Annotated in this window: 92 protein-coding genes, 2 tRNA genes and 3 rRNA genes; 47 read left to right on the plus strand and 50 right to left on the minus strand. The window is 43.6% G+C overall.

The annotated features are described in order from the left end of the window. The first annotated feature begins 342 nt into the window (after nucleotides 1-342). The 6 genes from rdgB (at nucleotide 343) to JMY05_RS09760 (ending at nucleotide 7,938) form a co-directional block, all read left to right on the plus strand. Nucleotides 343-996 carry an RdgB/HAM1 family non-canonical purine NTP pyrophosphatase gene (rdgB, locus tag JMY05_RS09735; protein WP_201614944.1) on the plus strand — a complete coding sequence of 218 codons (654 nt, stop codon included), beginning with the start codon at nucleotides 343-345 and terminating at the stop codon, nucleotides 994-996. Nucleotides 997-1,509: 513 nt separating this feature from the next. Then, complete coding sequence (gene tig / locus JMY05_RS09740; RefSeq protein WP_045448008.1) at nucleotides 1,510-2,853, plus strand: trigger factor; 1,344 nt, start codon at nucleotides 1,510-1,512, stop codon at nucleotides 2,851-2,853. A 435-nt stretch (nucleotides 2,854-3,288) separates the two neighbouring features. Continuing rightward, nucleotides 3,289-3,993 carry an ATP-dependent Clp endopeptidase proteolytic subunit ClpP gene (gene clpP / locus JMY05_RS09745; RefSeq protein ID WP_270896824.1) on the plus strand — a complete coding sequence of 235 codons (705 nt, stop codon included), beginning with the start codon at nucleotides 3,289-3,291 and terminating at the stop codon, nucleotides 3,991-3,993. A 115-nt stretch (nucleotides 3,994-4,108) separates the two neighbouring features. Next, a complete protein-coding gene (gene clpX, locus JMY05_RS09750) occupies nucleotides 4,109-5,422 on the plus strand; it encodes an ATP-dependent protease ATP-binding subunit ClpX (protein ID WP_045448011.1) in 1,314 nt (437 codons plus the stop codon). A 225-nt stretch (nucleotides 5,423-5,647) separates the two neighbouring features. Beyond that, nucleotides 5,648-6,658, plus strand: coding sequence for an SDR family NAD(P)-dependent oxidoreductase (locus tag JMY05_RS09755; protein WP_201614947.1), 1,011 nt, complete (start codon nucleotides 5,648-5,650; stop codon nucleotides 6,656-6,658). Between the two features lie 329 nt (nucleotides 6,659-6,987). Next, nucleotides 6,988-7,938: a c-type cytochrome gene (locus tag JMY05_RS09760; RefSeq protein ID WP_045448014.1), complete on the plus strand. Its 951-nt coding sequence runs from the start codon at nucleotides 6,988-6,990 to the stop codon at nucleotides 7,936-7,938. A gap of 103 nt (nucleotides 7,939-8,041) precedes the next feature. Here JMY05_RS09760 and JMY05_RS09765 read toward each other — a convergent pair whose 3' ends face one another. The 3 genes from JMY05_RS09765 to argS form a co-directional block, all read right to left on the minus strand. Next, nucleotides 8,042-9,136, minus strand: a complete 1,095-nt coding sequence (locus JMY05_RS09765; protein ID WP_265089057.1) for a PTS transporter subunit IIC — start codon at nucleotides 9,134-9,136, stop codon at nucleotides 8,042-8,044. Between the two features lie 145 nt (nucleotides 9,137-9,281). Next, nucleotides 9,282-10,097 carry an SPOR domain-containing protein gene (locus JMY05_RS09770; protein WP_198330287.1) on the minus strand — a complete coding sequence of 272 codons (816 nt, stop codon included), beginning with the start codon at nucleotides 10,095-10,097 and terminating at the stop codon, nucleotides 9,282-9,284. A 102-nt stretch (nucleotides 10,098-10,199) separates the two neighbouring features. After that, nucleotides 10,200-12,029, minus strand: coding sequence for an arginine--tRNA ligase (gene argS / locus JMY05_RS09775; protein ID WP_201614951.1), 1,830 nt, complete (start codon nucleotides 12,027-12,029; stop codon nucleotides 10,200-10,202). 728 nt (nucleotides 12,030-12,757) lie between these two features. On the opposite strand from argS, the gene JMY05_RS09780 reads away from it, so the two are divergent. Next, nucleotides 12,758-12,976, plus strand: coding sequence for a DUF2788 domain-containing protein (locus tag JMY05_RS09780; protein WP_045448016.1), 219 nt, complete (start codon nucleotides 12,758-12,760; stop codon nucleotides 12,974-12,976). A gap of 155 nt (nucleotides 12,977-13,131) precedes the next feature. Here JMY05_RS09780 and JMY05_RS09785 read toward each other — a convergent pair whose 3' ends face one another. The 3 genes from JMY05_RS09785 to cmoA are packed head-to-tail and all read right to left on the minus strand — an operon-like array spanning nucleotide 13,132 to nucleotide 16,211. Further along, nucleotides 13,132-14,265: a DUF1176 domain-containing protein gene (locus JMY05_RS09785; RefSeq protein WP_201614953.1), complete on the minus strand. Its 1,134-nt coding sequence runs from the start codon at nucleotides 14,263-14,265 to the stop codon at nucleotides 13,132-13,134. A 37-nt stretch (nucleotides 14,266-14,302) separates the two neighbouring features. Then, nucleotides 14,303-15,364 carry a tRNA 5-methoxyuridine(34)/uridine 5-oxyacetic acid(34) synthase CmoB gene (cmoB, locus tag JMY05_RS09790; RefSeq protein WP_045448018.1) on the minus strand — a complete coding sequence of 354 codons (1,062 nt, stop codon included), beginning with the start codon at nucleotides 15,362-15,364 and terminating at the stop codon, nucleotides 14,303-14,305. Between the two features lie 46 nt (nucleotides 15,365-15,410). Further along, nucleotides 15,411-16,211, minus strand: a complete 801-nt coding sequence (gene cmoA, locus JMY05_RS09795; RefSeq protein WP_045448020.1) for a carboxy-S-adenosyl-L-methionine synthase CmoA — start codon at nucleotides 16,209-16,211, stop codon at nucleotides 15,411-15,413. Nucleotides 16,212-16,414: 203 nt separating this feature from the next. On the opposite strand from cmoA, the gene msrA reads away from it, so the two are divergent. From msrA to JMY05_RS09815, 4 genes are all read left to right on the plus strand, one after another. Next, nucleotides 16,415-16,936: a peptide-methionine (S)-S-oxide reductase MsrA gene (gene msrA, locus JMY05_RS09800; RefSeq protein WP_045448022.1), complete on the plus strand. Its 522-nt coding sequence runs from the start codon at nucleotides 16,415-16,417 to the stop codon at nucleotides 16,934-16,936. A gap of 172 nt (nucleotides 16,937-17,108) precedes the next feature. Beyond that, nucleotides 17,109-17,762, plus strand: a complete 654-nt coding sequence (gene tmpT / locus JMY05_RS09805) for a thiopurine S-methyltransferase (protein WP_045448025.1) — start codon at nucleotides 17,109-17,111, stop codon at nucleotides 17,760-17,762. 81 nt (nucleotides 17,763-17,843) lie between these two features. After that, nucleotides 17,844-18,557, plus strand: a complete 714-nt coding sequence (locus JMY05_RS09810; RefSeq protein WP_201614955.1) for a DUF1499 domain-containing protein — start codon at nucleotides 17,844-17,846, stop codon at nucleotides 18,555-18,557. 230 nt (nucleotides 18,558-18,787) lie between these two features. Next, nucleotides 18,788-20,269: a lytic murein transglycosylase gene (locus JMY05_RS09815; RefSeq protein WP_201614957.1), complete on the plus strand. Its 1,482-nt coding sequence runs from the start codon at nucleotides 18,788-18,790 to the stop codon at nucleotides 20,267-20,269. Between the two features lie 118 nt (nucleotides 20,270-20,387). Here the strand turns inward: JMY05_RS09815 and JMY05_RS09820 are convergent, their stop codons facing one another. From JMY05_RS09820 to JMY05_RS09835, 4 genes are all read right to left on the minus strand, one after another. Then, the gene (locus JMY05_RS09820) at nucleotides 20,388-20,687 is read right to left on the minus strand and encodes a hypothetical protein (protein ID WP_045455583.1); all 300 of its coding nucleotides are present in this window, start codon (nucleotides 20,685-20,687) and stop codon (nucleotides 20,388-20,390) included. A 277-nt stretch (nucleotides 20,688-20,964) separates the two neighbouring features. Beyond that, nucleotides 20,965-21,963 carry a DUF4062 domain-containing protein gene (locus JMY05_RS09825; RefSeq protein WP_201614959.1) on the minus strand — a complete coding sequence of 333 codons (999 nt, stop codon included), beginning with the start codon at nucleotides 21,961-21,963 and terminating at the stop codon, nucleotides 20,965-20,967. 165 nt (nucleotides 21,964-22,128) lie between these two features. Continuing rightward, nucleotides 22,129-23,097: a glutamate racemase gene (murI, locus tag JMY05_RS09830; protein ID WP_227678158.1), complete on the minus strand. Its 969-nt coding sequence runs from the start codon at nucleotides 23,095-23,097 to the stop codon at nucleotides 22,129-22,131. A gap of 306 nt (nucleotides 23,098-23,403) precedes the next feature. Next, on the minus strand, nucleotides 23,404-24,132 hold the full coding sequence (locus JMY05_RS09835; protein ID WP_201614961.1) for a DUF1285 domain-containing protein: 729 nt from the start codon (nucleotides 24,130-24,132) through the stop codon (nucleotides 23,404-23,406). A 613-nt stretch (nucleotides 24,133-24,745) separates the two neighbouring features. Between JMY05_RS09835 and JMY05_RS09840 the strand changes: the two genes are divergently transcribed. Beyond that, the gene (locus JMY05_RS09840; protein ID WP_201615390.1) at nucleotides 24,746-26,383 is read left to right on the plus strand and encodes an electron transfer flavoprotein-ubiquinone oxidoreductase; all 1,638 of its coding nucleotides are present in this window, start codon (nucleotides 24,746-24,748) and stop codon (nucleotides 26,381-26,383) included. A gap of 113 nt (nucleotides 26,384-26,496) precedes the next feature. Here JMY05_RS09840 and JMY05_RS09845 read toward each other — a convergent pair whose 3' ends face one another. Beyond that, nucleotides 26,497-27,993 carry an alanine/glycine:cation symporter family protein gene (locus JMY05_RS09845; RefSeq protein ID WP_045448031.1) on the minus strand — a complete coding sequence of 499 codons (1,497 nt, stop codon included), beginning with the start codon at nucleotides 27,991-27,993 and terminating at the stop codon, nucleotides 26,497-26,499. A 1,110-nt stretch (nucleotides 27,994-29,103) separates the two neighbouring features. Here JMY05_RS09845 and JMY05_RS09850 point away from each other — a divergent pair. From JMY05_RS09850 to JMY05_RS09860, 3 genes are all read left to right on the plus strand, one after another. After that, nucleotides 29,104-29,364 carry a DUF4212 domain-containing protein gene (locus JMY05_RS09850; RefSeq protein ID WP_045448034.1) on the plus strand — a complete coding sequence of 87 codons (261 nt, stop codon included), beginning with the start codon at nucleotides 29,104-29,106 and terminating at the stop codon, nucleotides 29,362-29,364. Nucleotides 29,365-29,368: 4 nt separating this feature from the next. After that, the gene (locus JMY05_RS09855) at nucleotides 29,369-31,237 is read left to right on the plus strand and encodes a sodium:solute symporter family protein (protein WP_201614963.1); all 1,869 of its coding nucleotides are present in this window, start codon (nucleotides 29,369-29,371) and stop codon (nucleotides 31,235-31,237) included. 379 nt (nucleotides 31,238-31,616) lie between these two features. Then, nucleotides 31,617-32,162 carry a hypothetical protein gene (locus JMY05_RS09860; RefSeq protein ID WP_045448037.1) on the plus strand — a complete coding sequence of 182 codons (546 nt, stop codon included), beginning with the start codon at nucleotides 31,617-31,619 and terminating at the stop codon, nucleotides 32,160-32,162. 84 nt (nucleotides 32,163-32,246) lie between these two features. Here the strand turns inward: JMY05_RS09860 and JMY05_RS09865 are convergent, their stop codons facing one another. The 11 genes from JMY05_RS09865 to JMY05_RS09915 all read right to left on the minus strand — a co-directional run bounded on the left by JMY05_RS09865 (nucleotide 32,247) and on the right by JMY05_RS09915 (nucleotide 44,038). Then, on the minus strand, nucleotides 32,247-32,852 hold the full coding sequence (locus JMY05_RS09865; RefSeq protein ID WP_045448040.1) for a rhomboid family intramembrane serine protease: 606 nt from the start codon (nucleotides 32,850-32,852) through the stop codon (nucleotides 32,247-32,249). A 52-nt stretch (nucleotides 32,853-32,904) separates the two neighbouring features. Beyond that, nucleotides 32,905-33,954 (minus strand): 5'-nucleotidase, encoded by a 1,050-nt coding sequence (locus JMY05_RS09870; RefSeq protein ID WP_201614965.1) that lies wholly within the window; start codon nucleotides 33,952-33,954, stop codon nucleotides 32,905-32,907. 336 nt (nucleotides 33,955-34,290) lie between these two features. Continuing rightward, complete coding sequence (locus tag JMY05_RS09875; RefSeq protein WP_045448043.1) at nucleotides 34,291-35,580, minus strand: TRAP transporter large permease; 1,290 nt, start codon at nucleotides 35,578-35,580, stop codon at nucleotides 34,291-34,293. Beyond that, complete coding sequence (locus JMY05_RS09880) at nucleotides 35,577-36,104, minus strand: TRAP transporter small permease (protein WP_045448045.1); 528 nt, start codon at nucleotides 36,102-36,104, stop codon at nucleotides 35,577-35,579. Before JMY05_RS09880 ends, JMY05_RS09875 begins: the two co-directional genes overlap by 4 nt. A gap of 17 nt (nucleotides 36,105-36,121) precedes the next feature. Beyond that, the gene (locus tag JMY05_RS09885) at nucleotides 36,122-37,183 is read right to left on the minus strand and encodes a TRAP transporter substrate-binding protein (protein ID WP_045448046.1); all 1,062 of its coding nucleotides are present in this window, start codon (nucleotides 37,181-37,183) and stop codon (nucleotides 36,122-36,124) included. A gap of 368 nt (nucleotides 37,184-37,551) precedes the next feature. Beyond that, nucleotides 37,552-37,666: ribosomal RNA gene (gene rrf, locus JMY05_RS09890) — 5S ribosomal RNA — on the minus strand. A gap of 191 nt (nucleotides 37,667-37,857) precedes the next feature. Continuing rightward, nucleotides 37,858-40,719, minus strand: a 23S ribosomal RNA gene (locus JMY05_RS09895). A gap of 346 nt (nucleotides 40,720-41,065) precedes the next feature. Beyond that, a tRNA-Ala gene (locus tag JMY05_RS09900) sits at nucleotides 41,066-41,141 on the minus strand. A 9-nt stretch (nucleotides 41,142-41,150) separates the two neighbouring features. Beyond that, a tRNA-Ile gene (locus JMY05_RS09905) sits at nucleotides 41,151-41,227 on the minus strand. A gap of 75 nt (nucleotides 41,228-41,302) precedes the next feature. Continuing rightward, nucleotides 41,303-42,841 (minus strand): 16S ribosomal RNA (locus tag JMY05_RS09910). Together the 16S, 23S and 5S rRNA genes with 2 tRNA genes alongside form the textbook arrangement of a ribosomal RNA operon. 630 nt (nucleotides 42,842-43,471) lie before the next feature. Then, nucleotides 43,472-44,038, minus strand: a complete 567-nt coding sequence (locus JMY05_RS09915) for a DNA glycosylase (RefSeq protein WP_413786587.1) — start codon at nucleotides 44,036-44,038, stop codon at nucleotides 43,472-43,474. A gap of 403 nt (nucleotides 44,039-44,441) precedes the next feature. On the opposite strand from JMY05_RS09915, the gene upp reads away from it, so the two are divergent. Next, nucleotides 44,442-45,089: a uracil phosphoribosyltransferase gene (gene upp / locus JMY05_RS09920; RefSeq protein WP_045445969.1), complete on the plus strand. Its 648-nt coding sequence runs from the start codon at nucleotides 44,442-44,444 to the stop codon at nucleotides 45,087-45,089. A 78-nt stretch (nucleotides 45,090-45,167) separates the two neighbouring features. Beyond that, nucleotides 45,168-45,920: an SDR family NAD(P)-dependent oxidoreductase gene (locus JMY05_RS09925; RefSeq protein ID WP_045445966.1), complete on the plus strand. Its 753-nt coding sequence runs from the start codon at nucleotides 45,168-45,170 to the stop codon at nucleotides 45,918-45,920. A gap of 24 nt (nucleotides 45,921-45,944) precedes the next feature. Here the strand turns inward: JMY05_RS09925 and JMY05_RS09930 are convergent, their stop codons facing one another. After that, nucleotides 45,945-46,601, minus strand: coding sequence for a hypothetical protein (locus tag JMY05_RS09930; RefSeq protein WP_045445963.1), 657 nt, complete (start codon nucleotides 46,599-46,601; stop codon nucleotides 45,945-45,947). Nucleotides 46,602-46,818: 217 nt separating this feature from the next. Between JMY05_RS09930 and JMY05_RS09935 the strand changes: the two genes are divergently transcribed. Next, the gene (locus JMY05_RS09935; RefSeq protein ID WP_201614967.1) at nucleotides 46,819-47,775 is read left to right on the plus strand and encodes an alpha/beta fold hydrolase; all 957 of its coding nucleotides are present in this window, start codon (nucleotides 46,819-46,821) and stop codon (nucleotides 47,773-47,775) included. A gap of 67 nt (nucleotides 47,776-47,842) precedes the next feature. Here the strand turns inward: JMY05_RS09935 and JMY05_RS09940 are convergent, their stop codons facing one another. The 3 genes from JMY05_RS09940 to tyrS are packed head-to-tail and all read right to left on the minus strand — an operon-like array spanning nucleotide 47,843 to nucleotide 50,091. Further along, entirely contained in the window at nucleotides 47,843-48,070 is a 228-nt protein-coding gene (locus JMY05_RS09940) for a DUF1653 domain-containing protein (protein WP_045446001.1), read from the minus strand. A 7-nt stretch (nucleotides 48,071-48,077) separates the two neighbouring features. Next, nucleotides 48,078-48,878 carry a TIR domain-containing protein gene (locus tag JMY05_RS09945; protein ID WP_201614969.1) on the minus strand — a complete coding sequence of 267 codons (801 nt, stop codon included), beginning with the start codon at nucleotides 48,876-48,878 and terminating at the stop codon, nucleotides 48,078-48,080. Nucleotide 48,879: 1 nt separating this feature from the next. Further along, nucleotides 48,880-50,091, minus strand: a complete 1,212-nt coding sequence (tyrS, locus tag JMY05_RS09950) for a tyrosine--tRNA ligase (RefSeq protein WP_201560915.1) — start codon at nucleotides 50,089-50,091, stop codon at nucleotides 48,880-48,882. A gap of 119 nt (nucleotides 50,092-50,210) precedes the next feature. On the opposite strand from tyrS, the gene JMY05_RS09955 reads away from it, so the two are divergent. The 3 genes from JMY05_RS09955 (at nucleotide 50,211) to JMY05_RS09965 (ending at nucleotide 53,973) form a co-directional block, all read left to right on the plus strand. Then, nucleotides 50,211-51,551 (plus strand): anhydro-N-acetylmuramic acid kinase, encoded by a 1,341-nt coding sequence (locus JMY05_RS09955; RefSeq protein WP_201614971.1) that lies wholly within the window; start codon nucleotides 50,211-50,213, stop codon nucleotides 51,549-51,551. Nucleotides 51,552-51,776: 225 nt separating this feature from the next. Beyond that, nucleotides 51,777-53,027, plus strand: a complete 1,251-nt coding sequence (gene fabF, locus JMY05_RS09960) for a beta-ketoacyl-ACP synthase II (protein ID WP_413786588.1) — start codon at nucleotides 51,777-51,779, stop codon at nucleotides 53,025-53,027. Nucleotides 53,028-53,142: 115 nt separating this feature from the next. After that, entirely contained in the window at nucleotides 53,143-53,973 is an 831-nt protein-coding gene (locus JMY05_RS09965; protein WP_045445961.1) for a hypothetical protein, read from the plus strand. Between the two features lie 124 nt (nucleotides 53,974-54,097). Here the strand turns inward: JMY05_RS09965 and JMY05_RS09970 are convergent, their stop codons facing one another. From JMY05_RS09970 to JMY05_RS09990, 5 genes are all read right to left on the minus strand, one after another. After that, nucleotides 54,098-55,915 carry an aminopeptidase P family protein gene (locus JMY05_RS09970; protein WP_201614975.1) on the minus strand — a complete coding sequence of 606 codons (1,818 nt, stop codon included), beginning with the start codon at nucleotides 55,913-55,915 and terminating at the stop codon, nucleotides 54,098-54,100. Between the two features lie 397 nt (nucleotides 55,916-56,312). Then, entirely contained in the window at nucleotides 56,313-57,875 is a 1,563-nt protein-coding gene (locus JMY05_RS09975; protein ID WP_201614977.1) for a peptide MFS transporter, read from the minus strand. Between the two features lie 354 nt (nucleotides 57,876-58,229). Further along, the gene (locus tag JMY05_RS09980; RefSeq protein ID WP_045445958.1) at nucleotides 58,230-58,667 is read right to left on the minus strand and encodes a hypothetical protein; all 438 of its coding nucleotides are present in this window, start codon (nucleotides 58,665-58,667) and stop codon (nucleotides 58,230-58,232) included. 180 nt (nucleotides 58,668-58,847) lie between these two features. Beyond that, nucleotides 58,848-60,431: an apolipoprotein N-acyltransferase gene (gene lnt / locus JMY05_RS09985; protein WP_045445955.1), complete on the minus strand. Its 1,584-nt coding sequence runs from the start codon at nucleotides 60,429-60,431 to the stop codon at nucleotides 58,848-58,850. A 244-nt stretch (nucleotides 60,432-60,675) separates the two neighbouring features. Beyond that, nucleotides 60,676-61,575: a CBS domain-containing protein gene (locus tag JMY05_RS09990; protein ID WP_045445952.1), complete on the minus strand. Its 900-nt coding sequence runs from the start codon at nucleotides 61,573-61,575 to the stop codon at nucleotides 60,676-60,678. 261 nt (nucleotides 61,576-61,836) lie between these two features. Between JMY05_RS09990 and JMY05_RS09995 the strand changes: the two genes are divergently transcribed. Beyond that, a complete protein-coding gene (locus JMY05_RS09995; protein WP_201614979.1) occupies nucleotides 61,837-63,198 on the plus strand; it encodes a DUF4105 domain-containing protein in 1,362 nt (453 codons plus the stop codon). 79 nt (nucleotides 63,199-63,277) lie between these two features. Here the strand turns inward: JMY05_RS09995 and JMY05_RS10000 are convergent, their stop codons facing one another. Beyond that, on the minus strand, nucleotides 63,278-63,751 hold the full coding sequence (locus tag JMY05_RS10000) for a YcgN family cysteine cluster protein (protein WP_045445994.1): 474 nt from the start codon (nucleotides 63,749-63,751) through the stop codon (nucleotides 63,278-63,280). 309 nt (nucleotides 63,752-64,060) lie between these two features. On the opposite strand from JMY05_RS10000, the gene JMY05_RS10005 reads away from it, so the two are divergent. From JMY05_RS10005 to ylqF, 5 genes are all read left to right on the plus strand, one after another. Beyond that, entirely contained in the window at nucleotides 64,061-64,801 is a 741-nt protein-coding gene (locus JMY05_RS10005) for a dienelactone hydrolase family protein (RefSeq protein ID WP_045445949.1), read from the plus strand. Between the two features lie 274 nt (nucleotides 64,802-65,075). Next, nucleotides 65,076-65,867 (plus strand): SDR family NAD(P)-dependent oxidoreductase, encoded by a 792-nt coding sequence (locus tag JMY05_RS10010; RefSeq protein WP_045445946.1) that lies wholly within the window; start codon nucleotides 65,076-65,078, stop codon nucleotides 65,865-65,867. A gap of 139 nt (nucleotides 65,868-66,006) precedes the next feature. Beyond that, nucleotides 66,007-66,477 (plus strand): hypothetical protein, encoded by a 471-nt coding sequence (locus JMY05_RS10015; protein WP_045445942.1) that lies wholly within the window; start codon nucleotides 66,007-66,009, stop codon nucleotides 66,475-66,477. A 155-nt stretch (nucleotides 66,478-66,632) separates the two neighbouring features. After that, a complete protein-coding gene (locus JMY05_RS10020; protein WP_201614982.1) occupies nucleotides 66,633-69,683 on the plus strand; it encodes a DUF2339 domain-containing protein in 3,051 nt (1,016 codons plus the stop codon). Nucleotides 69,684-69,807: 124 nt separating this feature from the next. Continuing rightward, nucleotides 69,808-70,764, plus strand: coding sequence for a ribosome biogenesis GTPase YlqF (gene ylqF / locus JMY05_RS10025; RefSeq protein WP_045445940.1), 957 nt, complete (start codon nucleotides 69,808-69,810; stop codon nucleotides 70,762-70,764). A gap of 154 nt (nucleotides 70,765-70,918) precedes the next feature. Here ylqF and JMY05_RS10030 read toward each other — a convergent pair whose 3' ends face one another. Beyond that, complete coding sequence (locus tag JMY05_RS10030; protein ID WP_228139032.1) at nucleotides 70,919-71,434, minus strand: GlcG/HbpS family heme-binding protein; 516 nt, start codon at nucleotides 71,432-71,434, stop codon at nucleotides 70,919-70,921. A 391-nt stretch (nucleotides 71,435-71,825) separates the two neighbouring features. Here JMY05_RS10030 and mutY point away from each other — a divergent pair, with 391 nt between their 5' ends. After that, nucleotides 71,826-73,094: an A/G-specific adenine glycosylase gene (mutY, locus tag JMY05_RS10035; RefSeq protein WP_201614984.1), complete on the plus strand. Its 1,269-nt coding sequence runs from the start codon at nucleotides 71,826-71,828 to the stop codon at nucleotides 73,092-73,094. 65 nt (nucleotides 73,095-73,159) lie between these two features. Here mutY and JMY05_RS10040 read toward each other — a convergent pair whose 3' ends face one another. Further along, nucleotides 73,160-74,062, minus strand: a complete 903-nt coding sequence (locus tag JMY05_RS10040; protein WP_045452453.1) for an acyl-CoA thioesterase — start codon at nucleotides 74,060-74,062, stop codon at nucleotides 73,160-73,162. A 496-nt stretch (nucleotides 74,063-74,558) separates the two neighbouring features. Further along, entirely contained in the window at nucleotides 74,559-77,447 is a 2,889-nt protein-coding gene (gene rapA, locus JMY05_RS10045; protein ID WP_201614986.1) for an RNA polymerase-associated protein RapA, read from the minus strand. A 656-nt stretch (nucleotides 77,448-78,103) separates the two neighbouring features. Here rapA and JMY05_RS10050 point away from each other — a divergent pair. The 3 genes from JMY05_RS10050 to JMY05_RS10060 all read left to right on the plus strand — a co-directional run bounded on the left by JMY05_RS10050 (nucleotide 78,104) and on the right by JMY05_RS10060 (nucleotide 82,581). Next, nucleotides 78,104-80,416: a sensor histidine kinase gene (locus JMY05_RS10050; RefSeq protein WP_201614988.1), complete on the plus strand. Its 2,313-nt coding sequence runs from the start codon at nucleotides 78,104-78,106 to the stop codon at nucleotides 80,414-80,416. A gap of 79 nt (nucleotides 80,417-80,495) precedes the next feature. Continuing rightward, complete coding sequence (locus tag JMY05_RS10055; protein ID WP_045445938.1) at nucleotides 80,496-81,452, plus strand: response regulator; 957 nt, start codon at nucleotides 80,496-80,498, stop codon at nucleotides 81,450-81,452. A gap of 187 nt (nucleotides 81,453-81,639) precedes the next feature. Beyond that, entirely contained in the window at nucleotides 81,640-82,581 is a 942-nt protein-coding gene (locus JMY05_RS10060; protein WP_045445936.1) for a D-2-hydroxyacid dehydrogenase, read from the plus strand. Between the two features lie 34 nt (nucleotides 82,582-82,615). On the opposite strand, the gene JMY05_RS10065 is transcribed toward JMY05_RS10060, so the two are convergent. Further along, complete coding sequence (locus tag JMY05_RS10065) at nucleotides 82,616-84,241, minus strand: flavin-containing monooxygenase (RefSeq protein ID WP_201614989.1); 1,626 nt, start codon at nucleotides 84,239-84,241, stop codon at nucleotides 82,616-82,618. A 53-nt stretch (nucleotides 84,242-84,294) separates the two neighbouring features. Then, nucleotides 84,295-85,008, minus strand: a complete 714-nt coding sequence (locus JMY05_RS10070; protein ID WP_045445934.1) for an RluA family pseudouridine synthase — start codon at nucleotides 85,006-85,008, stop codon at nucleotides 84,295-84,297. Between the two features lie 369 nt (nucleotides 85,009-85,377). Here JMY05_RS10070 and trxA point away from each other — a divergent pair, with 369 nt between their 5' ends. From trxA to JMY05_RS10085, 3 genes are all read left to right on the plus strand, one after another. Further along, nucleotides 85,378-85,704, plus strand: a complete 327-nt coding sequence (trxA, locus tag JMY05_RS10075; RefSeq protein ID WP_201614991.1) for a thioredoxin — start codon at nucleotides 85,378-85,380, stop codon at nucleotides 85,702-85,704. A 526-nt stretch (nucleotides 85,705-86,230) separates the two neighbouring features. Beyond that, nucleotides 86,231-87,499, plus strand: a complete 1,269-nt coding sequence (rho, locus tag JMY05_RS10080; protein ID WP_201614993.1) for a transcription termination factor Rho — start codon at nucleotides 86,231-86,233, stop codon at nucleotides 87,497-87,499. 570 nt (nucleotides 87,500-88,069) lie between these two features. Then, nucleotides 88,070-88,309, plus strand: coding sequence for a hypothetical protein (locus JMY05_RS10085; protein WP_055125335.1), 240 nt, complete (start codon nucleotides 88,070-88,072; stop codon nucleotides 88,307-88,309). Between the two features lie 199 nt (nucleotides 88,310-88,508). Here the strand turns inward: JMY05_RS10085 and JMY05_RS10090 are convergent, their stop codons facing one another. Next, nucleotides 88,509-89,399, minus strand: coding sequence for a neutral zinc metallopeptidase (locus tag JMY05_RS10090; protein ID WP_045445932.1), 891 nt, complete (start codon nucleotides 89,397-89,399; stop codon nucleotides 88,509-88,511). Nucleotides 89,400-89,917: 518 nt separating this feature from the next. On the opposite strand from JMY05_RS10090, the gene JMY05_RS10095 reads away from it, so the two are divergent. Further along, nucleotides 89,918-90,274: a hypothetical protein gene (locus tag JMY05_RS10095; protein WP_045445929.1), complete on the plus strand. Its 357-nt coding sequence runs from the start codon at nucleotides 89,918-89,920 to the stop codon at nucleotides 90,272-90,274. A gap of 234 nt (nucleotides 90,275-90,508) precedes the next feature. Here JMY05_RS10095 and JMY05_RS10100 read toward each other — a convergent pair whose 3' ends face one another. From JMY05_RS10100 to rpmI, 5 genes are all read right to left on the minus strand, one after another. Continuing rightward, entirely contained in the window at nucleotides 90,509-90,808 is a 300-nt protein-coding gene (locus JMY05_RS10100) for an integration host factor subunit alpha (RefSeq protein WP_045445928.1), read from the minus strand. A 247-nt stretch (nucleotides 90,809-91,055) separates the two neighbouring features. Next, entirely contained in the window at nucleotides 91,056-93,470 is a 2,415-nt protein-coding gene (gene pheT, locus JMY05_RS10105; protein ID WP_201614995.1) for a phenylalanine--tRNA ligase subunit beta, read from the minus strand. Between the two features lie 71 nt (nucleotides 93,471-93,541). Continuing rightward, nucleotides 93,542-94,597 carry a phenylalanine--tRNA ligase subunit alpha gene (gene pheS / locus JMY05_RS10110; protein ID WP_201614997.1) on the minus strand — a complete coding sequence of 352 codons (1,056 nt, stop codon included), beginning with the start codon at nucleotides 94,595-94,597 and terminating at the stop codon, nucleotides 93,542-93,544. A gap of 352 nt (nucleotides 94,598-94,949) precedes the next feature. Next, the gene (rplT, locus tag JMY05_RS10115) at nucleotides 94,950-95,306 is read right to left on the minus strand and encodes a 50S ribosomal protein L20 (RefSeq protein WP_025651520.1); all 357 of its coding nucleotides are present in this window, start codon (nucleotides 95,304-95,306) and stop codon (nucleotides 94,950-94,952) included. Between the two features lie 150 nt (nucleotides 95,307-95,456). Further along, nucleotides 95,457-95,654 (minus strand): 50S ribosomal protein L35, encoded by a 198-nt coding sequence (gene rpmI / locus JMY05_RS10120; RefSeq protein ID WP_010197866.1) that lies wholly within the window; start codon nucleotides 95,652-95,654, stop codon nucleotides 95,457-95,459. Between the two features lie 598 nt (nucleotides 95,655-96,252). On the opposite strand from rpmI, the gene JMY05_RS10125 reads away from it, so the two are divergent. From JMY05_RS10125 to JMY05_RS10155, 7 genes are all read left to right on the plus strand, one after another. Then, entirely contained in the window at nucleotides 96,253-96,696 is a 444-nt protein-coding gene (locus JMY05_RS10125; RefSeq protein ID WP_045445921.1) for an acyl-CoA thioesterase, read from the plus strand. 113 nt (nucleotides 96,697-96,809) lie between these two features. After that, complete coding sequence (hisIE, locus tag JMY05_RS10130) at nucleotides 96,810-97,664, plus strand: bifunctional phosphoribosyl-AMP cyclohydrolase/phosphoribosyl-ATP diphosphatase HisIE (RefSeq protein WP_045445918.1); 855 nt, start codon at nucleotides 96,810-96,812, stop codon at nucleotides 97,662-97,664. Between the two features lie 188 nt (nucleotides 97,665-97,852). Next, complete coding sequence (tatA, locus tag JMY05_RS10135; protein ID WP_045445916.1) at nucleotides 97,853-98,095, plus strand: Sec-independent protein translocase subunit TatA; 243 nt, start codon at nucleotides 97,853-97,855, stop codon at nucleotides 98,093-98,095. Between the two features lie 41 nt (nucleotides 98,096-98,136). Further along, entirely contained in the window at nucleotides 98,137-98,832 is a 696-nt protein-coding gene (gene tatB / locus JMY05_RS10140; protein WP_201614998.1) for a Sec-independent protein translocase protein TatB, read from the plus strand. Then, nucleotides 98,832-99,716, plus strand: a complete 885-nt coding sequence (gene tatC, locus JMY05_RS10145) for a twin-arginine translocase subunit TatC (RefSeq protein WP_201615000.1) — start codon at nucleotides 98,832-98,834, stop codon at nucleotides 99,714-99,716. The genes tatB and tatC overlap by 1 nt, the downstream gene beginning before the upstream one ends. A 218-nt stretch (nucleotides 99,717-99,934) precedes the next feature. Continuing rightward, nucleotides 99,935-101,434: a UvrD-helicase domain-containing protein gene (locus tag JMY05_RS10150; protein WP_201615002.1), complete on the plus strand. Its 1,500-nt coding sequence runs from the start codon at nucleotides 99,935-99,937 to the stop codon at nucleotides 101,432-101,434. Nucleotides 101,435-101,524: 90 nt separating this feature from the next. Next, nucleotides 101,525-102,550 carry a tRNA dihydrouridine synthase gene (locus JMY05_RS10155; protein ID WP_045445914.1) on the plus strand — a complete coding sequence of 342 codons (1,026 nt, stop codon included), beginning with the start codon at nucleotides 101,525-101,527 and terminating at the stop codon, nucleotides 102,548-102,550. Between the two features lie 42 nt (nucleotides 102,551-102,592). On the opposite strand, the gene JMY05_RS10160 is transcribed toward JMY05_RS10155, so the two are convergent. Together JMY05_RS10160 and JMY05_RS10165 are read right to left on the minus strand one after the other, a co-directional pair. Continuing rightward, nucleotides 102,593-103,018, minus strand: a complete 426-nt coding sequence (locus JMY05_RS10160) for an MAPEG family protein (RefSeq protein WP_087813625.1) — start codon at nucleotides 103,016-103,018, stop codon at nucleotides 102,593-102,595. Between the two features lie 14 nt (nucleotides 103,019-103,032). Next, nucleotides 103,033-103,446 carry an OsmC family protein gene (locus tag JMY05_RS10165; protein WP_201546031.1) on the minus strand — a complete coding sequence of 138 codons (414 nt, stop codon included), beginning with the start codon at nucleotides 103,444-103,446 and terminating at the stop codon, nucleotides 103,033-103,035. A gap of 519 nt (nucleotides 103,447-103,965) precedes the next feature. On the opposite strand from JMY05_RS10165, the gene JMY05_RS10170 reads away from it, so the two are divergent. Next, nucleotides 103,966-104,487: an RNA pyrophosphohydrolase gene (locus tag JMY05_RS10170; protein ID WP_045452438.1), complete on the plus strand. Its 522-nt coding sequence runs from the start codon at nucleotides 103,966-103,968 to the stop codon at nucleotides 104,485-104,487. Between the two features lie 96 nt (nucleotides 104,488-104,583). Here the strand turns inward: JMY05_RS10170 and JMY05_RS10175 are convergent, their stop codons facing one another. The 3 genes from JMY05_RS10175 to JMY05_RS10185 form a co-directional block, all read right to left on the minus strand. Beyond that, nucleotides 104,584-105,678, minus strand: coding sequence for an NAD(P)-dependent alcohol dehydrogenase (locus tag JMY05_RS10175; RefSeq protein ID WP_045445913.1), 1,095 nt, complete (start codon nucleotides 105,676-105,678; stop codon nucleotides 104,584-104,586). A gap of 232 nt (nucleotides 105,679-105,910) precedes the next feature. Continuing rightward, on the minus strand, nucleotides 105,911-106,795 hold the full coding sequence (locus JMY05_RS10180) for an NRDE family protein (RefSeq protein ID WP_201615004.1): 885 nt from the start codon (nucleotides 106,793-106,795) through the stop codon (nucleotides 105,911-105,913). A gap of 78 nt (nucleotides 106,796-106,873) precedes the next feature. Then, nucleotides 106,874-108,505 (minus strand): DUF4139 domain-containing protein, encoded by a 1,632-nt coding sequence (locus JMY05_RS10185; RefSeq protein ID WP_227678160.1) that lies wholly within the window; start codon nucleotides 108,503-108,505, stop codon nucleotides 106,874-106,876. A 277-nt stretch (nucleotides 108,506-108,782) separates the two neighbouring features. Between JMY05_RS10185 and lgt the strand changes: the two genes are divergently transcribed. The 4 genes from lgt to JMY05_RS10205 all read left to right on the plus strand — a co-directional run bounded on the left by lgt (nucleotide 108,783) and on the right by JMY05_RS10205 (nucleotide 111,643). Next, the gene (gene lgt / locus JMY05_RS10190) at nucleotides 108,783-109,667 is read left to right on the plus strand and encodes a prolipoprotein diacylglyceryl transferase (protein WP_087813630.1); all 885 of its coding nucleotides are present in this window, start codon (nucleotides 108,783-108,785) and stop codon (nucleotides 109,665-109,667) included. Nucleotides 109,668-109,741: 74 nt separating this feature from the next. After that, entirely contained in the window at nucleotides 109,742-110,632 is an 891-nt protein-coding gene (locus JMY05_RS10195; RefSeq protein ID WP_045445910.1) for a thymidylate synthase, read from the plus strand. A 76-nt stretch (nucleotides 110,633-110,708) separates the two neighbouring features. Then, nucleotides 110,709-111,278 carry a dihydrofolate reductase gene (locus JMY05_RS10200; RefSeq protein WP_201615008.1) on the plus strand — a complete coding sequence of 190 codons (570 nt, stop codon included), beginning with the start codon at nucleotides 110,709-110,711 and terminating at the stop codon, nucleotides 111,276-111,278. Between the two features lie 11 nt (nucleotides 111,279-111,289). Continuing rightward, nucleotides 111,290-111,643 carry an energy transducer TonB gene (locus JMY05_RS10205; RefSeq protein ID WP_045445908.1) on the plus strand — a complete coding sequence of 118 codons (354 nt, stop codon included), beginning with the start codon at nucleotides 111,290-111,292 and terminating at the stop codon, nucleotides 111,641-111,643. A gap of 57 nt (nucleotides 111,644-111,700) precedes the next feature. On the opposite strand, the gene uvrC is transcribed toward JMY05_RS10205, so the two are convergent. Both uvrC and JMY05_RS10215 read right to left on the minus strand, forming a co-directional pair. Continuing rightward, complete coding sequence (uvrC, locus tag JMY05_RS10210; protein WP_201615010.1) at nucleotides 111,701-113,545, minus strand: excinuclease ABC subunit UvrC; 1,845 nt, start codon at nucleotides 113,543-113,545, stop codon at nucleotides 111,701-111,703. Between the two features lie 141 nt (nucleotides 113,546-113,686). Then, nucleotides 113,687-115,213: a DUF3360 family protein gene (locus JMY05_RS10215; RefSeq protein WP_045445906.1), complete on the minus strand. Its 1,527-nt coding sequence runs from the start codon at nucleotides 115,211-115,213 to the stop codon at nucleotides 113,687-113,689. Between the last annotated feature and the right edge of the window lie 130 nt (nucleotides 115,214-115,343).

Below are 115,343 nucleotides of genomic sequence, written 5' to 3' on the forward strand. Positions count from 1 at the left end.
ACTGTTTGCTCAAAAGCCAAGTGCTTGACTTCATAAGCATTTATTAACTTAATATTCACAAGCCATAAGATATCATTCACGGTAGCTTGGCGGCTATTATAGCAACAGTGGCGACAAATATCAGTTACCAAATGTTATGGATAACACTGTTAGTATAGCCTTTGGTTGTCTATAGACTAAGCGCAGAATGCCTTGCCATGACAATCGTGCTAGGCACTTAGCTGACTGATAAACTGATGAAATTGGCATTAAGATACCGCTATAATTTAAAAACCGATCATACTTTCAATAATGATACTTTCATTAACCATATTCTTAATAATGACATAACGGAATAACCCTATGAGCACCACGAATACCTCACGATCCTTCACCCAATCGACTCCTGATAATCAATGGGTGCTCGCCAGTAATAATAAAGGCAAACTGGCTGAGTTTAAAAGGCTGTTTGCCGAGGCAGATTTGGATGTGACGATCATCCCGCAAGGTCAGCTTGATATCGACGATGCGATTGAAGATGGGTTGAGCTTTGTAGAAAACGCTATTATTAAAGCACGTCATGCCAGCCGTATCAGCGGATTGCCTGCGATTGCTGATGATTCAGGATTATGTGTGCCAGTATTAGGTAACGCACCGGGCATCTACTCCGCTCGCTATACTGGTGAGCATGGTAATGATGGTAAAAACAACGCCAAGCTCATCGCTGACTTGCAGCCTATTCGTACTGAGCAGGCTAACGAGCCTATTAAAGGGTTATTTGTTTGCGTACTGGCGATGGTGCGCCATGCTGATGATCCGCTACCGATTATCGCTCAAGGATTGTGGCATGGTGAGATTTCAGAGACAGCGCATGGTGACGGCGGCTTTGGTTATGATCCATTGTTTTGGTTACCTGACTTGCAAGCTAGTGCGGCTAGCTTGAGCGCTGCTGATAAAAACAGTATCAGTCATCGTGGTCAAGCGATTCAGCAATTATTGGCGCAGTTGCCGTTGTAGATAACCTCTAAAAGCTATAGTCGATTCAATTTAACCCTTTAGCTATTAATGCTGATACAAGAAAGTCTAGCGCAGAGGTACAAATCGTAGTTTAAGCGAGATTGACGATGTAGCAGATTCAAAAGGAATGGACGATAAAGAGATAATTTTTACTTTAATAAACAGATAGATTATACTGTTCTACTTTTAAAATTTTGTTGAAAGCCGTTATTTGTCTGTATAATTCACCAAAAAGCGTTATTATGCGGTGCATTAACGGTTTATGATTGATATCTGATAGCGCCTATTACTAAGATAACCGTTCCACATTTTAGTATCAGTCAGCGCCAGTGGTGACCAAAGGCGATTGCTCAAGGTACTGACTTTGACATTTTGCGCTATCGCTATCCCCTATTTATTCCAACGGCAACCCATGGTACACGCCCGTAATTTGAGGCACGGTTTGTCTATTACCATTTAACCCTAAGTACTATTTAATCAAACGTACTATTTAATCCTAAAGGTGTAATTAACATGGCTACAGATTTACAAGTCACAACCAACAAGTTATCTAATAAAGAAACCCAATTGACAGTTAAAGTACCTGTCGAAAAAATTCAAAACAAAGTCGAAGGTCGTATTCGCCAAGTTGCGAAAACTGCCAAGATTGACGGTTTCCGTAAAGGTAACGTCCCTATGTCACACATCCGTTCACAGTACGGTGCTGGCATTCAACAAGAAGTCATCAACGATGTGATCCGCGATACCGTTTTTGAAGCGATCAAATCTGAAGACATCCGCGCGGTTGGCATGCCTAACATCGACGACGTAAAACTTGAAGACGATTTCTTGGTTTATCAAGCCACTGTTGAAATCTTCCCAGAAGTAGACGTACAAGGTATCGATGAGATCGAAGTTGAGCGTCACACGGCTAAAGTAAGCGAAGAAGACGTCGACACCATGATCGAAAACCTTCAAAAGCAACGTGAAGAATTCGTTGAGAAAAAAGGTAAAGCGGACAAAGGCAATCAAGTAACTTTTGACTTTGAAGGCTCTATCGATGGCGAAAAATTCGAAGGCGGTTCTGCTGAAGACTTCAAACTGGTTATCGGTAGCAACCAGATGATTCCTGGTTTTGAAGCGGGTATCAAAGGCATGAAAGCTGGCGAAGAGAAAGTTATCGACGTGACTTTCCCAGAAGATTACCAAGCTGAAAACTTAGCGGGTAAAGAAGCTCAGTTCAAAATCAATGTAAAATTGGTTGAAAAATCTAAGCTACCAGAAATCAACGAAGATTTCCTTGAGCTATTCGGCGTGAAAGAAGGTGGCATTGAGAAGTTGAAAGAAGACGTTCGCAAAAACATGGAACGCGAAATCAAAAACGCGGCTCGTAGCCAAGTTAAGCAAGCGACTTTTGACGCATTGCTAGAAAAGAACGAGTTTGACGTACCAAACGCCATGCTAGAGCAAGAAATCGAGCGTCAGCGCAACATGATGATGCAACGTTTTTCTCAGCAGTTTGGTGCTAATGCTGATAGCTTCGATAAAGACATGCTACCAAATGAGCTATTTGAAGAGCAAGCGCTACGTGCTGCCCGTCTTGGCATCATCGTTGCTCGCGTTATCGATACCAAAGGCTTAGAAGTCGATCAAGAACGCGTTGAAACCTTCATCAAAGAAGCCGCTGAAAACTACGAAGATCCAAGTGAAGTAATCGAGTATTACACCAATGACAAGCAGCAGCGCGCGAACATTGAGTCTGTGGTACTAGAAGACCAAGTGGTTGATTATCTAATCGAGCAAGGTAAAGTAACTGATAAAGAAGTTAGCTACCAAGACCTATTAGCTGCACAGCAACAACAGCAGCAAGGCATGTAATTTAGTGAGATAACCTAGCAATTTGCCATTCAATGGCAAATTGCTAATCTCAATCTAAACATGCTCTAACGCAATGCTCTAACATATATGTTAGGGCATTTTTATTGGGGATTTATATGCTATCTTTATGGACAGTTTATAACCAAGCCCCTTGATAAATGGTTACAGACGCCTTATTAATAGTGAGTCAATCATTTTATTAATAGCACTCATGTTATAAATAGAAAATTATTTTTCACATGAAAAAGTTACTATTGCCTCAATAAAAAAGTTACCATTAGCTCAATTATTTTTAGCGATATCTGGCGCTTATTATTCCAGCCAGCGAATATTATTAAAAAGCGGCAACATCTAGCATGATGAGCAGCCATACAAGCGTAGCCGCTCGCTAGCTTCAATCCCTTTATTTTATGTACTTATAAACAGGACATCTTTATGACAGATTATGATCGCATCACTGCCAACCCACATTTTGATATGCTGATGAGTGCGCATAATGACGCACAAGGCATGCAATATACCCAAAGCGCCCCTCAAGCTGCGCATGCAGCATTAGTACCAATGGTCGTTGAACAATCCTCTCGCGGTGAACGCTCGTTTGATATTTTCTCGCGTCTATTGCGTGAGCGCGTTATCTTTTTGACCGGTCAAGTCGAAGACCATATGGCCAATCTGATTGTTGCACAGTTGCTATTTTTAGAAGCAGAAAACCCAGACAAAGACATTCACTTGTATATCAATTCACCAGGCGGCTCAGTGAGTGCGGGCTTGGCAATCTTTGATACCATGAACTTCATCAAACCTGAAGTATCGACCATCTGTATGGGCGGCGCTTATAGCATGGGCTCGTTCTTGCTCGCGGCTGGTCAAAAAGGCAAGCGTTACTCTCTTGCCAATGCTCGTGTCATGATTCATCAGCCTTCAGGCGGCGCGCAAGGTCAAGCAACCGATATCGAAATTAATGCGCGTGAAATTCTAAAAACGCGTGCCCGTTTAAATGAGATTTTGGCAGAACGTACTGGTCAACCATTAGAGAAAATTGAAAAAGACGTTGAGCGTGACTTTTGGTTAGATGCGAAAGAAGCCAAAGAATACGGTCTGGTTGATGAAGTATTAGAGCGCCGCCCTACTTCTTTATAATTACCGCATAAGAGCAAAAGCTTTGATGGGCATCAAAAGCCTGAGCGTTATACGTTTTGGCTTTGATGTAAAAAATCAAAATATTTGTAAGTTTTAAATTTTAGGAGCGCCTTTTATGGCAGAAGATAACACCCCGCATTGCTCGTTTTGCGGCAAAGCCAAAAGCGATGTACAGCAGCTGATTGCCGCTGACGATGCCAATATCTGTAATGAATGTATTGAGCTATGTACCGATTTGATCGCTGATAGCGCTGAAGATGGCGATGATGACAGCGACATTGATACGTCTTGGGTCAATAAAAAGCTACCAACGCCAAAAGAGCTGCGTGCCAAGCTTGATGAATACGTCATTGGACAAGACGCTGCTAAAAAAGCACTAGCAGTTGCCGTTTATAACCATTATAAGCGTCTAAAAGTTAGCCAAACCTTAGCCAATGACAGCAAAAAAGCGAAGATTGGCGCTGACGATGCCATGGTTGAATTGGCTAAGAGCAATATCTTGTTGATTGGCCCAACGGGTTCTGGTAAGACTCTACTCGCGCAAACCTTGGCTCGCCTACTGGATGTGCCTTTTGCGATGGCCGATGCGACGACCTTGACCGAGGCCGGTTATGTCGGTGAAGATGTCGAAAACATCGTGCAAAAACTACTACAAGCATCAGATTATGATGTCAGTAAAGCGGAACAAGGCATCATCTATATCGATGAGATTGATAAAATCAGTAAAAAAGGCGACAACCCGTCTATCACCCGTGATGTGTCAGGCGAAGGCGTACAGCAAGCATTGCTAAAGCTTATCGAAGGTACGGTCGCTGCCATTCCGCCACATGGTGGTCGTAAGCATCCACAGCAAGAGCTGATCCAAGTTGATACGAGTAACATCTTAATCATCGTCGGTGGGGCGTTTGCCGGTCTTGATGCGGTTATTCAGCAGCGTACAGAAAAAGGCGGTATCGGCTTTAATGCGGATGTCAGCTCAAAAGACGATAGCAAACGCAGCTCAGAATTACTGCAACAAGTAGAGCCTGAAGATTTGATCAAATTTGGTCTTATTCCTGAGCTCATCGGTCGTCTTCCTGTTCTTGCTGCGCTCACAGAGCTGGACGAAGAAGCATTGGTTCAGATATTGACGGAACCAAAAAACGCTTTGGTTAAGCAATATAAGTATCTGTTTGATATGGAAGGCGCCGACATAAGCTTTACCAAAGAAGCGCTCGATGCGATTGCCAAAAAAGCTATGGCGCGTAAGACTGGTGCTCGCGGACTACGTTCTATCGTTGAAAATGCGCTCCTTGAGACTATGTACGAGTTGCCTTCGATGAAAAACGCCAAGACTGTCATCGTCGATGAGCAAGTGATTAATGAAGGTAAAACACCTGAAATAATCTTTTCTACCGACGACTCAGAGCAAATAGCGATCGACGCTTAGCGATTGTTATCAGCTTTATTAAAACTGTCATTGAAATAAAGGCGTCTAGCATATCTTATGCTAGACGTTTTTTTATGGCTGCTCACTTATGATCTTTTTATGATAGCTAATGTATGAGTAAAGTGACAGCGGCGTCTATCAATCGTTCATAGCTAAAGCCACAAAGCATGCTAAGGTAAATGTGCTACCAACACCTATCACTGATGAAACAAAGGACTGTTTATCATGCTTAACAATTTTACTTCTATCGCAACCTCATTACGTCAACACTTGCCTTTTCATACCACGATAGACCAAAATATTACTCCTTATTATCATAATCATGTCGCGGCTATTACGGGTGCAGGCTCTGGTATGGGGCGCGAGTTGGCTATTCATTTGGCAAAGATGGGCTGCCACGTGGCGCTCTCTGATATCAACGCGGTGCAACTGGCACAGACCAAAGAATTGCTCGTCGGTTATGATATCAAAGCGACTATGACGGTGCTTGATGTCTCAGACAATAAAGCCGTGGAAGCGTGGGCAGATAGCGTCATGGCAGACCATGGCAAAGTGAACTTCATCTTTAATAATGCAGGCGTGGCGCTATATTCGACCGTAGAAGGCAGTAGCCTTAGCGAGCTTGAATGGGTCATGGACATCAATTTTTGGGGTGTGGTCTATGGCACCAAGGCATTTTTGCCATTGATTAAAAACAGTGTTAAACACAGCGAATCGACAAATGGCAGCAAAAAAAACAGATCACTCCAATTTAATGAGCATGGTCACATCATTAATATCTCAAGCCTGTTTGGCTTGACCGCGCAGCCGTCACAATCTGCGTATAACGCCAGTAAATTTGCTGTACGCGGCTTTACTGAAAGCTTGCGTCAAGAGTTAGATATTCAGCGCTGCGGTGTGTCAGCGACCTGTATTCATCCCGGTGGGATTAAAACCAATATTGCCAATAGTGCCCGTGGCAATGATAGTATCAATGATATTGGCATGCGTACTGGCCCCAAAGCCATTCAGAGCTTTAATAAATTCCTGAAATTTGATGCAAGCAATGCCGCTTGGATTATTTTGCAGGCTGCCGTGACCAATCAACCGCGCTGTCTTATTGGCAATGATGCCAAGATAATCGACGCGGTACAGCGTGTCTTTCCAGCGACATACAGTCAAATATTGAACGATGTCCATAAGCTCTCTCGTAAGCTCAAACCACGCCGCCATAAAAAACCAAGCACACCAAAATAATATATTCTAAGAGTATTTGCCCACAAAAAAGCGCTTAAATATTGATAATATTTAAGCGCTTTTTTGATCGATAGAATGTCAATACTGTCTTTCAATATCGTTCTTCATACGGTATGAAATTAATTCATATCTCTCTAAAGCCAAAACACTTTATCTATTTATATACTTTAAGTATTTAATATTTGATACAATTATGTTTCTAGCAACTTACAGATTGATGAATCATTCAGATTTTTGCACAAAAATTAAGATTACTTCTGTCATTTTGACAGCTAAATTATCATAAAAATATATTATTACATATTATTTTTGATAATAAGGATATTCCAATGAAAATACTTTTAAGGGTCAAACCCTCTTCCTCCGTTTTACTGGCTGCTATCTTTGCTATTGGTGCGGTTAGCCTGTCAGGCTGTAGTGAATCAGATACCAAGGCTGTCGACCGTATCGAAGAAGCTGAAGCATTAGCCCGCGTTAAGTCACTTGAGGCACGTGCCGCAGAAATTAAAGACGAGATGGCTGCAAATCCAAGCGCCAAACTGAGCGTTAGCATGCCAGATGAGTCCACTATTCCAGATGATGAGTTCGGCGCAGCAGTACGTCGCGGCTTACAAATCGCCAATCATACTTATAAAGAGATGCCTGACAATGTCGGCAACCAGTTGAACTGTACCAGCTGTCACTTGGGTAACGGCTCAGAGGCCTACGCGGCGCCTTGGAATGGCATGCCGGGTATTTATCCTATTTATCGTTCACGTGCTGGTCGCGTGAATTCAATACAAGAGCGCATCAATGGCTGTTTTGAACGCTCAATGAATGGCAAAGCGCTTGACCTAGGTTCAGATGATATGAATGCGATGGTGTCTTATATGAGCTGGCTATCACAGGGCTTGCCTTATGGCGTCTCGCCTGAAGGTCGCAGTTTTGTTAAGGTAGATAAAACTTTAGAGCCAAATACGGACAATGGCAAAAAGCTGTTTGCTGAAAAATGTAGCGTTTGCCATGGTGAAAATGGCGAAGGTCAATATAACGACGATGGCACTTATATCTATCCAGCAGTAGCCGGAGACAAGTCCTTTAACGATGGTGCAGGTATGGCGCGGACTTATACAGCAGCGGCCTTTATCAAAGGCAAAATGCCCTTTGGTCAAGGTAACTCGCTTAGTGACCAAGAAGCGGTCGATATTGCCGCTTACTTTACCCATCTGCCGCGACCTATCAAAGCCAACAAAGATAAAGACTGGCCCAATGGTGATGCCCCTAAAGATGTACGCCGCTAATTAAAACAAGCTCATAATTTATATAGTAAAAAAGCCCAGTTATTTAATAGCTGGGCTTTTTTATTATTGATAGTTAGGACAGTTTGCGTCCTTTATCTTTAATTTAAGGCAATTTCATATCACCATCAACCAGCCAGCCCACGCGGCGCATCACATGAGCGACCACCCCTGCAATTAGGGCAGGTAATACAAACATCAACAGGATAATCGCTGTCCATAATTGGCCCGTACTCATGATGTCTTGTGACGCTTCAATCACTCCAAATACGCCGACCAATCCGGCGGTACCCATACCCGCACCCGTTGCCGTACATGCCAGTCCAAAACCTACTGTCGCGATAGGACCAACGATGGCGCTGGCAATCACAGCAGGCAATAACACCAGCGGTTTTTTTAACACATTAGGAATCTGTAGCATACTGGTGCCCAGACCTTGAGATATCACGCCACTGACGCCGTTGTCTTTATAGCTTGCAACGGCAAAGCCAATCATGTGTGCCGCACAGCCTACCACTGCTGCCCCGCCTGCTACGCCACCAAGCCCAATTGCGATACAAATAGCAGCGCTGGACGTTGGCAAAGTCAATAAAATACCCACCACCACTGCAATCACAATACCCATTAACAGAGGCTGTAACTCGGTGGCCGCTTGAATACCTTGACCAATGGCAGCGACCGCAGCGACGATAGGTGGATTCAGTAGTGCGCAAACTGCTAATGCTACCGCGCATACCAATAAAGGAACCAATAGAATATCAAGCTTGGTTTTGCCAGCGACCCAAGTACCAGCACGATAAGCAAATACCGAGGTCAAATACGCCCCTATCGGATTGCCCGGTAACGCGGCAAAGGTCGCAGGTCCGCCTACTTGGGGCGTAAATAACGTCCCTGCCATTAATGCTTCAGAGTGTGCGCCAAGCATACCCGCCACCAAGCAGCTGAGCATGACGAGCGTCGGTGCTTTAAGGTAATAGGCGATACCTACTCCGATACCTGCACCCATTAGTACTGAGGCAAGCTTGCCCACCGCAACCAATGCGGGCAAATCTAACCAGCCACCGATTTGCGAGATGATTAGACCAGCAATCAATGTGACAAATAGCCCTAAAGCCATGCCAGTAAACGCATCAATAAAATACTTTTGGAAAAATGCTTTAATAAAGCTGGTAGGCGGTGTTGCTAAATGAGAGACTGTCATAGCCATGCTCTTTATAAAATTTTTGATGAAAGGTAATAAACCAACAGAAAAATAACTTTGCTAAAAATCAGAGATAAAAAAAACGTCATTGCGACGCTTTTTTTATTATTCATAAAGAACTATAACTGTCATTAAACAGCGCAACTTAACGACGCTGTTCAACAATAATGGAGTCAATACCGTTATTCTGTAGGCGCTGCTGAGCAGTGGTTACTGCTTGGCGGTTATTCATCGGGCGAGAAATAACTTGATAGATTGGCAAACCATTACCCGTCGTATTCTTGACCACGCGAGCGTCTACACCTGCCATCAACACTTGAGCACGGCGGCGATCTGCTTCATCCGCATCACCGAAGCTGTTGATCTGCAAAATATAAGTTGCCGCAGGTTTTGCAGCCTGAACGCTAGCAGTACCTGCGCCTGCATTATTGGTAGACGTATTATTGCTACTAGCAGGCGTCGATCCATCATAGGTCGCATCTTCTTCAACGATCACAATGTCATCGCCGCTATTACTGGTAGCAGCGTTATTTCCACGACTGGGCGCAATGACCGTGTTTTCAGAGATACCAAAGTTACCAGTATCATCATTGCGACTGGCTGAACCATCTTCAGGTTGAGTCACCACCACATCAGGCTCAAAGGCACTGATATCCCCTATGCGGTCATTGCCTGTATCAGCAATATCTTCATCAGGAATAGTCGCCATCTCTTGATTGGGCAAAATATCATAGAACTCATAATCACCATTATCAGTATCAGTGTCGACACGTGGCTGTACCTGACGATCAGGATCATTACCAGCGGTGCTGTCAGCAGGACTGAAATCAAATAATGGTGACAAGTATATAAACACCCCTATCATAAGGGTCAATACAGCCCCGACAAACATCCACAATAAGCCTGATACGCTACTTGTTTTGCGTTTTTCAGTCGCACCTTTAGGTTTTTTGGCTAGCATGGATCTGGTTCTCCCTACTGAATCTAACTATCATCAAATTATGGCTGGCAGTCATCTATACTCATACTACATGTTAGAAAGTTACTATATACTAGAAAAAAACTACATGTTAGATGGTGCCGACAACCCTAACAAACTAAGACCATTGGCCAATACTTGACGTACGGCTTTAGACAAACGCAAACGGGCTTGCATCAATTCCATCTCATCCAAGCTTGGTGTCTCACCTGAGGTCAAACTCACTGGCAAAATGCGATTACTGTCATACCAACCATGAAATAGCGCTGCCAACTCTTTAAGATAGTTGGTCAAGACATGTGGCTCATAACCCGTCGCGGCGCGTAATAATGTCGCTGGATATCCTGCTAATAATTTAATCAGCTCGTCTTCGTTTGATGCGCTAAGTAAGTTTTGATGTTCTAAACCAATCGCATCGTCTACCACAAGACTACTGTTCTGTAGCTTTTCTAATACTCGGCAAACACGGGCATGCGCGTATTGAATGTAATACACTTGATTGTCTTTGCTTTGTGATTTAGCCAGCTCCAGATCAAAATCAATATGCACTTCAGGCTTACGGGCGACATAATAAAAACGCGCGGCGTCGTTACCAACTTCGGTACGTAAATCGCGCAGGGTGACAAATTGACCTGAGCGCGAGGACATTTGCACTTTTTCACTGCCACGCCATAGTGCAACAAATTGCACAAGCACCACATCTAAACGCTCGGCATCAATACCAAGCGCCAATAAAGCGGCTTTTACGCGTGGCACATAACCATGATGATCGGCACCCCAAACATTGACCACTTTATCAAAACCACGATCAAATTTGTTTTTGTGATAGGCAATATCAGAAGCAAAATAAGTAGATTGACCATTGGCACGGCGCACAACACGGTCTTTTTCATCACCAAAATCGGTTGATTTAAACCAAATATTACCGTCTTTTTCGTACAGATAACCTTTTTCATCTAAGGTTTGCAAGACTGGCTCAATCTCGCTATCGATCGATCTTTCGCTAAACCAGCACTCGTAGCGCACACCAAAGTCATTTAAGTCATCTTTGATATCGGCTAAAATACTGCTCAATGCCGCATTTAAAAACAGCTCATAACCCTCGCCAAGCAAGGCTTTACTGTTAGCAATTAGGCCATCAATATGCGCTTCTTTGTCACCTGATAGCAATGTTTTTTCGCCGTCCGCATTAATCTCAAACTCCGCATCTGCTGGCACATCTTTGGCGATTGCTGCAAAGCTATGAACGTAATGATCACCGTGTTGCGCTTTTAACGTTTGGGCGATGTCACTGACATAATCACCTTGATAGCCATTGACTGGGAAGATTATTTTCTCACCGTTGCTTTCCAGATAACGCAAATAGGTACTGGTCGCCAAGATATCCATTTGACGACCGGCGTCATTGACATAATATTCACGCGTGACGTCATAACCAATCGCTTCCAGCAGGTTTGCCACGCTCATACCGAACGCTGCACCGCGACCGTGCCCAACGTGCAAACTTGACGTTGGATTGGCAGAGACAAACTCAACCTGAATTTTTTGCCCGTCAAACTGATCGCTTAAACCAAAGCGATCTTGCAAGGCAAAGATATCATCTAATACCGCAAATTTGGCTTCCGCATTTAAGAACACGTTAATAAAGCCTGGACCTGCGATTTCTACTTGGCGAATGTCTTGGTTTTTAGGCAGCGCATTGACGATTTTTTCGGCAAGCTGTCGTGGATTGACCTTGGCAGCTTTGGCCGCTGTCAGCGCGATATTACTGGCAAAATCACCATGGCTTAAGTCTTTAGTACGGGTGATTTGGCTATTATTTTGCCAATCGCTTGGTAACGTGCCATCTGCTTGTAGGGTTCGAATCGCATCATTAAATAGTGATGCAAGTGTATCAATTTGGGCTTGTGACATAAGGATTTGAACTCAGTTAAATAAACAACAAAAACGGTATAAAAATGTGGCGAATGCGAGCAGCCAATAACTGCCTATTATAATAGCGACCGACATTGCAGGGGATAAAATAATACAAAAAAGATAAGTAACCTGTAAATATAACAATCTTTGCCCTGCATTGCACCATTTGCACCAAAATTAGCACTAAAATCTTACGGTTATGACAGTTAACACTGATAATTTAGGTGACTAGGGCATGTCCTCATTTTAAAAATGGTGATAAAAAGGAGATAAGTTGCCGCTAATCAAGGAAAATAGCGCAAATAATATCGAGATATTGATAAGCTATTTGACGATGTTTGGCAAAATTTAGCCATTTTTAGCTCATTTAGATAGTAATCGCTTGAATTGCAGACACGCTCTAACAGACGCGTTGCCTGTGCTTTCATTCACGATAAGTCAGATTAAAATATTTTAAATAGATCAGCATTTAGCGCTGTTACCGATCAGTCAGCCCTGCAAATTGTAGCGTTACTGTTGTCTCATACTTAGCAGCAGTTTATACCTGCTCGCTTCCGCGTTATAATAACGGTTTGTATTGCTGCCTGCTTTTTTCTGACTTATTTTATGGATTACTGCTTATATCATGAATGGTGATACTTCATTTTGAAGGCAATTATTATCAAAAGATCCATAAAATAATAGAAATAAATAAAGACGGCGTTACTACTTTATAGGATTATGCCATGTTTGCTATTGCTGCCAGTACAGTTACCAGTTGGGGATTGTATGTTTTACTACCCATATTCATCGCCTTCTTATTTTTTATTATGTGGGATATCTCTAAAGAATCTCAAGCTGGGCGCGCGGGCACATTTTGGATTTTCTTAGCACTAGGCGCAGGGTTTGTGGGCTTCTTACTCAAGCTATTGTTGGAAGTCGCTTTTAAAAGGTGGTTAATATAATTTTTATATAATTAAGCCGTGTCTTCACTGTCAATGATAGGTAATAAATAACTCGCCTATCACTGTAAATAGACGGTTAAATAATCAATTAAAAAATGCATGGCTCATGACGGCTTCACTTTATAGTGTGTCAATCATTCCTATCAGAATATCACTCACTGAGCCTTGCTATCATTTTTTACGACTTCACTCACGTAAGTTGGTAAATCCCACGCACCACCAGCAAAACCGCGACACATTCCTGAGCTGGAATCTTCTGATTTGGCAAATGTTTGACCATTCCAAACCCATATCGCATGATTCCAGCAATCACCAATCCCACGGTCTTTATGCACAGCCCAAATCTCGCCATCAGAATAGTCATTGCCTGCGGTGGTGATTAGCTGCGAACTACGAGGGTTTGCGTTGTCTATAAGCCAATATCCATAGCTTTCATTATAGGCACCTTGCCAACAAAGATGACTGGCAAGCGTATGGGTGGCATCTACGGGTGTAAACGTCCAAGCCAACCTATCAGCACCATACTCTTGCATTCGTTGATACGCGTCGTTCTTTGGATTAACCAACTCACAGTCTCCCATATCATCTTCAGAGCCTATAAGCTCCTTGGCATCAATATCGACCCACTTATTTATATTCGCTTGAAGATAGGCCAATGTTTTAGCATCTAATGGTTTTTTATGTTTTTCGGAATAGGCGTAAGCTTGTTTAATGACAGGGACTGGTTTGGCTGCTTTAGGCGTTTGCCGATTTGGATTGTTTTTACTAACCAGTGCCAACGGTGTGCCGACGCGACCTTGTACTTCGTCAAGCTTGAGCAGCACGGCACTCATGCCTCTATCGCTAATAGACCAATTTTCATCACCCGCTCTTATCTCTATCTTAGTATTTTGACGCGAATGACTCAGAAGTTGCTGAGTTTGCTTGGCGGTTAAATCGTACGCAGAACCATCAGCATCTGGTTGTAGCATGCCTTGGTTTTTGCCATTTAACCACAGTTCAACACTATGGTAGGTTTTGTCTGAGGTTTCTGATAAAAACTGGATTTGGGCAATCGGCAAGGCTTTTTTTGGTATGACAGTTAATAAAATAGAAGCTGGCGTATCGAACATACTCTCATCTGCATAACCTGCTGCGCGACAAGTCAATGTATTATCACAAACCACTTGCCAATCGTCCTGCACAAAGCCCCACCCTTCAAATGGCGTACCATAGGCAGCATGAGCTGATATGGACGTCAATGGCAGCAAGCCCATCATAGCGCTGAGCAAAATCGTTAATTTTTTCACTGTCCATATTCCTTATGAGTGATACAGTACGCACGCGCTACTTTTTGGCAATCAAGGTCGCGCGCATCGGTGCAGGATACCCTTCCATGGTTTTAGTCGAGTCATTAGGATCTAAGAAGTCGGCTAGCGAATGATAAGTCATCCATTCCGTTTTACGTTGTTCCTCAATCGAAGTCACTGCTACATCCACGCAACGTACGTCTGAGAATCCTGCTTTTTCTAGCCAGCCTATCAATGCCGCGACTGATGGTAAAAAATACACGTTATTCATCTGGGCATAGCGGTCATGTGGCACCAGTACGGTATTGGCATCACCTTCGATAACCAAGGTTTCAAGCACCAGCTCACCGCCTTTGACCAACTGCCCTTTAAGCTGTTGTAAATGCTCAAACGGCGATTGGCGATGATAGAGCACACCCATGCTAAATACGGTATCAAATAATTGGCTATGCTCGGGCAAGGCTTCAAGTGGTACGGGGATATAATGCGTTCTATAGCTATCAGCAGCCCCGACAAAATGCCGAATCGCCATAAACTGATGATAAAATAAGCAAGACGGATCAATGATAATGACTGTATCCGCGCCAGCGCCAGCCATACGCCAGCCGTGATAGCCAGAGCCACCGCCCACATCCAATACGCGACGACCTTTTAAATCCCCCAAATGCGGTGTGACCCGTTGCCACTTCCAATCACTGTGCCATTCGGTATCAATCAATATTGGCGCGGCTTGTTGGTCTTCATTCTGACCACTATCAATTTGATTTTCGAGCTGACCACCAATTTGAAAAGGCCCTTTACGCCACGGCATGAGCTGCTTTAATAATGCCATTGTTTGTTTGCGCTGAGACTCACTAAGATTTGCCTCAATCGTCAGGACATCACTGTTTAGATCGACATTATTGACGGTTAATGTTGGCAAACGAGCGACTGACGCTTGATAAGCAGGTGCATGCGCGTAGTTGGCTTTGTCCTTGATATCATTTAACCATGTTGGCAAGCGCGTAAGCCATTCATAAGCACTCGGCTGCTGCTGGGCTAATTCTAGCAAGGTTAAATATAATGCGCGTTCGGCGTAGGTGATAGTGTTGTTAAGCATAAAAGCAGGTTACCGTATTGATCAAAAAACAACTGTGTTAAAAATATTATTTAAATGCCACAATAGAGACGAAGTTTAAAAACTGAAACCACGTCAGATGACGCTGAAAACCAACTTGATCTAACCGTGCATGATGCTCGTCTAAGGTATCAGTAATAAGCACGTTCTCTAGTGCATTACGTTTGCCGCTGATTTCCATCTCGCTATAACCATTGGCACGTTTAAAATCATAATAACGCTCAACCAACCACGCATCATATTGCTCATCAAAAGCATGGGTTTTTTCAGTTAATACCAGCATCCCGCCTTCACTTAACGCTGCATAAATTCTCTCTAATACTGCGACTCTATCGGCAGCTGGCAAAAACTGTAGCGTTAAATTCAAAATCACCATATCGCAGGGTTCAAGTTCCACATCGCGAATATCAGCGGTAATCACTTCGATGTCATGCTCAGGATAATTGTCACTCAATAACGTGGTCGCTTCGGTCGTCATCGCTGGTGAAATATCAATCGCTTTAATCTGCAAGTCTTGCGGCTCAAACTCACCCGCCAACGTCATGCTTGCTGCGCCAAGTGAACAGCCCAAATCATACACTCGACTGACGCGCTGACCATTGTCACCCTGTTGACGATACTTACAATGACGTCGGGCAAATATGGGTAACATCGCTAGCACCTGACCATAACCGGGTACACTGCGACGAATCATATCAGGGAAACAAGCCACCACTTGCTCATCAAAAGAGAAGCGCGCTGCTTTATCAAGTGGCGTGGTAAACGGTTTGTCAAATAGGGTGTCGTGTTTAACAATAGCAGGCTTAGATTGACTCATGGTGTGACTCATTTTGTGATGATAGAACTTAAATTAGGAGATAATTGATGGTCTTGCTTGTCATTATTAGCTGAAAGCGGCACGACGTAGCAAAAGCCCATTATAACATTACTGTTTGTTACTTATCGCAGTCAGATGCCCTGCTAAGCTAAATACGTATTGCTAAGTAAAAAACACTTGGCTCGCATTTTATATTTATAAAAATAGGAAAGATTATGCAAACCATTATTTTAGGCGGTGGCTGTTTTTGGTGTACCGAATCGGTATTTTTATCCGTAAAAGGTGTGCAATCTGTCGTCTCAGGCTACATGGGCGGTGACGCTGTTTCTGCCAACTACGAAGCGGTCTGTAGTGGCAATACAGGGCACGTTGAAGTCATCAAAATCGAGTTCGATGACTCTATCGTCCCGTTAGAAGTGATACTTGATGTTTTCTTTGCCACCCATGATCCCACCACAATGGATCGTCAAGGCAATGACGTCGGTAGCCAGTATCGTAGCGTGGTCTTTTATACTGAAGAAAATCAGAAACCAACGATTGACCGCACTATCAACAAACTGCGCGATATGGGCGTCAATGTGGTCACCGAAGTACATCCAGCTGTTGAGTTTTATCAAGCAGAAGAGACCCATCAGGATTTCTTTAATAAGAATCCAGGACAAGGGTATTGCAACTTTGCCATACCGCCAAAGCTTGCCAAATTGCGTAAAGAGTTTAGTCAATATATGGTGAGCTAAACCACAAAATGAAGATATTTTTTTATTTAGAATAAAAAAATATTTCAGCATTTTATTATAGCCAAACGCTTATTGTACGAGCGTTTGGCTTTTTAACATCTTTAGCATTCTCACTCAAACAGTTATGATAGAAACAACTCAAATATAACCCTCAACGAATAAAGGCGAAGGTATGAACGCTGAATTTTGGCACAGCCGCTGGCAAGAGAAACGCATTGGCTTTAATCAGTCTGCGGTGAATCCATTATTAATAAATTACTTTAAGCAGTTAAACCTGCCAGCTGGTAGCCGTGTCTTTGTTCCTTTATGTGGTAAATCGATTGATATGGCTTGGCTGTCAGCGCAAGGCTACGACGTCGTAGGCGTTGAATTGGTGGAAACAGCGATACAAGAATTCTTTGCTGAGCAGAATATCTCCCCTGCTGTGCACCAGCATGCAGACAATCCAGCCATTAAATACTATCAAGGTCAGTTGTCAGGACAAACCATTACCTTATGGGTTGCTGATATTTTTGCACTGTTATCTGAGGATATCGGATCTGTAAAGGCGGTGTATGATAAAGCCGCATTGATTGCGCTGCCAGAAAATATGCGTACGAAGTATAGCGAGCATATACGTAAAATAAGTGGTCATGCACCACAATTTATCATCACTCTCACTTATGACCAAAGCAAAAAAGCGGGACCGCCGTTCTCTATCAGTAGCGAGCAAATACAGCAATATTATGGCGATAACTATCATATCAGCGAACTGACGAGTGAACCTACTTCTATAGGATCGGCACCTGAGCTAATGGTCACGGAGCATGTTTGGCTGTTGAAATGAGTGGTTAATAAATGAAATGAGTCGTTAATAAAGCCGTTTGCGTAGTGATTAAGCAATACTAAATTATGATGGAAAAATTGAATGAAAATATTAGTTGGGCTGATAAGTTTAATCTCTATTTTGCTAGTCACACTCGCAGGTCCGCTGTACAAGTTTGGCTTAGTCGATTTAGCGACTGCGTTTGCAGGGTTTAAGTTTGGTGTATTTGCTGGTATCGCAGCATTGGTACTATTAGTCATACAGCTTTTATTTAAACGAGACACGGCTAGCATTGGTAGCGTATTAACATCAGCAGCGCTTGCTATCATTGCCATTGCTATTCCACTAAGCATGATGAATAGCGCCAAAAATGTACCGCCCATTCATGATATTTCAACCGACCTAGTGAATCCACCTGAATTTGTGGCCATTGCCCCACTGCGCGCTGATGCACCAAACCCAGTTGAGTATGCAGGTGTAGAGACTGCAACGCAGCAGCGCGCCGCCTACCCTGAATTACAAACATTACGCTATAGCCAGTCAAAATCTGAGTTGGTTGAGGCAACCAAACAAGCCATCGATAATTTAGGTTGGAAGCTTGTCAATATCGATGCTGACAAAGGCGTCATTGAAGCGACAGATACGACTGCTTGGTTCGGTTTTAAAGATGATGTTGTCGTGCGTATCACGGATAACAGTAGTGAACGTCTAGTAGATATTCGCAGTAAGTCAAGGGTTGGTGGGAGCGATTTGGGAAAAAATGCGGCGCGTATTCATGACTTTATTAATGAGTTGGATGGGGTTTTGGGGGATTAGTTGGGTTTTGAATGAAGTAGAAATGATTAATTGGATTTTTTTAGCACTTTATCCATTTTAGCCTATCTACCCTAAACCCTCTCCTAACGTCACGCCACCGTCAATTTATAGTAACAGCTTACTTCGATACCTTTTCTTTACCCATGAGATTGGTTACTCTAAGTCCATACTGCACCAATCCGCTTTGCTTTCTCTTTTAATAACTATTTCAACGTTTATAGGATATTTTCATGCGTTTGACTCCAGTTTCTACTTTATCGTTACTCAGCCTTGCTGTTGGGCTGAGTTTTGCTAGCACTGCTCAAGCAGCCAAACCACCAGCACCAAACTTATCTAATGCCGAGTTTCAACAATGCTTAGACGGTCTAAAAAACTCTAGCAAATTTCGAGGGGTTGATGGCTCTACTTTTAATAACTATCGCCCTAGCCAGCCTGATCCTAGCGTGATTCAGTCATTGAATTATCAGCCAGAATTTCAAAAAGACGTTTGGGATTATTTATCTTCGCTGGTCGATAAAGAGCGTGTAGAAGATGGCATCCGCGCCAAGCGTCAATGGGCGGATACGCTACGTCAAATTGAATCACGCTATGGCGTCAAAGCCGAGCACGTACTAGGTGTATGGGGTGTTGAGTCAAACTTTGGGCAGACATTAGGCAAAAAACCTTTGTTTGAGTCTTTGGCGACGCTGTCTTGTTTTGATCGCCGTCAGAGCTACTTCCAAGGCGAATATGCCAATGCACTAAAAATCGTCCAAAACGGTGATATCGCGCCAAGTGATATGACCGGCTCATGGGCAGGCGCTTTTGGGCAAACGCAATTTATGCCAAGTACCTTTTTAGAGTTGGCAGTTGATTTCGATGGTGATGGTCGCCGCGACTTGGTCAACAGTGTGCCTGACGCACTAGCCTCTACCGCAAACTTCTTAGATAAGCGCGGCTATCGCACGGGCGAGCCTTGGGGCTACGAAGTCAAGCTGCCCAGTGAATTTTGGGCAGCGTCTGACCGTAAAAACAAGAAGTCTATCAGCCACTGGCGCAATCAAGGTATCACGCTCGCCAATGGCAGTCCATTGCCAAACGATTTGAGTAGCGCTGGGTTACTATTACCCGCTGGCAAAGACGGTCCTGCTTTCTTAGTTGGTAAAAACTTTGATACGTTTTATTCTTATAATGCGTCAGAAAATTATGCATTAGCAATCGCCCACTTATCAGACTTAATCACCAAAGAGGACAGCAGCAAAACTGACTTTGTCACGGCATGGCCTACCGATGACCCTGGTATCAGTCGCCAGCAAGCCAAAGATATCCAGCAGGCGTTATTGAATGCGGGTTACGATATTGGTGGTGTTGATGGCATTATTGGCGACAATACCCGTATCGCGATTCAGCAATACCAATCTAGTCGTGGTATCTTACCAGCGGATGGCCGCGCAGGACAAAAATTCTACCGCGCCATCATTGGAGATGCTGGAAACACAGCCCCGAAAAGTACGCAATACGGCAATCAATACAGACAGCCGTCGAATAGCCAGCCTTTAAACCCTGCCTCTGCTGATCGCATGGGACAGTTGATTCAGCAGCAAACGAGTACTCCTAATACTTACTCAACGCAGCCTTCTGCACAATCACCTACCTCTGGTAACACACGCTATCGCCGTGTCACTGGTAGCGACGGTGTGGTAAAGCTCGTTCGTGTTGACGAAGGTTCTTAATTAGTTAATGTCTGTTAATTATTACTAAAATAAAAAGCCACGTTAATAATAGCGTGGCTTTTTTATAACATGAATTTTCTAAACGAATTTTATATATAACTACTTTTTTTAATTAAAGTTAAACGATCGGTGGTGGGTTCGGTTTACCATTGTCACCATCCCAGTTCTCACGTGCTTTTTCATCTAGATCAGCAGGTGTTTTTGGTTCCCACTTGCCGTTTTCTTTCCAAGTAGCATCGCCCCAATCAGCATCTTCTTCTTTTCTGTCCAAGTCTTTGTAAGCTTGGCTAGGGTCGATACCGCGACGTTTCATGTCCGCTACTTGCTCTTCTAGTGTATGAAACTGCTCGGCAGCATGCATAGATTCTTCTAAGCCATCAAGCTCTTTTTTTAATGCATCGTTTTTAGCGTTACTCATCAGGTGCTCTCCTTAGTCAGTATTATTATGCGATTTATATACATTCGATTTGTATGTATACAATATATAAGTCAGTAATTTTAATATAAATAATGTATTTATTATCAATCTCTGATTAGTCTTAATATTACCAGTCTTAAATGGATTCACAACCGTTGACGCGTATGCTTTGTATTACAAAACGTAGTCACAGCCACACGTGTGCTCTTTACAGCAGATAGGCTACTGACTATTTTGAAATGAGGAAGGCAGGAATATTATTAGTGCAAAATACGAATCATTGGGAGTTATGATGGACTTCGTTCAATAGATTTTTTGCATGAAAGGTCAACTTCCAAAGTTCTTGCGAGACGCGAGTGCCATAGGTTGTGAGCTGTATCCAGTTTGCACCCACTAGCTGACGTTGTAGCTGGTTCAAATCATCTTGAGAAATTTGGCAGCGCGAGACGGCATGGACATTCGGCATCTCTTTTTTGATGTCTTGCTCAGCTTTTGACGCTATCAAGCGATTCACAGCATTTTGCAAGCCATAGCTCGAAAAGGTCGCTGGTATTTTCATCAAGGCGATCAATATCTCTTGCCATGTTAAGGTCAAGGGTCTGGTAACATCGGTTAGGTTGCCACCTGCATAAGCTTGAGCACTATATTGAATATCAAAAGCTTCTAGCAATAGAATAGGCTTACTCACATCATCAGAGACGAATTCATCAGCAGGTGGGCTATTTTCCTTTAGCGTTTTGTCAGTAGACAATAGATCTGCAAACCGTTCCGCCACGGTTTGCTTGCTAAATTTAATCATTTCCTCATTGGCTCTCAGCCATCCACCAACGACCTGATGATTGGTCACTGCGTTATAGTAAGCTTGTACAAGTAATGGCTCAATATCCGTTTCTGTATCATAATAATATATCGTATTGTCCTGCCGAGTTACCGACTTAATAAATTCTTGCAGTTGACGACTGATACTCGCATCTGGATGATGATTTTTGATTAAGATGATTAACGGTTTGAGCTTGGCTTTGGCATTCAAATAGCTCAAATGCATTTGGCTAACGCCATTCCTTTGCACGGTGCCATAACTGTCTCCAATGAGCATCAGTGCATAATCGCAGGAGTCGATACATTGTCGACCATATAGCGATGCTTTTGGCAATTGGCTCGACACATCATAGGTCAAGAAAGCCCGCGACTGAAAAAATATCGCCAAGCTGTCCAAGACCAACAATTGATCATTGTCAGCGCATATGATGTGAATATGATAGCGACGGTTTGGCACAATCACCTCTAAGCTTAGGTCATGACATAGAATAATATGATATAAAATAGAGCACAAATATCTTGTGTTGCACAGCCTAGCATAATCTTATAAAAATAAGCTCAATTTATTTTTAATATATCAATATTATGGTTATGGGTTTGATATAAACACCTTTAGCTGCGCCTATTCAGAACAGTATTGCAAGATGGCGTCTTTGCCAAGCAAACGCGCTATTAAAGTACCCAGTTTATCATCGAACTTAGTCGCATAAAAAATCAATGGCGGTCGAATGACAACTTTTGTTTTGTCAGTTGTTTCTAAACAATGATCATCTGGGGTATTGTCAACCAATGCAGACAGCTGGTTTGCAGCCAATAGCTGCTTAACTCGCTCAGCAATGGCTTGTCCAGAATCAACGACCTGCATCGCCAATTGCTGCTGAGCAATCTCATCTAACAAAAACGTTTTGAAAAATGGATAGTGCGTACAGCCTAGTACCAATTGATCAACGCCATCATGAGCAAATAATGTGAGCTGCTGGCGTAATCTTAAAGCAGTATCATCCTGCTCTGGCATTCCCGCCTCTACCCAAGGTACCAATTGCGGATCAAAATATTTGGTCACTACCGTATTGTTGGGTTTAGCAAAGTGATCGATGACCTCATTAAGCAATGTGCCATTCAAGGTAGCCTTAGTCGCTAAAACGACCACGCGACCAGTTTTGCTCGCCGATATGGCGGGCTTTAGCGCCGGTACTAATCCGACGATAGGCAGTTGCGGATAACGCCGTCTGGCTGTTTCCAAAGCATAAGCTGAGGCGCTATTACAAGCAATAACAATGAGCTTGCAGCCCTGCTCATACAGCCAATCAACGGCGGTTAAAGTCAACGCTTCAATATCGGCGCTATCACGATTACCATAAGGCACATTTAAGGTGTCTGCATAATAGACATAACGCTCGGCAGGCAACTGCTGTGCCAAATGTAGATAAACAGACAGTCCACCGACACCAGAGTCAAACAATCCGATTGGCGCATTGCGCTTTTTATTATTTATAACTGTACCAATATTCGTTTTATGGATGTCAGCTTTAGCATTAGTTGTACTCTCGACATCCTCAACATGTTTACCATCAAAGCTATATGAGCGCATTTTCACCCTATTTAAGCTATTACTTGCAGCAATATCCATCACTACTCTACTGCCATTTTTATATACATATTGTCATCCTTATGCTGTTTGCTGTTTGCTGTTTGCTGTTTGCTGTTTGGCATACTACAGTAATTATCTGGTAATTTATCGCTATAGTCGGTTCAATATAATTTGGATACAAAGAAGGCAAGCAAAAGTACTACAAATAGTAGACTAAGCGAGTCTGACACCGTATCTGATTTATATAGAATTGACTATATCTAAACCGTAAATCATTTGACGGATACATAGCTTTAAATCCTTACGTTAACTGGCTGGCATCGACAGCTCATAGGATTTTCCGCCACTTTGTAATGTCAGTATCGTCTCACCATTTTGCTCTGTCAATTCGCCAATTTCGGTCAAGTGATAAAAAGTATTACGCCCAATAAGTGCGTCCAAACCATTTCTAACGGGCATATAAGGACGTACCTGCATATCTATTACTGCCTGCTGACTGTTTTCAGTATTTATCGCAGCTGTATGCTGATCAATCGTATCATTGTCTGTAGGATTATACGCCTTTAATGTGATGGTGTGCTCATCATCTAAACGCACCACATCGCCAGTAGTCGTGGTAAATTCTAGCCAACGATTGTCGCCTTCGTTGACGATACCGACGTCATTGATCAATAAAGGGGCATCTTCAACTTGGATACGGATTTTCTGTACTGGCGTCTTCAAAAAATATTCAGTGATGCCATTATTGTCTTCTTTCCATAAAATAGTCGCAAATAAGCTCACCAATGACTCTCTGGTCATTTGCCCTCCTTCATGCCACCACTCGCCATTTGCCTTTATGACCAGATCCATATCGGCCACATCTTTTGGGTGCCATTTATCCAATGGTGGGATGGCACGTCCCTCACGTTTGCCTACGGTAGACTTTAGATACTGACTGAGAGAATCCATATTATTTAGCTCAGATGGCACGTCTTTTGGCGGTTTAGCTGCCGATTCATCATTTTGAATTATGTCTTCATTATTGCTATTCATCGTATAATCCTTTACTTAGCATTCAAAGTTTGGCAAATCTATTATTACTATAAATTTTAGTTTCGGGTATGATGAAAACATATCATCTTAGCACCCTCATTAGTTCAATCTTACCTTAACATCGATACTCATAAATGCGTATCGTGTTTGTAGGACTTTTCTTTTATAATGAGTAACGATTTTTTATTGAAATGGTCAAGTGGGTGTTGTGTTAATGACACATTTTACGTGATGTGTTGATATCCTTAAATACATGGATCTCGACAGTAACATGGTCAATTGATGTCGCAAAGACAGTTTTTATCGGGCAGCCATATGTCTGAGTAATGTTAGCGCCGCAAGTCTATTATTCAATTGTTAAGCTAATGATGCCCTGAGATAAGCCACTAAAAGTTTAGGAGTAGGTATGCAAGAGCAAGACAATCAAAAGCCAGTCATTGATAGTGACACTGTGAATACTGACCCATCAGTAGCGACAGAGACGGCAAATCTAGATAAAGCAGAGTCAGCCGTTGTGACCCAAGAAGTGCCAGCTGAAACAGTCGCTATCGACAAAGCGCCAGAGCCAGTAGTAGAAGCTGTCGCGGCAGAGCCTGAGATTGAACGTGAGTCTATGGAATTTGACGTTATCATCGTCGGTGGTGGACCTGCTGGGCTATCTGCTGCCATCCGCCTGCGTCAGCTCGCTATCGCTGCTGGTAATGATGAGTTTATGGTTTGTGTGGTCGAAAAAGGTTCTGAGTTTGGTGCGCATACCTTATCAGGTGCTGTCATCGAACCACGCGCTTTGAACGAGCTGATACCAGATTGGAAAGAAAAAGGCGCGCCGCTTAATGTGCCAGCGACCGAAGATCGCTTTTATTATCTAAACTCAGCCACACGCTCTACTAAAGTACCTGACTCGTTGATTCCAGGACCGATGCACAACAATGGCAACTATATTGTCTCATTGGGCAATGTGGTGCGCTGGTTAGCGGTACAAGCTGAAGAGCTTGAAGTCATGATGTTCCCAGGCTTCCCTGCAGATGATATTTTATATAACGATGACGGTTCTGTACGTGGTGTCTTAACGGGCGATATGGGTGTGGCTGCCAATGGCGAAGCCAAGCCTAGCTTTGAGCCAGGTTATGAGCTACTTGCTAAATACACTATTTTTGCCGAAGGCAGCCGTGGTCATTTAGGTAAGCGCTTAATCAGCCGTTTTGATCTTGATAAAGACTCAGATCCTCAGCATTATGGTATTGGTCTAAAAGAGCTGTGGGACGTAGCCCCTGAGAAACACGAGCAAGGCGTGGTCATGCACGGTCTTGGCTGGCCCTTGACCGAAACAGGCTCTACTGGTGGCTGGTGGTTGTACTTCGACGAAAACAACCAAGTAAGTTTTGGTCTTGTCGCTGACCTGTCTTACCACAACCCATATATGTCGCCATTCGATGAGATGCAGCGCCTAAAAACCCACCCTGTCATCAAAAACGTATTGGAAGGCGGCAAGCGCATCTCTTATGGCGCACGTGCTTTAACCAAAGGTGGCTTAAACTCTCTACCGAAATTCACTTTCCCAGGTGGTGTATTGGTCGGTGATGATGCTGGATTCTTGAACCCCGCTAAAATCAAAGGCACACACACATCGATGAAGTCAGGCATGCTAGCCGCCGAAGCTATCTTTGAGGCACTACAAGCTGATCGTCAGCATGATGAAGTCGTTGCTTATACCACCATGTATAAAGAGTCATGGTTGTATCAAGACAACTATGAGTCACGCAACTTCTCGCCTGCAATACATCGCATGGGTCTGTTTATGGGCGGTGCTTTTACCTTTATCGAGCACAACTTATTAAAAGGTAAAATGCCGATTACCTTACATGACAGCCTGCCAGATTATGATCAGTTAGAGCGTGCCAATCATGCTTTTCAGCCAACCTACCTCAAGCCTGATGGCAAACTGGTATTTGACAAGCTGTCATCGGTATTTATCTCTAATACTAATCATGCAGAAGACCAGCCGGTACATTTGAAACTGACTGATCCAACGGTACCTGTTTCAATTAACTTACCGTTATATGCTGAGCCTGCCCGTTTATACTGCCCAGCTGGGGTATATGAAGTGGTAAAAGATGCCGAAGGAGCTAAGTTTGTGATCAATGCGCAAAACTGTGTGCATTGTAAAACTTGTGATATCAAAGATCCTTCACAGAATATCACTTGGGTAACGCCAGAAGGTGGCGGTGGCCCTAACTATCCTAATATGTAAATATAAACAATATTAGGATCAATCGCTGATACTAAAAACCGCCCTTATGAATTCATAAGGGCGGTTTTTTTAACTTCGACACATGAGACAAGTTTATCTTTAATCAGGTGAGATTAATCTGTCCATGCATCACGATTGGCTTCGTCTTTAAGCTTCACAAAGTCATCAGGATTAAACTTGATTTGATCGCCAGTTTTACCTTCTTTAATCTGACGCTCGTAGTCACGCAATATGCGCAGCGCTACGGGTGACAAGATTAAAATAGCCACTAAGTTAACGAGTGCCATTAGACCCATTGATAAGTCAGCGAAGTTCCATATGGCAGGAAGACTGGCAATAGCACCCACAAATACCATGCCAAGTACCATAAAGCGGAATATCATGATCATGACTTTGGCATTTTTGGCACCAGAGATGAATTCAAGATTCGACTCACCATAGCTATAATTGGCAATGATAGAGGTGAAAGAGAAGAAGAAAATAGCAATCGCAACGAAGATAACACCCATATCACCCACATACTGTGACAGTGCCAACTGAGTCAGCTGAATACCTTCTTGCTCAACACTAGGATCGACCACACCGGACAAAATAATAATCGACGCCGTTGCCGTACAAATGACAAGGGTATCCATAAATACACCCAGCATTTGCATAAATCCTTGCACCGCTGGATGATCGGGATGACTCTTCGCCGTTGCCGCCGCATTAGGCGCTGAACCCATACCCGCCTCATTTGAAAACAGACCACGCTTGATACCGTTAATCATCGCCTGAGCAATACCATAACCAATCACCCCGCCTGCTGCTTGCTCAAAACCAAATGCTGATTTAACAATTAACACAATCGCCGCTGGGAATTGACTAAAATTCGTCACGATAATGAACAAGGCCAATAAGATATAGAGAATCGCCATAACGGGTACGATTTTACCCGCAATACGAGCAACCGAGCGCAAACCACCGAATACCACTGGCGCCACTAATACAACCAATACCAAGCCTGTCATCCACGTTGGAACACCGAATGCTTCGTTGGTCGCTTGTGCGATGGTATTTGACTGCACGCCATTAAAGGCTAAACCGAACGCTACTAATAAGCATAATGAGAAAAATATCGCTAGCCAGCGCTGACCAAGACCTTTTTCGATATAATAAGCCGGTCCACCGCGGTAAACATTGTCATTGTGCGGCACTTTATAGGCTTGTGCTAATGTTGATTCGATAAAGCTGGTCGACATACCGACGATCGCAGTCATCCACATCCAAAACACGGCACCCGGACCGCCAAGGTAAATCGCGATTGCGACCCCTGCCAAGTTACCTGTACCGACCCGCGCCGCCAATGAGGTCATCAGCGCCTCAAATGAGCTGATACCGCCATCTTTACGCCCCTGATTGGACACACGCAATAGCTGCCACATATGCCCAAAGTGGCGAAACTGAATAAAACGTGTGGCAATGGTAAAATACAAACCTGCACCAATCAGTACGAACATCAGTAATCCATACCAAGGGTTACTCGCAATCAACCAATCATTGTTGCCCCAAATAATACTGACACCATAATTGACGATGCTGTTAAACCAACCTGCTATCCCTTCACCCATACTGCTATCCTCTCACTTACATTTTATACTGCTAGTATATTTTATGGATTGATGTGATTAATGATATTTAAAAATGCTTACTAATCCCTCTGCCTACTGATGAAACAGTAAATATCTGATCAATATACTGGCAAAGTAAATCACTAACATCCTGTCGCTACATTTTAACTGACTAGAGATTATTTAACTATTTCCAACCTCTATTATAAAAATTAAATAATTACGAACTTTTGCAAGGTGTTTCTATAAAAATCAAAAAAATATTTTTTATATGGAATATTAAAGAAAACTTTTGAGACTAGGTCAACAGATAGGTTTTAAAACGTATTCATATAAACACCATTCCAAAAAAAATAGTCACCGCCATAATATTTATTGAGCAAAGTATGGGCTATATTTATAGAATGGATGACTTTTATTGCTAATAATGCTCTAATACCTCTATAAAACTAAATCCTTAATATAAATAGGGTTTTAGCACAGCACCTGAGCAACGGCCATTTTTTTAGCTACTCTCTCTAACATAAGTTGACCATGGTTTCCATAAAGCAAACATTTAGTTACATAAAGTAAATAAAATTTATTTATTGTTAATTAAGTCAATATTGTATATATTCCCAATAAGTTCATAAATATTTCTTGCAATACTTATTGGCATGAATAATAAGTTGAAATATTAAGACAATATCATCAGGGATGATGAGCATAATAAGACAGAGGACTGTCAACCAATAACGACCCTCCTCCATAAATCCTCATCTCTATATACTATAAATCCAGTCATTCTATAGCCCATAAATCTTGTTAGATGTTTAGGTTATAGTCGACCCACAGCCATATTTTACAATGTGAATTTTTAGCAAAATCGAACCACAGAAAAGTATTTTTCGTAGTGCTTTGATTGATAGAAATCTGCTTTTTTTTCGATAATATCGGGTTACTTATTACTGGTTGGTCATTCTGCTTTATCAGCCTATAAACTGATTTTATGATCCGTTTATAGACAACGTATCGAACTGTCTTCCATCATGTGATACATGCTAAAGCAAAATAACTTGTCAGGCTCAAATCAGTAATCTTGTTTTTATGTTAGGCAAAAGGAGTTGTCCTATGGAAAACCACAACGATCCATCCGGTTATTGGCGTGCCAATGTCCGTCTCATTTTAGGTAGCCTATTTATTTGGGCGCTATGCTCATACGGGTTTGGGATTTTGTTACGTCCTCTCTTAGCAGGTATTAAAATCGGTGGTACCGACTTGGGCTTTTGGTTTGCTCAGCAAGGATCCATTGGGGTATTTATCGTTTTAATTTTCTTCTACGCTTGGCGTATGAATAAGTTAGATAAACAATACGGCGTAGACGAGGAATAGCCCCATGAGTCAATTTACGATTAATATTATTTTTGTAGGTCTATCTTTCGCTCTATACTTCGGTATTGCAATTTGGGCACGTGCTGGCACAACGAGTGAATTCTACGTAGCAGGCGGCGGTGTTCATCCTGTCGTCAACGGTATGGCAACGGCTGCTGACTGGATGAGTGCTGCGTCATTTATTTCGATGGCAGGTATTCTTGCCGCTGGCGGTTATGGCGCATCAACTTATTTGATGGGTTGGACAGGTGGTTATGTACTACTGGCAATGCTCCTAGCGCCTTATTTACGTAAATTTGGTAAGTTTACGGTACCTGACTTCATCGGCGACCGTTTTTATTCAAAAACGGCAGCAATGATTGCCGTAATTTGTTTGATTATCGCCTCAACCACATACGTTATCGGTCAGATGACAGGTGCCGGTGTCGCTTTCTCACGCTTCTTGGAAGTTGAAAACACGACTGGTCTCCTGATTGCTGCGGTTGTTGTCTTCTTCTATGCTGTACTTGGTGGTATGAAAGGGATTACTTATACGCAGGTAGCGCAGTATGTAGTTCTAATGATTGCATATACCATTCCTGCTGTTTTCATCTCACTTGAGTTAACAGGCAATCCAATTCCAGGTTTGGGCTTGTTTTCAAACCATGTGGAAGCAGGCGTTCCTATCTTAACCAAGCTAGATCAGGTGGTTACTGATTTGGGTTTCACGGCTTATACTGCTGATGTCCCTAACAAACTAAATATGGTGCTATTTACCTTATCACTCATGATCGGTACAGCAGGTCTACCACACGTTATCATCCGCTTCTTCACCGTACCTAAAGTCGCTGATGCGCGTTGGACAGCTGGTTGGACGTTGGTATTTATCTCGCTATTATACTTCACTGCTCCTGCCGTAGGTGCAATGGCACGTTTAAACCTGATTGATACGATTTATCCACAAGGGGTAGCAGAAGCACCTATAAACTATGATCAACGTCCAGACTGGATGAAGACATGGGAAGATACCGGTCTCATTAAATATAATGATCTTAATAATGATGGTCGTATCCAAATGTACAACGACAGTGGACTTGGTGCCGCTGAGCTTGCCTTAACTGCTGCACAAGCGGATGGTGGCGATGTAGCCGCTGCCACTGCAGCCGTAGAGACTGCACGTGTCGCACAGGATCTAGAACTTAATGGACGCTTCACCGCAGCGGGCTGGAAGGGTAATGAGCTGGATGTCAATGCCGATATCTTAGTATTAGCTAACCCAGAAATTGCGAATCTTCCACCATGGGTTATTGGTCTTATCGCCGCAGGTGGTTTGGCAGCAGCGCTCTCAACAGCAGCAGGCCTACTACTGGCTATTTCGTCAGCGATCAGTCATGACTTGATTAAACGAAACCTTAATCCAAATATTACTGATAAAGGCGAATTGAGAGTTGCGCGTATTACGATGGGTGTTGCGATTGTAGTTGCTACTTGGTTAGGAATAAATCCACCAGGGTTTGCCGCACAGGTAGTCGCATTAGCATTCGGTATCGCTGGTGCATCGCTCTTCCCTGCACTGATGATGGGTATTTTCTCTAAACGGATCAATAATGTTGGTGCCATCGCTGGTATGCTAACAGGTCTGATTAGTATCCTTGTTTATATCTTTGTCTTTAAAGGTTGGTTCTTCATTAGCGGTACAGCGAACTTCCCTGATACGGCAGAGTATTGGTTGTTTGGTATCTCACCACTATCATTTGGTGCGATTGGGGCATTGCTTAACTTTATCGTAGCGTTTGCTGTCTCTTATGCTACTGCGCCCCCACCATTACACATTCAAGAGTTGGTTGAAAGTGTCCGCTCTCCACGTGGCGCAGGCGGTGCAGTCGACCACTAAGTATATAAATGAGAATATATCTTCAGTTACTATATATCACTCACAGGCAGTAGCTGCTTGTGAGTGATTTTTTTATCTCTTATTTATTATAAAAAATGTTAGATTTTTGCTTTATTGAATATACTTTATTAACTATGCTTAGGACGTGTTCTCAATTAAATCGATTACCCTCTAAATGGGCTAAAAATGGCTAAAAATGGCTAAAAATGGCTAAATTTTGCCAAACATCGTTAATAGCTTATCAATATCTCGATATTATTTGCGCTACTTTCCTTGTTTGACGGCAATTTATCTCATTTTTATGACCATTTTTAAAATGAGAACACGCCCTAGTTAAAAGCGCTCAATTAAAAGTGCTTAACGCATTAAGGAAGATTTTATGCTTTTTGAGTTTATCGCTACCATCGCTGCCGCATTTGGCATGGCTGGTCTGGCACTCATTATAACTCACCTCAGTAAACTGGCTGGCAAACGCGCACCAAAGTGGCTTATTCCTTTGTTTGCTGCGATTGGTATGTTTGCCTTTCAAATACACCAAGAGTATAACTGGTATGGTCAGCAAGTGAGCAAGTTACCAGCAGGCGTGCAAGTCGTCAAAGTAGCAAAAAGCACCGAGTGGTTTCGCCCATGGTCTTATATCAAACCGCAAATATTACGTTTTATCGCTGCCGATACCGCCAACGCTAGCGTACAAGTAGATAATCCAGATGTATATTTGGTTAATTTATATCTTTTTGAAAGACGCAGAAGTGTGCAGAAAATACCACAAGTTATAGACTGTCGTATTCCTACGCGTGCCGATTATGTCATACCCGAAAAAAACAGTAAGCTAACGATTGATGAACATGTCAAGCAAACAACAGCATGGCGAGAGTTAGTAACAGATGACCCGTTGTTCATTAGTATCTGTACTGATAAAAGCTAACCTCCTCATAAATATGCAAATAAAACCCTGCTAAAACATCTGATTATTAAGGGATTTAAGACGGCTTATATTATAGTCATGTATTCAATTGCGCTGAGAAGTTGCGGTATAAGTATGCTTAGAATTAGCGCCTAACAGCAATCCAGCGCATAGACCACCGAAGTGCGCCGCAAACGAGATACCTTGTTGCGGCATCAATCCTTGCTTGATGGTCAACCAATAGCCAGTACCCATGACAATACAGGCAATCAAATAACCCCAACGCCGCGCAAATACAGCACCGCCTATCATATAGCCGAGCATCGCGAAGCATAGCCCTGATGCGCCAACATGAATTGACAATGGCGAGCCAATGATCCAAGTGACCAATCCAGATGCGATAATGAGCTTAATCACTGTTCGATAAGCATTCTTCTCAAACAATCCAAACAAAAATAAAATTTGTAATAACGTCAAAGTGTTACCAAGCAAATGTGAAAAATTGCCATGCATCGTCCATGATGCAAATACTCCAATCATACTGCCCACGTCTAAGGCACGAGGCACAATCCCAAAGATATTCCACATGCCAAATAATGCCACTTCATTTAAAAAAAACATGCCCCACATCGGTATTAATACAAAAGCATATAAGCCTATAACCTGCTTTATTCGTATCATAATCAAGCTAAGCAGTTGCTGCCAATTCATATAATGCCCTATTCTTTTAATTCATGTTTTAATCTATGTTTTTAGCGATATTTTAATGACTCAGCGTAGTAGTGGCGCGTGTTACAGGTGTAAAATCTAACAATGCAGCCTCTTTGTCAGTCATCAAATAACTGTCACTATGTAATAACGACGTCGAGTGATAAGGCACTAAAGCGGTGGGCACAAAACGACGGGCGGCATCGATATGTTTGATAGAATCATCAAAAAAGATATGAGGTGCAAATGTTCTAAGCACAGCTGTTTTTTCTAAACCTCCTAAGAAAAACGCCATATCAACATTGACGCCCCACTCTCGCAATGTCTTAATCGCGCGCAGATCAGCAGGTGCGTTGCGAGCTGTCACCAATGCAATCTTTATGGGAGAATACTTGAGACCAGCGGGTAGACGTTCCTGTAAGTTTGATAGTTTAATCAACAATTCAGCATAAGGACCTTTTTCAATCGGTAAATCACGCATCTGTATTTCGCGATCGTGAAAAGCACGCAGTCCTTTTTGCTTGTACAGCAGTTCACCTGAATCATCAAACAGCACCGCATCACCATCAAAAGCAATACGCAACTGATCAGTATCTAACTCATAAGTATTGACAGGGGTTGCATCGAGTATCGCACAAGCACAAATATTGGCATCAGCCACTTGCTGGGCATCTTCGCGATTGGTCGTCAAAAATAGATCGACATTGAAGTCTTTAATATAAGGAGCAACAGGACTGCCTGAAATAAATGCCGAGCGTGAGATAGTCAGCTCATGTTCAAGAATTGCATTGAGGACTTGAATGCCCGTATCTGGACTACTTTTTGAAACAATGACCACTTCCACCAAAGGTGTCTCAACCTCTAAATCTTGCATACCATCATTGCAATAATTATTCAGATTTAATAGAGCTTTAATTAATGGGTAACCAGCACCTATACTGAGAGCATCGTTCTCACGCTTGGTCATATAGTCTCGAAACTCTTTTATGGCGCTTGCAGGTCTCTGCTCTAGCAGCTCTAGCAAATAATTTTCTGATTCGGTTAAATCAAAAAGTGCCGTTGCAGAAATCGCGACGATGAGCGTATTACTAAAATCGACTGCCATGATTTTCTCTACTTATGAAGTTATCTATTCGGAAATGCCAACCAGTTTACTACATTCACAAGCCCTTAGAATGATAAGAAAAGTTATCCACGTATAATGTCATTTAGTATAAAAACTACTTTTTAAGTAATCAAAATGACCGCTCAAAAAATGTCTCATAATGTGACTTTATGTGGAATAATTTAACCATAGAATTGTTATGTCGACTTTTTCTTTTATCATAAAAAAGCCATATTGCTATGAAAACAATATGGCCCTATTAATGAACAATACAGATGAACAGTGTAGATAAACGACGCAGCTATGATTTTCTAAGCTTACTTTTATCAATAGCGCTTACGTTAGCAGCACTAAAGATATCGCTGGAAAGGCGACCAAAATAACCAGTCGAATCAGATCAGAGACAATAAACGGTGCGACCCCGCGAAACATATCAGACAGCTTAATATGCGGTGCCATCGCTTTAATGACAAAGATATTCATCCCCATCGGCGGCGTAATCAGTCCAAGCTCTACTGTCAATACAGCGATGATACCAAACCATACGGGATCAAACCCTAACGCCACAATGATTGGATATACCACTGGAATGGTAATGACCAGCATCGCCAAAGCATCCATGAACAACCCTAAGAGGAAGTACATGATTAAGATACAGATCAGTACAATCATCGGGCTGACTGCTAATGTACCAATCCAAGTCGCTAGCGTATAAGACAAGCGTGAAACGGAGATAAAGTAACCCAAGGCTTCTGCACCCAGCAGCATAAAGAACACCACCGCTGATAATGCAAGCGTTTCAATCAAAGATTGCTTTAGACCTTTTATACGCATGCCTTTGGCAAAAGCATAAGCCCAAGAAACAAACGCACCGACTGCCGCTCCTTCTGTCGGAGTAAATAACCCAAAGAAAATACCAGCGATAATCACAATAAAAATAAAGCTAAATGGGATGAGTCCCGTCAATGACAGCAGCTTGGCTTTCCAAGAAGTAGGCTCACCGCGACGCGCTAAATGCGGCTTCCAGCGTACCATAATCATAACAGTGATTGAGTACATCACCATGCCCAAAATCCCAGGCAAGAAACCAGCGATGAACATGTCACCGACCGACTGCTGGGTTAAGATGGCATAGACCAGTAGCGCAATGCTAGGCGGAATCATAATACCTAACGTGCCACCCGCTGCTAAAATACCACAGGCAAAACCTGGTTGATAACCATACTTCTCCATTTGTGGCAGCGCAACCTTGGTCATAGTGGATGCTGTGGCTAAGGATGAGCCTGAGATAGAAGCAAAAATACCAGACGATCCTATACCAGCGATACCCAAACTGCCCCTCACTCCACCAAAAATAGTTCGGGTAGCTTCAAATAATTTCCCTGCCATCCCTGAATGAGTGGCAAAAACGCCCATTAAAATAAATAAGGGAATCGCACTAAAGTCATACTTTGCCAAGACATCGACTGGGATGTCTTTGAGCATTTGTAATGCACCACTGGGCGCCGTCACTGCGCCAAAACCAACCAATCCAACACCTAACATGGCAAGCGCCACTGGAACTCGCAGGACAACAAGTAGGATCATGACGATTAAGCCGATAGCTCCAATAATTTCTGGACTCATGCGCCTGTCTCCTCGGCGTCAAAGAACTCGCCCGTTTTAAAGATATTAATGGATTCGATTAATGAGCGAATGGCGAGTAAGAGACTTAAAAATGCACTAAATGCATAGATGGGCATCATTGACAATCTAAGATCTTGAGTGACTTTGCCGTATTCTATGGCATCAACAGCACTCTCATAAAGCCCCCAAGCAAAAACGATACCAATGACGAAAAAGCCCATCATAAAGACGCCCATCATATAACCTTTAATGGCTTGCGGCATTTTTTGGGTAAAGACATCAACGATGATTTGTGAGCGTTCGACGAAAGCGCCAAAGGCAGCAAGTAAAGCAAAGAGCATGAAGTAAGAGACGATCTCTACACTGCCTTTAACAGTAAAGCCAAACTCGCCACCAGTCAGCTTGAAAATATAACGAGCAGTCACATCGAGCATCGTTGTGAGGACAATAATAATAAGACTGATACCACCGATAAACTGGCATAATCTAGAGATTAGAACACTGATTTTTACTAAAAATGCCATGTGACACCTCCAATGGGTTATACCACTTTACAAGCAGCACTGGCGGCTTTTGCTTTCTCATAGACACTATCAGCATCTAAACCCAAAGCATTGACATCACTTAGATATTTTTTAGTACCCTTTTCAAGTGGTCCTTTCCAATCAGGATCATTCAATGGATCAGGAATTTCAACGATCTCATCGCCTTTAGCTTTAGCAGCTTGAATGGCCATTTGATCATGCTTATCAAACACTTCACCAACTTTATTCGCCAATGCCATTCCTGAGTTTTTATCCAACACTTGCTTTAAATCATCAGGTAAGTTGTTATATTTATCCTTATTCATAGTGACCATCAGCGCCGAACTATAAAAAGGAATGTTGGTATGATATTTGGTAATTTCGTCAATTTTGAACGCTGTTACGGCCTCCCAGGGAAAGCTCAACCCATCGACGACGCCGCGTTGTAGCGAGGTATACATATCGTTAGCAGGCAATCCTACTGGTGACGCCCCAGCACTTTCGATAATGTCACCCGCGACCGCAGAAGGGCGGCGGATGCGCATACCTTTCATGTCTTCAGGAGTCCGAATCAATTTATCCGTAGTATGCAGTGAGCCAGGCCCAGCACCATACATAAATAGTAGATGTGAGTCTTCATACTCACTAGCAAGCGTGCCATCCTCATAAAGAGTCTGAAGCATACAACCCATTTGAGTCGCTGAGTTTGATAAACCAGGAAGTTCAGTGATTTGAGTTAAAGGAAAACGACCACTGGTATAACCATGTGCTTGTGAGCCGATATCTATCGTACCTTTAGCAGCAGATTCGTACGTAACATCTGCTTTGGCAAGACCCGCGGAAGGATACAACTCTACTTTTAAGCGACCATTAGAATCTGTTTCAATTTGCTTTGCCCAAGGTTCAAAAACCTCTGTGCTGATAGAAGAGGTTGCTGGCCAAAAGTGAGAGAAGCGTAAAACGGTCGTTTCTTGAGAGGTTGCTGATGAGCCATCAGTCGTGTTAGAAGATTGGTTAGAGCAGCCTAAAAGACTTACAGCCGCTAAGGCACCAATTGAAAAAAGAGGAGCTAGCTTCATTATCAATTCCTTTTGATAATTGTGAAAATAGGAGTAATACATCACTGGTAAATAATCCAATCTATACCAGATGTAATAACTTACAAGTTTCAAATATATCTTTTACATACCTGTAATAAAAATCTAGTTTAAAATTAGCAGCTATAATGATATAAGTCAAATCATTTTGATGGCAGGACTAGAAAATATATTCATAGAATTGCATAGCATTTAAACAAAAAAATCGTCAATTCAAATAGAAAATACACTTATAGAGTGTGAATTATAAAAGTAAGTTAGATTAAGTGTAAAATTATACTAAATCTCAACCCACACACAAAGAAAATCCCCCGGCTAGATAACTAGTCGGGGGATATTTCAGAATAGAGAGCTGACGATGACCTACTCTCACATGGACGAATCCACACTACCATTGGCGCAATGATGTTTCACTTCTGAGTTCGGGAAGGGATCAGGTGGTGCCATCATGCTATTGTCGTCAGCAAAGGGGGTTAGATATGAGTCTGTTATTTTTATTGTTTGACTATAAGTGTTTAGTTTATGGTCGATCAACTTGTAACCTAACTGAATCAAGGTTAAAGGTGATATCGAAATATTCTTTCTTTTATTCTATAAGCTTTCGCTTATACAAGATAGATTAATTAGAGCTTTCATACAAACCACTTGGGTGTTGTATGGTCAAGCCAAACGAGCAATTAGTACAGGTTAGCTACATGCATCGCTGCACTTCCACACCCTGCCTATCAACGTCGTAGTCTTCAACGGCTCTTTAGGGAAATCTAATCTTGAGGTGGGCTTCCCGCTTAGATGCTTTCAGCGGTTATCCCATCCGAACGTAGCTACCGGGCAATGCCACTGGCGTGACAACCCGAACACCAGAGGTTCGTCCACTCTGGTCCTCTCGTACTAGGAGCAGATCCTCTCAAATTTCCAACGCCCACGGTAGATAGGGACCGAACTGTCTCACGACGTTCTAAACCCAGCTCGCGTACCTCTTTAAATGGCGAACAGCCATACCCTTAGGACCTGCTTCAGCCCTAGGATGAGATGAGCCGACATCGAGGTGCCAAACACCGCCGTCGATATGAACTCTTGGGCGGTATCAGCCTGTTATCCCCAGAGTACCTTTTATCCGTTGAGCGATGGCCCTTCCATACAGAACCACCGGATCACTAAGACCTACTTTCGTACCTGCTCGACTTGTGGGTCTCGCAGTTAAGCGCGCTTTTGCCTTTATACTCTACGACCGATTTCCGACCGGTCTGAGCGCACCTTCGTACTCCTCCGTTACTCTTTAGGAGGAGACCGCCCCAGTCAAACTACCCACCATACATTGTCCTCGGTATTGTTATACCTGAGTTAGAACCCCAACATGACCAGGGTGGTATTTCAAGATTGGCTCCACCGAGACTAGCGTCTCGGCTTCAAAGCCTCCCACCTATCCTGCACAAGTCAGGTCAAAGTTCAATGTAAAGCTGTAGTAAAGGTTCACGGGGTCTTTCCGTCTAGCCGCGGGTACACAGCATCTTCACTGCGATTTCGATTTCACTGAGTCTCTGCTGGAGACAGCGCTGCCATCATTATGTCATTCGTGCAGGTCGGAACTTACCCGACAAGGAATTTCGCTACCTTAGGACCGTTATAGTTACGGCCGCCGTTTACTGGGGCTTCGATCAAGAGCTTCGCTTACGCTAACCCCATCAATTAACCTTCCAGCACCGGGCAGACATCACACCCTATACGTCCACTTTCGTGTTTGCAGAGTGCTGTGTTTTTAATAAACAGTTGCAGCAGCCTGGTATCTGCGACTGCCAACAGCTCAAGGAGCGTGTCCTATCACCATCAGCAGCGTACCTTCTCCCGAAGTTACGGTACCATTTTGCCTAGTTCCTTCAGCAGAGTTCTCTCAAGCGCCTTGGTATTCTCTACCTGATCACCTGTGTCGGTTTAGGGTACGATTCGTTTATAACTATTGCTTAGAAGCTTTTCCTGGAAGCATGGTATTTGCCACTTCACTGTACAAGTACAGCTTGCTATCAGATCTCAGCCATGTTGTAGCCCGGATTTACCTAAGCCACAAGCCTACATCCTTTCACCTGGACAACCAACGCCAGGCTGACATAACCTTCTCCGTCCCTCCATCGCATTATAAACAAGTATCGGAATATTAACCGATTTCCCATCGACTACGCCTTTCGGCCTCGCCTTAGGGGTCGACTCACCCAGCCCCGATTAACGTTGGACTGGAACCCTTGATCTTCCGGCGTGCGAGCTTTTCACTCGCATTATCGTTACTCACGTCAGCATTCGCTCTTGTGATACCTCCAGCATGCCTTACGACACACCTTCACAGGCTTACACAACGCTCCCCTACCACTTGAAAACAAATTCAAATCCGCAGCTTCGGCTCCTAGTTTGAGCCCCGTTACATCTTCCGCGCGGGCCGACTCGACTAGTGAGCTATTACGCTTTCTTTAAAGGATGGCTGCTTCTAAGCCAACCTCCTAGCTGTCTATGCCTTCCCACCTCGTTTCCCACTTAACTAGGAATTTGGGGCCTTAGCTGGCGGTCTGGGTTGTTTCCCTCTCCACAATGGACGTTAGCACCCACTGTGTGTCTCCCGGATATCACTCATCGGTATTCGGAGTTTGCATCGGTTTGGTAAGTCGGTATGACCCCCTAGCCGAAACAGTGCTCTACCCCCAATGGTGTTCGTCCGAGGCGCTACCTAAATAGCTTTCGGGGAGAACCAGCTATCACCGAGTTTGATTAGCCTTTCACCCCTATCCACAAGTCATCCCCTGGCTTTTCAACGACAGTGGGTTCGGTCCTCCGGTGCCTGTTACGGCACTTTCAACCTGCTCATGGATAGATCACTCGGTTTCGGGTCTATACCCTGCAACTAAACGCCCTATTAAGACTCGGTTTCCCTACGGCTCCCCTAAACGGTTAACCTTGCTACAGAATATAAGTCGCTGACCCATTATACAAAAGGTACGCGGTCACCCCAATAAATTAAGGCTCCCACTGCTTGTACGCACACGGTTTCAGGTTCTATTTCACTCCCCTCACAGGGGTTCTTTTCGCCTTTCCCTCACGGTACTGGTTCACTATCGGTCAGTCAGGAGTATTTAGCCTTGGAGGATGGTCCCCCCATCTTCAAACAGGATTTCTCGTGCCCCGCTCTACTTAATATGTTAACGCTAATGTTTCGAATACAGGACTATCACCTACTACGGTCAGCTTTCCCACGCTGTTCTTCTACATTAGCATTAATCGGCTTCTCCCCGTTCGCTCGCCGCTACTAGGGGAATCTCATTTGATGTCTATTCCTAAGGGTACTGAGATGTTTCACTTCCCCTCGTTCGCTTCTTGTACAAGTACAAGATACCTACCTTATGGTAGGTGGGTTTCCCCATTCAGAAATCTCCGGATCACAGGATATTGCCGCCTCCCCGAAGCTTATCGCAGGCTGTCACGTCTTTCATCGCCTCTGACTGCCAAGGCATCCACCATGTGCGCTTCATTACTTGACCATACAACCCCAAGTAGTCTTTCGACTGCTAAGTGTTATAAAGTCTAATTATGATAACGATATCACCTATGTTTATACGCTTGATTCAGTTCTCTTATTACTTTTTTTAATCACTCATCCCTGGGATAACAACTGATGTCGTTAAGAGGTGAGTGATTAAGGTTAAGAGGTGCGCGTGAACACGCTCCTCCTAACCCAGACTCATATCTATGTTTTTAAATAGTCTCTATGCTCTCGTCGAGTCACAGATTCTGTATAAAACAGAAAGAAGTAATCGTGTCTTTATTCAAAGATAAATCACTTGTTTCTATTTATACTATTAGCACTTAAAGCTTATTCGTCTATAGTGGTGGAGCCAAACGGAGTCGAACCGTTGACCTCCTGCGTGCAAGGCAGGCGCTCTACCAACTGAGCTATGGCCCCATTATAAAATGGTGGGTCTAAGTGGACTTGAACCACTGACCCCCGCGTTATCAACACGGTGCTCTAACCAGCTGAGCTACAGACCCAATTACGCTTGTTAAAACGTAAGCTTAAACTAAAGAACAACTTGTTGTGAATTCTTGCTGACCGAATGCCATCTATAAGGAGGTGATCCAGCCGCAGGTTCCCCTACGGCTACCTTGTTACGACTTCACCCCAGTCATCAACCACACCGTGGTGAACGCTCCCCCGAAGGTTAAGCTATCCACTTCTGGTGCAATCAACTCCCATGGTGTGACGGGCGGTGTGTACAAGGCCCGGGAACGTATTCACCGCGGCATTCTGATCCGCGATTACTAGCGATTCCTACTTCATGGAGTCGAGTTGCAGACTCCAATCTGGACTACGATAGGCTTTTTGAGATTCGCATCACATCGCTGTGTAGCTGCCCTCTGTACCTACCATTGTAGCACGTGTGTAGCCCTGGTCGTAAGGGCCATGATGACTTGACGTCGTCCCCGCCTTCCTCCAGTTTGTCACTGGCAGTATCCTTAGAGTTCCCGGCTTAACCCGCTGGTAACTAAGGACAAGGGTTGCGCTCGTTGCGGGACTTAACCCAACATCTCACGACACGAGCTGACGACAGCCATGCAGCACCTGTATTCTAATTCCCGAAGGCACTCCCGCATCTCTGCAGGATTCTAGATATGTCAAGACCAGGTAAGGTTCTTCGCGTTGCATCGAATTAAACCACATGCTCCACCGCTTGTGCGGGCCCCCGTCAATTCATTTGAGTTTTAACCTTGCGGCCGTACTCCCCAGGCGGTCTACTTATTGCGTTAGCTGCGTCACTAAGTCCTCAAGGGACCCAACGACTAGTAGACATCGTTTACGGCGTGGACTACCAGGGTATCTAATCCTGTTTGCTACCCACGCTTTCGAGCCTCAGTGTCAGTATTATGCCAGAAGGCTGCCTTCGCCATCGGTATTCCTCCAGATCTCTACGCATTTCACCGCTACACCTGGAATTCTACCTTCCTCTCACATACTCTAGCTCTACAGTTTCAGATGCAGTTCCCAGGTTAAGCCCGGGGATTTCACATCTGACTTATAGAGCCACCTACGCTCCCTTTACGCCCAGTAATTCCGATTAACGCTTGCACCCTCTGTATTACCGCGGCTGCTGGCACAGAGTTAGCCGGTGCTTATTCTGCAGCTAATGTCATCGTCCATGGGTATTAACCATGGAGTCTTCTTCACTGCTTAAAGTGCTTTACAACCAAAAGGCCTTCTTCACACACGCGGCATGGCTGGATCAGGGTTTCCCCCATTGTCCAATATTCCCCACTGCTGCCTCCCGTAGGAGTCCGGGCCGTGTCTCAGTCCCGGTGTGGCTGATCATCCTCTCAGACCAGCTACAGATCGTCGCCATGGTAGGCCTTTACCCCACCATCTAGCTAATCCGACTTAGGCTCATCTAATAGCGAGAGCAGTAAACTGCCCCCTTTCTCCCGTAGGTCGTATGCGGTATTAATACGAGTTTCCCCGTGCTATCCCCCACTACTAGGTAGATTCCTAAGTATTACTCACCCGTCCGCCGCTCGTCAGCGAGAAGCAAGCTTCTCCTGTTACCGCTCGACTTGCATGTGTTAAGCCTGCCGCCAGCGTTCAATCTGAGCCATGATCAAACTCTTCAGTTTAATCTTGCTATGAAGTCCTTTAAAGAGACTTCTAAACTTGGCTCATCTAATCTGGCAAAATCGCTAAAAATTATGTTCGTAATGAATTAACTTTGAGTTTTTCTGCTGTCTTAAATGATAATTTTTATAGTTAGAATGAACTCCGAAAAGAAGTTAAAACCAACTTTATTTTTTAGCATTCTGAATCAGCAAAAATCCACACAAGTTGTTCTTTAGTTATGCTTTTAAATAGTGCTCAATCACTGTCGTCCAGTAACTGATATATAGGGTAATTCTCTTGCTGTTTAGTCTCAAACCCTTGCGGGTCAAGCTATCTAGCGAGCCGACTATCTTATCATAATGATTTAAATTGTCAAGCTTTTTTATGTTTTGTTTCTTCAAGTGAATTGGGTTATTTATATGTTATTGACATATAAAGCTTCCAGCTCGTCTTGATGTGGGCGTATTATAGAGGGTTTGAATCTTTAGTCAAGGGCTATTTTAGCTTAATTCAAATAAACTTGGTGATTAGACTAAATTGACGGAATGGCGACGCTACTTTTGCTTCAATCGGGTAGTAGTATATGGGGTTTTGAGCAAGGATAGCTTTTTCCCCTTAAAATTGCTTACCCCTTTCTATAAATGCCACCTTTACAGCTTGCCTATCTTTTTGAAGAAGTCTTTGTAAGCAGCGACTTTTTTATCTAAGGCCAAAGGATAGGCACGTGAGGTAGAAGGCAACCTATATAAGGTAAGATTATTTACATCGACTTTTCGATTGTTATCGTTTTGCCATTGATATGGATAATCCATATTTTGATTGGTCTTAGGATACTTGGATTTAGCAGGTGGCTCGGCTAATAAACCAAGCAGCACTTCTGTTGCTTTACCGCCCGTGGTAAATAAGGTTTCAACCTTTGGCACTTGTGGCAATATACTATCTAGGTCAACGGGTGTGACAACGGTTAAGTTCTTATCTGAGGCATTACCAGTCTCGCGAATCGCTTGCTTGACGGTCGGACAAGAAGCAATTCCGCGCTCGAACATAAAGGCGCGAATACGCTCAGGATCAAAGCGCTTCTCATCCCCTACTCTAAAATAATCCACGTCATCAAAAAAAACACTACCATAGATACGCCACATGTCATTGTAAAAGTTTGGATAGTGAAATGGCATTGCCCATTTATCAGCGGTCGGTGGAAAAGTACCCATCATCATTACCGTAGCATTAGGTGGTAAAACGGGAGCGAACGGATGCGTTTCTACCTCTGCTGCTTGGGCTTCAGATAATATCAAGCGATTATCGGTTTGATGCGTATTATTATGGGTGTGATATGGTTGTGTAGTCATAAGATTCTTCATCAGAAAAGCGGTTTTTTTGCTATTATAGCAAGCCTAAACACTGCTTCATTTATTAGGGCGCTATTATAGTCAAACATAGTCGGCTTAAATAAAACCAACCCTGCCATAAATATACTTGGCTTACTTTATTATCAAAGCAGTAAGCTTACTATTTGTGAGATAGATATAAGGTTGAAGTGCAGTAAGTGTTTGTATCTTTTATACTAATGGCAACCGCAGTAACTGCGCAAGCATCAGACCAAAAACCAAGAGAAACCTTATGAGCGACTTAAAAATCACCGTCATTGATCACCCGCTAGTCCGTCATAAACTCAGCCTTATGCGCGAAAAAGACTGTAGCACTTATAAGTTTCGCACGTTGACCAAAGAGCTTGCACGCTTGATGGCATATGAAGCAAGCCGTGATTTTGAAATCGAAACCTTCCCAATGCAAGGTTGGTGTGGTGAAATCACAGGTGAACAAATCATCGGTAAGACCGCGACGATTGTACCGATTTTACGTGCGGGTATTGGTATGCTTGACGGCGTGCTCGATTTGATTCCTACGGCAAAAATCTCTGTCGTCGGTTTACAGCGTGATGAAGAAACCTTACAACCTGTGCCATTCTTTGAAAAGTTTGTCAGCCATATGGACAAACGCCCAGCCCTTATCATTGACCCAATGTTAGCCACTGGCGGCTCAATGGTTGCGACCATCGAGATGCTAAAGAAAAATGGCTGTACCAACATTAAAGCCTTGGTATTGGTTGCGGCACCTGAAGGCGTACGTGTGGTCAATGAAGCGCATCCTGATGTGACCATTTATACCGCCGCATTAGATAGCCATTTAGATGAACATGGCTATATCATCCCAGGTTTAGGCGATGCGGGCGATAAAATCTTTGGTAAGCAATTATTTAACAAGTAAGACAACGCCAATAAATCAAGACAAGCTGTCGTTATAAACCATGACACATGTACAGAACATCAATGATAAGGATATAAGATGAACGTATTGATTACAGGAGCAAGCGCAGGTTTTGGTAAAGCGCTGGCCGAGCGTTTGGTTGCCAATGGTCATCGCGTGATTGGCTGTGCCAGACGCCTCGATAAGCTGAATGCTTTAGCAGACACTTTAGGCGAAGCATTTTTACCTGTGGTCATGGATGTGAGTGGCACGGCTACTATTCCGCAAATTATCGCTGATTTGCCTGACGGTTTTAACCAAATCGATGTCTTGGTAAATAATGCTGGATTGGCACTCGGTACAGAACCTGCGCAAAATGCCAGTCTTGATGATTGGATGCGTATGACTGATACCAATATTAAAGGGTTGATGGCGCTGACCCATGCAGTCTTGCCAGCAATGGTAGCGCGCGATAGCGGTTATATTATCAACGTTGGTTCAATCGCTGGCAGCTGGCCTTATTTTGGTGGCAACGTTTATGGTGCGACCAAAGCCTTTGTCAAACAGTTTAGCCTCAATCTGCGCGCGGATCTCATCGGTACGCAAGTGCGAGTGACCAACCTTGAACCGGGTAATGTCGCGGGTACTGAGTTTTCAAACGTGCGCTTTCATGGCGATGACGATAAAGCCGCCAAGGTTTACGACGGCTTTAAAACCATGACCGGCGATGATATTGGCGATATTTTATTATGGCTGATTGAATCGCCTGCTCATATTAACGTCAATCGTTTAGAAGTGATGCCAGTTGCGCAAACTTATAACGGGCTGACGATTGCTAAGCAAGGTTCTTAAACCTTTATCTGATCGTTTGGCTTATTAACGTAACTCATAAGACCGAAGCAATATAGTCTCATCTATATTGCTTCTTTTTTTGGCTATGATATTCATCTCATTGACCAACCTCAAATCCTGAAAATCTAAAATCAATACCTCATTGCGCAAGCGCTCGCTGGTACGTTTATTATGGCGTATCGGAAATCCTAATACTTGCTTACCCCTAATCACTATCTGATTGATAATCATGGTCGGATTATTCATTATAGCTTTTGCACTTAATTTTTGAGCATTAATGGTCACTGTGGCAGGATTGACCATTGTGCTTAAAACCTTTGTTTGACGCACGCTTTTTGGTAAATCCCCTGCAAAAAACAATACCTGACCTAGCGGTAAATACTGCGCGTGACGCATCAATTCTTGACGAAACAGCAAAGGCATATCACTATTGAAACTGTCTTCTGTTTGCTGAGAGAACGCCGTAAAATTACGCTGCAAATAACGTCCAAACACGCTGCTATTAATCCAGTCTTGATAAACCTCATTGGCTAGTAATTGCTGTGTAAATGCTGCGGCATCTGGTACCTCCTCTGCCATAAGAATCGCTAGTAATAACGCCTGTGGATTGGTAAATGTTTGCTGCTGCCAAAATTTTGGATATAGGCTGCTATCAAGCAATGGTAACGTCAGCTTGTTCATACCTTAATATCCTTATATTTTACTTGCTGACGTTTGATTCGATTGGTCAAAGTCTATGACAAGTCACTACTTTTAACCCTAAACAGCTTTTATGCTATGGTTAATTACCTGCTTTAATATAGCAGTCTTTTAGAAATGAGATAAAGACTTTTGCTAGATACATTTTGGCTCAATCGACTTGGTAAAACCGCTTAATGAAAACAAGGTACATTGCCTTATGAAGAAAAACTTAATCAACTTGCCTACTAACTACCAGTTGAAAACGATTGATATCACTTTAACTGACGGTACGTTGCTACCAGTGTCAGTCATAGGTAGTGGCAAACCTGTAATATTACTGCATGCTTATGGTATGGACGCGCGTGAGTTTTTGCCATTTATTTTACCTTTGGTTGGCAAGTATGCCTTTTACCTGCCGCATTTGCGAGGATTTGGGGCGGCAAAAGATATCGACCTCACCCAGTTTGATTTTGTGCGCCAGTATGCCGATGATATCAGTGTCGTCATAGAGCAAATTTGCTTAGCGCGCAATATAGAGTCCTTGCCTGTTACCGCTATTTCGATGGGCGCACAAGTGATGTGGGCGTATTTTGAGCGTTATGGCGGCGCGAAAGTCAGCCGTTATTTGAATATTGACCAAAGTCCTGCTATCCATAATCAGCCTGATTGGCAAGGTGGCTTGTTTGGTGCGCGGCAGCAAGAAGTATTCGATATCTTTCACGAAGTAATTGAGAAAACTTTACCTTATGCTGAAATAAAAAGCTTTACCCACCTACCGTTTGCTCTAAAACGCCGTGCAACGGATGTCGAACGACTGTTCTCTCTCTTGTCCGTTAATCGAACGCGCTCGAAAGCGTTTATACAAGTGATGACTTATAAAAATGACCCCAAACTTGCGCTTTATGATCATAGTATTTGGCATCATAAAATGCGCTGCTTACAAGCCTATTTGATACTACCCTATGACTTTCGCGGTGCGATAGAGCGTGTCACTATTCCAGTGGTTAACCTCATCGGTGGTCGCTCCAAACTTTACGATGCTAAGTGGCAGCAAAAAGTCACCCAAATGCTACCTAATGCAACTGAGGTCGTGTTACCGCGCTCAGGTCATGCGATACCAATGGATGAGCCAATTGGGTTTTATAAAGTATTAAAAGGGTTTTTGCAGGACTAGTTGTTCATTTATATAAAAAAAGCGACCCGTTGAGGTCGCTTTTTATTTGAGCAATAAATTTTAAGCATTAATCCGCTAATGCTTTGGTCAGCTCAAATCGCGGCACTTGCTTACCCTCAACTTCAACCGTTTCAGAAAACATAGATAACGGTCGTACCCATACGCCATACTCACCGTATAGACAACGATAAACGACTAGCGACTCTTCCGTTTCTGAATGCTGCGCGGTATGCAAAACTTGATACAGGCTGCCTTTATAATGGCGGTAAATGCCTTGGGGGATGGTTTGAGTCATAGCCATTTTAAGAAACCTTATTCATATCAATATCGTAACCTGATGCTCTCATTTCTCTAACAAGGCTCAACTTCCAACCCTGTGATTCATCTAAAGAAATATAAACTACACCTGATATATCATTTGGTTTTTCAACATTGCCTTTAACAAGTGCAACAACATTCTTCCTACCGATTTTGCCTATCAAAAAACCATGTTCAAAAACGACGTTTTGTCTAGCTCTAGGTTGAAGGTTATCTTGATCACTTTTAGCCGCACCGACATCACATTGAGTATAAAGCACAATAGCAAAACCAACATCCGTATGCTGTTCAATTTTCTCAATGATAGTAGAGCCGGAACTAGCTTGCTCATGCAAAATAGTTGATCTAAAACCTATTGTTTCAACAAATCTTGCTACTTCATACTTAGAGGCATCATCATGCCCGTGAACAATAAAGACTGTTGAGCAGTCTTTTTCAGGCTTTTCTTTCATAGCCCCATTATCTATAGAATCAAGCAATTTAACTTCTTCTATTGTATCTTTCATTACATTCAAAGCTTCTGTATAACCAATTGTCCACTGTTTTTTCCATTCTGACTCATTAAACTCCATCTCTTCGTACCACTCAGAACCGAATTCATTCAAAGCATCATAAGGACTGAAACTAACCCTATTCATCCTTTCAACATAGTATTTACCATTATCTAGATAATTCAATAACAAAACTTCGAACCTTTTAAATAACTTACTTCTGTTTTGGCTATCCTCATATGTCATCTGTTTAAATTCTTGAACAACTGCTTCAAAAGCTTCTACCTTTTGCATCTCAACCCACCATCACTTTCGCATACGCCTTTTTGCCTGCTTGTATAACCACTGTCTGACCAGCCGTTAAGCTAAAGCTCGCATCGACGACTTCGCCATCTACTTTTACCGCGCCACGCTTGATCATGTCTTTCGCAGATGAGCTATTTTTAGCCAATCCAGCTTGGTTGAGTACTTGAGTAATAAATAGCGCCTCAGCACCTTCTAAATCTAGTGTTACTTCTGGTAAATCAACAGGCAGTTCACCATCAGCTAATACGTTACCCGCTGATTTGTGCGCATTAGCAGCCGCATCGGCATCATGGAAACGCTCGATTAATTCTTCAGCAAGAATACGTTTGATTTCTTGTGGATTGCGACCATTTTCCATCTCTGCCATTAACGCTTCGACTTCTTCCATCGGCTTAAAGCTTAAAAACTCAAAGTAGCGACGGATTAAGGTATCTGGCATCGACAGTAGTTTTTGGTACATGGTGCCCGGTGCATCATAAATGCCGACGTAGTTATTCAGGGATTTAGACATTTTATTGACGCCGTCTAAGCCTTCCAAAATCGGTACCGTGATGCAAACTTGTGGCTCTTGACCATAACGACCTTGCAGGGTGCGCCCCATTAGGATGTTAAAGGTTTGGTCAGTACCACCAAGCTCGACGTCCGCTTTTAGCGCGATAGAATCATAGCCTTGCACTAATGGGTATAAAAACTCATGAATCGCAATCGGCGTTTGCGCGGCATAGCGTTTAGAGAAATCATCGCGCTCAAGCATACGCGAGACAGTCAGCTGGCTAGAAAGCTGAATCATATCACCCGCCGACATATCCTTGAACCATTCAGAGTTAAAGACGATTTTGGTTTTTTCTTTATCCAAAATCTTAAAAACTTGCTCAGCATAGGTTTGCGCGTTGACTTTAATTTGCTCGTCAGTCAATGGCGGACGCGTACTGTTCTTACCAGACGGATCACCAATCTTGGCAGTATAATCACCAATTAGAAAATAAATTTCATGACCCAAATCTTGAAAATGCTTAAGTTTATTAATCAGCACGGTATGACCCAAATGTAGGTCAGGCGCAGTGGGATCAAAGCCTGCCTTAATCCGTAGTGGACGGTTTAATTTCAGTTTTTTAACCAAATCTTCTTCAGATAGAATTTCTTGGGTACCGCGTTGGATTAGGGCAAGCTGTTCTTCTAGGGTGTAGGTTTGCGTGGTCATGATGCTCTCTTTATTGTCTTTATTAAAAGGGTAACGCGTTTGGGCTATTTAGAATCTCGTAGCCAGTAAAAGATGTTAGAATTTGAGAGATATACTAGCGTTTTTTAAGGTAAATTGCCATGACCAAGCCCGTATCGATTGACGATATTCAGAATACTCCTGACACAGATTTAAGTTTAGATAGGAGCTTAGATAGCCGTCTAGATAATATTGACGATTTAAACTATGCCACTTTGACCGACGCACTCGAGCAAACGGTGTTTGAAAACTTCGATGATGGCTTATATATCGGCATGATGTCTGGCACCAGCTTAGATGGGATGGATGCGGTTCTTTGTCAGTTTAGTAGTGATAGTAGTGCTGAAACAGATACCCAGCAACCGATGCGACTGTTAGCAACTCATAGCCAAGAGTTTCCGCCGCGTTTGCGTAAAGTGTTATTGGCTTTATGCCAGCCTAATGGTGTGCAAGAATTAATACCCGCAGAGGGTGAGCCAAACAGCGAATTAGACTGGTTCGGTTGGGCAAGTAAAGAATACGCTGAATTTGCCAGCGAGGTGGTCAATAATTTATTGCAGCAATCGAATACTGATGTAGAGTCGGTGTTGGCGATTGGCTGTCACGGTCAAACGGTACGCCATCGTCCGCAACTGGGCTTTAGCTTGCAATTGGTCGATGCCAATATCATTGCTGAGCGTACTGGCATTAGCGTCGTCAGCGATTTTCGCCGCCGCGATATGGCGGTTGGTGGACAAGGAGCGCCTTTGGTTCCAGCTTTTCATCAAGCGTTATTTGCCACGCCTGATAGCACGCGCGTGTTACTAAATTTAGGCGGTATTGCCAATATCACAGTCTTGCCAGCAAACGATAGTCCTGCGATTGGTTATGACACGGGTCCTGCCAATTTATTATTAGATGCTTGGACGGCATTACATACTGATAAAGATTATGATGCTGGCGGCGCATGGGCGCAGTCTGGACAAGTGATTGAGCCGCTACTTAATCAGCTAATAGAACATCCGTTTTTTGCGCGAACGTATCCAAAAAGCACTGGGCGTGAAGATTTTAACTTAGCATGGCTACAGGATGAGCTGCAAAAGTTCGATCAGGCATCTGCCCATATTCGCTATTCGTCAGCGGATGTGCAGGCGACGCTTACTGAACTGACAGCGATGAGTGCCAGCATGCAAATTAATATGTTTATTAATACTCATGAAAATAGCTCGGTTTACGTCTGTGGTGGCGGTGCATTAAACGATTATTTAATGACACGCTTGCAAGCGCATTTACCCCATTGCACGGTAGAGACCACTGCCAACTTAGGCCTGAATCCAGCGTGGGTCGAAGCCGTCGCCTTTGCATGGCTGGCACGGCAAACACTAATAGGTGAAATGGGTAACTTACCAGCTGTCACCGGCGCGAGTAAAGGCGTGGTTTTGGGTCAGGTTTGTTTCGCCTGACTGGTCAAATTTTAGTTTACACACGTGCACTTATGTGTTTTATAATGAATTCTGAAATACCCTCCTCTTAGGACTCGTAAGTATAGGATATATCGCATGAGCCAACACAGCAGTTCACTTACTGATCAAGCTACCAATGATGCTAGCGCAACAGCAGAGCATCAACCGCGTCAGAAACCACCGCACTATGAGCGTAGCGATGACTTGCGCGTCGTAATTACGGGTATGGGTGCGTTGACACCTTTGGGGCTCGACGTCGATAGCTCATGGACTAGGCTGCTCAATGGTGATAGCGGCATCGCGCCAATTACACATTTTGATGCTACTGGCTATCGCGCTCAAATTGCTGGCGTGGTCAAGGATTTCGATGCCAAGCAATATATGAATGCCAAAGACGCGCGACGCTATGATGAATTTATTCATTATGGTATTGCCGCCTCTAGTATGGCATTACAGAATGCTGGTTTTATCGATGAAGTGAGTGCTGCTGATGCACCTGTACAAAATGTCGATCAAGAGCGATTCGGCATTATTTTAGGCTCAGGTATTGGTGGTATCCAAACCATTGAAAACAGTCGCGATACGCTACGAGAAAAAGGCGCTATGAAAGTTTCGCCCTTTATCATTCCTGGCTCTATTGTGAATATGGCAGCAGGCTTAGTGGCGATTAAACATACCCTAAAAGGTCCCAACCTTGCGACATCGACGGCTTGTACCACCGCTACCCATGCGATGGGTCTCGCTGCACGTTTGATTGCTTATGGTGACGCCGATGTCATGCTAGCAGGTGGTAGTGAAAAAGGCTCCAGCCCGCTTGGTATATCAGGTTTTGGTGCCATGCATGCCCTCTCAACTCGCAATGACGAACCGACCAAGGCGTCGCGTCCCTTTGACAAAGACCGTGATGGCTTTGTGCTCGGTGATGGCGCTGGTATGGTGGTACTAGAAAGCCTCGCTCATGCCAAAGCACGCGGTGCAACCATACTCGCTGAACTGGTCGGTTTTGGGATGAGTGATGATGCCAGTCACATCACAGCACCGCCTGAAGATGGCAGCGGTGCGGCGCGAGCGATGCGTAATGCCCTAAATGATGCAGGTATTGAGCCATCGAGTGTTGGTTATGTCAACGCTCATGGCACCAGCACCCCTGCAGGTGATGTCGCTGAATCGATTGCTATTGAAACCGTTTTTGCCCCAGTCAAAGACCGCATTTTGGTCAGCTCAACCAAATCGATGACGGGTCATTTGCTTGGTGCCGCGGGTGCTGTTGAAGCCATATTCACCGTCCTTGCCCTACAGCATCAGCATGTGCCACCCACCATTAATTTGGACAATGTGGAAGACAACTGTAACCTCGACTATGTCGCCAACCAATCGCGTAAAGTTGAAAACCTACAGTACGCCGTATCCAATAGCTTTGGCTTTGGTGGTACCAATGGATCGTTAGTATTTGCGCGCTGGCCCGTGAATCATTAAGGTATAAAACTCACCATATCGGTCGTTGTAACCTTGGTGTCAGATTTGCTACGTTTGTCCACTTGCAGCCCCTTATCGTATTTGCGTATGATAAGGGGTAATTTTTGGAACATTTATGGACGATACCATGTCAAGCTACTCATTTTCCCATCAGTTTTACCAGCGCTGGACGTGTGCGCCTGAGCCTATTCGCGCAGCAATTACCCAAGAGCTAAAAGACATCACCACCTTACTGCAAAACGATACCCCATTTGAAAGCTTTGTCTTTAATACTCATGATTTGGATACCCACATCGATGAGCTCTACGAAAACCATGAAGCGGAGCAAGCCATCGCTAAAGCCATTACTGACAAAAAGGCCGAAGAGCAAGCGACCGCAGAAAAACAGCAGCGAGAAGAACAACAAAAAATAAAAGCGGCAGAGGATGCCAGATTAAAAGAAAGTGCTAGATTAAAAGAAGCAGCAGATACCGCGCAAAAAGAACAACAGAAAACTGAGCAAATAGCCGCTGAAAAGAATAATCTTGCTGATAAAACGACCGCTATGAACACCAATGATGCGAGTGATTCAGAATCGCTCAGTATTGATAACACGGTTGAGAAAAACCAAAATGTTGAAAAATCGGCTGCGACGCAATCTAGCTCTGAGAACAAAACCATCAGTGAACATGCTAATGTCGCTAATGACAAGCATATCAATGACGACCACAGTATAAAAGCGGTCAACGACAAAGCCAGCGCCGCCATCAAACTGGCACTGAAAGATGCGAAACTAAGTACCACGCATCAAGAGATGATCCGTGAGCTGGAAATGCAAATTGATGACTATCTCAGTGAGCAAATGATGCTGATGTCTGAGAATTTAAAATCTTGGTTACGTGCTGAAGTGACTCAAAATCTAAGCGAAGATGAAGCAGTAACTGACAAAGAGTCTAAAAAAAGCTAAACGCTGCGTCCTACGCATCACCTTTTAGCAATAAATCCTTAGTAACAAATTCCTAGTACTAAAAAACCCCCGTAAACTTTACGGGGGGTTTTTCATTTTAGCTTCGTCGATATGAGCGTTTACTTTAGATAGCCTTAGTACGCTCAGTCAGCCAGTCAAGTGCCGCACCTTCAACGCGGTCTTTTAGCTCTGCATAGACTTGGCTATGATAATTATTCAACCAATCAATTTCGATTTGAGTCAATAATGATGACTCAATTAAACGAGTATCAATTGGGCAATAAGTGACGGTCTCAAAATTAAGAAAATCGCCAAATTCCGTCTCTACTGGTTGAGCAACGCGTTTATTAACCATCAAGTTTTCAATACGAATACCGTATTTGCCTTCACGGTATAGACCTGGCTCATTACTTGAGATCATGCCCTCTTTCATAGCGCGCTCTTTCGGTATGCTAGCGCTATAAGCAATCACTTGTGGACCTTCATGGACGTTCAAGAAATAACCAACGCCATGACCAGTACCGTGACCATAATCCATCTGTGCCTGCCATAATGGTGCACGGCATATCGCATCGATGAGTGGTGAAGCGATACCATCAGGGAAATGCGCTTTGGCCAAGGCAATATGGGCTTTGAGTACGGTGGTAAAGTCACGTTTGTGTTCGCTGCTTACCTGTCCAATACCGACCACACGGGTGATGTCTGTGGTGCCGTTTTGATATTGAGCGCCTGAATCAATCAGTAACAATCCGCCTTCACCTTCATTGACATCTAAGTAGCTAAATTTTTCTGGTGTTGCGCGATAATGTGGCAGCGCACCATTTTCATTAAAGCCTGCGATAGTCGGGAAACTGGGCGATACATAATGTGGCTGCTGACTGCGCACTGCGATGAGCATACTATCAACGTCCAGCTCGCTTAAACGCTCACCATCTGCTAAACGCTGCTCGAATGCGGCAAAAAACTCACTTAATGCCGCGCCATCTTGACGCATGGCTTCACGCACATGGTCGATATCAGCGTCAGATTTAACCGATTTTAATAAAGTACTTGGCGCCATTTGCTCAATAAAACCTATGCCATCGCCCATTTTAGATAACGTACCCACTGCCACTTTACTTGGGTCTAATAGCAATAAGTCATCAGCAGTCAATGTGCCCAACGCATCTTGCACAGCATCATAATCAGCAAGGGTGATACCGCTGTCTTTTAAGATTTGTGCTATCTCGCTACTGACTTTATTATTATCGATAAACAATGTCGCGTCATTTTCGCTAATGAGCATATGTGCCAAAAACACAGGGTTATAATCAACATCGGCGCCGCGTAAATTGGTCAACCAAGCAATATCGTCTAAGCTTGAAAGCAAGTGATGGGTTGCGCCTGCCTCAGCCATACCTGCGCGTACAGCGGCAAGTTTTGAGGTAGCAGACTGCGCGACAAACTGCGCATCGTGTTGATATAGACTGGCGGTTGGTAGCGCTGGACGATCGCTCCATATTTCTGTCAATACGTCACGCTCAGTGATTAAGGTAATGTCATTGGCATCAAAGGCATTCAACAATCTATCTTGCTCAGAGATAGACAATACATTGCCGTCGACTGCCACGCTATCACCCTCAGCCAAGTGCTCGGCGAGCCAATCAATATGGTTTGGCTGACCCGGTGCAAGCTTCTCTAAGCTAATACCGGTACCTTCTAATTGGTCAGCGGCATGTACCCAATAGCGGCTGTCCGTCCATAATCCAGCAAAATCAGCGGTAACAACGAGCGTACCGACTGAGCCTGTGAATCCTGATAACCATAAGCGCGCTTGCCAATATTCTGGCAAATACTCAGATAAATGCGGATCAGCAGACGGTACGATAATCGCGGTCAGATCTTGTGCTACCAACGCCTGACGTAGGCTGTCGATACGATCGTGGATGCTTTGTTTATTCATAAAAGGTGTCCTTATTGATTTTAAAAAATAAGATTTGGAAAAATCATATTGTGAGGCGACTATGTATAGTCGTCTTATTTGAGCGAGTGAACTGTTTTAAGCGTTAGTTATTCATCATTCATTGAATGCTCAGCATTTAAGCCTGTGTAAGCAGCTCAATGTCTTAAAAATTAAAATGTTGTCAATGACCAGATAGATAAGGCTAGCTATTTTTAGGAGCATTACAGCAGAGCATTATTAGATGTTTGGGCGGAAAGCGGACTTTCAATAGCGTGGGGGCAATAACTTACTAAGTGTCACCATAAAACGTGCTACCGATCATGGTAACACGTCTCGCCATCTAACATTTTTGCTGGTATTGCTATTAATCCTAAATCACGTTAACCGTGTGTCTGAATTAGCTCAGCTTATCTGCACGCTCGCTTTTTTGCAGCATATTATTGATCGGTTTGGCTAATGCCAATAAGACAACGGCTGTGACCACCAAAAAGATCGTCATCATCGTAAATAAGCCCGGCAACCCTTCGATCTTATCTGCTGATACTTGACCACCAAAGAACGCAGCAACCAAATTACCTAAAGCGAGAGAAGCAAAGAAAAGCCCCATCATCTGACCTTGCATACCTTTTGGCGCAAGCTTAGTCATTGCAGACAGACCAACAGGACTGAGCGCCAACTCACCAAGGGTCAGCAATAATAAACTACCCACTAGCCATAAAGGTGAAGCCAATCCACCATCGCTAGTCAAAATGCTTTTTGAGGCAAATATCATCAAAGCAAAGCCTGCGGCGGCAAACAACATACCAAGCGCAAACTTTACCATACTATTTGGCTCAAGGCCTCGATTGGCAAGCTTGACCCAAACAATGCTGATGATCGGTGCTAATATTAAAATAAATAAGGGATTAAGCGATTGGAACCAAATACTAGGCACTTCAAAGCCTAAAACATTCAGGTCTGTATAGCGATCAGCGAACAGGTTAAAAGACGTTGGCTGCTGCTCAAAGCTTGACCAAAATAGCGTCGAGCCGATGATTAAGATAAAACAAATTAACAAACGCAGCTTGTCAGTTTTGTCCAATCGCGGTGAAATAAACATGATAGCAAAGTATAATATGACGACTGCCGCAATGAGGTAAGTCATATACTGAGCAACCATTTCAGGGTTAAATGGCATAATACCAGTCGACACTAAGACAGTAATGGCAGCAAGTAGCGCAAGAAACCCGCCAACCCAGCGACCTACATTTTTGAAACGTCCAGTCGTTTGTTCCCATTCAGGCGTAATGTTTTTGGCACGAGCATAACGATTTAAGGTTTTTTTAGCTGAAAAACGATAAATCAATAGTGAAGCTAACATGCCAAGACCACCGACACCAAAGCCTACATGCCACATACCTTTTTCTTTAAATACGCCAACGATAAGGGCAGCCAGTAGCGCACCGATATTGATACCCATATAAAATAGAGTAAAACCACTATCACGGCGTGCATCGCCTTTGGGGTACAACGTTCCGACCATCACGGAGATACAGGTTTTAAATAAGCCTGAACCGAGAACGATACACATCAAACCCACAAAAAACAGCGTCATCCCAAACATAGCGGATAGTGCGATACACAAATGACCAAGGGCGATAATAATACTACCCCACCACAGTGCACGCTCTTGACCGAGCCAATTATCAGCCAACCAGCCACCCGGTACTGCCGCTAAATATAACGAACCAGCAAAAATACCATAGATAGCAGAAGCTGTGACCTCATCGAAACCAAAACCGCCACTACCGACGGTCGCTACCATAAATAATACTAATAGTGGACGGATACTATAATAAGAGAATCGCTCCCACATTTCTGTGAAAAACAATGGACGTAGCGGCTTAGGGTGCCCCATAAATCCATTATCTAGTGCTGCCAATTCAGCAGCACTAACCTCTGACTTTGATTCTGTACTCATAACTTTATTCCTTTAAAGACCACTGTATTAACGACCAAATATATAATTATCCCGACAAGCGGTCATATAGGCGCATCATTGTTTCACTTGGATATAATCAAGTAAAGAAATAATTGGTCAATAATTACACAAATACCCACAAAAAAGCCCGCTATCATTGGCTGAAAGCGGGCTTTTATTTTTAGCATCAATGGCAGTGATGACGATGCTGTTGTGCTTATGGTATTACAATAATATTGCCATAATACTTAGGTTTTAAGCAAAAACACTTAGGCTTTAAGCGAAAATACTTGGACTTTAAGCGAAGCGGTTTGTCGAGCCATACTTTAAAAAGGTAGCATCGACTTACGTATATTACTGTGCGGCTACCGCTTCATCAGTGGTATCACCCGCTTCCAAATCACCGTCTGCTTGCTCAGCCGTTAGATCAGCATCTGCAACCGCAGTTTGACTAACTGTACCAGAAGCAGTTGCAGTACCAGCTTCTGCAGTAACCACAGCGCTATCAGTATCGGTCGCTGGGGTAACGCTTGCATTTGCAGCAGTATCAGTCGCTGTAGCATCCGCGGCTACAGGTGCTGTTTCAGCTGGCGCAGTGTCTTCAGCAGCAATCGCTTCTGCTTCATCAGCCGCCGCTGAGGTTTCGGTTGTCTCAGCAGTAATGTGCTCGCCTGCTGGACGCAAAAATCCAGAAATACCAATAAGTAAGACGATACCTAAAAATAAGGCAACACCGCCTAAAGCAAATAAGAACTCTTTCTTAGGGTTGTTTTCGACAATATGTTCTGACATACCTTATCCACCTTGCACAAAATATTTAAAATATTGGTCTATTATATCGCAATTCGTACCGATTTGTTAAAACCCTTAAGTATTTAAAGGATTTATTATCAACAAACTTTGCCACTCGCTTTTGTGGTTAATTCTCATAACCCATTCTAGCGATTCATTATCACTGGTAATAATAGCCAGTTATTTTAGCGACTTACCCAAACGCGGTTGTGGCATCCCACGCTTACCAAAGTAGCTCAAGACAAGTAACAGCGTAATGATAAAGAGAATCGGATAATTACCGAAGCTCATAAAAGGTGTATTACCAACCCGCGCCTGAACATCACCACGCAATACGGTGCGCTCAAACTGCGGTGCACGCTCGACGATACGACCTTTATGATCGATGATAGCGGTCACGCCCGTATTGGTCGCGCGCATAAACCAACGCCCATTCTCTAGCGCGCGCATCTGCACCATTTGCAGATGTTGCAATGGACCTGCCGACGTACCAAACCAAGCATCGTTTGAGATGGTCAATAAGAAGTCCGTGCCAATCGCGTTTTTACGAGTGGTATCAGGGTAAGCCACTTCATAACAGACTGCTGAGCCCAAATTATGACCACGTACACGCAGCGGTGATTGGTTGTCACTACCACGACTATAGCTCATGATTTCTTGGCTACCAGCAAGATTTGGCAAGATATCTAACATGCCTTCGAAGGGAATATATTCACCAAATGGTACCAGACGCTGCTTTTTATACATCCCCTCAGCATCACTACCTAGCGCAACCACGCTATTATAAAATGGCGGATATTTATCCGTTTTTGGGTCAAAGTTTTCTAAATCTCGATAAGGAATACCTGTTACCCATGTGGTATCTGTTTCTTTGGCCATTTTAACCATTTCACTGATAAAGCCAATCGCTTCATCTTGAAACATAGGAATCGAGGATTCTGGCCATAAGACGATATCGCGATCCCACTCGGTACTTGTCAGAGTTGCATAAATTTTCAAGGTTTCTATTTGATATTCGGTGAGCCATTTTAAATCTTGTGGAATATTACCTTGGATTAAGGACACGGACAAATCAGGCGTGCCTTTTGGTTTCGTCCATTGCGGATTAATCAACCATAACGCGCTGCTAATTACCAACAATGCTATCGACGGAATCATATAGCCGCCACGGCGACGCAATAACTCAACCAAACTGGCTGCTAATAATACCGCAACGAAGGAGACAGCAAAGACGCCAGCGACTGGTGCTAATGACGATAACCAATACTGCTCCGTAAAGGCATAACCGACAAACAACCACGGAAATCCAGTGAACAGCCACGTTTTCAGCCACTCTTGGAGTATCCATAGCGCCGCAAACGACAACGGCTGACGACCGACCATACGGTTGAAAACCAACGCCAAAAAGCCATGGAATAACCCCATGCCCAGACCCATCAGCGCAATCATAATCAGCGCAAGCCATGCTGGCGTATCCCCATAAACATGAATAGAGGTGTATAACCAAAATGCGCCAACGCACCAAAGTCCCGTACCGTAAGCCTGACCGATAAGAAACGCACGCTTGCCACTCATATCAGGCATCAATAAGGCATATAAAATAGCAGGCGACACTAGCGCCAGTGGCCAAATACCATAAGGCGCCAGTGCAAATATAAACACCGCACCTGCCAATAACGCAATCAATACCGTTAGCGCTATAGGCAAACCCTTGGGCTTATCAGGGTTCAGGCGTTTTTGTAAATCAACAGTAGACAGGCGCATAGCAGTTATCCAAAACCATATTTTTCAAAATTTTAAGCGTCAACATTCAGATAAAAACCAAGCTGAAGCAGACCGTATTGTGTTTTGTACAGTATCTAAAAGTTAAACCCGCCCATGATACCAGTCTCAACCCATTAATAGGTAACATTGCGTAGCAAATACCCAATAGCAAACACAAAAAAAACACGACCGCAATCGTGTTTTTTTGAGTATATCAAACAATGTTTAGGTCGCTATCGACACATCAATGACTGCCTATCAGTATTTGCTGATCAGGATTGATTTTGGTGAGCTCAAGATTTTGGATAAAACGCCCTTCAACATCAGTAATAGTGATTTTCCAATCATCTATCACCACGCTTTCACCTTCCAAATCACCCACATAACCAAGCGCCTGCATGACCAGACCACCCATGGTGTCGACATCCGTATCATCAAAATGACTGCCAAGCTCATCGTTACAATCTTCAATCACGGTAGACGCTTGCACACGCCAGGTATTTGGTTTTTCAGGATCAGCGACGATGTTATTGATATCACTGTCTTCATCGAAGTCATCATGCTCATCGACGATGTCACCCACAATCTCTTCAAGCAAGTCTTCCATGGTAACGACACCGCCAAAGTTGCCGAATTCATCGACGACAATCGCCATATGTACTTGAGTACGCTGCAATGAGCGTAACAAGGTATCAGAACGTGCCGTCTCACTAATATATAGCGGCTGACGTACCAGATCTCTCAAACGTTTGCTATCGATTTTATCTTCTTGATCGCGCACCATATGCACAAGAATAGGAATCAAATCTTTTGCCAATAAAATGCCAATGACGGCATCATCATCTTGACTGTCAAAGACAGGATAACGCGAATGGGTGGTCTCAAGGATGATATCCATCACCTCAGCGAGACTGGTGCTTTCGTGCAGCCCAACCACTTGCGGACGCGGAGTCATGATTTCGCGCACTTGTGTCGCAGGCAGATCCAGCACGCCTTCTAACATATCGACGGTATCAGGCTCTAAGAACTGGCGCGAGTCTTGTACCAGACGAATCAATTCGTCACGGGTTTCGGGGGCGGTCGATAGCCAGCGTTTTAAGCCGCGCATCGACCAACTACTCGGGCTGGGAGTGTCGTCAGACATGGTGATGTGATTTAACCTCTTTAGTTAATAACAATTAAAATAATACGTAAAAACAATAATACGTAATAACAGACGTAGATGGGGATGAATACAGCAAATAAAACAGATCTTTGATTATTAAATTATAAATGGAGCAGATCAAAGTAGCTTCACTTTAGCGCAAGGCTCACCGACATTCAACGATAAATTCACTCAAATTGTATTGTCAGTACGTTATAAACTTTGCTATGGTCAAAGCCTTCATACACCAAAGCACACCCTATGTCGCTACGTTCCTTTTTCTCTCGCTTGCTCACACCGCACTCACATAGCCATCGTTCAGATAACGGCTTGGACACGCTTGAGCCAAATAATCATGGTTCGGATAGACACGGCTTAAAAAATAACACTGCGAATGGTCGCCAACCGACACCTACATGGCGATATTATCTTGTACAGTTTTTCATCATTATTACCTTGCTACTGTCAGCCGTCTGGTTATTGCTGGCGATTTGGTATCAGTTTGGGGCAGGCTCTGCCATCACTTGGTTAGCCACAATTTTCATTGTTGGTGTACTGACAGCCTTACTGAGCGTTCGCTATTGGCCGAAAATAGCTCAGCGCTTTTATCATAAACAATGCAGCAGTAAACCATGGAGCAACGAAGCAACCATAAATAGTAAGTCAGCAAATAAATGGTTAACCGCTTTATATGGCGCTATTTGGTTGGTAGGCGTTGGCTGGTTTTTTTCTATTGAACCCCAACAAGAGCGCGACTGGATGGCTGAGGTAAGTGAAAGAGTCACTTACGAGCGCGATGCAACCAATCCTGACTTAGTGACCCTAACCAATGTACGCAACTTTGATTGGCATACCGACACGGAGGCGACCGAACGCTGGGACACACGTACCATTGATATGTCCAAACTATCTGGCGTCGATGTCACCAACTCTTACTGGATGGGTCCACTGATTGCCCATACTTTGGTCAGTTTTCGGTTTGAAGACGATAGACCGCTTGCTTTCTCATTTGAGATTCGTAAAGAAGAAGGCGAATCGTTTTCGGCATTGGCAGGGTTTTTTAGACGCTATGAGCTGAGCCTGATTGCCGCAGAAGAGCGCGATATTATTTATACCCGAACGAATGCGCGTGGCGAGCAAGTTTATCTATTTCCCGTTAGCAACTTGCAGCAGCACGAGGTCAAGTCACTATTTGAATCTTACTTAACCGCTGCCGATGAATTGAATACCAAGCCTGCTTGGTACAACACATTACTCAGTAATTGCACCAATATCATTTTTTATATGGCGCGTATCGTCAGTGGTGATCGCCTGCCGTGGGATTATCGTATTTGGGTCTCTGGCTGGCTGCCAAATTATCTATATGATGTCGGTATGCTTGACGCTACTCCAGAAAAGACTGGACAGCCTTGGTCAATGGATACATGGTACGAGCGTACCCATATCAACTCAAAGGTTAAAGGATTTGATAATCAAATCAATCTAGAGTCTGGCCTTAATAGCAACGAAAACAGCCGAGAGTTCTCTGAGCAAATTCGTCAGGACATTCCTATCCCGCCATTGGCTGACACGCAAGAAGATGCTGAGGCAAAAGCCAAATCTGCAGCTCATGCTTCTTATTAAAATTAAGTAGCATTATACTTTTACCCTGCAATAACACCAACGTCACTGATGTCACTGATTTCAGTAACTCTCAGTATTATCAAGGCTTAACCCAGCTGACCACCCGCTCCTCCATCGCTTCATCAGACATACCAGTCTCAGAAACACAGCGCCCAGCCACGCCAACATTGGCAGCACGCATTTGTTGCTGCGTTACCACTGCATCTTGGGTCAATAACAAATGCCAACTTGGCAAATTTTGTCCTTTATACAAACGCTTATAGGCGCAGTGCGAAGGCAACCACATCATCTGCGGCAGATTGTCCATGGTCAGCTGAATACAGTCTGGTACATGCTCTTGACGCGTGTCATAGTGCTGACAATAACCCGTCGTACAGTCCATTAGCTGGCAAGTCACATCGGTATACTCGACCAACTCTTCATCCACATCACCATTCTCATCTTCGTCAATATACTTAATCAAGCAGCAGCTGCCACAGCCATCACACAACGCTTCCCATTCGCTATGATTGAGTTCTGACAATGCAAAGCGCGACCAAAAATTCGGACGCAATGTGTCATTGAGTTTACTGTCATAGTCGCTATTGCTTTCATTACCACTGTCAGGAAATAAGCTCACAGCTGATTTTTCTATAACTTTTAGCGGCAAAGTTGCGTCAGAGTCTAGGTGGGCTGCACAGTTGTTTAACAAGTTTAGTGTCATAAAGGTGCCGTAGCATTTTGATAAAGAGCGTTACAGTATTATAGCTGTTTTTGCCTAGGTTGAGCGTTAAGGTAGTAAAAGTAAGAAAAACGATGTCGCAAAAACACAGACAAATAACTTTTATAACGTAAAACTCCTCACATAAAAAAGGATAATAATATGTCAATTAAGACTTTTGAATTAATCAGTACCACCGAAAACGGTGTCCAGCTTATCAGCTATGTGGCACTGCCAGAAAATGCATCTGACGACCATCCTGTTGCGGGAATTTTAGTAGCGCCAGAATGGTGGGGTATCGTTGATCATCCAAAATCAGTGGTCGAGCGCTTGGCAGAAACAGGTTATGCCGCCGTCGCAATGGACGTGTACGGTGAAGGCAAGCTGACCACCGATGCTGCACAAGCGAATATGTGGATGGAGCAAGTATTAGAAGATCAAGATATGCTGATGGCGCGCTGCCGTTTGATTCTTAATGACTTTAGCGACCAGTTAGCTGTTGATGGTGACAATCTAGCAGCGATTGGCTTTTGCTTCGGCGGTAAGGTCGTGCTCGATATGGCTCGCGAAGGCATGCCATTAAAAGCGGTCGCCACTTTCCATGGCAACCCAACACCAAAACAGTCAGCGGATAAAAACTTCACCGCTAACGTATTGGTTGCTCACGGTCGCGATGATTCAATGGTATCTATGGAAGCAATAGAAGGTCTAAAATCAGAACTAGATGCTGCTGGCGTTGACTATATTATCGATGTTTATGACAACGCTAAACATGGCTTTACCAACCCACATGCCGATGAGCGCGCTGCTAAAAATGAGGTTGATCTTGGCTACAACGAAGCCGCTGCCAAGCAAAGCTGGGAAAACATGCTTGAATTTATGGAAAACAACTTAGGCAAATAATCTTTGAATCAGGCATATCAATAGCTGCTTTCAGGTTATTAACACACTATTTATTAATCCCTATCTATTAACCCAATATATAGCAGAGTGCGCCCGTCGCACTCTGCTTTTTTTATCGTAAACAAATCCATATTGATCATCACACACTTACAAAGGCTTACTATTAGTAAGGATTTAAGACGCTAACATGGTTATTGCACAGTCGTGATTCATAAAATCGGTCACACCACTTGCTGATAGCTCTCTAATCACTCACTAATAATAAGGTAAAACCATGAAAACCATCCAACAACTATTCGACTTTCATCATAAAACCATCATTATCAGTGGTGCAGCAGGCGCTATTGGTAGCGAGGCAGCACGGTTTTTAAGCTCATTAGGAGGCAACATTGTCCTCGCTGATTTAAATGAAGATAAAGTGAAGAAAATTGCCGCTGATATCGAAAAAGAAACAGGCAATGCAACCTTAGGCCTGAAAACCGACTTTACTGATGAGACGCAAATTGCAGCCTTGGTCGATGCAACTATTGCAAAATTCGGTAAGATTTCTGCGGTAGTCAACAACGTCGGTTGGGGTGCGAATACGCCTTTGTGGGAATCTACCACCGAAAAAATGGTCAATGCGTATAAGCTCAACACCTTGGGATCTTATCATTTGACTCGTTTATGTATGCCGTATTTAAAACAAGAAGAAAACGCCTCTGTGGTATTTTCTGGATCCATGGTTGGCAATACACCATCGCCAGAATTTATCGAATACAGCACAGCTAAAGCGGGCTTGCTAAATATGGTAAAAAGTATGGCGGTCGCATCAGGTCCTGAAGTGCGCTTTAACTCATTAATTATTGGTACAGTAGATAATGGTGCCTCCTCTGAAGAAGCCGGTTATACCCAAGAGATGATCGATAATGTAGTCAAAGGTATCGTCCTAAAACGACGTGGCCTGCCAGCAGATATTGCTCAAGCGATGGCGTTTTTATTAAGTGATGCAGCGTCTTGGATTACTGGTGCTGAACTGACAGTCAATGGCGGCGGTGTTTACAAAAGCAAAATGCCAACCTCATAAACTCAGCCATCACTTTAATCATAAATTTATAAACGATACATAATAGGGCGTGTTGAGCATTCGACCATACTGGGTAGGATTTTATCTACTCAGTATTTTTTATGCATAAACCTACCCGCTTAGACTTGGAACATACACCATGGCAACAACATTAAACGCAAAATTGCTAAAAGGCGCTATGCTTACTGGCGTAATCAATGCTTTCATTAACGGCGGGATACAATATTTCTTCTTAAAAACATACTCATCAATCGCAATATCTGTTGACTCTATTACCAATAATGAAGACACAGTGCTCGGTACCTCCGTTACCTTATCGATTACGTTAGCCATGATTTTAACTATGGTGGCTTATTTTGGTATCAAAGAAAAAAAAGTAGCCTTCTTCCCAACTGCTTTTTGGTTGACGATAAAGCATGGATTTTTTACCTTTGGGGTATTAACCTCTCTTGCTGTACTATGGCAAAAATACGCAGGTACGGTCGAAGTATCTTTGATTTCAGCTTTAATTATTATCGGTGTTATTGCAGGTATCGTCTCAGGTATGGTGAATTATCTAACCTTGCGTGAATGTACATTATCAGAAAGACATAAATTATATGCCGCTTAAATATCTTAGTATATAAAGCATCAAGGTCAGCTCCATAATCGTGAACGAATAGTCTTGGGCTAACCCGTTTATTTTGATGAGCACTTTGCTTGTGTTTGCTTTGAAATCGAGTCATCATCAAGCCATCAAATATTGAGTAACGGTGTGGTAGCGCTATGTCTGATATCAGCGGGTTTGTATTGCTTGTTTGTCTAGTAGTGATTATCGTTTTTTACCATAAACTAAAGCGACGCGTTGATCAGCTTCAACAAGATATCACGCAACTGCAAGATGAGTTACAAGCGCAGCAACACCGTGTCAGCTCTATGAGTAATAACGCCGATAATGATGTAGACGCTCATACTGAACCAATGACTCAAACGCTAGCTGAGACTCACTCGCCCCAACCTATTATCGAGGAGCTATTTGACTCAGCACCTCCTTTATCTACTGCCACGATTCGCCCGAAACCAGCCCCTTCTCCAAAAAAACCATCGCCCATAGAGCCTGATGAGCGCTCACTGCCTATCGTCACGTCATTGATTCACTCTATCAAAAACTGGTTTTTTGGCGGTAATCTAGTCGTACGCGTTGGCGTGATCGTCCTACTTATCGGTGTGGTGCTACTACTTCGCTTGTTAAGCGACTATATCGAAGTGTCGATAGCGTCCAAGCTTTTAGCGATAGGCATCCTCGGTTTAGGTTTGGCAGCATTAGGTCTAAAATTGGCAAAAAATCGCTTTGCTTATGGCATCACCCTACAAGGCGCAGGCTTAGCGATTGCGTATTTAACGACCTTTTTTGCCTATAGCGTTTACCAAGTCATGCCTAGTCTACCGAGCTTTATTGGGCTTGGGCTATTATCTTCGATTACCATTGCACTCGCCGTGCGTCAAAACGCTTTTCCACTGGCTTTGTTGGCATTATCGGGTGGGTTTTTTGCGCCTATTTTGACCAGTGAAGACACGGGCAGTTTGGTGGTATTGTTTAGTTACTATCTACTATTGAACGTAACGATTGCGATTATCGCGCATTACCGCCCATGGAAAATACTGAATTTATTCGGTGTCATTGTGACATTTGGCTTGGCTTACTACTGGGGCATCAGTGAGAATTTGAGCACGGTCATTGAGGCGCAGCGCTGGTCTTTAGTCTTACTGGTCACCTTACACTTATTGCTATATCTGTTTGTCGTCATTCGCTATGCCCAACAAATCATTGCCTACAATACTCTTAATGAAACAGACATCATCCAGACAAATAGCGCAGACAACGTAAAACATCTAGATAGCGTTCACGTAAGAAATAACAGCTATGTATTTCCTATTGATACTGGCTTACTGTTTTCAGTGCCGATATTAGCCTTTGGTTTATTTGCGGGATTATTAGATGACATTTCTAACGCCTTAACCATGACTAGTGCTATTTTAGCCACTGTTTATTTAGGACTCGGCTGGTTGTTTGTGCAGCGTAGCCAGCGTTATGCCTTAATCACCGAAGGCATGCTAGCTTTAGGGTTTGGCTTTTTAGCGCTGGTGATCCCTTTAGCATTAGATGCTGAATGGATTGCTTTTGGCTGGTCAGTACAAGGACTGGCGCTGGTCTGGTTTGGACGGCGCTCATTGCGAGCGTGGTCAGTGCTATTCGGTCTTTTATTGCAGCTAATCAGTATCGGTATGCTGATGGTAAAAGTCGTCTTCGCCATTCAGAATTATCCAACATTGGCCTTAACCATTTCGGCTATCAGCTATCTAGCCACTGTATTTATTTTACGCACGAACAACTCGCCAGCTATGCTAAATGATAGTTTGAACGAAGACTTAAATGATAGCTTAGATAATCATTCAACATATTCTCAAGAGCAAACCATCACGTCAGATTCAGTAGCGAACTATGCCGACGCATTAGGTATTAGCACCCAAGCCGCTCAGCAGTGGCTAACCTCAATCAATAGCCAAAGCACCGTGTTTAATCTTGTTTGGCACAGTCCTATACTCATAAGATTTTTGACCTTTACAGCTATAGCGTGGCTACTACAAGTGCTGCTGCTTGATTTTAACCAGTGGTTTGCCAGTTGGACACTAGCAACGACGACCATGATTGCACTCGCAGCACTGGTCAGCCTTGCTATTTATTGGACAATCAATCGTTATCGCTCGTGGATAGAAATCAGACAACTTAGCCACGGCTTATCGATCGTCTTTTATCTCATGCTCGTCATACAATTGCCGCAAAAGTTCGAGTTTCATTTATCATGGCAGACAGCAGATTGGCTACTATTGACTGGTCTAATCATTGGTTGGTTGGTCATCGGACAGTTGTGGTTAAAGACGTGGTACGACCATTCCGAGCTGTCACGCTACGATAGTGCAAGCTGGCTGGGAGCTAGCATTCTAATCATTGCTGCCGCCGCCCACTATGGACTAGCAGATTCCGCTGGGGTGATGGCTGTATTGATGCCAGCCATTTTAATATTGGCTGGATTATGGTGCTGTCATCGTTATGCTTACTATCCCAAGCAAAATACGCGTACAAACAAGGCATTCAAGCAAAGCCCACTGTACTGGTTTGATTGGCAACAAGCGCTATTGAGCTGCGCGGCTATCTTTGCGCCCATTGCCTTATGTTGGGTCATCATTACCAACTGGTCATATGATGGTGTAATTTGGGGACTGTCCTACTTCCCACTACTGAATTTATACGACATTACCTCATTGCTGACGCTATTGGTTGGTTTTAGTCTATATTATATGAGCCAACATCGCCGCGATGAGAGTCGTATCGAATCAAGTGCAGCTGCCAAATCTAAGCGCATATTCACTACTGATAATTTACTGATTATATTAGGGCTTATCAGCTTTTGGCTGATTTCCAGTATGTTGGTCAGAACGCTACATACCTTTATCGGTACACCGTTGTGGGACAGCGCTCAGGGCGGCGCATGGAATAGCGAGCAAGTGCAGACAGGGTTGACTATTTTATGGACTCTCTTGGCTTTAGCCGCCACCATCGTCGCCAGTCGCTATTGGCAGCGGACGCTTTGGTTTATGGGTATCGGGCTATTAGGCGTCGTCGTACTCAAACTGGTATTGGTTGATTTGTCACAGACCGAAGCGATTTGGCGAGTGATATCTTTCCTTGGCGCAGGCAGCTTAATACTATTAATTGGTTATCTTGCACCGTTACCTCCTGCCCGCGATGAAATAGAAAATCCAGCTCAAGAGTAACCGCGCATCTGGTTGGGCGAAATTGTAGCGTGAGCAAGGTGGTTCTGTAGTAAACTGGACACCATGAAAAGTAAATGACGATCGTCTTACTTTGCGCATTTTTTATAAAAGGTTATGAAAGCAGATGGATAAGAGAGCAAGTATTCAGTGGTTCCCTGGGCATATGAACAAAGCCCGTAACGAAATCAAAGAAATCATGCCACAGATGGATTTGGTCATCGAGGTGATCGATGCGCGTATCCCATATAGTAGTGAAAACCCAATGGTCGCAGCATTGCGCGGCGAAAAACCCGTCATCAAAATCCTGAACAAAGCCGACCTTGCTGATCCTGAATTGACCCAAGCGTGGATGGACTATCTTGAGCAGCAAAGCGGTGTGAAAGCCATTGCTTGCGATACTGATAAAGCCAACGATGTAAAACGCATCATCGCCATCTGTAAACAACTTGTGCCCAATAAAGTGGGGACGGGTCGCCAAATCAAAGCCATGATTATGGGCATACCAAACGTTGGTAAATCAACATTGATTAATACTTTAGCAGGGCGCGCGGTTGCTAGAACTGGCGATGAGCCAGCGGTCACCAAGTCGCAGCAATTGATTAAACTTGACGATGACATCATGCTCTATGACACGCCCGGTATGCTGTGGCCAAAAGTCGAAAACGAAAACTCTGGCTATCGTCTGGCAGCGACGGGCGGTATTCGTGATACGGCTTTTGACTTCGCTGATGTTGCCAGCTATACCGCTGAATACTTGATGCAAGCCTATCCTGAGCTACTCAAAAATCGCTACAAAATTGAAGCGCTACCAAAGACTGATTGGGAGTTTTTTGAAGTCGCTGGACGCAATCGTGGCTGTGTACGTTCGGGCAATCAAGTCGATACCTACCGCATGTCTGAGATTTTGATCAACGAGTTACGTAGCGCTAAGCTTGGGCGTATTACGCTTGAGACGCCAGCCATGTCTGAAGCTGAAGAACTCGTCGTCGCCGAGCAACGCTTAGCAGCAGAAGAAAAAAGAATCGCCAAAGAAGAAGAAAAGCGCTTACGTCGTTTGAAAACGCGGAAGAATCGGAAGTAAATCGACAACCCTTTGTGTCTATAATGTTAGCTGTATAAAATTATTTTAGAGCTCATGCAAAAAAAGCCCCTAAGGGCTTTTTTTATGTCTACTGCTAGCCATATCGAAGTTTTTCGATGATATCTAAATCATTTAGCGATATCTAAGTCATCGACTACTTCTGTTTAGGCATGACTTTTTCGATAGCTTTCAACGCACAAGCTTCGTCTTGTACTGCACCGCCTGCGCCGCCCGCTGCAATAGCGCCAATCACATCATTGCCAAACTTTAACGGCACACCACCGCCGATCAGCAGTAAATCATTTACCGTATTCAGATTATTTGAGTCTGGATTAGCGCGAGCATTATCCGCCAACGTACGTGAAGGCGTTTTGGTAGATAATGCCGTAAATGCCTTGCGGACAGCAGCATCAGTATTGTGCGGACCAACGTTATCATCACGCTGTAGCGCGATTAAATTACCAGCACGATCAACAACTGCGACAACGGCAGATTTGCCCTCTGCGTGACAGGCTGCCATGGTGGCATCGATTAATTCATTGGCCAACTCTAAAGAAACATTGGGCTGTTGTAATACTAGATTTGGTTTGGCAGCCAAAACGTTGGCTGAACAGCCAATGACTGCTAGTGCCAATAATGCTTTAGATAAATAATTCGACATTAACTTCATAAAGAGTCCTAAATATTACTCATACATGTGAGCGTTTGTTTGAAATGATGCTTAGTGAGCTTTAATAAGCGTACTTGATGAAACCAGACAATAAGTTATCATTAACTCAAAGGTGCTCTTGCGACCCTAGCGAGAATAAGAGTCATAATCTTGCAAAAAGCACAGCAATGATAAGTTAATTTTTCTACAAAATTCACTTAATTTTGTAAGATTTACTTTATAAATTTGCAACTCTACATTAAGTTTTCTGTTACATACTCTATTTTTTAACACTCATACTCAAAAGACGCTTACATCGTGGTAATCTCAAACAGCGCACGACAGCAATATCAACTTACTTCTCTCAAAAATCGGTTATAATTCATACACTAATATGCCACAAATTGATGATATGACTCAGCTTACCCCAACTGCAAACCTCACAACGATAGAAAACACTTTTACTCAATACTCTACTTCTCTCGATTCGTTCGCCCCGCGCCTACTCGATTGGTTCGCCGAAAACGGTCGCCATGACCTACCTTGGCAACAGCACCAAACCGACGCGCCCAATCCTTATATCGTCTGGCTATCCGAAGTCATGCTCCAGCAAACGCAAGTAACGACGGTACTGCCCTACTTTGCCCGTTTTATGGCGTCGTTTCCAACGGTACAAGATTTAGCCGCCGCAGAATGGGATAAGGTTGCGGAGCATTGGGCAGGACTTGGTTATTATGCGCGTGCGCGTAATTTGCATAAAGGCGCGAAACAACTGGTCGAAGTCATTGATGAGACGGGCGACTTTCCGCAGACGCTAGCAGGGTGGGAAGCCATATCTGGCGTCGGGCCATCGACTGCTGGCGCGATTATGGCGATGGGCTTACATCGTTATGGCGTTATCTGTGATGGCAATGTCAAACGTGTCTTGACGCGTTGGGCAGCGATTGACGGTGATATCACCAAGTCTGCCACCACCAAAGAACTATGGGCATTGGCAGAGCGTTTGACCCCAATAGAGAATTCAGGGTTATTCGCACAAGCGATGATGGATATGGGCGCGACGTTATGTACGCGTAGCAAACCTGCCTGCCTATTATGTCCTCTTCGAAAGGACTGCTTGGCACATGCTGAGGGGCGCGAAACGGATTATCCAGTCAAAGCAAAAAAGCAGCCCAAACCCAGCAAGTTTAGCAATGCGTTATTGATTGAAGATATTGATGGAAAAATACTGTGGCTACAACGTCCTGACAATGGCATTTGGGGCGGACTGTGGAGTTTACCTTTACAGTTTGTAGAAAAAATCGCAGGCAAAATGAATACTAAAACTGCCGCAGAAAAGACGACTGAAATTGACGATACATTATTAAAAGTGACCAGTAATGAAAAAGTATACGAAGCAGAATTTACCACTGCCGAGCAAATTATCAACGAGTGGTTAGATAAGCATAAATTGAAAGCAAAAGCAGTCAGTAAAACTTTATTAGCCGATGCTCCTATTAAGCATTCACTGACCCATTTTCATTGGTATCTAACACCGCAATCAGTCACTTTAAATGCTAAGCAAGTGGCTGAAATAACCGAAGCCTTAGAAGCAGCACAAATTAATATTAATTGGCTAAATGCTGTTGACGCTCAGGCAACGCTTGGATTGCCACGAGCAATGGTTAAGATTTTAGAATAAAAAAAGCGACTCAGAACAATTCTCAGTCGCTTTTTATTCAACGTTATTTACAAACACAGTTAGCGCTAAGACTTTGGCACACGCAAACGCATCAGGCCTTCTTGTTGTACCGTAGCCACCAGCTTACCGTCTTGCCAAAACTGCCCATGGTTTAAGCCCTTGGCATTAGACGTGGTATCACTCCACATGTCATATAACATCCAACCGTTTAGATCAAAATTACGATGAAAATGCATCGAGTGGTCGATACTGGCCGCTTGCAAGCCGCTGGTCATAAAGCTAACACCATGTGACATCAGCCCTGTACCAACCAGATAAAAATCGGACGAAAATGCCAATAGCGCTTGTTGAATCGCAACAGGTTGATTGCCCAATTCGCGGATACGCAACCAGTTCGCCTGCTTCGGTTTCATTGGCTCTGGATGAATCGGATCACGCGGTTTAACTGGTTTAATTTCGACATGGCGACGCCGCATAAAACGGGCTTTGAGTGCGTCTGGGACTTTTCCGACATACTCTTCTTTTAAATCTTGCTCAGCCAGCAAATCCTCTGGTGGCGGATAGACAGGCATGTCTTCTTGATACTCTAAACCCTCTTCCATCGGCGAAAACGAGGCTATCATTGAAAATATTACTTGCTCAATGGGCGCTTTACCACGCACTTCTTTATACTGAATCGCCGTCACTTCACGCGCAGACAGACTACGACCGTCACGCAAGCGGCGCACCTGATAAATCACTGGCTGCGTGATATCACCACCGCGCAAAAAATAGCCGTGCAGTGAATGACAGGGCTTGTCTTTATCCAGTGTATGCGCCGCCGCCATGATGGCTTGGGCGAGCACTTGTCCACCAAAAATACGACTGCCAACATAGTCATGGCTCTTACCCTCAAAGACATCGGGGGTCACTTCAATAAGCGCTACAGTAGCTAGCAGCTCATCAATCAATTGCGAATAATCGGACATGACGGTATGTTTCCTTATTTTTATCAAAAACGCTAAGCATCTGAAAATACGCACCCAACGATATCAATATCATATCGCGAAAGACAAAAGACACTTTGCATTTGAATGTAAAATAATATGAAATCACTTGCTGAAAATGCACAAGAGAGATTTAACACGAAAATTTTAGCGCAAAAAACACGGTCATAGCAGCGCTATCACCAGCATTTATTATATCGTTGTTTCAGCTTAAAAGAAGTACAAAGCAATCGAGTACAAAGGTATATGTAATACTTCACACGAGACGCGGTCACCCTTTTATAGCAAACGGGCTATAAATCGAAAAGATAAACATCTTACCCAATATCGATGGCTTTGACTAGAGAGCGACACTCACTTGGCAATACCATGTTGATATTTTTGCTTAACATGCCTTAGGGCGCGTCCTAATATAAACGATATTAATCATAAAAAAACGAGATGCTATTAAACATCTCGTTCTTTTGATCATTTGAATTTATGGCTTCACTGCCACTAACACACGGATGGAGTCTGGGACTAATAACAGACTCCCTAGTGCTTGCTCACCTTGGGCTTTTAGCTGCTCCAAGCGCTCAATTTCGGCAGGACGTACGTTAGGATTAATCGTTTGTAGATGCTTTAGACGTTTGATTTCACGTGACCACTGCTGGCTAAAACGGGCACTGGCTTGTTCGCCAATCTCAGCAAGCTGCTGACGGGCAATCTCTTCCGCTTCATAATAACGCTGCTCAATTACATCACCGCGTACTTTAATGACTTGGCGAGCACGGTTTTTATCCAGACGTTCAATATGCGGCATAATCATCTCCGCACTGATACGCGAGGACAAATCACTGCCTTGCTCACTGATAAATACACGGATATTTTGCGTGGTCAGCGTCGCTGGTAAATTGAGCAACCTTGGCGCAATGGCTTCAACGCGGAAATTCACTTCGAGCAGCACCATACCTTGTGGTACAGCAGAACTTTTTAGCATCGCCACCGTGGTATTACCAAAGGTGCTGGTACTCGCCAACTCATAAATTGCGCGCATCAATGGATGCTCATGAGTGATAAATTCGATATCTTCACGCTGTAGTGCTTGCTCACGCTCGAATGTCAAGGTCATGCCATCTTCGTCACCGAGTGGCAGACCATCGATATAATCACTAATTTCAGTGCTGTCAATCGGAGCAATCACCCACGAGCCATCGCGCTGGATATTGTGATCGATATTGGCTGAGGCAAAAAAGCGCTCAATAAACTGCGGCAATAGATTATGACCATCAAAATCGCGCATGGCGTCAGCGATACGTTTGGCAACATGTGGGCGACACGAGTTGTATTCTAATAGGCGATCACGACCCGCTTGTAGCTGTGCCTCTAACCCCAATCGCGTCTGTTTCGCTTCTTCGATGATATCTTGTAGTATCGCACGGTTCTCGTCAGTATCCGCGCCTTCAAGCATGGGCTTTAGCTCTTGAATATACTGCTCTTGCACGCTCTGCGCCGTTGGAGAGATTTGATTAAACATATTCAGCGCGTCGTGATACCAATGATACAGTCGCTCTTGTGCGGTGCCCTGTACATAAGGCACATGGAGCATAATTTGCTGCGTTTGTCCGATACGATCTAGGCGACCAATGCGCTGCTCTAAGGTATCTGGATTGGCTGGCAAATCCCACAATATCAGCTGGCTGGCAAACTGGAAGTTACGACCTTCCGAACCAATCTCTGAGCATAATAATATCTGAGCGCCTTCGCTATCAGCAAAGAACGCTGCTGCTTGGTCACGCTCAAGCAAGGTCATCTGCTCAGTAAAGATAGCGGTTTTAATACCAGCATGCAGACGTAATACCGCCTCCAAGCTCTCAACCGTCGCGCCACTACGGGCAATCAACAGTACTTTTTTGTGCTTAAGCTCGCCGCGCAAAATATCAATCAACCAAGGCACACGTGGGTCATCTTCTAGCCAGCCACCATCAGGTTGGTTTTCTTCGCCCCATAGCTGCTCACGCAATTTACCATTGGTTTGATAGCTGTCTTTCCATGCGGCAGGTAATGCCAGTGGATACGGCTGGCTACTACGACCATAGAACCCTTTCACACTTTCACGGGTATTACGGAATAGAATACGACCTGTACCATGACGATCTAATAGCTCGTTAAGCGCATAGGTGCGCAGTTTTTCGTCATCATTAATCGTTGCCAACTCATCAAGGCTGATGTCTAACAAGCTGCTTAAAGCGGCAATTTGACTGTCGCTTAATGGCTTATCTTCTATCAATACACCAGCGACAGCAGCCGTTTCAGCAAAGGCTTCTTGACCATCAATAAACTCATCCAAATCATCAAAACGGTCCGGATCAAGCAAACGCAAACGAGCAAAGTGACTTTGTGCGCCAAGCTGTTCTGGCGTTGCTGTCAATAGCATGACCCCTGGCGTTTCTTCAGCAAAATCAGCAATCAAGTCATATTTATCATTACCGCCTTGCGCCTCATCCCAATGCAGGTGATGCGCTTCATCGACCACCAATAAATCAAACCCTGCATCCATCGCTTGGTCGTACAAATCAGGGTGATCGAGTAATAAATCCATACCCGCAATGATACATTGCTCAGTGGCAAAGACGTTTTGCTCAGGATCGTGCTCTTTAATGGCTGCTGCACGTACCAAATCAAACAAGGCAAAATTTAGATTAAAACGACGACGCAGCTCAATCATCCACTGATATTGCAGACTGTCTGGTACAAGAATGAGTACACGCTCAGCTTTGCCTGTCAATAGCTGTTGATGAATAATCAAACCTGCTTCGATGGTTTTGCCCAAACCAACTTCGTCAGCAAGCAACACACGCGGCGCGATACGTTTGCCAACTTCATGAGCGATATAGAGCTGATGCTCAATGATATCGACACGCGCACCCATCAAGCCTTTAAGCGGATGACCCGCTAGCGCCGACTGCATACGCAAGATATCTTGACGCAGCTCATACCAATCACCACGCTCAATACGACCAGCCAACAGACGCTCAAGCGGCTTAGCCAAAGTGATATTGGCAGCCAAACGGGTTTCCATAATGCCTCGTTCATGCTCATCGACACTGTATTTGAGTACACCCATCACTTCTTCGACCGCGGTTACGGTATAGCTCTTACCCGCTTGATCAGAAATACTATCGCCGACTTTAAACACCACGCGTGATAATGGCGCGGAGTTTTTGGCGTAGACGCGCGTCTCTTCACTTTGTGGAAATAGAATGTGCACACATCGGTCATCTACATCGATGACCACACCCAAGCCCAGCTCGGACTCCGTATCAGATAAATAACGTTGACCAACGGCAAATTCAGTATTGTGCAATGAAGCGATAGAGATAGTCATAGGGCGATGTCTTTTGTACTCAGATAATAGGAAAAAATAGATAGCTCATAATGAGATTTGCTAGCGTGAATCACTAGCGCGATGTCATTACTTAATAGTCTGAGAGGTCACCGGCCATACCGGCAGCGTCAGCTCATTAGCTAGGTCGCAAGATAAAGCCGACCATTATATAACGTTAGCAGCTAGATGAGTGCGCTAAGTTGACTTTTCAAGAGCAGATTATTGCAAGATTATATCAACGCCAAGCATAAGTTGGTCATATAAAACAATAAGATAACGACTCGCAAGTAAAGAAAAAATATTGTCATTATAAAATTGATTCTGTATTGTTAAGAAATGCAATAGAACATTTCTTCTTTCTTACCTTAATTATTCAAACGCACGTCTACCCATACTCTTTTGCCGCCTAGTATTCATGATTAATTATCCTTAAGGATTTATGGGCACAGTATGGCCTTCTATAGTCCTTTAAGTTATAAAACTATCGATAGTTAAGTCGGTTAAGTTATAAGAGTAAAGCAGTACTTTTAATTTTTTTGCCATTATGTACAGACCATTTTAATTAAGATTACGCATTACCACCTAATTGATTGCCACCAATACCTAGCATTGGCACTCTTCTTCGTGGTCACTATTATCCAAGGACTATCACCATCATGAGTGCCTCCAAAAAAGTTGGCTTTTTTAATCAAGTCAGTACCCAAGTAACCACTATTTTATTTATTGCTTTTGCGGTCGTACTGGCGGTCGTTGTTTATGTTGTTGATAAAGAGGGCTATGAGAAAATCCGCCTTGAATCTGCAAAACTGGTGGCTGAACGTGGTAATACCGCGGTAAATAGTATTTCAGCCGATATCAATCGGGTGATGCGTAGTGCCTTACTACTACAGCAAAGCGCGCAAACCTTGCCCACAGAAGAGGCGATTTTACAAACCAGTACTGCCAACGCCTTTGATAAGCGTGATTATAACTTACTGGGTAGTGGTGGTATTTGGCCTGAAAAAGGGGCTCTTGGGGCAAATACCGCGACCCATCCATTTTTGATGGTTCGTCAAAACGGCGATTATCAAGCGGTGTTAAGCGATCCAAATCCTACCAATCCTTATTATCAAGAAGATTGGTTTAGCGTCTTAAAACTGCTCAAACCTGAGAGCTGTATTTGGAACCATGTGCGCGCCAGCCAAACCAAAGGCGAGCTGGCGATGAGCTGCGGTGTGGCAATCGAGCGTGACAATCAGTTTTGGGGTGCCAGTACGGTTAACTTTACGCTGAATCAGCTACAAGAAAACATCGTCAAGTTAAGCGAAAGCTCAGGCTCAGGCTACATTCTACTCTTGGATAATAGTGACAAGGTGATCGCCTCCTCTAACCCTGAACGTTTAAGCTATATTGATGAGAAAACAGGTACGCCGCTTGATATCAAACAAGTCATCAACTCAGACCCTGCTTGGCAACCCGTGCTTGATTTCTTAGATGTCCAACGTAATGAGATCATCGAACAAGTCGCCGCCAGCGTCTCACCACAAGTTCAGCAGGTACTGACCACGCTTGATAAAGCTGAAACTGGTACGGCAAAGGGTTATTATTTGGTGAACTACGCCGCTTACCTAAATAATGGTGAAAACAAGCAAAACGCCATGGACAGCCGCTTATTACAGAGCTTTGAGTTGGCAAAAGACCGTTACTACAATGGTAGTCAAGCCTATGTGTTTGAGATTCCTGAGACTTATTGGAAGCTAATCGTTGTCCAACCTGATGCTGAAATTAACGCCATTGCTGATAATCTCAGCGAAAACTTGGTTAACTGGATTGCATTAGCACTATTGATCACGGCTGGCGTCATTTACTTCATGCTGACTTTCTTAGCATTCAAACCCTTGAAAGAAACCACTGATAAAATCTCTGAAGCGGAAAACTTAATTAATAATAAGCAATACAATAAGCTGAGTGAGGTTAAATTCGCAGAAGGTCGCAACGAGATTGGACTGGTGAATGGCTCTATTAATGACCTGCTAGACCGAATCCAGTCTAACGAAGGTAAGCTTGCCAACATTAACCAACAGCTAGAGATTAAAGTCGAAGAACGTACTGCTGAGCTACAAGAAACGCTAAAAGAGCTGAAAAACTCGCAGTTGCAATTGATTCGTTCAGAAAAAATGGCAACGTTGGGACAAATGGTGGCAGGCGTTGCTCATGAAGTGAACACACCTTTATCATACGTGCAAAATAATCTTGAAATTATTGGTCAGTTGACGGAGCAATACGAAGAGCTGATTGAATTGGTACAAGGATTAAAAAGCGTTAAAACTGATGCGGCGACTGATGGCAAAATTGACAAGCTATTGGCGGATATTATCCGTGCTTCTGATGAAATCCAAGAAGATGACCTGTCAGCTGAATTAAAAGAGCTAATTAAAGATTCATTATTTGGCGTCGAGCAAATCACTGAGATGGTGCTGAACCTACGTAACTTTGCCCGTCTTGATGAGTCAAAAGTGAAAACCATCGATGTGCGCGAATGTATCGAAGCCTCGCTTAAAATCGCTGGTAACTCTATTAGACATCAAGAGATTGTGACTGATTTTGCGCCCACGCCTGAAGTGAAATGCTCACCGTCGCAAATCAACCAAGTCTTGGTCAATCTACTGAACAATGCCGCGCAAGCCATGGGAGAAAAACCTGATGGCAAAATCGAAGTGCGCACCCGTGCCGATGATCACAATGTTTATATTGATGTCATCGACAACGGTAAAGGTATGAGTCCAGAAGTTCTCAATCAAATCTTTGAGCCGTTCTTTACGACCAAAGGCGCAGGCGAAGGCACAGGTCTTGGTATGGCAATCAGTCAGCAAATTATGGAGCAACATAATGGCGATATCAAAGTCGTATCGACCGAAGGCGTTGGCACCACATTTACGTTAATACTGCCGATTAATAATAACTTAACAGAGCAAAACCTAGTCGTGTAAGCGCTGGATCAGCTGCCCTGTGACGTAGAACATATTTAGATATTTAACGACTATTATTCATCATCATAAGGATATCATCATGAATGAATTAGAAAATGACTTAACCACAGTTGAAACCAGCGCTGAATCAAAGCCGAAGTTGGCATTTATCGACGACGAACAACGCATTTTACGGTCTATGAAACTGCTGTTTCGTAAAACGCATGACGTGTTTATCACCACCGACCCGACTGAGTATATTGACTATATCAAGAACAACCATGTACACGTGGCGGTCAGTGACCAGCGGATGCCTGAGCGAGTCGGTGTGGATATCTTACGCGAAGTAAAAGATGTCTCACCTTCTACCATGCGTATCTTATTGACGGGCTATGCCGATTTAAACGCGATTATTGGCTCTATTAACGATGGTGAGATTTATCGTTATTTGACCAAGCCTTGTAAATCTGAAGAGCTGATCACTGTGGTCGGACGTGCAACCGAAATCGCCTTGACCTATAATCCAGACGAAGATGCCGATCAATTCGACAGTTCAGGTAATAAGCAAACGCTGCTAGTGATCGATGAAACCAATGAGTTGATTGAGCAAATACGTAAGCAATTTTCTCACAGTTATAAAGTACTGCACGCTGAGAGTTTAGAAGAAGCGTACGATTACTTGGCAAATGAAGATATCGGTGTTTGTATCACCGATATCAATGTCAGTGGTGAGAATATCGCGCCGATTATCTTTACCTTAAAACAAGATGCGCCGCATTTAGTGGTTTTGGTACAGACTGAATTTCAAGACGCTGGCTTGCTGATTGATTTGATTAATAAAGGTCAAGTCTATCGCTGCTTGCCGAAACCGATGCGCGCCAGTCTGCTTGAGATTAGCGTCAACCGTGCGTTTCAGCATCATGCGAAACTCAAAGCTAGCCCTGACTTGGTCAAACGCTATGAAGTCGAGCATGACCCTGAAAACGACGTTCGTATTGACTTGAGTAGTCGCGTACGTAGCCTTATTGGCAAATTGCGTAAACGCTTTTCTTTATAAGTGCATAAAACCAAATAAGCACAAAAGACTACCGTCTCAATCAACAAAACCTCTATTTTAATATTGAAGTAGAGGTTTTTTGCTTTGTACTTTTTTAACGACCTTTTTGACTAAAATCACCAACGTGCTACATTAAGTCGATCATTATTAAAATCATTTTAAAATAACTATTTAATAAGGAATAACCATGCGCGCGGTTTTTTTAGATAAAGGCACTTTTTCTGATGGCATCGACTTGCCAGCCCCAGCAGGCATCAGCGACTACCTCATTTATGATGATACCCCAAAAGATAGTGCTGTTATTGTAGAGCGCTGCAAAGATGCCGACATCATTATCACCAATAAAGTGCAAATCAGCGCTGAAGTGATAAGTAAATTGCCCAAGCTCAAGCTCATTCAACTGACCGCTACTGGTATGAACAACGTCGATCAAGACGCTTGTGTTGAGCACCATGTGGCGCTTTATAATGTCGCAGGTTATGCAGTCAAAAGTGTGCCCGAACATACCTTTATGCTCATGCTCAACGCCATGCGCGCGGGTATTTATTATCATCAAAAAGTCGCTGATGGCACATGGCAAGCAAACGGTAATTTTTGCCTACTGGATATTCCGCTAATAGATTTAGAAGATAAAACACTAGGTATTATTGGCATTGGCACTATTGGCAAACGCGTGACCGACATTGCTCGTGCCTTTGGGATGAAAGTATTATGGGCGGAGCAGCAAGGACGCGCACCGCGCAATGACGACTATACCGCGTTTGACGACGTACTGGCACAGTCTGATGTACTGAGCCTGCATTGCCCATTAAACGAGAAAACTCAGCACCTGATTAATGCAGATACTTTAGCAAAAATGGTCAAACAGCCGCTCATCGTCAATGTCGCTCGTGGTGGCATTGTGGATAGCCGAGCGCTGACTGACGCCATTAACAATGAGCAAATCATCGGCTATGCCAGCGATGTGTTTGAACAAGAGCCAATCACCGCTGACGACCCTTTATTGACCATTGCCAAGCATCCCCGCGTTATATTTAGCCCGCATAATGCGTGGGGCAGCAAAAGCGCCCAACAAACCTTGTGGCAGATCTTAAGCAAACAAGTTACTGATTTTATTAATAGCCATTAAAAAACATTTAGCAAACGACTGTAACCAAGCGACCTTAACGACTAAAACGTAACCAATCATCTTTTATTTTGCGATGTTTGAGCATGATGCGGTCGCTTAGATAGTTGTTTGTCACCCGCCAAGGATATATATCGCCTTGCTTGGGTAGCTCATGTTGAGCGCGCTTGACATATCCTGACGATAGCGCGCCCATCACTGTATCTGTCTGCGTAAGCGCTTTGGCATCTTTAGTCTGTGCTTGTGGCAATACCACTTGATAGCGATGCTGATGCATATAGCCCAGCAGTCGCATCACATACTGACACGCCAAATCGATTTTTAGCGTCCATGAGGCGTTGGTATAACCAAACAGTGCCACCATGTTTGGCAACTCTTCAATCATGACCGCTTTATAAGTCATGCGCGAACCAATATATATCGCCTGCCCGTCAATATATACTTTGGCACCGCCGAGCATTTGTAGCTTTAATCCTGTCGCTGTGACGATGATATCAGCATCGAGATGCTTGCCAGAATCAAGCATAATGCCTGTCTTGGTAAAATGGCTGATTTGATCGGTGACGACGCTGGCGCGTTTGCCATGCAATGCTTTGAATAAATCACTGTCTGGCACCGCACATATTCGCTGATCCCAAGGATTATAGTCCGGTACAAAATGCGCCACATCGATACCGCTACCCTTTAGCTCTGTTTTGACACCGCGTTTTAATAACGCTTTCATAAACTTGGGTGCCAATATAGCCGCTCGATAAGTACCTTGCTGAATCAATACATTACGAGTACGCAGCAGCGTATAAGCCTGCTCTTTCGACAACGGTGAAAATTTGCCTGCTAGCCAATCAAGCGTATAATCATCGCCCGGTACACTTGCCACATACGTGGGAGAACGCTGTAACATAGTGACGTGACGCGCGCATTGCCCACCTTTTTCATCCACCAAAGCTGGCAGCAATGTCATCGCTGTGGCACCGCTACCGATAATAACTACCTTCTTATCGTCATAATCCACATTTTGCCAATGCTGCGGATGGATGATTTCACCTTGAAAATCTGCTTCTTTATTAAAAGAAGGACGATAACCTTGCTCATAATCGTAGTAACCCGTGGCGCCAACGACGAACTTTGCTGTTACCGTAAACACCTCACCGCTGGCATGATTTTTTACCATCGCCGTCCATTGTTGATGGCTACTTGACCAAGACAGCTGCTGCACCTCGTGCTGATAGCGAATATGTTCGCTGATACCAAACTCACGCGCCGTATCAGCAATATAGTTTTTAATATCACCGCCTTTTGCCAAAATCCTGTGATTTAGCCATGGTCTGAAACTGTAGCCAAACGTCAAGGCATCAGAGTCAGAGCGGATGCCTGGATAGGTGAATAAATCCCATGTACCACCCAAATCTGCTCGTTTTTCTAACACCAAAAATCGCTGTGCACTTTTCTGCTGTTGCTTTGATGATTTGCGTTTCTGCTTACTTGGATTTTTATGACCAAACAGTCCTTTGTGTTTTTGCTGCTGCAATCGGCACGCCATACCAATACCGGCAATTCCTGCACCGATAATCAGTACTTCATAATCCACTGGTGTGTCTGAGAGTGCCGATTGAGGTTTGAAGCGTTTCTTAACTGCCTGTTTGGCTGCCGTCATATCAAGCATAATACGTTCCTTGTTTTTGCATGATGGGTTTAAAAAATTTGGCATAAATCCATTTAAAAAGGGCTTGGGCTTTCCCAATCCATCCACGCACCAAGCGTAGGATGCTTGAGACGCAATTGCTGAGCATGGAGATTAAGCCTTGGCGCAATCGCTAAAGCCGTACCTTCTGCATAAATAGGATCGCCAATCATCACATGACCCACATGCACCATATGGACGCGCAGCTGATGACTACGACCGGTGACCGGCTTTAGCATTACGCGCGTGACTGTCTGACCGTTGCATTGCTCATGGCTGATAACTTCATATAAAGTTAAGGCATGCTTTGACCAGCTAGGATCGACGATATGGCGCGGTTTCATCTCCGGCTCATAGCGCACTGGTACAGATATTTCACCCGTTGCGCCGACACGCTCCCACTCTCCAAAGACGCGTGCCTGATATTTTTTTTGTGGCAAACGTTCAATGAATTGCTTACTAATATGGGTTTGCGCTTCGGCATTCTTGGCAAAAATGAGCAGCCCTGAGGTATCCATATCCAGACGATGAATCAGCTTGACTGCGGGATTGGCACGCTCAAGTCTCGCCAGCAAACTGACCTTGAGCGTTTTGCCATCGACACTCAACAGACCTACAGGCTTATCAACCACCCAAATATCATCATCTTCGTAGACAGTAATCTGTTGCGCAAATGCTTGAAAAAACTCAAGCGGATAGGCGTTTTCTTGAGCATTGAGGGCGTTGACTTCTTCAGCAGTAAAAGGCATAAAAATAGGCACTTATATAAATGGGCTTGAATGATTAATGAGCTTACATATGAAAGCTGTCTTAAGTGGTAGATATTAGAGTATAGATATAGTGTTATAAACCGCTTATTTTTGAGTAAAAGATACAGACAGTATTATCAAGTGACAGATAAAACCATGCCTGTGTCGTTATGTGTCGATTTATTGTGCTAATCGTAATTGTTAAACAATTTAACCAGCCTGCATCTGTTAACCCTGAGCAAACATGTTAATATAATGGCACATTTTAACCACTTCTAAACGCTTCTTTGGTCACCCATCATTCTATTATGCAACAAATATATTAGTTGATGGATGGCGATAGAAATAATAAAACAAGAGAGATAAATTATGCCAGACCTTATTTTACATACTACCGATGCCGACTTTGACAAAGACGTATTGCAATCAGATGTGCCAGTATTGGTAGACTTCTGGGCAGCATGGTGTGGTCCTTGTAAAGCAATCGCCCCTATTTTAGAAGATCTAGCCACTGAGTACCAAGGCAAAGTTAAAATCGTCAAAGTTGATGTGGATAGCAACCCACAAGCGGCCAGCCGTTTTGGTATCCGTAATATCCCAACACTATTTGTCTTTAAAGATGGCGAAAAAGTTGACTCAGTGATGGGTCTACAGCCAAAAGCTGAATTGGCAAAAGTGTTAGACAAGCATCTCTAAGTCGAGACTTGCTCGTTTTGCATAAGCATTCTAAAGAGACAGCAACACCGTCGAAAAAGCCATTATCTAACGTAGATAATGGCTTTTTTGCTTGTTTTTTATGCAAAAAACTCAATTAGACGACTTTTTTGGCAAAATTTATTGACAATGCTATTGTGAAGACCGTATAGTCTGCTGACAACAGAAAACTAACGGTTTTCCTAACTGTCTTATCGCTATTCTCCTCGTGTTTATCAACAAAAACACAATCGTCGTTATAAACACCATTGCTGAACGAAATGACTAAACACAATTACTGATATTGAGTTTTTGACGCAGACTCTTATGTAGACTTCTTTATCCTTATTTCTTATTACCTTGCATAAACGATTGCAATTCGTATATAAGCTGACACGTAATATCTAAACTACATAAATCCAGCTCTGTGCACGCACCCTCTATCACCATACTATCGTTGTTTTAATCACTATCGTGACTTGTGCTGCTAATGGCATCTCTCATCTGATCAATTGCTAATGACCTATCTATGAATCTTACTGAATTAAAGAAAAAATCAATCGCTGAGCTATTGGCTATCGCCAAAGAAATGGGTCTTGATAATATGGCGCGTAGCCGTAAACAAGACATCATCTTTGCTATCCTAAAAACCCATGCGCGGAACGGTGAAGCCATTTATGGTGACGGCGTACTTGAGGTTCTTCCGGATGGTTTTGGCTTTTTGCGCTCATCAGAAGGCTCATACTTAGCCGGTCCTGATGACATTTACGTCAGCCCTAGCCAAATTCGCCGCTTTAGTCTGAAGACGGGTGATAGTATCGCTGGCACGATTCGTCCACCAAAAGATTCTGAACGTTATTTTGCGTTATTGAAAGTTGGCGAAATCAACTTTGATACCCCAGATCGCTCACGTCATAAGCTTATCTTTGAAAACCTGACACCCCTATTCCCAACTGAGCATTTAAAACTCGAGCTTGGTAACGGCACCACTGAGGATCTGACGGGTCGTATCATCGACCTAATCGCGCCGATTGGTAAAGGTCAACGCTCTATCATCGTCGCACCGCCAAAAGCGGGTAAAACGATGCTGCTACAGACCATTGCGCAGTCGATCACTCGTAACAATCCTGAATGCTACTTAATTGTCCTATTGATTGATGAGCGTCCAGAAGAAGTCACCGAAATGGTACGTACGGTACGCGGTGAAGTGGTTGCCTCTACCTTTGATGAGCCGCCACAGCGTCATGTACAAGTCGCTGAAATGGTTATCGAAAAAGCCAAACGTTTGGTCGAGCACAAACAAGACGTGGTTATTTTACTGGATTCAATTACTCGTTTGGCGCGTGCTTATAACACGGTTATTCCGTCGTCAGGTAAAGTGTTAACCGGTGGTCTAGACGCCAATGCGTTAGAGCGCCCAAAACGCTTTTTCGGTGCTGCGCGTAATGTCGAAGAAGGTGGTAGTTTGACCATTATTGCCAGTGCCCTTATTGATACTGGTAGTAAGATGGACAGCGTTATCTTTGAAGAATTCAAAGGTACAGGTAACCAAGAGATTACGCTTGAGCGCGATCTGGCTGAAAAACGTGTCTTCCCTGCGATTAATATCAAAAAATCTGGTACACGCCGTGAAGAGCGTCTGCTTAATGAAGATAAACTGCGCAAAGTTTGGATATTGCGTAAGCTATTACAGCCGATGGATGGCGTACAAGCCACTGAGTTCTTACTAGACCGCTTAAAAGAAGCGAAAACCAATGATGAATTCTTTGAGCAGATGAAACGTAAATCACAGAACTAATGATAGATCCGTGCTGCTTTGCCATACTCAATAGATAAGTAACTTAAGTAGAAAAGACCGCACTCATGCGGTCTTTTTGTTTTTGTATTCATATTTTTATATATTCAGGCATGTCCTGAATTTAAAAATGAGAACAGACCTTAATACCTCACTATTAAACGCCAAAAGTATTATTTTCAAAAACAGTTAGCTTACTATCAATATAAATACAATAACCCTAAGCAAAACCCCTACCAACGATACAGTGGAGAAACATCCTTTACAGGATATTTGCAAAGCTTAGCGCTTTTACTACGCCTAGAAATTATTATATGGGTTAGTATAGGAGCCAGTATAGATATACTCTGCTATCACGTGTTGATAGCAGTATAATTTTCGAGATATTTAACATCCTTGATGTAATCCTTACTAATGCAGACCTTTGTATGTCTTGCGGTAGCACAATAGATTATTCTAAGATACTTGCCCAAATATTCTAATACAGCTTACTATCGGTATTAAAATTAGTGGTAATAAAAATATCGTATTTTGATTTTGATAAACTAACTTGATAACCTAACAGGTGATACTATGAAATTTGCTAAAACTATCGCAATGACTGCTCTTACTAGCTCTGCCCTTATCATGGGTGGCTGTGCAACTAATGGATACAATAGTGGCTTGAGCAATACCGCTAAAGGTGCTGCTGCCGGCGCTGCTGCTGGTGCACTTATTAGAAGTGGCGGCGATAGCAAAGACATCGCTCGTGGCGCACTTGGTGGTGCTGCAGTAGGTGGCGCTGGTGCTTACATTCTTAACAACAGCAGATAATCGCTAAATGATTATTTGGTGCTATCAAGACCGTTTTTAAGCATTTCAACTGTGTGTATTTTAAATCCATTGAATATGTATAAATTGAATATGTCTAAAACGCTTTAAAATACAAAAAGCCTGCAATCGATATTGCAGGCTTTTTTGTTTCTAACTCATGAGTTGAAAGTAAATCCGCTTATCATGATATCCAGTACACTTATAGCGCGCCGCTAAAAGTGTCACAAGACTGCACGTTGCCACTTTCCAAACCACGAGTGAACCACTGAACACGCTGCTGACTGGTGCCATGGGTAAAGTTATCAGGTACGACTGCTCCACCGCTAGCGCGCGCTAAACGATCATCACCGATTTGACCAGCGGCATTGATGGCCTCATCGATATCACCTGCCTCCAAAAACTGTACACGCTCTTGGTTACGTTGTGCCCAAACCCCAGCAAAACAATCAGCTTGTAGTTCTTGTAGTACGGATAGCTTATTGGCTTGTGCACGAGTGACTTGACGGCTGGCTTCATTAACTTGCTGACTGATGCCTAACAAAGTCTGTACGTGGTGACCAACTTCATGTGCAATAACATAAGCTTGTGCAAAATCACCCGCTTTACCTTGATTATCTTGGTCACCAGAGCCTTGCTTATCACCCGTTATACCGAGATTTTGGCGCATTTCTACAAAGAAAGATTTGTCTAAATAGACAGTCTGATCGCCTGGGCAATAAAACGGGCCCGTCGCGGAGCTAGCACTGCCGCAGGCTGAGCTAACTTGACCATTGAAGAGAATCAATGATGGCTCCTGATAGGTGCTGCCTGCTTCTTTAAATATCTGATGCCAAACTTCTTCAGTATCAGCCAAGACTACTTTGACAAACTGCGTATCTCGATCGTTACTTGTCGCAGGTTCGGTAGAGGCACTGCTATTGCCACCGCCTGCTACTACTTGACCCGTCTGTAAAGCGGTCATTGGATTTACCCCAAATACCAGCCATAAAATGCCAGCAATAATAATACCACCGATACCACCGCCTATCATTTTGCCACCACCACTGCTGGTGCGCACATTGGAACTGCCGCGTCTACCTTGCCATTTCATTGTTTCATTCCTCAAATATACGATATATATTGCTACTCGTATTGATGATTTTTTATATAGTGTAATTTTGACTCAATTCTTTATTTTTTGATCAAATCCGATTTCTGATACGTAAGTAGTGACAAAGTATTTTTGATAAACGCTACTTTACTAGGCTCTTGATATTGCACTAATCAAGACATTTAATGACTATTAAACCCCTAATAGATACAATAGATGCTTAAAAAGCATAGTAGAAATCAAGACATCGAAAAAGTCATCAAAATAGGTTGATGTCATTGATTATACGTCTATTAATTTGGCTCGTTGTATTAAAAATTATAACGAATAAGTGATGTAAAACACTATTTACAATTTTATTGTTACTTAATTGTACAGCCTATTTCTATTTATATAGAAATCCTATAGAATGCGTGAAAGCTGAGTAGCTGTAACTAAGACTAGTTGAATTCTGAGAAATCTCAGCTTTCAACCTTTTTTGCTGCTACTGATCATTTCATTTTCCCGGAGAAAACCTTATGAACTTAAAATTACTTGCTCTAGCTGGTATCATGACTGCAACTATGGGCCTTACTGCCTGTGACAGCAACAAAGAAAACGCTGCTGAAGATTTATCTGACGCACAAGAAGAAGTGCAAGATGCATCAGAAGAGCTAAACGAAGCTGCTGCTGAAGGCGAAGTAACTGCTGATGCTGACGCTGCTGTTGCTGCAGCTGAAACTGACATCGCTGATGCTCAAGTTGCTACTGCTACTGACGAAATCGATGCTGAAGTACCTGTAGACGGTACTACTACTAGCGTTGACGTAGCTAGCGAAACTCCAGCTGTAGACGCAGCTGACGAAGTTGTAGTTATTGAAGAACCAGCTCAGTAATTTTATCGTTTATATGATAGAAATACTGTAGTAAAAAAAAGAGAGCCTAAGCTCTCTTTTTTTGTGCGTGTCATTTACCATTGTTCGTGGTTATTCATAGCTAAACATGATAGTTAATGTCTCTGATCAAATGTAGATCAACCATCTCACATTAATAATAAAGCGTAACTTTAACAACCATCATGAAGTCATGATATATTTATATGTTCAGTTTCATATGATTGATAGTTACTGCTACTCGTCAAATAGACGCTCATCAACTTGTTGACGGAATTTTTGCCCTGTCTTGAAAGTCACCACACGGCGTGCTGATACGGCGACTGGCTCTCCTGTCTTAGGGTTGCGACCTGGACGGCTATTTTTATCTTTAAGCTCGAAGTTGCCAAAGCCTGAAAGCTTGACCTCTTTGCCATCAATTAAACTCTCTGACAATTCATCAAAGAAATTCTCTACCAAACAGCGGCCTTCTTGGCGTGTTAGGTCAAGATGACTCATCAAATGCTCAATCATGTCAGATTTGGTTAAGGTGCTCACAGTACGACTCCTATGCTATGTCGTGATGTCGAATATCATGGTTTAGCGGTATGAGGGTTAATGCTAGTTATTATAAAGGTTTTCTAACCTCTTTTTAACAAAGACTGCTTTAAAATCCTTTATTAATAACCACTTAACTATTTTTATGAAAAAAAATTTTATAAAATCATAATTCTTATAAATAGCAATGCCCTATAGCCTCTTGAAGAGTGAGGCTACAGAGCATGTCTATGATAAGAGTTATATGTTAGCTGTCACGCAACTTTGCAGCATGTTGCTCAGTTAGTGCTTGTACCACTTTGTCAGTCGCGGTTTTGATGGCGTCATCAGATAGCGTTTGTGCATTGTCTTGCCATATTAGCGCAAAAGCCAATGAGCGCTGACCAGCTGGCACGTTGTCGCCTTGATACACATCAAACAGCCACAGATCAGCCAATAGCTCACCAGCTGCGGCGCGTATCGTCGACTCTAATGTCTGTAAGCTGATCTCACTGTCTACTAAAATGGCAATATCACGGCGTACTTGTGGAAATTTGCTCGGGGTGGTGATGGTATGCTGCTCACGGGCAAGGGTCAGTAATGGCGCAAGTGATAATTGAGCAACCCACGTAGCTGGCAAATCTAACTGCTTAGCCGTGTTAGGATGCAACTGACCCAACCAACCGACATATTCATCATCAATATAGAGCTTAGCACTTTGACCCGGATGCAAGAAAGCAAACTCACTGCGCTCATAACGAATACGGGCGCTATCCATTTGTGCAGGTAATAACTGCTCAATATCATGCTTAAGATCATAAAAGTCTAACGCACGGTTTTGATACGCTTGCTCGTCCCAGACATCGCCAACTGCTACTAACGCAATACTTGGCGTTTGTACCAATTCACTAATACTTTGACCAACAAAGCTAAGCCCTGTTTCAAAGAAACGGACTCGTGGCTGCTGACGATTGAGATTGTACTGCACGCAAGGTAATAAGCTTGATAGCAAAGTACGGCGCATCACGGCTAAGTCACTAGAGATAGGATTGGCCAGTGCCAACACTTCTCCTAGGGCTTTATCATCAAGTAAAGCTTCTATTTTTGCGTCACTAAAGCTAAAGCTAATGGCTTCCATATAGCCATTATCAACCAATGCAAGCTTCATTTGATGCGTTAAGTCTGCGGTATCGTCATAATCCATACTGACTTGCAAATGCGGCAACACGCTTGGAATATTATCATAGCCATAGATACGCGCAATTTCTTCGATGAGGTCTTCTTTGATACTCATGTCAAAGCGATACGATGGCGGCGTGCAAATCAGGCTATCGGCTTGCTGCACCACCTCAAAGCCCAATTGGGTTAAGATACGAACCATCACTGCTGGCTCAATCTCAATACCGATGACATCGCGGACTTTAGCAACTGGTAAAGTGATCGGTGCGCGAGCTGGTAAATGCTCACTGCTTTCTGCTTTTACTATTTGTCCGGCTTGCCCACCAGTAACGCTAGTAATCAAATCAACAGCACGTGCCAGTGCCAGCTCTGGTAACGCAAAGTCTACCCCACGCTCAAAACGTTGTGAGGCATCGGTATGTAACCCAAAACGACGTGCGCGCGAGGCAATAGCTAACTGACCAAAGAAAGCGCTTTCTACAACAATATTGGTGGTGCTATCAGTCACACTACTACGCTGACCGCCCATGATTCCGGCAAGTGCAAGTGCGCCTTTATCATCAGCAATGAGCAATTCATCACCGGTTAAGGTAATGGTTTGCTCATTCAACAAAGTAATCGTTTCTTCAGGTTGTGCCAAACGCACAACGATATCGCCCTCGATAGTATCGGCATCAAACGCATGTAGCGGTTGACCCAACTCCATCAATACATAGTTGGTCACATCAACCAAAAAATTGTGCGAGCGTAATCCTGATTGAACCAGCGCATCTTGCATCCACTTTGGGGTGTCGATACCACGATCAATATTGCTGATTGATTGTAGTAAATAGCGTGGGCACGCTTCAATTGCACTAACCGTTACCGCTAGCGTAGCAGTATCAGCACCGTTATCAGTAACTACCACATTGGTAGGAATCTCAGGCAGCTGCATTGGCAAATCATTAATGACTGATATTTCGCGCGCAATACCGCGTACACTAAAGCAGTCACCGCGATTTGGGGTGATAGAGATATCTAGGATTTGATTGTCTAAGCCTAGATATTCACGGATATCCATACCAATTGGTGCATCTGCTGGCAATTCGAGCAGACCATCGATGCTATCGATTAAATCAATTTCAGACGCGCCGCAAAGCATACCGTTAGAGTCGACACCGCGTAGGTTACCGTTTTTAATTTCAAAACCTGCACCATTATCAGAAGGCAAAATGGCACCAACAGTAGCAACCGGTGCTTTCATACCAACGGTGACATTGGGCGCACCACAAACGATTTGTAACGGCTCAGCGGCACCAATATTAACCTGCGTAACGCGCAGTTTATCGGCATCTGGATGCTGCTCGATGCTGATGACTTCACCGACAACCACACCACTGAAGGCACGGGCAACCGCATAGCGATCATCAATCTCAAGTCCTGCCATCGTGAGTTGTTCGGCCAATTGCTCACTGGTATTGTTGGGGTTTACCCATTGACGTAGCCACTGTTCGCTAATTTTCATAAATATCTCAGATCAGAATTTTATAATAAAGGTTTTGGAGTAAAGGTAGAGGTATTATTAAATAATAAAATCTAGCCAAACTGCTTTAAAAAGCGTACGTCATTTTGGAAAAACAGGCGCAAATCATCGATGCCGTAATATAACATCGCGAAGCGCTCAATCCCCATTCCAAAAGCAAAGCCAGTATATTTTTCGGCATCAATACCGCAGTTGGTCAGTACTTGTGGGTGTACCATACCGCAGCCCATGACCTCAAGCCATTTACCATTGTCATCGAGGATATCCACTTCAGCTGACGGCTCGGTAAAGGGGAAAAATGACGGACGGAAACGTACAGTCAGCTCTTTGGCAAAAAATGCTTCTAAGAACTCGCTAATCAAACCTTTTAGCTCGGCAAAAGTGCTCGACTCAGTGACCATTAAACCTTCTAGCTGATGGAACATCGGCGAATGCGTTTGATCCGAGTCATTGCGATAGACGCGACCTGGGCAAATAATGCGAATCGGCGGCTCATTCTTTTCCATCGTGCGAATCTGCACAGGACTGGTATGCGTACGCAGTAGATAATGCGCATCAAAATAGAAGGTATCGTGCATCGCGCGCGCTGGATGATGCGACGGAATATTAAGCGCCTCAAAGTTATAATAATCGCTTTCGACTTCAGGACCAGTAGCAACGTTAAAACCTGCTTGTATAAAATACTGCTGCATACGCTGGGTAATCATGGTCACTGGATGCAAATGACCTTTTTGACCACCGCGAGCAGGCAAGGTGATATCAATACTTTCGCTTGCAAGCTTAGCATTTAGTGCAGCCACTTCTAGCTGCTGCTGCTGCGCTGTCAACGCATCTTGAATACGGCTACGAACTTGGTGTAACCAGCCGCCGTAGGTTTTTTTATCGTCGCTGCTGAGTTTACCCATCTGCTTTGACCAGCCAGTTAATGGGCTCTTTTTACCGGTCAATTGCACACGCAAATCTTGCAACGCACGCACATCGTTTACTTGTAGAACCAAGGCCTCAGCGGCACTGGCCAACTCATTTAGCTGAGCTTCATTAAGCTCGCTTAGCTCTGTGGACAAGGTCGGTAGCGCCGACAAATCGGTGGTAGCAGCAGGGGTAGTCATAAGATGCATTCTTCCTGATTTAAACGGACTATTAATAATAGTGATTGGTAATTGTAGGGATTTGACCAAATATTGCAAACCATTTACCCAGTCATTCAAAAATAATACCAGTGATATGAATGGCTTGAATATTTAGACGATGATAAAAGCTATCTCAACAAAGCATATTTAGCGTTGGTGCTAAAACAAGGCTGTGACATGAAGTATTAAGATAATGTGATATAAAAAAAGCCACCGACCAGCGGTAGCTTTTATTAATATCATACTATTAATCAATATTATCCCTGTCCATATAGATAACTACTTGTAAATTCTGACTAAACAAGCAGCAACCCTAAAGGAAGGTTAATATTTATGCTAATGCCGCTTTTGCTTTTTCAACCAACGCTGTGAAAGTCGCTGCATCATGCATAGCGATGTCAGCAAGTACGCGACGATCGACAGTGATGTTAGCCAATTTCATGCCATTGATAAAGCGGCTGTAGCTTAAGCCGTTTAAGCGTGCACCAGCATTGATACGTGCAATCCAAAGACGACGGAAGGTACGTTTTTTGTTGCGACGGTCACGATAAGCATATTGACCAGCTTTGGTCACTGCTTGTACCGCTACGCGGTAAACACGTGAACGGGCACCGTAGTAGCCTTTTGCGCGTTTTAGGATTTTTTTGTGACGACGATTCGCCTGTACACCACGTTTTACACGGGCCATAAATTACTCCAAGATTTCTTTAATCATTATTAAACGAATCACGATGTCATCGAATAGTAGACATCGCTATCAGATTGCAAAGTCAGATATTTTTAATTCAGTCACTATAAATTAAACAGCGCTTAATTAAAGCTAAATGACGATAGCCTACTAGATGTATGGGCACATGCGACGAACTGCTGCTTCGTCAGACTTGTCCACCATCTTTAGACCGCGCAACTGGCGAATACGCTTAGCTGATTTCTTGGTCAAGATATGGCTTTTGTTTGCTTGCTTACGCTTGAAGCCGTTCGCTGTTTTTTTGAAGCGTTTAGCTGCACCGCTTCTGGTTTTCATCTTAACTTTCATGATGATTTGCCTCTTTGTCTTTGATAGAACCTGGTCGTCAAATAGTTAATAACGAATAGTGGCTGTAAAAACACCCACTAAACCTCTATTTGCCTCGAGGTGGGAGGCGGTATTTTAGCAGATAATGCACTGTTTTGCCAAGGAAACTTTTACGCCTCGCCTAGGGTGTGTCCTCAATCTGAACGAAAGCAAATAAATGGACTAAAAACGGTTAAATTCTGCCAAGCTACGTCAAATACTTGATTCATATCTCGATATTATTTGTGCTATTTTCCTTATTTGACGGCAATTTATCTCATTCTTATCATTATTTTTAAAATGAGAACACGCCTTAGTAGGTATGACAGTGGATAATGAGTATGAGCCCATTTATAAAGATTTTAGTCAAAACACTCATAAAACTGCGGATTTACCGCCAAATAGATTGAATGTCAGCTTAAGCTGTGCTTAAGTAGAGACTGAACCTTAGTATAAGCTGAGCATTAATAATACAAAGTTATTTATCACACTTATCGAGCGTCTATCGTACGATGATGACGCTACCAACCTACACCATGATTAGCAGCACTCATAGCCTGCAATCAATCTAGGAGATAACGTGTCAAAACAAGAATTAGACTTTGATAACGACATATTTGTCTTTGAAACAGTGATGCGTGTGCGTCATATTGAGCTTGATATGGCTCAGTACCTGACGCTCGAATCATTGACGGCATTGCTATGTGAGGCGCGGCAAAGATTTTTTTACTCTAAAGGTATTAAAGAGATCGATGCAGATTATCACGGTTTAATTATCGATGAGTTACAGCTGAGTATTGTCAGTCGCATACGGGCGCGTGAAGAGCTATTATTTGAAGTAGGCGTTGAGCCGTTATACGATAATGGTGGCACTATAGTGATAAAAATTACCCGTATGCATACTGGAGAAACAGTAGCCAAGGCGCGGCAGCATTTTGTCAACTATGACTTTCGCCTCAATAAATCGATTGCGCTTGATAAAATTATGAAAGAAGCACTGTACCCACATCTCTACAGGATTTGATGTTGAGGACATGCCCTAACGCCAACCGCTTTTTTATTCAGACCATAGATAGAATCCGTTACGATTCACTTATTCCCCTTTGATTTCTATATACATAAGAAGACAGATATATTATGACTTTACCTGCTTGGCTGGCTGCCATAAAATTTAATGATGATGGTTTGATTCCTGCAATTGCTCAAGATCATAAGTCTGGGCGTATTTTGATGATGGCTTGGATGAATGCCGAAGCACTACAGTTAACCGCGCAAACGCAGACAGCGGTTTATTTTTCGCGCTCACGTGCCAAATTGTGGCATAAGGGCGAGTCATCGGGTCATACTCAGACCGTACATGATATTCGCTTGGACTGTGATGCAGACGTGATTGTACTTAGTGTCACTCAGGCTGGCGGTATCGCTTGCCATACTGGTCGCGAGTCTTGCTTCTATCAGCGTTTAGATTTGTCGGGCCAAACGCCTGAATGGCAAACCGTCGATAAGGTATTAAAAGACCCTGCTGATATTTATCATTCAAGCGATACAGCAAAAGCTATTCCTAAAAGTAACGAGACGCAGGCTCACGATGTAATCCCTTCAGATGCCAAGCACAGTCACCATGACAACAACATTACCAATCGCTCTATTTTGCAGCAGCTTGACGGTGTATTGGCAGAGCGTAAACAAGCGGATGCTGATAGCTCGTACGTGGCAAGCTTATACGCAAAGGGTTTAAATAAAATCCTAGAGAAAGTTGGCGAAGAAAGTACTGAAAGTATCATTGCCGCTAAAGATTTTGCCCATTGCGACGAAAATAGCAATAAAGCGCAATATGATGACGCTCGTCACGAGCTCATCTATGAGGTGGCCGATGTCTGGTTTCATACATTAGTAGGACTGGCGTGGTTCGATATTGAGTCGGATGCGGTATTAAACGAGCTAGGTCGACGTTTTGGTCTATCAGGTATCGATGAAAAGGCGGCGCGATAGTTTCTATAAGCTTGGCCGTTGCCCTGTTTGATTATTGTTGATTTCACCTTTTTGTCACAAGTGCAGGTTATAATATAGCTCTGTTTTACTTCGCATTGTATGTCGAGGCTGTTTATTGAGTATAACGATATTCAATACACCCAAAGTAGGCATACAAAGACTGAAAACCAAGACACAAGGATACCTTTATGGGTAGTTTTTCTATTACGCATTGGCTGATTTTATTGGTGGTAGTGGTGGTCGTATTTGGCACCTCAAAGCTTAGAAATGCTGGCAAAGATTTGGGCGGCGCAGTCAAAGGCTTCAAAGAAGCGGTCAAAGATGAAAATACTGAGCATGCTAAAAAGCATGTGGTGCTCGATCATGATGGCAATGCACACACTGAAGAGCGCCCAACAACCACCAAGGTTGATGACACGCATAATGTATAGCCTCTAGACAGTGACCTTTTAGACAATGACATCGGAACATTATGTTTGATATCGGCTTTTCTGAACTACTCCTCTTTGGTGTTATCGCCCTAATCGTCTTGGGCCCAGAAAAACTGCCACAGGCAGCGCGTACCGCTGGGCAGTGGTATGCCAAAATTCGCCGCACGGTATCCACCCTGCAATCTGAAATCGAAGCTGAGCTTGATTTGGCAGAGACCCGCCAGCTTATGCAAAAAGAGCTGGCCAAAATTCGCCAGACTGAAGCAGATATGAGGCGTGAGATGGCGGAGATGCGCGGCAGTATGCAAGAGTTTGAATCCTCGCAAAACCAGCATTTAAAAGCATCGCGTGATTCAGGCGATGACAATACGCCTAGACAAAGTAGTCAAGCCAGTAGTGAGAATGATGATAATCGACCAGTGCAGCCAAAAGCGTTTGACTACGCCTATGACAGTAACAGACAGACTGAGAAACCAGAAAGCCCTGAGCAGTCATCGGCACAAGGCGACAATGATAGTCCAAAAACTGACTGTAGTGATAACGCCAATCCAGTGTCTCAAACCATCACAACTAGACCGTGGGAAAATATGTGGTTTCGTCTTGGAGCTTATGATAAAGCGCGCCGTTTGCCGCAACCACCCTACTTACCAAATTATAAAGCCGATATCTTACTAAACAGCCATATAGACAGTCCTTTACCTAAACAGGCTTCTGTTCATGAGCAGGAGAGTCATTAGTGGGCTTATTTAAACGTAAAAAAAGCCGTCAAGAAAAAGTCGCGGATTCAGATATCGAGACCTCAACAGCTACCATTGATGGCAATGTCGACAGCAATACTGAGGACTCTGGCGATATCTTAAGCTCACTTGGCGATATGCCTATTACTGAGCACTTAATTGAGCTGCGTAGACATCTCATAAAGATATGCGTCGCGGTACTGGTCATATTTTTAGCATTAGTCGGATTTTCACGCGAGCTCTATGATTTTTTGTCCAACCCATTGGTTGCCCAGTTGCCTGCCAACGCAACGATGATCGCGACGGATATCACCTCTAACTTTATGGCACCGATACGCCTGACTGTTTTTGTCGCTGCATTCTTTGCAATGCCCTACATTTTGTATCAAATCTGGTCGTTTGTCGCACCCGGTTTATATAAAAAAGAGAAAAAAATCGCCATTCCCGTTTTGATGTCCTCTATATTTTTATTTTATGCGGGTGTGGCTTTCTCTTATTTTATTGTACTCAAAGGCGTTCTCAAATTCTTTATTATGTTCGCGCCGCAGAACGTGTTGCCGATGACCGACATCGACAGTTATTTAAGTTTTGCACTTAAACTCTTTATGGTCTTTGGTTTAACCTTTGAGATTCCAGTCGTCACCTTGCTATTGATATTGACGGGCGTCGTCTCCATTCAGAGCCTAGAAGATAAACGCCGTTATATTATTGTCGGCTGTTTCGCCGTTGCTGCGGTTGTTACACCGCCTGATGGGGTGTCGATGTTGATGCTCGCCATTCCGATGTGGTTGTTGTTTGAGCTAGGATTATTTTTAGCAAAAGTATTAATTAAAGAAGAATACAGTCCTGCCTTAGCAAGCGATACAGGGTTAAGTAAAGAATAACATCACTTGTCAGGTACTTATTCCAAAAACAGCCAACGCGCTAATCTGTTACTATAACCTGCTTATTTCTACCTTTATTTTCTATGAGTTTTTGTATTATTGTCATATGCGCTTGCAAGCATTTTGCAAGTGCACATGATGAGTCAGCCATTGTCTATGCAGTGGCTTTTTTTACCCCCGTCATTTTTGATCCGTTTTACTCTTTTAGGTAATTTTTTATGTCTGCATCTATGCCAGCTTATATGAGCGATCCCACTGATGAGCAGCTGAGCGCGCTCAACATGGCGATGGATCACAAGTCATTTAAAGTGGTGGCTTATGCGGGTGCTGGTAAGACGACGACCTTAAAACTGATTGGTGAGCGTTTGCGTGGACGTGGCTTATATTTAGCTTTTAACAAAACCATTGCCAATGATGCTCGCTCAAAGTTTCCACCGCATGTGGAATGTCGCACCTTTCATTCGCTTGCTTATCGGCATGTCGCCCGCGATATCACTGCTAAGCTGTCGTTGCCGCGTTTTTCACCCAAGCGTTTGGGTGATGATTTGGGTTTGCAGCCCGTCCAAGTACGTCGGCAAATGGATGGTATAAACAAATATATTACTCTCACCCCAGCCCGACTATCGCGATTCGTCAGTGATGCTGTCAGCAATTTTTGTAGTACCCATGCCAGTTATCCTGCCCCTAGACATATATTGTTTCCCAGCTGGCTCGATGATTCTGATGCCGAGCAGCTGCGTGAAATGCTCTACCCTGCTGTTGAGCAGCGCTGGTTACAGTCAATTGATGCACGCCATCCTGCTGGTATCGGGCATGATATTTATCTTAAATTGTGGGCATTATCGAAGCCTAGTATTCCCGCTGATTTTATTTTGTTTGATGAAGCCCAAGATGCCGATCCCTTGATGATGGGAATTTTGACCCAGCAGCCACGGCAAGTGATTTATGTGGGTGACGCTCATCAGCAGATTTATGAATGGCGCGGCGCAGTCAATGCGATGAAAAAACTACCCTTACCACAAACCTTATTGACCCAGTCATTTCGTTTTGGCGAACCAATTGCTGAGATTGCCAATACTTTGCTCAAAGCATTGCAAGAAGACGTCCCGTTAAAAGGCAATCCTAATAAGCAATCTTCTACTGATAAGGGTATGGTACATAGTAAAAAAGATGCCATCCTTTGCCGCACTAATGCCGCCGCAATGTCGCAATTATTGACTGGATTAAAATTGGGTCACCGCGTGGCGCTACAAGCTGATACCGATCGTATGCTTAAATTTTGTCAGGCGGCCGAAAACTTGAAAAACGGTAAGTCAGCGTACGGCGTACCCGAACTGGCGTATTTTTATAATTGGGGTGATGTGCAAGAGTATTCTGAAACCAATGAAGGCAGTGATCTAAAAACACTGGTGAAATTGGTCGATGATCATGGCACCAATGTCCTGAGCCAAGCGGTCAATAGTTTGACCAGTATCGAAAATGCTGACTATGTTATCTCCACTGCCCACAAAGCGAAAGGGCTCGAATGGGGAAAGGTACAGCTGGACGATGATTTCTATTATGATGTGACCACCAATGCGGTCAAAATAAGCCCTGAAGAGTTGCGTTTGCTCTACGTCGCTTGCACACGTGCCCAGACCAATTTAGACATTCATAATATTAAAGACTTGATATCTGGTTTGCAGACAGGCAAAAAAGTGATTTTTGGTAATACTTAATTTTCTTAAATTAGACACTTTTCATATTTGCCATTCCAACTTCCTAGTTTATCTTTCGTTATAGCAACTTTTTAGCAGTGAACAACAAGCATGAATAATAGTCAGCAACTTCAAGTACGTCAAAATACCATCCGTCAGTTATTTGCCAATCCTGTCCGCCTACTGGCACCAATGGAAGGCTTGACCGATCCATTAATGCGACAAATTCTCACGCAAATTGCATCGGACTTGGGTCGCCCTTATGATTGGTCGGTTAGCGAATTTATCCGTGTGACTCAGCACGTATTGCCTGCGCATGTATTTTATAAATACGTTCCAGAACTGCGTCATGATGCTAAAACTGCCTCTGGCACGCCTATTCATGTCCAGTTGCTCGGTAGTGAAGCGCAACTCATGGCAGAAAATGCTGCTTATGCTGCCGCGCTTGGTGCGCCGGCGATTGATATCAACTTTGGTTGCCCCGCCAAGACGGTCAATAGCCACCGTGGTGGTTCGGTATTATTGGATGAACCCGAAACCATGTATCAGATTATCAGCGCGGTGCGGCAAGCTGTTCCCGTTCATATTCCAGTATCAGCCAAAATTCGTTTAGGTTATACCGATACCAGCCGCATAGATGATATCAAAGCTGCGATTAGCGACAGTGGTACTGATTGGCTAACCATTCACGCACGAACCAAAACTCAAGGCTATAAACCACCAGCTTATTGGGACAAAATCCAAGGTTTTAATGCGCTCGATATTCCAGTCATTGCCAATGGCGAGATATGGAATACAGAGCACGCGCAAAACTGTATGACTCAAGCTGGTACAGAACATCTGATGTTAGGTCGCGGCGCGGTTACCCGTCCAGATTTGGTTGCTCGTGTGGATTGCGTTCCAGATGATGCCATGCTAAGTGCGGCAACGTTGTCATGGGAAGCAATGGTCACCCATCAGATAAGATTTTTGGAAGGTCAGGCTAAAACTGAGGTGATATTAGTGGGTCGTTATAAGCAATGGCTTGCGATGCTCATCAAAGGCTATAGCGAAGCAAAAGTTTTATGGGACAGTATTAAAAGAGAAAAAGATAAAGCAGCTATCATTAGTGCACTGCAAGCCAGTGTGCGCCAATAATAGCTGCTTTTATCTTAAAGGTAATCTGTCTAACGAATAAGATTAAATACTCACTCTAATCGCTAAATAGAATAACATCAAACAACAGGCAATCGATAACACCCAAAGTATGGAGCGAAACGTCGCCAAATTAGTAATATAAGCCACGCAAAAACCGATACGAATCAGCACGTACAACCAAGCCAGTATATTGATAATCGATTGTGGTACGAAGAACAGCATTGCCGTCAGTACTGCTGCCAAAAATATTGGCAACGTCTCATAGCTGTTTTGCTGGGCCGCGTTAGCACGTGCGGCCGCGCCCGTCGTACCTTGTAAAAAATCACGTGGATGGGCATTGTCAGCCAAATTAAAGCCGCCAATAGCTTTCGCTGTCAATGCCATGGCAAGCGGTAGTAAACTTGCTACGACCATCGCCCAAATTGCAGACGCTGCGGTATCAGAAACTAATTCCAGAAGTGCATTCATTAGTATACTTGCCCCTACCCTGCAATCACTTCGAAATCATGGGTGACATTCACCCCACCTTGTACCAACATTCTACTGGCCGAGCAGTATTTTTCTGCGGACAGTTTTATGGCCTTCTCTACTTGGCTTTCCTTGACATCTTGACCTGTCACCACAAAATGCATATGTATATCAGTATAGACAGCTGGTACAGTTTCAGCACGCTGAGCGGTCAACTCGCAACGCACGTCTGTCACCTCTTGGCGCGATTTTTGTAAAATTGCTACCACATCATAGCTAGCACACCCACCAAGCCCCAATAGAATCAGCTCCATCGGACTTGCGCCTCTTTCTTTATCGGCATCGATCTGTACATTATGCCCTGATGGTGACACGCCCATAAATGCTTTGTTTTCTTGCCACGTTACACTTGCTTTTGACTCTGACATCTTGACCATTCCTTATTTTAATTAGCTCGTTGCCCGATTTTTATTTTCTGGCAATATGTTTTACTTGGCTAGTGTAGCATAAGCCAATGGCACATTTTATCGAGCCCTTGTCATCCAAAATCATTATTATTATAAATAGCTCACCTATTTGTCTTTTGCAGCCTTATTTTTAATTAAACCTTTTTACTAAAATTTTCTTAGCAGTGAATTAACATTCATACACCGCCTACTGTTTATTATTCAAACCTATCCTCTTATAGTTCGAACCTATCTTTGTAGTAAGATTTTCTAAAAAACATTACAAATGTTTAATTATAACTGGTTGATTTTAAACAGTTAAGCTCGTGAAACATTTTATAGCAAAATACTGTTACACATTTTGCTTGTTTCTTGGTTTAATAACGGTAATGAATCTTATTTTGACCTAATATCGACAACCATCACCTTATAATAATTATGATTGCTGTCACGGTTCTAGCTCAAAATAAGCTATTTTAAATAAATTAAAAAGGTTTAATCATGATAGATGCAGACGGCTTTCGCGCCAATGTCGGCATCATCTTGGCAAATACACAAGGGCAGGTTCTGTGGGCAAAACGTATTGGTCACAACGCTTGGCAGTTCCCACAAGGCGGTATCGACCGTGGGGAGACGCCGATGGATGCGATGTATCGCGAGCTCTGGGAAGAGGTCGGCCTGCATCCGCGTCATGTAGACTTATTGGCAGTGACGCAAGATTGGTTGCGCTATCGTCTGCCAAAACGCTATGTGCGGCATGGACAGCACCCTTTATGTATTGGGCAAAAACAGAAATGGTTTTTGCTACGCTTAGATGAGACGAACACTCAACATATCCGCTTTGATGAGGGCAAGCCAGAATTTGATCATTGGCAATGGGTCAGTTACTGGTATCCACTTGGACAAGTGATTCATTTTAAACGAGGCGTTTATCGCCGTGCCTTGCAAGAGCTAGTGCCTGAGCTACCTCTAAGACAAGAGCTGATTATTCCTGAACAAGACAATCACTTGTTGATAGGATGAACTGACATTTTGATTAAAAGTAACACGTAATAGAAGAGCCTGTATCCTTTAGATGCAGGCTCTTCTATTATATAGCGATTATATCTTTCGGAATAATTATGGCTTGATAGCAATTTTTAGTACGCCGTCACGCTGATGCATGAACAAGTCATAGGCCTCTATAATATCATCCAAGGCATAGGTATGCGTCACCATCTCTGATAAATCCACTCGACCAGACTCGATGACATTCATCAATCGGCGCATACGCTCTTTACCTCCTGGGCAGAGAGCCGTTCTTATCGTATGATCGCCAAGACCAGAGGCGAAATGAGCCATTGGAATGACTAAATCTTCAGAATACACACCCAAGCTTGAGAGTGTACCGCCTGGTTTTAATACTTTGAGACATTGCTCAAACGTAGACTGTAAACCTAACGCCTCGATACTGCTATCCACCCCACGACCACCAGTGATTTTCATGATCTCATCAACCACGTCAACTTCTGTGAAGTTTAGAGTAATATCTGCTCCCAGTTTCTTTGCCATGGCCAAACGTTCATTATTGCCATCGACAGCGATAATCATCGAGGCACCCTTAATTTTTGCACCAGCAGTAGCGCATAAACCGATAGGTCCTTGTGCAAAGATAGCAACTACATCACCAATCTGAATATTGGCGTTTTCTGCGCCTTTGAAGCCTGTCGACATAATGTCAGGACACATCAACACTTGCTCATCCGTCAGTCCATCTGGCACTGGACATAGATTGGCCTGCGCATCTGGCACTAGCACATACTCTGCTTGCGTGCCATCAATGTGATTACCAAAACGCCAGCCACCTGTGGCTTTATAACCGTGACAAGAACATCTACCATCTGCATCAAGATAACCACCGTCTTGTGACGGGAAACCATCTTGACTGGCATAGGAGGTAAACGTTGGGCAAATGGCGCCAGCAATGACTCGCTGCCCTTCTTCATAGCCCATGACTGCGCTACCAAGCTTTTCAATGACACCTACTGGCTCGTGACCAATGGTTAAGCCTTTTGCAACGGCATACTCACCTTTAAAGATATGGATGTCAGTACCACAAATGGTCGTGGTCGTAATTTTTATCAAGGCATCATTAGGGCCTACATCAGGGATTTTTTTATCTACAATTTCGATTTTACCTGGTTCAATAAATATCAGTGACTTCATCATGCTCATTTCACACTCCTTGTTTTATAAACATTTACTCAACTGGTATGAACTTTAGTGACATCTATATTTATCTTACGCCATATAAATAGTAATTTAAAGTGAAATCCATTCTTTAATAAAGGGATTGTTGATTATCTATTGTTAGATATTAAAACTGTAGTATCAAACTTCTCATGAAAATTGTACGTGAGCCTTATTAAGAGTAGATGAAAAAGTTAATAGATGAAAAATCTATAGGCTACTTATGACTATCATGTCGACAATCTTTATAACTGTCATGCTGACACTCTCGGCTTACTAATCTAGCAATATCATCCACTGCGGAAGCTGCCAACTGAGAATGACATTTTAGGGTTAAAATGCTTTGGGTACGTGTCGCATAAGTGGGCAAATTATTTTGCGTATGATTAAAAGCGACAGGCTCTATATAAATAGAAGACAGAATCTGCTCAATCTCAACAGCCACTCCAGTCTCCGGCAGCTTATCCACTGGCGCTTGCGTATTGTCAGACAATACCGCAAAGGCAGCTTCTTGCCAGTACTCAGGTTCGCTATTCTCAGCGATTAGTGGCAATACTTCTTGGCGCAGCCTACCTCGCAGTTTTTCAGTTTTAAACCAGCTGTCCTCAGGCTGACCATTGGAAATGACATGCAGTCCTGCATATAGTGGCATAGGAGCATGACCACGGTTATTGACAATAACGGCTTGCTCACTATCACCAATAATGAGATTGAACCCAGCATAGTTTTGCAAACTAATCTGCCGTGCAAACTCCATCGGGCTGATATCACTGGTTAAGAAATCCGTGACTAGCGCCCCGCGTGAGCACTCATCAGAGCTTGCCTGCACGCCATCGCGAAAATTCAATACCGCAGCCCAACGTCCGTTTTGCTGATAATACTCTTGAGGCGCTTGATGACCGTCCTGATGATTGGCTTGATGGGGCTGTTGATGAATACCCAGCCAAGTACCGCCACTTTGTACATCGCGTCCTGCAAAAATAGGCTTATCTTCCCATTGATGTAGCAGCTCTGTCGGACGCTGCAAAAATTCATCGCGATTGGACAATAACACCAAAGGCAGCTCATCAAAGAGTTGCCAAGCAATGGCGACAATACACATAAGACTCCTAATTTTACTAAAAATGTGCTTAGCAAACAGCCAAGCTTGATTTCAGTTTAAACTTAGTTCACTGACAAATTAGTTCACTGATAAGTTTTTGCTAGCAGGATAACTAATCTGAGAGGTCGACTGTATGACTTTCGATTGTTTACTTGGTAAATCGAACTCCCACGCAACCATGCCTTTATTGTCATTCCAGTCACGCTCAGTCACTGGCGGTGTATGAGTGATGGTTACTTTAAGACTATCGTCACGGCTAATCGGCTCACTGCCCAATACTTGTAAATGCATAGGTCGGTTGTGCTGATTGGTAAATTGATAAGCTTGTACTTTAGTTAAGGTTTGCGTGCGATTAAATGCGCCTTTATCACCCTGCTTATCTTCATCAGCTATCTGCTTTACGATGGTATTAGGGTCAATACCAAAACCGATACCTTGCTCTTTGAGCGCTTGATAATTATAGCGCGCCTGCCCGACATAATTATCATCACGGTATAGCTGTAGCGAACCATCTACCCAAGCTGGTGTCAAAAACGGTGCGGATGCATACCAATAGCCAGCTGCCTCCACACTCGGCGTACTACGAATCCATAGCTTGCTACTGCCCGACTGCTCATCAATGACCGTCCGTACGCGCCTGCCATCGCTTGGAATACTAATACGCTGCGGCAAGCGGTATTCGGTAATGCCGTTTTTATTCTGACTGCTAACGGTAAAGCTTGGCAGTGGCGCCATGTTGGGTGTCGAGGCACCGCCATAGCTGTCTCTTGCAGATACCACAACAGGCATGTTTTCCGCCATAGGTGGTACAGATATAGTCCGGTTTTTTTGATCTTCTTCATATAGCGAGAAACGCTCAACTCGTGGCAATTGGCTGGTCGTGTTTTGATTGGGATTGACAGAGCTTAGCATCAAAGGGACATTGAGCCAGTTTTCTCCTGTCTGCTGGGCAATAACCGCAGAGGCAATGATATTTAATTGCTTGGTTTCAGTATTCAGCCTTGCTTGATACGTTGGCTCCCAACCCGCGCCGCGTACTTGATAGTGCAGTTTCACACTGCTTGGTACTCGACTGGCAATACGTACACTCACTTGAATCACACTATTTTGAGTGGAAGTCGCGCTGCCCGCCATTAGTTGGTTGAGCGCATCTTGTGCACGGGCTTGGCGCTGCTGAATTTCTAGTATGCGTTTATTGATACTGACCGCTTGGGTTTCCAGATCGCGCGCATTATTGGCAAGCGTGCCATCTGTACTGATTTGCGTGACCTTGGTTAAATTCTGCAAGTAAGCTTTAGCTAAGCGTGCCGCTTCTAACTCAGCATTGATAACTGCCAAATTATCTTGCTGTGTCTGCACTCTCGCCTCACCTTGATACTGACACTGTGCTGCTTGCTCATCGCTTAAAGTCTCGATACTGACTTCACCAATATTGATGCCTTTTGCTGCTTGTACGCTCACACTGTCTTTATCGATATAAGGGGACAGACAAGAAAAAACCAGTGTCTGCTCACCGCTACCATTGATTGGTAACGCACGAGTCACACTAGCTAAGCCCTGATAAATGGTCACTTGCTCAATACTACTGTTCACTGCCTGAGCAGGAGTCAAAGCTAAAGCCGCTAAGCTAAATAAACCCAGTTGCATCAACTGTTTTTTAGAGGGTAAAAAATTAGGTAGTATTGCTACTTTTGATAACTTAGCTTGCATAATCATTCCTTAAAAATACGGTTAATCCATTAATACGGTGCATTAGCGCAAGCGCGCAATATCTAACGCTTCATTAAATATAATGATGCAATATTTATGATGGCATTTATTTTCAGCAACTTTTTTATATCTTAGCGGTTTTCTGGCTTTCTTTCTAGATGTTACCCGTAGCAGATAAGTTGTTACCATGAGATGAGCCTCACCGTAATTTGGTATGCCTCACTGGCTATTTTTGCTATTATGAGCAGCATTCTATTACCAAATTTATGATGCCCTTATGATGATACATCCTCAGTACGATCCTGTAGCGCTGTCTTTGGGTCCAGTAGAAGTGCACTGGTATGGCCTAATGTATTTGTTGGCATTTGCCGCCGCCTTTGGTCTGGCTTGGTATCGCAGCACCAAACGTGACAATTGGAACACTGACATGGTGTCCGACTTGGTATTTTTTGGCGCACTTGGCGTCATTTTGGGCGGTCGTGTCGGCTATGTATTGTTTTATCAATTCGGTGAATTTTTACAAAACCCCGCTTACCTTTTCAAAGTCTGGGAAGGCGGCATGTCTTTCCATGGCGGCATGATTGGTGTCTTACTGGGCATGTTATATTTTGCCCGTAAGTATAAAAAGACCCCGTTTCAGGTGCTGGACTTTATCGTTCCTTGCGTGCCAACAGGCTTATTATTTGGTCGTATTGGCAATTATATCAATGGCGAGCTATGGGGCCGCGTCTCTAACGGTGGCTACAACTGGCTTACCTACTTCCCGCAAGCGGCTGCTACTGATATGCAGCAATTGCAAACCAACCCTGAGCTACAAGAGTTGATGCTTGAAGTAAATGGGCAGTATTTGCTACCTCGTCATCCCTCACAGCTGTATGAGGCACTTGCCGAAGGGTTATTATTATTCCTATTCCTATGGTGGTATTCATCAAAACCGCGCCCACGTATGGCAGCATCGGCAGTATTTTTATTGGGCTATGGCATCAGCCGCTTCATCATTGAGTTTTTCCGCCAACCCGATGCGGACCAAGGATTTGTATTACTAGGTTGGATGACCAAAGGGCAGATACTCAGCGCTCCCATGATTATTATTGGTTTCATCATGCTGGTATACGCTTACAAACGTGGTATCTATGACTGGGGTAAGCAGTCGGCTTATTAAGCACTAATTCACATCCAGTAGCCTGTTAAAAAACAATACAACTATGCGTTTTAATAGCGTAGAAGAGCAATTTTATGACCATGAGCAACTCCATTATTAGTAACAACAAGCAGCGTAAAAATGAGCAAGCCTATCTAGATTTGCTGCATCTTGTCCTCACTGAAGGCACTGAAAAAGGCGATCGTACTGGCACTGGTACGCTGAGCCACTTTGGCGCGCAGCTACGTTTTAATTTAGCCGATGGTTTTCCATTATTAACCACCAAAAAAGTCCACTTTAAATCTATCGTCTATGAGCTATTTTGGTTTTTAAGTGGCAGCACCCATGTTGATTATCTACAAGCCAATGGCGTACGCATTTGGAATGAGTGGTCAACGGCTGAACAGACAGCGCGCTTTAATCGCCCTGCTGGTGATTTAGGCCCTGTCTATGGTCATCAGTGGCGCAATTATGGCGCAAGCCAGCGTGAAGATGGGAGCTACAATAACGATGGTGTCGATCAAATTACCCAAGTCATTGAGCAAATAAAAACCAATCCCAATTCAAGACGTTTGATTGTGTCTGGTTGGAATCCCGGTGAAGCAGATCAAGTTGCGCTGCCGCCTTGTCATACGCTATTTCAGTTCTTTGTGGCGGATAATAAACTGTCATGCCAGCTCTATCAGCGTTCAGCAGATTTATTCCTAGGCGTGCCATTTAATATTGCCAGTTATGCCTTGCTGACCCATATGGTCGCGCAAGTATGCGGACTAGAAATGGGCGAATTTATCTGGACGGGTGGCGATTGTCATATTTATCAAAACCACCGTGAGCAAGTTGCATTACAGTTGACGCGTGAGCTTTATACGCTGCCAACGCTGACGCTTAACTCTAATGTGAATGATATCTTTGCATTTAACTATGATGATATTAGCGTTGATGGTTACGAGTCGCATCCTGCGATTAAGGCAAAGGTTGCAGTCTAGCCTTTGTTTGATTGAAAGTTTTAAATAAATGCAGCAAATGCAAGTAGCATGTTAAAGACAATAAAAAGGATACGTTATGAGTTATGCCCACACCGAAGTTGCCCAAATCGCAGCTATCAGTAGCAACCGCTGTATCGGCAAAGATAATGAGCTACCGTGGCATATCTCTGCAGATTTGCAGCATTTCAAAAGCAGGACGACCAAACAAAATGATGGTGCGATCCAAGGTATCGTCATTATGGGTCGTAAGACGTTCGAATCGATGGGCAGCAAGCCTTTGCCAAAACGCGTGAGCTTCATCATCAGTACCCAGCTAGATTATGCCGAACAAAAAGGTTTGGTCGGCAAAAGCAATGCCTATGTGGTGCATAATTTAGATGATGCATTAACGCAAGCAGCAAGTCTGGCACACGGTGCGCATCTTGATACGATTTGGGTGATTGGCGGCGAGCGCGTGTTTAGCGATGCGTTGATGTATACCGATCGCATTGAGCTGACCCACGTCGATACTGAGATTACGGATGGTGATGCCTTCTATCCTGAGTTGCCAAGTGAATTTGAAGTGGCAGAAGAGTCTGAGCAAATGTATGATGAAAAAAGTGACTTAGACTTTAAATTTGTGACTTATAAAATAAAAGCAGACTAGGTCAGCTGGTTATGAAACTACTACCCTTTATCTTTACTGGCATATTACTATCGGGCTGTCAGAGTCTAGCGACAAGAGAGCCTGTTATTAAGCCTGCTGAAATATTGCGTCAACCTCAGTTCACAGTTCCACACAGAGCAGCTAGACGTTTGAAAGCTGGTGAGGAATATGAAGTTGTCCTGAGCATATTGATTGATAAATCTGGTCAAGTTAGTTCCATTTCTGTTACTGAGTCATCAGGCGTCGTGTCATTAGACCTAAGAGCTCTACGTGATGCTAGAAAAATGATATTCAAAGCCGGTACTAAGGATAATGAGTTTATTACAACAAAAGTTACTGTACCCATTACCTATGTAATACATTAGAAAATGTTTACCCTACTACTAAAAATTTAGACAGATAGGTAGGTAGAATGTAAATGCCTACTCGTGCAATACTTTATAAACCGTTTTTGCAAGTACTGGCCCAATCCCTTGCACGCCTGCCAATTCCTGCTGCGATGCACCGAGCAATTGTTGCAATCCGCCAAAATGATTGAGTAAATCACGGCGGCGCTTTTCACCGAGCCCCGGTATGACTTCTAACACTGACGATGAACGGCGCTTATCGCGCTTCTTACGGTGCGCAGTAATCGCAAAACGATGTGCCTCATCGCGAATATGCATCAGTAAATGCAGCGCCTTGCTATCCATGGGCAAATCAAGCGGCTCATGATCGATAAAATGCAGCACCTCAAGCCCAGCCTTACGTCCTTCGCCTTTTGCCACGCTAATCAGCAAAGTATCACCAAGAATACCTAACTCGGTCAGCACTTCTTTAGCGATGCCAAGCTGCCCTTTACCACCATCAATCAGCAACAAATCAGGCAATGGCTGCTTTTTATAGCGCCGTGTCAGCACTTGTTTCATTGCGGCATAATCATCACCACCGACAATGTCATGAATCGCATATTGGCGATAATCACGGCGACGCGAGCCACCTTGGTCAAAGACTACGCAGCTACCAATGGTCGCCTCGCCCATCGTATGGGAGATATCAAAACACTCTATGCGATCAATGGTTCTATCAGTGACGTCCGCTAAGACATCTTTTAACGCACCAAAGCGCGCATGCAACTCTAAATAATCACCCAGCTTGGTTTTTAGCGCATTATTGGTATTGAGTTTGGCTAAATCTAACCATTCGGCACGGTGCTCACGGACACTGGTTTTGATCACGACTTTACTGCCAAAATGGCTCGCTAGCGCTTCACTGACCGCCACCTGATCCGGTAATTCATGACTCAACATAATTTCTGCAGGCAAATCATCCGTTACCTGAAAATAAAAAGAGGTAATGAACGCCGATAAATTATCAGCAAGTGGCTCACTGCTATCAACATCAGGGAAGTAATTTTTACCACCCAGTACACGACCGCCACGTACCGTCAGCACGTTCACACAGGTCATCCCTGCTTGGCTGGCAATAGCAATCACATCCGCCTCGCCTTGCACAGTATAAACAGCTTGCTTGGCTTGTACTTCACGCAGCATAGACAGCTGATCGCGATAAAACACTGCCTTTTCAAAATCTAATTCTTCAGCAGAAGCTTCCATTTTTTCAATCAAAGCGCTATGAATATCGCTAGAGTCGCCTTTTAGGAAACGAATAGTATTATTGACGTCTTCTGCATATTCTTCAGGCGATACCAAGCCCACGCAGGGCGCACGGCAGCGCTTAATCTGATACTCAAGACAAGGACGCTTACGTTGCTTAAAAAAAGTATTGGTACATTGGCGCATTTGAAACATTTTCTGCATCAGCACCAGTGTCTCTTTGGCGGCATGAGCAGAGGGAAACGGACCGAAAAAGCGACCTTTTTGGTGATTGCCTTTACCGCGACCATAAGCCAATCGCGGGTAAGGTTTATCCGCTGAAATAAACACATAAAGGTAAGATTTGTCATCACGCAATAGCACGTTATAAGGCGGACGATATTCTTTAATCAAGTTTTGCTCGAGCAATAACGCTTCGGTCTCACTACGGGTAATAATGGTTTCAATATTATGTATCCGTGCCACCAGCGCCCGTGTTTTTGGATGGTCAATGGTTTTAGCAAAGTAGCTGTTCACACGGCTCTTGAGTGACTTGGCTTTACCGACATATAAGATATCACCATTTTTACCCAGCATTTTATAGACCCCTGGCAAATTTGGCAGGCGCTGAATTAAATGCTTAAGACGGGCTTTCTTGTCATCGATGGGACTCGATTCTGAGACATTGACCATAGAATTTATTGCTCTTAAAAGTCTTATAATACTGCTAGTTATGGGGCGGGAGTCATTGTTTTACAAGCCAATTATTATCATAGCATCACCCATAAAAAAGCCAGCACCGAGGCTGACTTTTTATAGGTAAGCAAGATGTTATTAATGACGGAAGTTTGCCATCAATGCCGGAATACCCGGTAGCATACCGACAATAGCCATCACACCTGTCAATACCACAAACATAATACCCGGTATGATCCAGCGGCTCATTTTAGTCAAATTGGCGCTGCGTTCTTTCGAGCCAATCAAGCCCAAGTTATCGAGCAACAACGTGAGTGACCAACCAAAGGCAGGATTTACCAGTGCAGAAGCAAACACCACAATCGCAGCAGACTGCGTGGTTTTACCTTCACGAGTCATTTCCATACCAGCTTCGAGCAGTGGAATAAACACACCCACAATCAATGCCACACACATCACTGGCTGCCAGATAGCCAAATCCATTGGATAACCCCAAACCCCTGCGATAATACAAAACAATGCCGTCAATAAGGCACCAGCAGGAATCGGACGTTTGGCAATCGCTGCTGGGACAATATAGGTGCCCCACGATGACGCAAAGTTAGCACCGCCCAATACAGAGCCGACTACCTGGCGAAACGATGCGCTGGTCATTGTATCATCGATATCCATGAGCACTTTTTCAGTACGTTTAGGATAGCTGATTTTTTGAAAGACCTGATGGCCTAAAAAATCTGGTGACCACATAGCAACCGCCAAAATAGCAAACGGCAGTACGACAATGAAGCTTTCAACCGTCGGTAATCCTAACATCCAGCCGGTACTCTCGCCCCACCAATACATTGGGTTTATATGCGGAAGACCCGGTGCTGTCTTGAACTCAAAAGGTGCGCCTAATGCAAATGCGAGACCACCACCTAAGACACAGCTTAGCGGAACTGCAAGCCAGCGTTTTTGCCAATGCTCAAGTAATGCATACAACAAAATCGTTGCCAAAATAATGAAAAAGGCGATGTGCGACATGCCAATCCCTTCTGCCCAAGCAAAAAGGTTTTTGACCTGTGAGGTCGTACCGATAAACCCTAGGTAAATCAAGAGACCACCGCACACGCCTTTACTGGTCAAATTAGCAAGCAGACTGCCCCCTTTACTGATTGCCAATAGCAAGCCGAAGGCACCGATGAGCAGACCAAAGGCCATGGGATGGCCGCCAGCGGCCACGACAATAGGAATAAGCGGAATAAGGGGGCCGTGAGTACCTGCAAGGTTGGCTGTCGGGAGTAGAAATCCTGAAAATAAGATGATAAAAAATGAAACGATTAATAGCTCATAACGAACGTTTTCTAAAACAAACGCATCGCCCAAACCAAGTGGACCTGCAAATGTTGCCGCAATAGCACCCACCATAACCACTTTACCAATCGTTGCCGCCATTGCAGGAATAGTATCTTCATACTCAAAGCGATAATCACGAAACGGCAAATTGGGACGCCAGCGTTTTGGCTGCATGATTTGTAATTCATGATTTAGATAAGCGTCACGACTGTCAAAGCTTGCGCTTGGTTTGTGTAAATCAAGGTAGCTACCTGATGGCTCGCTGTCGTAATTAGATGGATTTGATGACTGCTGATTAGACCCTGAAGAAGGGATCTGAGTGTTACTCATCACATTTCCTTATGTCGACTGAGGCTTTATTTAACTAATAATTTGATAGTGAAATTTAATGTGACTAAAGCGTCCATTAAAAATTGCAAGCCATTGTATGACATAAGAACTCGAAATGCGAACTTAGAAC

The organism is Psychrobacter sp. JCM 18902, assembly GCF_904846615.1.
GTDB lineage: Bacteria > Pseudomonadota > Gammaproteobacteria > Pseudomonadales > Moraxellaceae > Psychrobacter.

Bases quoted from the DNA above. Each gene is read 5' to 3' on its own strand.
- rdgB (WP_201614944.1), top strand. From the start codon at position 343: ATGAGCACCACGAATACCTCACGATCCTTCACCCAATCGACTCCTGAT.
- tig (WP_045448008.1), top strand. From the start codon at position 1,510: ATGGCTACAGATTTACAAGTCACAACCAACAAGTTATCTAATAAAGAA.
- clpP (WP_270896824.1), top strand. From the start codon at position 3,289: ATGACAGATTATGATCGCATCACTGCCAACCCACATTTTGATATGCTG.
- clpX (WP_045448011.1), top strand. From the start codon at position 4,109: ATGGCAGAAGATAACACCCCGCATTGCTCGTTTTGCGGCAAAGCCAAA.
- JMY05_RS09755 (WP_201614947.1), top strand. From the start codon at position 5,648: ATGCTTAACAATTTTACTTCTATCGCAACCTCATTACGTCAACACTTG.
- JMY05_RS09760 (WP_045448014.1), top strand. From the start codon at position 6,988: ATGAAAATACTTTTAAGGGTCAAACCCTCTTCCTCCGTTTTACTGGCT.
- JMY05_RS09765 (WP_265089057.1), bottom strand. From the start codon at position 9,136: ATGACAGTCTCTCATTTAGCAACACCGCCTACCAGCTTTATTAAAGCA.
- JMY05_RS09770 (WP_198330287.1), bottom strand. From the start codon at position 10,097: ATGCTAGCCAAAAAACCTAAAGGTGCGACTGAAAAACGCAAAACAAGT.
- argS (WP_201614951.1), bottom strand. From the start codon at position 12,029: ATGTCACAAGCCCAAATTGATACACTTGCATCACTATTTAATGATGCG.
- JMY05_RS09780 (WP_045448016.1), top strand. From the start codon at position 12,758: ATGTTTGCTATTGCTGCCAGTACAGTTACCAGTTGGGGATTGTATGTT.
- cmoB (WP_045448018.1), bottom strand. From the start codon at position 15,364: ATGCTTAACAACACTATCACCTACGCCGAACGCGCATTATATTTAACC.
- cmoA (WP_045448020.1), bottom strand. From the start codon at position 16,211: ATGAGTCACACCATGAGTCAATCTAAGCCTGCTATTGTTAAACACGAC.
- msrA (WP_045448022.1), top strand. From the start codon at position 16,415: ATGCAAACCATTATTTTAGGCGGTGGCTGTTTTTGGTGTACCGAATCG.
- tmpT (WP_045448025.1), top strand. From the start codon at position 17,109: ATGAACGCTGAATTTTGGCACAGCCGCTGGCAAGAGAAACGCATTGGC.
- JMY05_RS09810 (WP_201614955.1), top strand. From the start codon at position 17,844: ATGAAAATATTAGTTGGGCTGATAAGTTTAATCTCTATTTTGCTAGTC.
- JMY05_RS09815 (WP_201614957.1), top strand. From the start codon at position 18,788: ATGCGTTTGACTCCAGTTTCTACTTTATCGTTACTCAGCCTTGCTGTT.
- JMY05_RS09820 (WP_045455583.1), bottom strand. From the start codon at position 20,687: ATGAGTAACGCTAAAAACGATGCATTAAAAAAAGAGCTTGATGGCTTA.
- murI (WP_227678158.1), bottom strand. From the start codon at position 23,097: ATGCGCTCATATAGCTTTGATGGTAAACATGTTGAGGATGTCGAGAGT.
- JMY05_RS09835 (WP_201614961.1), bottom strand. From the start codon at position 24,132: ATGAATAGCAATAATGAAGACATAATTCAAAATGATGAATCGGCAGCT.
- JMY05_RS09840 (WP_201615390.1), top strand. From the start codon at position 24,746: ATGGAATTTGACGTTATCATCGTCGGTGGTGGACCTGCTGGGCTATCT.
- JMY05_RS09845 (WP_045448031.1), bottom strand. From the start codon at position 27,993: ATGGGTGAAGGGATAGCAGGTTGGTTTAACAGCATCGTCAATTATGGT.
- JMY05_RS09850 (WP_045448034.1), top strand. From the start codon at position 29,104: ATGGAAAACCACAACGATCCATCCGGTTATTGGCGTGCCAATGTCCGT.
- JMY05_RS09855 (WP_201614963.1), top strand. From the start codon at position 29,369: ATGAGTCAATTTACGATTAATATTATTTTTGTAGGTCTATCTTTCGCT.
- JMY05_RS09860 (WP_045448037.1), top strand. From the start codon at position 31,617: ATGCTTTTTGAGTTTATCGCTACCATCGCTGCCGCATTTGGCATGGCT.
- JMY05_RS09865 (WP_045448040.1), bottom strand. From the start codon at position 32,852: ATGAATTGGCAGCAACTGCTTAGCTTGATTATGATACGAATAAAGCAG.
- JMY05_RS09870 (WP_201614965.1), bottom strand. From the start codon at position 33,954: ATGGCAGTCGATTTTAGTAATACGCTCATCGTCGCGATTTCTGCAACG.
- JMY05_RS09875 (WP_045448043.1), bottom strand. From the start codon at position 35,580: ATGAGTCCAGAAATTATTGGAGCTATCGGCTTAATCGTCATGATCCTA.
- JMY05_RS09880 (WP_045448045.1), bottom strand. From the start codon at position 36,104: ATGGCATTTTTAGTAAAAATCAGTGTTCTAATCTCTAGATTATGCCAG.
- JMY05_RS09885 (WP_045448046.1), bottom strand. From the start codon at position 37,183: ATGAAGCTAGCTCCTCTTTTTTCAATTGGTGCCTTAGCGGCTGTAAGT.
- JMY05_RS09915 (WP_413786587.1), bottom strand. From the start codon at position 44,038: ATGATGATGGGTACTTTTCCACCGACCGCTGATAAATGGGCAATGCCA.
- upp (WP_045445969.1), top strand. From the start codon at position 44,442: ATGAGCGACTTAAAAATCACCGTCATTGATCACCCGCTAGTCCGTCAT.
- JMY05_RS09925 (WP_045445966.1), top strand. From the start codon at position 45,168: ATGAACGTATTGATTACAGGAGCAAGCGCAGGTTTTGGTAAAGCGCTG.
- JMY05_RS09930 (WP_045445963.1), bottom strand. From the start codon at position 46,601: ATGAACAAGCTGACGTTACCATTGCTTGATAGCAGCCTATATCCAAAA.
- JMY05_RS09935 (WP_201614967.1), top strand. From the start codon at position 46,819: ATGAAGAAAAACTTAATCAACTTGCCTACTAACTACCAGTTGAAAACG.
- JMY05_RS09940 (WP_045446001.1), bottom strand. From the start codon at position 48,070: ATGACTCAAACCATCCCCCAAGGCATTTACCGCCATTATAAAGGCAGC.
- JMY05_RS09945 (WP_201614969.1), bottom strand. From the start codon at position 48,878: ATGCAAAAGGTAGAAGCTTTTGAAGCAGTTGTTCAAGAATTTAAACAG.
- tyrS (WP_201560915.1), bottom strand. From the start codon at position 50,091: ATGACCACGCAAACCTACACCCTAGAAGAACAGCTTGCCCTAATCCAA.
- JMY05_RS09955 (WP_201614971.1), top strand. From the start codon at position 50,211: ATGACCAAGCCCGTATCGATTGACGATATTCAGAATACTCCTGACACA.
- fabF (WP_413786588.1), top strand. From the start codon at position 51,777: ATGGGTGCGTTGACACCTTTGGGGCTCGACGTCGATAGCTCATGGACT.
- JMY05_RS09965 (WP_045445961.1), top strand. From the start codon at position 53,143: ATGGACGATACCATGTCAAGCTACTCATTTTCCCATCAGTTTTACCAG.
- JMY05_RS09970 (WP_201614975.1), bottom strand. From the start codon at position 55,915: ATGAATAAACAAAGCATCCACGATCGTATCGACAGCCTACGTCAGGCG.
- JMY05_RS09975 (WP_201614977.1), bottom strand. From the start codon at position 57,875: ATGAGTACAGAATCAAAGTCAGAGGTTAGTGCTGCTGAATTGGCAGCA.
- JMY05_RS09980 (WP_045445958.1), bottom strand. From the start codon at position 58,667: ATGTCAGAACATATTGTCGAAAACAACCCTAAGAAAGAGTTCTTATTT.
- lnt (WP_045445955.1), bottom strand. From the start codon at position 60,431: ATGCGCCTGTCTACTGTTGATTTACAAAAACGCCTGAACCCTGATAAG.
- JMY05_RS09990 (WP_045445952.1), bottom strand. From the start codon at position 61,575: ATGTCTGACGACACTCCCAGCCCGAGTAGTTGGTCGATGCGCGGCTTA.
- JMY05_RS09995 (WP_201614979.1), top strand. From the start codon at position 61,837: ATGTCGCTACGTTCCTTTTTCTCTCGCTTGCTCACACCGCACTCACAT.
- JMY05_RS10005 (WP_045445949.1), top strand. From the start codon at position 64,061: ATGTCAATTAAGACTTTTGAATTAATCAGTACCACCGAAAACGGTGTC.
- JMY05_RS10010 (WP_045445946.1), top strand. From the start codon at position 65,076: ATGAAAACCATCCAACAACTATTCGACTTTCATCATAAAACCATCATT.
- JMY05_RS10015 (WP_045445942.1), top strand. From the start codon at position 66,007: ATGGCAACAACATTAAACGCAAAATTGCTAAAAGGCGCTATGCTTACT.
- JMY05_RS10020 (WP_201614982.1), top strand. From the start codon at position 66,633: ATGTCTGATATCAGCGGGTTTGTATTGCTTGTTTGTCTAGTAGTGATT.
- ylqF (WP_045445940.1), top strand. From the start codon at position 69,808: ATGGATAAGAGAGCAAGTATTCAGTGGTTCCCTGGGCATATGAACAAA.
- JMY05_RS10030 (WP_228139032.1), bottom strand. From the start codon at position 71,434: ATGAAGTTAATGTCGAATTATTTATCTAAAGCATTATTGGCACTAGCA.
- mutY (WP_201614984.1), top strand. From the start codon at position 71,826: ATGACTCAGCTTACCCCAACTGCAAACCTCACAACGATAGAAAACACT.
- JMY05_RS10040 (WP_045452453.1), bottom strand. From the start codon at position 74,062: ATGTCCGATTATTCGCAATTGATTGATGAGCTGCTAGCTACTGTAGCG.
- rapA (WP_201614986.1), bottom strand. From the start codon at position 77,447: ATGACTATCTCTATCGCTTCATTGCACAATACTGAATTTGCCGTTGGT.
- JMY05_RS10050 (WP_201614988.1), top strand. From the start codon at position 78,104: ATGAGTGCCTCCAAAAAAGTTGGCTTTTTTAATCAAGTCAGTACCCAA.
- JMY05_RS10055 (WP_045445938.1), top strand. From the start codon at position 80,496: ATGAATGAATTAGAAAATGACTTAACCACAGTTGAAACCAGCGCTGAA.
- JMY05_RS10060 (WP_045445936.1), top strand. From the start codon at position 81,640: ATGCGCGCGGTTTTTTTAGATAAAGGCACTTTTTCTGATGGCATCGAC.
- JMY05_RS10065 (WP_201614989.1), bottom strand. From the start codon at position 84,241: ATGCTTGATATGACGGCAGCCAAACAGGCAGTTAAGAAACGCTTCAAA.
- JMY05_RS10070 (WP_045445934.1), bottom strand. From the start codon at position 85,008: ATGCCTTTTACTGCTGAAGAAGTCAACGCCCTCAATGCTCAAGAAAAC.
- trxA (WP_201614991.1), top strand. From the start codon at position 85,378: ATGCCAGACCTTATTTTACATACTACCGATGCCGACTTTGACAAAGAC.
- rho (WP_201614993.1), top strand. From the start codon at position 86,231: ATGAATCTTACTGAATTAAAGAAAAAATCAATCGCTGAGCTATTGGCT.
- JMY05_RS10085 (WP_055125335.1), top strand. From the start codon at position 88,070: ATGAAATTTGCTAAAACTATCGCAATGACTGCTCTTACTAGCTCTGCC.
- JMY05_RS10090 (WP_045445932.1), bottom strand. From the start codon at position 89,399: ATGAAATGGCAAGGTAGACGCGGCAGTTCCAATGTGCGCACCAGCAGT.
- JMY05_RS10095 (WP_045445929.1), top strand. From the start codon at position 89,918: ATGAACTTAAAATTACTTGCTCTAGCTGGTATCATGACTGCAACTATG.
- pheT (WP_201614995.1), bottom strand. From the start codon at position 93,470: ATGAAAATTAGCGAACAGTGGCTACGTCAATGGGTAAACCCCAACAAT.
- pheS (WP_201614997.1), bottom strand. From the start codon at position 94,597: ATGACTACCCCTGCTGCTACCACCGATTTGTCGGCGCTACCGACCTTG.
- rplT (WP_025651520.1), bottom strand. From the start codon at position 95,306: ATGGCCCGTGTAAAACGTGGTGTACAGGCGAATCGTCGTCACAAAAAA.
- rpmI (WP_010197866.1), bottom strand. From the start codon at position 95,654: ATGAAAGTTAAGATGAAAACCAGAAGCGGTGCAGCTAAACGCTTCAAA.
- hisIE (WP_045445918.1), top strand. From the start codon at position 96,810: ATGACTTTACCTGCTTGGCTGGCTGCCATAAAATTTAATGATGATGGT.
- tatA (WP_045445916.1), top strand. From the start codon at position 97,853: ATGGGTAGTTTTTCTATTACGCATTGGCTGATTTTATTGGTGGTAGTG.
- tatB (WP_201614998.1), top strand. From the start codon at position 98,137: ATGTTTGATATCGGCTTTTCTGAACTACTCCTCTTTGGTGTTATCGCC.
- JMY05_RS10150 (WP_201615002.1), top strand. From the start codon at position 99,935: ATGTCTGCATCTATGCCAGCTTATATGAGCGATCCCACTGATGAGCAG.
- JMY05_RS10155 (WP_045445914.1), top strand. From the start codon at position 101,525: ATGAATAATAGTCAGCAACTTCAAGTACGTCAAAATACCATCCGTCAG.
- JMY05_RS10160 (WP_087813625.1), bottom strand. From the start codon at position 103,018: ATGAATGCACTTCTGGAATTAGTTTCTGATACCGCAGCGTCTGCAATT.
- JMY05_RS10165 (WP_201546031.1), bottom strand. From the start codon at position 103,446: ATGTCAGAGTCAAAAGCAAGTGTAACGTGGCAAGAAAACAAAGCATTT.
- JMY05_RS10170 (WP_045452438.1), top strand. From the start codon at position 103,966: ATGATAGATGCAGACGGCTTTCGCGCCAATGTCGGCATCATCTTGGCA.
- JMY05_RS10175 (WP_045445913.1), bottom strand. From the start codon at position 105,678: ATGAGCATGATGAAGTCACTGATATTTATTGAACCAGGTAAAATCGAA.
- JMY05_RS10180 (WP_201615004.1), bottom strand. From the start codon at position 106,795: ATGTGTATTGTCGCCATTGCTTGGCAACTCTTTGATGAGCTGCCTTTG.
- JMY05_RS10185 (WP_227678160.1), bottom strand. From the start codon at position 108,505: ATGCAAGCTAAGTTATCAAAAGTAGCAATACTACCTAATTTTTTACCC.
- lgt (WP_087813630.1), top strand. From the start codon at position 108,783: ATGATGATACATCCTCAGTACGATCCTGTAGCGCTGTCTTTGGGTCCA.
- JMY05_RS10195 (WP_045445910.1), top strand. From the start codon at position 109,742: ATGACCATGAGCAACTCCATTATTAGTAACAACAAGCAGCGTAAAAAT.
- JMY05_RS10200 (WP_201615008.1), top strand. From the start codon at position 110,709: ATGAGTTATGCCCACACCGAAGTTGCCCAAATCGCAGCTATCAGTAGC.
- JMY05_RS10205 (WP_045445908.1), top strand. From the start codon at position 111,290: ATGAAACTACTACCCTTTATCTTTACTGGCATATTACTATCGGGCTGT.
- uvrC (WP_201615010.1), bottom strand. From the start codon at position 113,545: ATGGTCAATGTCTCAGAATCGAGTCCCATCGATGACAAGAAAGCCCGT.
- JMY05_RS10215 (WP_045445906.1), bottom strand. From the start codon at position 115,213: ATGAGTAACACTCAGATCCCTTCTTCAGGGTCTAATCAGCAGTCATCA.